The 110,745-nt window shown below is 68.9% G+C and carries 115 protein-coding genes, 3 tRNA genes and 1 pseudogene (1 of these 119 only partly in view); 55 read left to right on the top strand and 64 right to left on the bottom strand.

The genetic code is table 11. From position 1 onward, the window contains the following. The 5 genes in view from KLK06_RS19645 to KLK06_RS19625 are tightly spaced (at most 56 nt apart) and all read right to left on the bottom strand, a layout consistent with a single transcriptional unit that may run on beyond the window. A protein-coding gene (locus KLK06_RS19645) for an alpha/beta hydrolase (RefSeq protein WP_250905722.1) crosses the window boundary here: on the bottom strand, positions 1–215 show its 5' end (the start). Its footprint begins 538 nt before the window's first position; 215 of the gene's 753 nt are visible here — the first part of the coding sequence; the start codon lies at positions 213–215; the stop codon falls past the left edge of the window. A 16-nt stretch (positions 216–231) separates the two neighbouring features. Then, positions 232–2,709 carry a LuxR C-terminal-related transcriptional regulator gene (locus KLK06_RS19640; RefSeq protein WP_214636984.1) on the bottom strand — a complete coding sequence of 826 codons (2,478 nt, stop codon included), beginning with the start codon at positions 2,707–2,709 and terminating at the stop codon, positions 232–234. A 28-nt stretch (positions 2,710–2,737) separates the two neighbouring features. Continuing rightward, on the bottom strand, positions 2,738–3,169 hold the full coding sequence (locus KLK06_RS19635) for an AMP-binding protein (RefSeq protein ID WP_214636983.1): 432 nt from the start codon (positions 3,167–3,169) through the stop codon (positions 2,738–2,740). 56 nt (positions 3,170–3,225) lie between these two features. Next, entirely contained in the window at positions 3,226–5,643 is a 2,418-nt protein-coding gene (locus KLK06_RS19630; protein WP_214636982.1) for a LuxR C-terminal-related transcriptional regulator, read from the bottom strand. 53 nt (positions 5,644–5,696) lie between these two features. Continuing rightward, a complete protein-coding gene (locus KLK06_RS19625) occupies positions 5,697–6,440 on the bottom strand; it encodes a long-chain fatty acid--CoA ligase (RefSeq protein ID WP_214636981.1) in 744 nt (247 codons plus the stop codon). Between the two features lie 100 nt (positions 6,441–6,540). Between KLK06_RS19625 and KLK06_RS19620 the strand changes: the two genes are divergently transcribed. The 3 genes from KLK06_RS19620 to KLK06_RS19610 all read left to right on the top strand — a co-directional run bounded on the left by KLK06_RS19620 (position 6,541) and on the right by KLK06_RS19610 (position 11,656). Next, positions 6,541–7,113, top strand: coding sequence for a TetR/AcrR family transcriptional regulator (locus KLK06_RS19620; RefSeq protein ID WP_214636980.1), 573 nt, complete (start codon positions 6,541–6,543; stop codon positions 7,111–7,113). A 58-nt stretch (positions 7,114–7,171) separates the two neighbouring features. Continuing rightward, on the top strand, positions 7,172–9,022 hold the full coding sequence (typA, locus tag KLK06_RS19615) for a translational GTPase TypA (protein WP_214636979.1): 1,851 nt from the start codon (positions 7,172–7,174) through the stop codon (positions 9,020–9,022). Positions 9,023–9,121: 99 nt separating this feature from the next. After that, entirely contained in the window at positions 9,122–11,656 is a 2,535-nt protein-coding gene (locus KLK06_RS19610) for a hypothetical protein (RefSeq protein ID WP_214636978.1), read from the top strand. Here the strand turns inward: KLK06_RS19610 and KLK06_RS19605 are convergent. The 5 genes from KLK06_RS19605 to KLK06_RS19585 all read right to left on the bottom strand — a co-directional run bounded on the left by KLK06_RS19605 (position 11,619) and on the right by KLK06_RS19585 (position 15,639). Further along, positions 11,619–13,118: a DUF2079 domain-containing protein gene (locus KLK06_RS19605; RefSeq protein ID WP_214636977.1), complete on the bottom strand. Its 1,500-nt coding sequence runs from the start codon at positions 13,116–13,118 to the stop codon at positions 11,619–11,621. The two genes, KLK06_RS19610 and KLK06_RS19605, sit on opposite strands and share 38 nt — an antisense overlap. A gap of 10 nt (positions 13,119–13,128) precedes the next feature. Then, positions 13,129–13,779 (bottom strand): DUF2461 domain-containing protein, encoded by a 651-nt coding sequence (locus KLK06_RS19600; protein WP_214636976.1) that lies wholly within the window; start codon positions 13,777–13,779, stop codon positions 13,129–13,131. 57 nt (positions 13,780–13,836) lie between these two features. Continuing rightward, a complete protein-coding gene (locus KLK06_RS19595; RefSeq protein ID WP_214636975.1) occupies positions 13,837–14,610 on the bottom strand; it encodes a polysaccharide deacetylase family protein in 774 nt (257 codons plus the stop codon). 27 nt (positions 14,611–14,637) lie between these two features. Beyond that, positions 14,638–14,943: a hypothetical protein gene (locus tag KLK06_RS19590; protein ID WP_214636974.1), complete on the bottom strand. Its 306-nt coding sequence runs from the start codon at positions 14,941–14,943 to the stop codon at positions 14,638–14,640. A gap of 120 nt (positions 14,944–15,063) precedes the next feature. Then, positions 15,064–15,639, bottom strand: a complete 576-nt coding sequence (locus KLK06_RS19585) for a helix-turn-helix domain-containing protein (RefSeq protein WP_214636973.1) — start codon at positions 15,637–15,639, stop codon at positions 15,064–15,066. An 89-nt stretch (positions 15,640–15,728) separates the two neighbouring features. On the opposite strand from KLK06_RS19585, the gene KLK06_RS19580 reads away from it, so the two are divergent. Beyond that, the gene (locus KLK06_RS19580) at positions 15,729–16,562 is read left to right on the top strand and encodes a DMT family transporter (protein WP_214636972.1); all 834 of its coding nucleotides are present in this window, start codon (positions 15,729–15,731) and stop codon (positions 16,560–16,562) included. A 128-nt stretch (positions 16,563–16,690) separates the two neighbouring features. After that, positions 16,691–17,647 (top strand): sensor histidine kinase, encoded by a 957-nt coding sequence (locus KLK06_RS19575; RefSeq protein WP_214636971.1) that lies wholly within the window; start codon positions 16,691–16,693, stop codon positions 17,645–17,647. Here the strand turns inward: KLK06_RS19575 and KLK06_RS19570 are convergent. After that, positions 17,632–18,216: a sigma-70 family RNA polymerase sigma factor gene (locus tag KLK06_RS19570; protein ID WP_214636970.1), complete on the bottom strand. Its 585-nt coding sequence runs from the start codon at positions 18,214–18,216 to the stop codon at positions 17,632–17,634. The genes KLK06_RS19575 and KLK06_RS19570 overlap by 16 nt on opposite strands. 245 nt (positions 18,217–18,461) lie before the next feature. On the opposite strand from KLK06_RS19570, the gene KLK06_RS19565 reads away from it, so the two are divergent. After that, positions 18,462–19,538 carry a PLP-dependent cysteine synthase family protein gene (locus KLK06_RS19565; protein ID WP_214636969.1) on the top strand — a complete coding sequence of 359 codons (1,077 nt, stop codon included), beginning with the start codon at positions 18,462–18,464 and terminating at the stop codon, positions 19,536–19,538. Between the two features lie 4 nt (positions 19,539–19,542). Here KLK06_RS19565 and KLK06_RS19560 read toward each other — a convergent pair whose 3' ends face one another. Continuing rightward, the gene (locus tag KLK06_RS19560; RefSeq protein WP_214636968.1) at positions 19,543–20,505 is read right to left on the bottom strand and encodes an ABC transporter substrate-binding protein; all 963 of its coding nucleotides are present in this window, start codon (positions 20,503–20,505) and stop codon (positions 19,543–19,545) included. A gap of 99 nt (positions 20,506–20,604) precedes the next feature. On the opposite strand from KLK06_RS19560, the gene KLK06_RS19555 reads away from it, so the two are divergent. The 3 genes from KLK06_RS19555 to KLK06_RS19545 are packed head-to-tail and all read left to right on the top strand — an operon-like array spanning position 20,605 to position 23,461. Next, positions 20,605–21,639: an iron ABC transporter permease gene (locus KLK06_RS19555; protein ID WP_214636967.1), complete on the top strand. Its 1,035-nt coding sequence runs from the start codon at positions 20,605–20,607 to the stop codon at positions 21,637–21,639. Then, positions 21,639–22,682: an iron chelate uptake ABC transporter family permease subunit gene (locus tag KLK06_RS19550; RefSeq protein ID WP_214636966.1), complete on the top strand. Its 1,044-nt coding sequence runs from the start codon at positions 21,639–21,641 to the stop codon at positions 22,680–22,682. Before KLK06_RS19555 ends, KLK06_RS19550 begins: the two co-directional genes overlap by 1 nt. Then, the gene (locus KLK06_RS19545; protein ID WP_214636965.1) at positions 22,679–23,461 is read left to right on the top strand and encodes an ABC transporter ATP-binding protein; all 783 of its coding nucleotides are present in this window, start codon (positions 22,679–22,681) and stop codon (positions 23,459–23,461) included. Before KLK06_RS19550 ends, KLK06_RS19545 begins: the two co-directional genes overlap by 4 nt. 14 nt (positions 23,462–23,475) lie before the next feature. Here the strand turns inward: KLK06_RS19545 and KLK06_RS19540 are convergent, their stop codons facing one another. The 13 genes from KLK06_RS19540 to KLK06_RS19480 all read right to left on the bottom strand — a co-directional run bounded on the left by KLK06_RS19540 (position 23,476) and on the right by KLK06_RS19480 (position 39,178). Beyond that, a complete protein-coding gene (locus tag KLK06_RS19540) occupies positions 23,476–25,155 on the bottom strand; it encodes a tetratricopeptide repeat protein (RefSeq protein WP_214636964.1) in 1,680 nt (559 codons plus the stop codon). Positions 25,156–25,393: 238 nt separating this feature from the next. Then, positions 25,394–26,575 (bottom strand): signal recognition particle-docking protein FtsY, encoded by a 1,182-nt coding sequence (gene ftsY / locus KLK06_RS19535; protein WP_214636963.1) that lies wholly within the window; start codon positions 26,573–26,575, stop codon positions 25,394–25,396. Between the two features lie 79 nt (positions 26,576–26,654). Beyond that, positions 26,655–30,365, bottom strand: a complete 3,711-nt coding sequence (gene smc / locus KLK06_RS19530; protein ID WP_214637442.1) for a chromosome segregation protein SMC — start codon at positions 30,363–30,365, stop codon at positions 26,655–26,657. 186 nt (positions 30,366–30,551) lie between these two features. Then, complete coding sequence (locus KLK06_RS19525) at positions 30,552–30,746, bottom strand: hypothetical protein (protein ID WP_214636962.1); 195 nt, start codon at positions 30,744–30,746, stop codon at positions 30,552–30,554. A 191-nt stretch (positions 30,747–30,937) separates the two neighbouring features. Then, positions 30,938–31,207 (bottom strand): acylphosphatase, encoded by a 270-nt coding sequence (locus KLK06_RS19520; RefSeq protein ID WP_214636961.1) that lies wholly within the window; start codon positions 31,205–31,207, stop codon positions 30,938–30,940. Positions 31,208–31,327: 120 nt separating this feature from the next. Continuing rightward, the gene (gene mutM / locus KLK06_RS19515; protein WP_214636960.1) at positions 31,328–32,173 is read right to left on the bottom strand and encodes a bifunctional DNA-formamidopyrimidine glycosylase/DNA-(apurinic or apyrimidinic site) lyase; all 846 of its coding nucleotides are present in this window, start codon (positions 32,171–32,173) and stop codon (positions 31,328–31,330) included. Next, positions 32,174–32,893 carry a ribonuclease III gene (gene rnc / locus KLK06_RS19510; RefSeq protein ID WP_308127029.1) on the bottom strand — a complete coding sequence of 240 codons (720 nt, stop codon included), beginning with the start codon at positions 32,891–32,893 and terminating at the stop codon, positions 32,174–32,176. It abuts the gene before it with no gap. 241 nt (positions 32,894–33,134) lie between these two features. Next, entirely contained in the window at positions 33,135–33,314 is a 180-nt protein-coding gene (gene rpmF, locus KLK06_RS19505) for a 50S ribosomal protein L32 (protein WP_033409409.1), read from the bottom strand. A gap of 1 nt (position 33,315) precedes the next feature. Beyond that, positions 33,316–33,867: a DUF177 domain-containing protein gene (locus tag KLK06_RS19500; RefSeq protein WP_214636958.1), complete on the bottom strand. Its 552-nt coding sequence runs from the start codon at positions 33,865–33,867 to the stop codon at positions 33,316–33,318. Between the two features lie 70 nt (positions 33,868–33,937). Next, the gene (coaD, locus tag KLK06_RS19495; protein WP_214636957.1) at positions 33,938–34,414 is read right to left on the bottom strand and encodes a pantetheine-phosphate adenylyltransferase; all 477 of its coding nucleotides are present in this window, start codon (positions 34,412–34,414) and stop codon (positions 33,938–33,940) included. Positions 34,415–34,429: 15 nt separating this feature from the next. Further along, on the bottom strand, positions 34,430–34,996 hold the full coding sequence (rsmD, locus tag KLK06_RS19490; RefSeq protein WP_214636956.1) for a 16S rRNA (guanine(966)-N(2))-methyltransferase RsmD: 567 nt from the start codon (positions 34,994–34,996) through the stop codon (positions 34,430–34,432). Between the two features lie 422 nt (positions 34,997–35,418). Then, the gene (gene recG / locus KLK06_RS19485) at positions 35,419–37,599 is read right to left on the bottom strand and encodes an ATP-dependent DNA helicase RecG (protein ID WP_214636955.1); all 2,181 of its coding nucleotides are present in this window, start codon (positions 37,597–37,599) and stop codon (positions 35,419–35,421) included. A gap of 34 nt (positions 37,600–37,633) precedes the next feature. After that, entirely contained in the window at positions 37,634–39,178 is a 1,545-nt protein-coding gene (locus KLK06_RS19480) for a DAK2 domain-containing protein (protein ID WP_214636954.1), read from the bottom strand. A 202-nt stretch (positions 39,179–39,380) separates the two neighbouring features. Here KLK06_RS19480 and rpmB point away from each other — a divergent pair, with 202 nt between their 5' ends. Further along, entirely contained in the window at positions 39,381–39,566 is a 186-nt protein-coding gene (gene rpmB / locus KLK06_RS19475; RefSeq protein WP_049556934.1) for a 50S ribosomal protein L28, read from the top strand. Positions 39,567–39,639: 73 nt separating this feature from the next. On the opposite strand, the gene thiD is transcribed toward rpmB, so the two are convergent. The 3 genes from thiD to KLK06_RS19460 all read right to left on the bottom strand — a co-directional run bounded on the left by thiD (position 39,640) and on the right by KLK06_RS19460 (position 43,361). After that, positions 39,640–40,443: a bifunctional hydroxymethylpyrimidine kinase/phosphomethylpyrimidine kinase gene (thiD, locus tag KLK06_RS19470; RefSeq protein ID WP_214636953.1), complete on the bottom strand. Its 804-nt coding sequence runs from the start codon at positions 40,441–40,443 to the stop codon at positions 39,640–39,642. Positions 40,444–40,459: 16 nt separating this feature from the next. After that, entirely contained in the window at positions 40,460–42,298 is a 1,839-nt protein-coding gene (locus KLK06_RS19465; protein WP_214636952.1) for a hypothetical protein, read from the bottom strand. A 91-nt stretch (positions 42,299–42,389) separates the two neighbouring features. Further along, the gene (locus KLK06_RS19460) at positions 42,390–43,361 is read right to left on the bottom strand and encodes a thiamine-phosphate kinase (RefSeq protein ID WP_374197138.1); all 972 of its coding nucleotides are present in this window, start codon (positions 43,359–43,361) and stop codon (positions 42,390–42,392) included. Between the two features lie 68 nt (positions 43,362–43,429). Between KLK06_RS19460 and KLK06_RS19455 the strand changes: the two genes are divergently transcribed. Beyond that, positions 43,430–43,663 carry an Lrp/AsnC family transcriptional regulator gene (locus KLK06_RS19455; RefSeq protein WP_214636950.1) on the top strand — a complete coding sequence of 78 codons (234 nt, stop codon included), beginning with the start codon at positions 43,430–43,432 and terminating at the stop codon, positions 43,661–43,663. A 14-nt stretch (positions 43,664–43,677) separates the two neighbouring features. Then, positions 43,678–44,109, top strand: coding sequence for a DUF3515 domain-containing protein (locus KLK06_RS19450; protein ID WP_214636949.1), 432 nt, complete (start codon positions 43,678–43,680; stop codon positions 44,107–44,109). On the opposite strand, the gene KLK06_RS19445 is transcribed toward KLK06_RS19450, so the two are convergent. Genes KLK06_RS19445 through KLK06_RS19435 form a run of 3 tightly spaced genes read right to left on the bottom strand, consistent with a single transcriptional unit; the run spans position 44,092 to position 46,970 of the window. After that, the gene (locus KLK06_RS19445) at positions 44,092–45,186 is read right to left on the bottom strand and encodes a D-alanine--D-alanine ligase family protein (RefSeq protein ID WP_214636948.1); all 1,095 of its coding nucleotides are present in this window, start codon (positions 45,184–45,186) and stop codon (positions 44,092–44,094) included. The genes KLK06_RS19450 and KLK06_RS19445 overlap by 18 nt on opposite strands. A gap of 58 nt (positions 45,187–45,244) precedes the next feature. After that, positions 45,245–46,255 carry an NAD(P)H-dependent glycerol-3-phosphate dehydrogenase gene (locus KLK06_RS19440; RefSeq protein ID WP_214636947.1) on the bottom strand — a complete coding sequence of 337 codons (1,011 nt, stop codon included), beginning with the start codon at positions 46,253–46,255 and terminating at the stop codon, positions 45,245–45,247. Positions 46,256–46,259: 4 nt separating this feature from the next. Beyond that, positions 46,260–46,970, bottom strand: coding sequence for a 1-acyl-sn-glycerol-3-phosphate acyltransferase (locus KLK06_RS19435; RefSeq protein WP_214636946.1), 711 nt, complete (start codon positions 46,968–46,970; stop codon positions 46,260–46,262). 74 nt (positions 46,971–47,044) lie between these two features. Here KLK06_RS19435 and cofC point away from each other — a divergent pair, with 74 nt between their 5' ends. Continuing rightward, positions 47,045–47,680, top strand: coding sequence for a 2-phospho-L-lactate guanylyltransferase (gene cofC / locus KLK06_RS19430; protein ID WP_214636945.1), 636 nt, complete (start codon positions 47,045–47,047; stop codon positions 47,678–47,680). Positions 47,681–47,721: 41 nt separating this feature from the next. Next, positions 47,722–47,925: a hypothetical protein gene (locus tag KLK06_RS19425; RefSeq protein WP_214636944.1), complete on the top strand. Its 204-nt coding sequence runs from the start codon at positions 47,722–47,724 to the stop codon at positions 47,923–47,925. A 50-nt stretch (positions 47,926–47,975) separates the two neighbouring features. Here KLK06_RS19425 and KLK06_RS19420 read toward each other — a convergent pair whose 3' ends face one another. The 4 genes from KLK06_RS19420 to leuC all read right to left on the bottom strand — a co-directional run bounded on the left by KLK06_RS19420 (position 47,976) and on the right by leuC (position 50,580). Next, complete coding sequence (locus KLK06_RS19420; protein ID WP_214636943.1) at positions 47,976–48,275, bottom strand: HU family DNA-binding protein; 300 nt, start codon at positions 48,273–48,275, stop codon at positions 47,976–47,978. 98 nt (positions 48,276–48,373) lie between these two features. Next, the gene (locus tag KLK06_RS19415; RefSeq protein WP_214636942.1) at positions 48,374–48,613 is read right to left on the bottom strand and encodes a hypothetical protein; all 240 of its coding nucleotides are present in this window, start codon (positions 48,611–48,613) and stop codon (positions 48,374–48,376) included. Further along, positions 48,592–49,179 carry a 3-isopropylmalate dehydratase small subunit gene (gene leuD / locus KLK06_RS19410; RefSeq protein WP_214636941.1) on the bottom strand — a complete coding sequence of 196 codons (588 nt, stop codon included), beginning with the start codon at positions 49,177–49,179 and terminating at the stop codon, positions 48,592–48,594. Before leuD ends, KLK06_RS19415 begins: the two co-directional genes overlap by 22 nt. 12 nt (positions 49,180–49,191) lie before the next feature. Continuing rightward, entirely contained in the window at positions 49,192–50,580 is a 1,389-nt protein-coding gene (gene leuC / locus KLK06_RS19405; protein ID WP_214636940.1) for a 3-isopropylmalate dehydratase large subunit, read from the bottom strand. A 97-nt stretch (positions 50,581–50,677) separates the two neighbouring features. Between leuC and KLK06_RS19400 the strand changes: the two genes are divergently transcribed. Continuing rightward, positions 50,678–51,394: an IclR family transcriptional regulator gene (locus tag KLK06_RS19400; RefSeq protein WP_214636939.1), complete on the top strand. Its 717-nt coding sequence runs from the start codon at positions 50,678–50,680 to the stop codon at positions 51,392–51,394. A 58-nt stretch (positions 51,395–51,452) separates the two neighbouring features. After that, complete coding sequence (locus KLK06_RS19395; RefSeq protein WP_214636938.1) at positions 51,453–53,171, top strand: hypothetical protein; 1,719 nt, start codon at positions 51,453–51,455, stop codon at positions 53,169–53,171. Positions 53,172–53,285: 114 nt separating this feature from the next. Here the strand turns inward: KLK06_RS19395 and KLK06_RS19390 are convergent. The 4 genes from KLK06_RS19390 to KLK06_RS19375 form a co-directional block, all read right to left on the bottom strand. Further along, a tRNA-Glu gene (locus KLK06_RS19390) sits at positions 53,286–53,358 on the bottom strand. Between the two features lie 18 nt (positions 53,359–53,376). Next, positions 53,377–53,452, bottom strand: a tRNA-Glu gene (locus KLK06_RS19385). An 80-nt stretch (positions 53,453–53,532) separates the two neighbouring features. Then, complete coding sequence (locus tag KLK06_RS19380) at positions 53,533–54,111, bottom strand: hypothetical protein (protein WP_214636937.1); 579 nt, start codon at positions 54,109–54,111, stop codon at positions 53,533–53,535. A 40-nt stretch (positions 54,112–54,151) separates the two neighbouring features. After that, positions 54,152–54,223, bottom strand: a tRNA-Gln gene (locus KLK06_RS19375). Positions 54,224–54,387: 164 nt separating this feature from the next. Here KLK06_RS19375 and KLK06_RS19370 point away from each other — a divergent pair. Then, entirely contained in the window at positions 54,388–56,355 is a 1,968-nt protein-coding gene (locus KLK06_RS19370) for a M3 family metallopeptidase (protein ID WP_214636936.1), read from the top strand. Between the two features lie 130 nt (positions 56,356–56,485). On the opposite strand, the gene KLK06_RS19365 is transcribed toward KLK06_RS19370, so the two are convergent. Next, the gene (locus tag KLK06_RS19365) at positions 56,486–57,052 is read right to left on the bottom strand and encodes a PadR family transcriptional regulator (protein ID WP_214636935.1); all 567 of its coding nucleotides are present in this window, start codon (positions 57,050–57,052) and stop codon (positions 56,486–56,488) included. Between the two features lie 57 nt (positions 57,053–57,109). Here KLK06_RS19365 and KLK06_RS19360 point away from each other — a divergent pair, with 57 nt between their 5' ends. Continuing rightward, positions 57,110–58,597: an MATE family efflux transporter gene (locus tag KLK06_RS19360; protein WP_214636934.1), complete on the top strand. Its 1,488-nt coding sequence runs from the start codon at positions 57,110–57,112 to the stop codon at positions 58,595–58,597. Here the strand turns inward: KLK06_RS19360 and gltX are convergent. After that, a complete protein-coding gene (gene gltX / locus KLK06_RS19355) occupies positions 58,491–59,822 on the bottom strand; it encodes a glutamate--tRNA ligase (protein ID WP_250905763.1) in 1,332 nt (443 codons plus the stop codon). The two genes, KLK06_RS19360 and gltX, sit on opposite strands and share 107 nt — an antisense overlap. A gap of 34 nt (positions 59,823–59,856) precedes the next feature. Beyond that, on the bottom strand, positions 59,857–60,633 hold the full coding sequence (locus KLK06_RS19350) for a fumarylacetoacetate hydrolase family protein (RefSeq protein WP_214636932.1): 777 nt from the start codon (positions 60,631–60,633) through the stop codon (positions 59,857–59,859). 148 nt (positions 60,634–60,781) lie between these two features. Between KLK06_RS19350 and KLK06_RS19345 the strand changes: the two genes are divergently transcribed. From KLK06_RS19345 to KLK06_RS19320, 6 genes are read left to right on the top strand one after another with little or no spacing between them, the layout of a single operon-like run. Continuing rightward, positions 60,782–61,291 carry an Asp23/Gls24 family envelope stress response protein gene (locus tag KLK06_RS19345; protein ID WP_214636931.1) on the top strand — a complete coding sequence of 170 codons (510 nt, stop codon included), beginning with the start codon at positions 60,782–60,784 and terminating at the stop codon, positions 61,289–61,291. Next, a complete protein-coding gene (locus KLK06_RS19340) occupies positions 61,288–61,764 on the top strand; it encodes a hypothetical protein (RefSeq protein ID WP_214636930.1) in 477 nt (158 codons plus the stop codon). Before KLK06_RS19345 ends, KLK06_RS19340 begins: the two co-directional genes overlap by 4 nt. After that, complete coding sequence (locus KLK06_RS19335; RefSeq protein ID WP_214636929.1) at positions 61,761–61,949, top strand: hypothetical protein; 189 nt, start codon at positions 61,761–61,763, stop codon at positions 61,947–61,949. The genes KLK06_RS19340 and KLK06_RS19335 overlap by 4 nt, the downstream gene beginning before the upstream one ends. Beyond that, positions 61,946–62,584: an Asp23/Gls24 family envelope stress response protein gene (locus KLK06_RS19330; RefSeq protein ID WP_214636928.1), complete on the top strand. Its 639-nt coding sequence runs from the start codon at positions 61,946–61,948 to the stop codon at positions 62,582–62,584. Before KLK06_RS19335 ends, KLK06_RS19330 begins: the two co-directional genes overlap by 4 nt. Further along, positions 62,581–63,261 (top strand): DUF6286 domain-containing protein, encoded by a 681-nt coding sequence (locus KLK06_RS19325; RefSeq protein WP_214636927.1) that lies wholly within the window; start codon positions 62,581–62,583, stop codon positions 63,259–63,261. Before KLK06_RS19330 ends, KLK06_RS19325 begins: the two co-directional genes overlap by 4 nt. Next, on the top strand, positions 63,258–63,839 hold the full coding sequence (locus KLK06_RS19320) for an alkaline shock response membrane anchor protein AmaP (RefSeq protein WP_214636926.1): 582 nt from the start codon (positions 63,258–63,260) through the stop codon (positions 63,837–63,839). Before KLK06_RS19325 ends, KLK06_RS19320 begins: the two co-directional genes overlap by 4 nt. Positions 63,840–63,857: 18 nt before the next feature. Here KLK06_RS19320 and KLK06_RS19315 read toward each other — a convergent pair whose 3' ends face one another. Continuing rightward, complete coding sequence (locus KLK06_RS19315; protein ID WP_214636925.1) at positions 63,858–64,454, bottom strand: cyanamide hydratase; 597 nt, start codon at positions 64,452–64,454, stop codon at positions 63,858–63,860. A gap of 140 nt (positions 64,455–64,594) precedes the next feature. On the opposite strand from KLK06_RS19315, the gene KLK06_RS19310 reads away from it, so the two are divergent. Further along, positions 64,595–66,226, top strand: a complete 1,632-nt coding sequence (locus tag KLK06_RS19310) for a heparinase II/III family protein (protein ID WP_308168333.1) — start codon at positions 64,595–64,597, stop codon at positions 66,224–66,226. Positions 66,227–66,234: 8 nt separating this feature from the next. Here KLK06_RS19310 and cimA read toward each other — a convergent pair whose 3' ends face one another. The 3 genes from cimA to KLK06_RS19295 all read right to left on the bottom strand — a co-directional run bounded on the left by cimA (position 66,235) and on the right by KLK06_RS19295 (position 69,372). Continuing rightward, positions 66,235–67,812 carry a citramalate synthase gene (gene cimA / locus KLK06_RS19305; protein WP_214636924.1) on the bottom strand — a complete coding sequence of 526 codons (1,578 nt, stop codon included), beginning with the start codon at positions 67,810–67,812 and terminating at the stop codon, positions 66,235–66,237. A 199-nt stretch (positions 67,813–68,011) separates the two neighbouring features. After that, positions 68,012–68,662, bottom strand: coding sequence for a thioredoxin domain-containing protein (locus tag KLK06_RS19300; protein ID WP_214636923.1), 651 nt, complete (start codon positions 68,660–68,662; stop codon positions 68,012–68,014). Between the two features lie 62 nt (positions 68,663–68,724). After that, complete coding sequence (locus tag KLK06_RS19295) at positions 68,725–69,372, bottom strand: TetR/AcrR family transcriptional regulator (protein ID WP_214636922.1); 648 nt, start codon at positions 69,370–69,372, stop codon at positions 68,725–68,727. Positions 69,373–69,584: 212 nt separating this feature from the next. On the opposite strand from KLK06_RS19295, the gene KLK06_RS19290 reads away from it, so the two are divergent. Continuing rightward, positions 69,585–70,229 (top strand): O-methyltransferase, encoded by a 645-nt coding sequence (locus tag KLK06_RS19290; RefSeq protein WP_214636921.1) that lies wholly within the window; start codon positions 69,585–69,587, stop codon positions 70,227–70,229. Positions 70,230–70,289: 60 nt separating this feature from the next. On the opposite strand, the gene KLK06_RS19285 is transcribed toward KLK06_RS19290, so the two are convergent. Continuing rightward, the gene (locus tag KLK06_RS19285; RefSeq protein ID WP_214636920.1) at positions 70,290–70,868 is read right to left on the bottom strand and encodes a TetR/AcrR family transcriptional regulator; all 579 of its coding nucleotides are present in this window, start codon (positions 70,866–70,868) and stop codon (positions 70,290–70,292) included. A 112-nt stretch (positions 70,869–70,980) separates the two neighbouring features. On the opposite strand from KLK06_RS19285, the gene KLK06_RS19280 reads away from it, so the two are divergent. Then, entirely contained in the window at positions 70,981–71,715 is a 735-nt protein-coding gene (locus KLK06_RS19280) for an SDR family oxidoreductase (RefSeq protein ID WP_214636919.1), read from the top strand. Positions 71,716–71,759: 44 nt separating this feature from the next. After that, positions 71,760–72,209, top strand: coding sequence for a redox-sensitive transcriptional activator SoxR (soxR, locus tag KLK06_RS19275; protein ID WP_214636918.1), 450 nt, complete (start codon positions 71,760–71,762; stop codon positions 72,207–72,209). On the opposite strand, the gene KLK06_RS19270 is transcribed toward soxR, so the two are convergent. Beyond that, the gene (locus KLK06_RS19270; RefSeq protein ID WP_214636917.1) at positions 72,210–73,025 is read right to left on the bottom strand and encodes an SDR family NAD(P)-dependent oxidoreductase; all 816 of its coding nucleotides are present in this window, start codon (positions 73,023–73,025) and stop codon (positions 72,210–72,212) included. It lies immediately after the preceding gene. 108 nt (positions 73,026–73,133) lie between these two features. Here KLK06_RS19270 and KLK06_RS19265 point away from each other — a divergent pair, with 108 nt between their 5' ends. Both KLK06_RS19265 and KLK06_RS19260 read left to right on the top strand, forming a co-directional pair. Continuing rightward, the gene (locus KLK06_RS19265; RefSeq protein WP_214636916.1) at positions 73,134–73,553 is read left to right on the top strand and encodes a helix-turn-helix domain-containing protein; all 420 of its coding nucleotides are present in this window, start codon (positions 73,134–73,136) and stop codon (positions 73,551–73,553) included. Between the two features lie 40 nt (positions 73,554–73,593). After that, positions 73,594–74,337, top strand: coding sequence for a hypothetical protein (locus KLK06_RS19260; protein ID WP_214636915.1), 744 nt, complete (start codon positions 73,594–73,596; stop codon positions 74,335–74,337). Here the strand turns inward: KLK06_RS19260 and KLK06_RS19255 are convergent. Beyond that, positions 74,320–74,883 (bottom strand): PadR family transcriptional regulator, encoded by a 564-nt coding sequence (locus KLK06_RS19255; RefSeq protein WP_214636914.1) that lies wholly within the window; start codon positions 74,881–74,883, stop codon positions 74,320–74,322. The two genes, KLK06_RS19260 and KLK06_RS19255, sit on opposite strands and share 18 nt — an antisense overlap. A gap of 228 nt (positions 74,884–75,111) precedes the next feature. On the opposite strand from KLK06_RS19255, the gene KLK06_RS19250 reads away from it, so the two are divergent. Further along, positions 75,112–75,345 (top strand): hypothetical protein, encoded by a 234-nt coding sequence (locus tag KLK06_RS19250; protein ID WP_214636913.1) that lies wholly within the window; start codon positions 75,112–75,114, stop codon positions 75,343–75,345. A gap of 59 nt (positions 75,346–75,404) precedes the next feature. On the opposite strand, the gene KLK06_RS19245 is transcribed toward KLK06_RS19250, so the two are convergent. Beyond that, positions 75,405–76,166 carry a class I SAM-dependent methyltransferase gene (locus KLK06_RS19245; protein ID WP_214636912.1) on the bottom strand — a complete coding sequence of 254 codons (762 nt, stop codon included), beginning with the start codon at positions 76,164–76,166 and terminating at the stop codon, positions 75,405–75,407. Between the two features lie 568 nt (positions 76,167–76,734). On the opposite strand from KLK06_RS19245, the gene KLK06_RS19240 reads away from it, so the two are divergent. Then, positions 76,735–77,127: a nuclear transport factor 2 family protein gene (locus KLK06_RS19240; RefSeq protein WP_214636911.1), complete on the top strand. Its 393-nt coding sequence runs from the start codon at positions 76,735–76,737 to the stop codon at positions 77,125–77,127. Positions 77,128–77,152: 25 nt separating this feature from the next. Here the strand turns inward: KLK06_RS19240 and KLK06_RS19235 are convergent, their stop codons facing one another. Together KLK06_RS19235 and KLK06_RS19230 are read right to left on the bottom strand one after the other, a co-directional pair. Then, positions 77,153–77,608, bottom strand: coding sequence for a pyridoxamine 5'-phosphate oxidase family protein (locus tag KLK06_RS19235; protein ID WP_214636910.1), 456 nt, complete (start codon positions 77,606–77,608; stop codon positions 77,153–77,155). A 519-nt stretch (positions 77,609–78,127) separates the two neighbouring features. Continuing rightward, complete coding sequence (locus KLK06_RS19230) at positions 78,128–78,691, bottom strand: DUF3841 domain-containing protein (RefSeq protein ID WP_214636909.1); 564 nt, start codon at positions 78,689–78,691, stop codon at positions 78,128–78,130. A gap of 195 nt (positions 78,692–78,886) precedes the next feature. Between KLK06_RS19230 and KLK06_RS19225 the strand changes: the two genes are divergently transcribed. The 3 genes from KLK06_RS19225 to KLK06_RS19215 all read left to right on the top strand — a co-directional run bounded on the left by KLK06_RS19225 (position 78,887) and on the right by KLK06_RS19215 (position 81,565). Beyond that, positions 78,887–79,294, top strand: a complete 408-nt coding sequence (locus tag KLK06_RS19225) for a VOC family protein (RefSeq protein WP_214636908.1) — start codon at positions 78,887–78,889, stop codon at positions 79,292–79,294. A 61-nt stretch (positions 79,295–79,355) separates the two neighbouring features. Continuing rightward, on the top strand, positions 79,356–80,234 hold the full coding sequence (locus KLK06_RS19220) for a sigma-70 family RNA polymerase sigma factor (RefSeq protein ID WP_214636907.1): 879 nt from the start codon (positions 79,356–79,358) through the stop codon (positions 80,232–80,234). A gap of 149 nt (positions 80,235–80,383) precedes the next feature. Further along, entirely contained in the window at positions 80,384–81,565 is a 1,182-nt protein-coding gene (locus tag KLK06_RS19215; protein ID WP_214636906.1) for a beta-propeller fold lactonase family protein, read from the top strand. A gap of 14 nt (positions 81,566–81,579) precedes the next feature. Here KLK06_RS19215 and KLK06_RS63095 read toward each other — a convergent pair. After that, positions 81,580–81,831, bottom strand: a pseudogene (locus tag KLK06_RS63095) (hypothetical protein); the annotation flags it as partial. A gap of 29 nt (positions 81,832–81,860) precedes the next feature. On the opposite strand from KLK06_RS63095, the gene KLK06_RS19205 reads away from it, so the two are divergent. After that, positions 81,861–83,798, top strand: coding sequence for a hypothetical protein (locus KLK06_RS19205; protein WP_214636905.1), 1,938 nt, complete (start codon positions 81,861–81,863; stop codon positions 83,796–83,798). A gap of 423 nt (positions 83,799–84,221) precedes the next feature. Here KLK06_RS19205 and KLK06_RS19200 read toward each other — a convergent pair whose 3' ends face one another. The 3 genes from KLK06_RS19200 to KLK06_RS19190 form a co-directional block, all read right to left on the bottom strand. Further along, positions 84,222–84,566 carry a DUF6247 family protein gene (locus KLK06_RS19200; protein WP_214636904.1) on the bottom strand — a complete coding sequence of 115 codons (345 nt, stop codon included), beginning with the start codon at positions 84,564–84,566 and terminating at the stop codon, positions 84,222–84,224. Positions 84,567–85,343: 777 nt separating this feature from the next. Next, a complete protein-coding gene (locus tag KLK06_RS19195) occupies positions 85,344–85,499 on the bottom strand; it encodes a hypothetical protein (protein ID WP_214636903.1) in 156 nt (51 codons plus the stop codon). A gap of 92 nt (positions 85,500–85,591) precedes the next feature. Beyond that, positions 85,592–86,380, bottom strand: a complete 789-nt coding sequence (locus KLK06_RS19190) for an enoyl-CoA hydratase/isomerase family protein (RefSeq protein ID WP_214636902.1) — start codon at positions 86,378–86,380, stop codon at positions 85,592–85,594. A gap of 42 nt (positions 86,381–86,422) precedes the next feature. Between KLK06_RS19190 and KLK06_RS19185 the strand changes: the two genes are divergently transcribed. From KLK06_RS19185 to KLK06_RS19170, 4 genes are all read left to right on the top strand, one after another. Next, entirely contained in the window at positions 86,423–87,232 is an 810-nt protein-coding gene (locus tag KLK06_RS19185; RefSeq protein WP_214636901.1) for an enoyl-CoA hydratase/isomerase family protein, read from the top strand. After that, positions 87,229–88,794 carry an AMP-binding protein gene (locus KLK06_RS19180; RefSeq protein WP_214636900.1) on the top strand — a complete coding sequence of 522 codons (1,566 nt, stop codon included), beginning with the start codon at positions 87,229–87,231 and terminating at the stop codon, positions 88,792–88,794. The genes KLK06_RS19185 and KLK06_RS19180 overlap by 4 nt, the downstream gene beginning before the upstream one ends. Positions 88,795–88,846: 52 nt before the next feature. Continuing rightward, positions 88,847–89,635 (top strand): SDR family NAD(P)-dependent oxidoreductase, encoded by a 789-nt coding sequence (locus KLK06_RS19175; protein WP_214636899.1) that lies wholly within the window; start codon positions 88,847–88,849, stop codon positions 89,633–89,635. Between the two features lie 68 nt (positions 89,636–89,703). Continuing rightward, complete coding sequence (locus tag KLK06_RS19170; protein WP_214636898.1) at positions 89,704–90,363, top strand: TetR/AcrR family transcriptional regulator; 660 nt, start codon at positions 89,704–89,706, stop codon at positions 90,361–90,363. Here KLK06_RS19170 and KLK06_RS19165 read toward each other — a convergent pair. Genes KLK06_RS19165 through KLK06_RS19155 form a run of 3 tightly spaced genes read right to left on the bottom strand, consistent with a single transcriptional unit; the run spans position 90,341 to position 93,189 of the window. Next, a complete protein-coding gene (locus tag KLK06_RS19165) occupies positions 90,341–91,804 on the bottom strand; it encodes a sodium:solute symporter family protein (RefSeq protein WP_214636897.1) in 1,464 nt (487 codons plus the stop codon). The genes KLK06_RS19170 and KLK06_RS19165 overlap by 23 nt on opposite strands. Beyond that, complete coding sequence (locus KLK06_RS19160; protein ID WP_214636896.1) at positions 91,801–92,001, bottom strand: DUF3311 domain-containing protein; 201 nt, start codon at positions 91,999–92,001, stop codon at positions 91,801–91,803. Before KLK06_RS19160 ends, KLK06_RS19165 begins: the two co-directional genes overlap by 4 nt. 12 nt (positions 92,002–92,013) lie before the next feature. Then, on the bottom strand, positions 92,014–93,189 hold the full coding sequence (locus KLK06_RS19155) for a M20 family metallopeptidase (RefSeq protein ID WP_214636895.1): 1,176 nt from the start codon (positions 93,187–93,189) through the stop codon (positions 92,014–92,016). Between the two features lie 366 nt (positions 93,190–93,555). Between KLK06_RS19155 and KLK06_RS19150 the strand changes: the two genes are divergently transcribed. The 3 genes from KLK06_RS19150 (at position 93,556) to KLK06_RS19140 (ending at position 96,604) form a co-directional block, all read left to right on the top strand. Next, positions 93,556–94,896 (top strand): amino acid permease, encoded by a 1,341-nt coding sequence (locus KLK06_RS19150; protein WP_214636894.1) that lies wholly within the window; start codon positions 93,556–93,558, stop codon positions 94,894–94,896. Positions 94,897–94,930: 34 nt separating this feature from the next. Next, the gene (locus KLK06_RS19145; protein ID WP_214636893.1) at positions 94,931–95,770 is read left to right on the top strand and encodes a 3-hydroxyacyl-CoA dehydrogenase family protein; all 840 of its coding nucleotides are present in this window, start codon (positions 94,931–94,933) and stop codon (positions 95,768–95,770) included. A 69-nt stretch (positions 95,771–95,839) separates the two neighbouring features. After that, positions 95,840–96,604: a crotonase/enoyl-CoA hydratase family protein gene (locus KLK06_RS19140; RefSeq protein WP_214636892.1), complete on the top strand. Its 765-nt coding sequence runs from the start codon at positions 95,840–95,842 to the stop codon at positions 96,602–96,604. 16 nt (positions 96,605–96,620) lie between these two features. Here the strand turns inward: KLK06_RS19140 and KLK06_RS19135 are convergent, their stop codons facing one another. After that, positions 96,621–97,250 (bottom strand): TetR/AcrR family transcriptional regulator, encoded by a 630-nt coding sequence (locus KLK06_RS19135; RefSeq protein ID WP_308168331.1) that lies wholly within the window; start codon positions 97,248–97,250, stop codon positions 96,621–96,623. Between the two features lie 178 nt (positions 97,251–97,428). Here KLK06_RS19135 and KLK06_RS19130 point away from each other — a divergent pair, with 178 nt between their 5' ends. Genes KLK06_RS19130 through KLK06_RS19120 form a run of 3 tightly spaced genes read left to right on the top strand, consistent with a single transcriptional unit; the run spans position 97,429 to position 100,299 of the window. After that, on the top strand, positions 97,429–98,580 hold the full coding sequence (locus tag KLK06_RS19130) for an acyl-CoA dehydrogenase family protein (RefSeq protein WP_214636891.1): 1,152 nt from the start codon (positions 97,429–97,431) through the stop codon (positions 98,578–98,580). Between the two features lie 32 nt (positions 98,581–98,612). Beyond that, positions 98,613–99,800 (top strand): thiolase family protein, encoded by a 1,188-nt coding sequence (locus tag KLK06_RS19125; RefSeq protein ID WP_214636890.1) that lies wholly within the window; start codon positions 98,613–98,615, stop codon positions 99,798–99,800. Beyond that, positions 99,793–100,299 carry an AMP-binding protein gene (locus tag KLK06_RS19120; protein ID WP_214636889.1) on the top strand — a complete coding sequence of 169 codons (507 nt, stop codon included), beginning with the start codon at positions 99,793–99,795 and terminating at the stop codon, positions 100,297–100,299. Before KLK06_RS19125 ends, KLK06_RS19120 begins: the two co-directional genes overlap by 8 nt. Positions 100,300–101,354: 1,055 nt before the next feature. Here KLK06_RS19120 and KLK06_RS19115 read toward each other — a convergent pair. The 3 genes from KLK06_RS19115 to KLK06_RS19105 form a co-directional block, all read right to left on the bottom strand. Next, positions 101,355–102,173, bottom strand: a complete 819-nt coding sequence (locus KLK06_RS19115) for a type 1 glutamine amidotransferase domain-containing protein (protein ID WP_214636888.1) — start codon at positions 102,171–102,173, stop codon at positions 101,355–101,357. A gap of 169 nt (positions 102,174–102,342) precedes the next feature. Then, positions 102,343–102,711: a hypothetical protein gene (locus KLK06_RS19110; protein WP_214636887.1), complete on the bottom strand. Its 369-nt coding sequence runs from the start codon at positions 102,709–102,711 to the stop codon at positions 102,343–102,345. A 459-nt stretch (positions 102,712–103,170) separates the two neighbouring features. Further along, a complete protein-coding gene (locus tag KLK06_RS19105; RefSeq protein WP_214636886.1) occupies positions 103,171–103,746 on the bottom strand; it encodes an HD family hydrolase in 576 nt (191 codons plus the stop codon). A gap of 387 nt (positions 103,747–104,133) precedes the next feature. On the opposite strand from KLK06_RS19105, the gene KLK06_RS19100 reads away from it, so the two are divergent. From KLK06_RS19100 to KLK06_RS19090, 3 genes are all read left to right on the top strand, one after another. Continuing rightward, positions 104,134–104,424 (top strand): winged helix-turn-helix domain-containing protein, encoded by a 291-nt coding sequence (locus tag KLK06_RS19100; protein ID WP_250905718.1) that lies wholly within the window; start codon positions 104,134–104,136, stop codon positions 104,422–104,424. 164 nt (positions 104,425–104,588) lie between these two features. Next, positions 104,589–104,792 (top strand): hypothetical protein, encoded by a 204-nt coding sequence (locus KLK06_RS19095; RefSeq protein ID WP_214636884.1) that lies wholly within the window; start codon positions 104,589–104,591, stop codon positions 104,790–104,792. Positions 104,793–104,810: 18 nt separating this feature from the next. Beyond that, the gene (locus KLK06_RS19090; RefSeq protein ID WP_214636883.1) at positions 104,811–104,984 is read left to right on the top strand and encodes a hypothetical protein; all 174 of its coding nucleotides are present in this window, start codon (positions 104,811–104,813) and stop codon (positions 104,982–104,984) included. A 26-nt stretch (positions 104,985–105,010) separates the two neighbouring features. Here the strand turns inward: KLK06_RS19090 and KLK06_RS19085 are convergent, their stop codons facing one another. Further along, positions 105,011–105,637 carry a Uma2 family endonuclease gene (locus tag KLK06_RS19085; protein WP_214636882.1) on the bottom strand — a complete coding sequence of 209 codons (627 nt, stop codon included), beginning with the start codon at positions 105,635–105,637 and terminating at the stop codon, positions 105,011–105,013. 659 nt (positions 105,638–106,296) lie between these two features. On the opposite strand from KLK06_RS19085, the gene KLK06_RS19080 reads away from it, so the two are divergent. From KLK06_RS19080 to KLK06_RS19060, 6 genes are all read left to right on the top strand, one after another. Next, the gene (locus KLK06_RS19080) at positions 106,297–107,832 is read left to right on the top strand and encodes an AAA family ATPase (protein ID WP_214636881.1); all 1,536 of its coding nucleotides are present in this window, start codon (positions 106,297–106,299) and stop codon (positions 107,830–107,832) included. 186 nt (positions 107,833–108,018) lie between these two features. Beyond that, the gene (locus KLK06_RS19075; RefSeq protein WP_214636880.1) at positions 108,019–108,183 is read left to right on the top strand and encodes a hypothetical protein; all 165 of its coding nucleotides are present in this window, start codon (positions 108,019–108,021) and stop codon (positions 108,181–108,183) included. A gap of 30 nt (positions 108,184–108,213) precedes the next feature. Beyond that, positions 108,214–108,339, top strand: a complete 126-nt coding sequence (locus KLK06_RS61495) for a hypothetical protein (RefSeq protein ID WP_284735056.1) — start codon at positions 108,214–108,216, stop codon at positions 108,337–108,339. Between the two features lie 71 nt (positions 108,340–108,410). Next, complete coding sequence (locus tag KLK06_RS19070; RefSeq protein ID WP_214636879.1) at positions 108,411–108,830, top strand: hypothetical protein; 420 nt, start codon at positions 108,411–108,413, stop codon at positions 108,828–108,830. A gap of 3 nt (positions 108,831–108,833) precedes the next feature. Then, positions 108,834–109,058: a helix-turn-helix transcriptional regulator gene (locus KLK06_RS19065; protein ID WP_214636878.1), complete on the top strand. Its 225-nt coding sequence runs from the start codon at positions 108,834–108,836 to the stop codon at positions 109,056–109,058. Positions 109,059–109,331: 273 nt separating this feature from the next. Then, the gene (locus KLK06_RS19060; protein ID WP_214636877.1) at positions 109,332–110,015 is read left to right on the top strand and encodes a DUF4386 domain-containing protein; all 684 of its coding nucleotides are present in this window, start codon (positions 109,332–109,334) and stop codon (positions 110,013–110,015) included. Positions 110,016–110,745: the final 730 nt, after the last annotated feature.

Here is a 110,745-nt window from a genome sequence, read left to right as displayed (position 1 = left end):
GAACGCCCGTGCCCGCGGAAGTCGAACGCGATCACGCCGCCATAGCCGCTCAGCACGTGCGCGATGCGCCTCGTGGCACGGTCCCGCCACCCACCGGTGAACCCGTGGGCCACCACGATGCCGAGGCCGGAGCGGGCGGAGGGCGTGTGCGCGGCGTCTATGCGGACGCCGTCCTCGGTGCGGAGCATGAGCGGGAAGTTCGGGGCGAGCGGCATGCTTCCGAGCTTATGGTCACCGGTTGTCGAGGCCGTGTTCGGCTGCCCAGACCGCGATCTGGGCGCGCGAGCTGAAGCCGAGCTTCTCCATGATGTTGGCGACGTGCCTGGCGACCGTCGCGGGGCTGATCACCAGTTGCGCCGCGACGGCGCGGTTGCTCAGGCCCTCGGTGAGCAGCCCGGCGATCTCCCGCTCGCGCACCGTCAGCGTCGCGTTGCGCAGCTCGCGGACGGCCGGCCCCGACAAGGACACGAACAGGGAAGCGGGCAGGGAAGGCGTCAGGACGGCGGGCTCGAGGAGGTCTGCGGCATCGGAGGTCCGGTCGAGGATCCGCCGGGCCACCGCGCCGGGCTCCTGTTCGGTGCCGCTCGCCCAGAGCAGCGCCACGCGCCCCTCGCCGAGCTTGTCGCGGGCGAGCGAGAGCAGCTCCTGGGTGCGGGCCGGGGCGTCGTGCTGGCCGATCGACTCGCGCAACGCGCTCGCCGCCGCGGCGGCGAGGACCGCCCCGTCGAGATCGCCCTCGGCCTGCGCCAGGACGGACAGGGCGACCAGCGCCCGGACGACGCCACTGCGCCGGCCGGTCTGCCTGCTCAGCACCAGGCTGGCGGCCAGACTGCGCCGGGCGGCGGGGAAGTCGTGCAGCCGGGCCGCCACCCTGCCGACCTTGGCCTGGCAGCGGGCCAGCTCGACCCGGTTGTCCAGCTCCTCGAGGATGGGCAGCGCCGCCGCGTGGTGCCGCATGGCCGCCTCCAGGTCGCCCCTCGCCTCGGCCACCGCGCCCAGGTGGGTCAGCGCCCTGGCGAGGGTCCAGTGGTGACCGGACTCCATGGCCAGGGCCAGCGCCTCCTCGCCGAACCGCTGGGCCTGGCGCGGCTGCCCCTGGAACAGCGCCAGGTTGAGCCGGGCGATGCGGGCGGTCGTCAGGTTGAACAGGTCGTCGTGCCCGGCGGCCGCCGCTTCGAGCTCGCGCAGGTAGCGCAAGGCCGTGTCGCTCTGGCCGGTGCGGAAGAAGACGGTCAGGGCCACGCCGTAGGTGACGCCGAGCCAGTGCGTGTAGGGGTGCCGCTGCTGCTCCTCGATGCTCTCCTCGAGGAGCCCGGCGGCCCGGTCCAGCTCGTCGCGCGTTTCGAGCCCGAAGGCGAGGCCGCCCTTGGCCACGCCGATCAGGTCGGCGGGCACGTCGGACAGGTCGAGATCCAGCAGCCGTTCGTACCAGCCGACGCTCTCCCTCAGGTCGCCGCGCACCGCGAGGATGGCCAGCGCCGCGCGGGCCAGGCGCAGCCCCAGCTCGGCGCTGCCGGACTCGACGGCCCAGTCGATCGCCGCCCGGCAGTCGTCGAGGAGCGTGCGGCCCCTGGCGAAGTGCACGGCGCGGGCCGGCCACGACAGCCGGCGGCCGAGCGAACCGGCCTCGTAACAGCGCTCCATCTCGGCGCAGATCACCTGGAGGTGGCCGCCGCGCAGCCGCGCCTCCTCGCCGGCCTCGCGCAGCCGCTCGGCGGCGTAGTGCCTGATGGTGTCCAGCAGGTGGTAGCGGCCGCCGTCGCCGTGGTGCAGCACCAGCGACTTGTCGACCAGGCCGCTGAGCACGTCGAGCACCTCGCTGCCGCGCAGGAGGCCGCCGTCGGCGCACACCTGCTCGGCCAGGTCGAGGTCGAAGCGCCCGGCGAACACCGACAGCCGGCGCAGCAGCACGCGTTCCTTGTGGTCGAGCAGGTCGTGGCTCCACTCGACCGTGGCCAGCAGCGTGCGCTGGCGGGCGTGGGCGGTGCGGTCGCCGGTGGTCAGCAGCCGGAAGCGGTCGCCGATCCGGTCGGCGATCCGGCCGGGGCTGAGCAGGCTGCTGCGGGCCGCGGCCAGCTCCAGCGCGAGCGGCAGCCCGTCGAGCGCCCGGCACAGCCGTATGACGTCGGGCATGCTGTCGGTCACCGCGCGGGCTCCGGCCGCGGCCGCCCGCTCGACGAAGAACAGCACGGACTCGGCGTCGGGATGACACTCGTCGGGCAGGTCGAGCGGCGGCACCCGCCAGATCAGCTCGCCGGGGATGCGTAGCGGCTCGCGGCTGGTGAGCAGGAATCTCAGCTCGGGGCAGTCGGCGATCAGGCCGGCGACCAGCTCGGCGCACGGTTCGACGAGGTGCTCGCAGTTGTCGAGGAGGAGCAGTGTCCTGGTGCCGCGCAGCCGGACCCGGAGACCGTCGAGCAGCCGCTCGGAGCCTTCCTCCCGGACGCCGAGCACGTCGGCCATCTCCTTCACGATCAGCTCGGGGTCGCTGACGCGGGCGAGCTGGACCAGCCACACGCCGTCGGTGAAGCCGGGCAGCGCCGTGGCCGCGACCCGCAGCGACAGCCGGGTCTTGCCGATGCCGCCCACTCCGCTGAGCGTGACGACGCGCTCACCGCGGACCAGCGCGCACAGCTCGGCCACGTCGCGTGCCCGTCCGACGAAACGGTTCGGTTCGGCGGGGAGGTTGTGCTGGACTTGCGCAGTCATGAGGTAGGTCCAAGTGTTGGCGGGAGGATCACACTCCCTCACAGTCTCCCTTGGTTCGCCGCCTGGCGCGATCACTTTCCGTGCACGGTTCGCGACTGGCCGGATATGAGCGAAGGTCCGCGACGCTCACCACCATGCGGACCCAGGACTCTTTCGCCGCGTCCATCGCCTGAGGCAGGTCGGAGATCATCAGCCGGGCCCGGCTGGCGATGATCCGGTCTCGCAGCCGGCCCGCGTCGAGCTCCGGCGGGATCGGCCAGGCGATCCCGCCGACGGCTATCACCGCGTCGGTCGCCACGAGCAGATCGGGACCGACGGTCAGGCAGATGAGCACCGTGTCGCCCGCGCGCACGCCCCGGCGGCGCAGCTGGACGGTCGCGGCGGCCGACCTCTCGTCCAGTTGCCCCTCGGTGAGACACAGACCGGTGCCAGAGTCCACCATCACGATGCGCTCCTCCATGGCGCCCACGCTATGGAGGGCATCTCATGCACACATGGGGCGGAATATGCAGATCGCTATGCAGAACCGCGTGGTTGTTCGGCGGCCCACACCGCGATCTGAGCGCGCGAGGTGTAGCCGAGCTTCTCCATGATGTTGGCGATGTGCCTGGCCACGGTGGCGGGGCTGATGACGAGTTCCTCGGCGATGGCCCGGTTGGACAGGCCCCTGGTCAGCAGGGCCGCGATCTCCTGCTCGCGGGCGGTCAGCAGCGAGTGCCTGACGGGCTCGGCCACCATGGGACCCGCCTGGACCGGCCGTTCGCCCGCGAGGACCTGACGGGCGGCGTCGTCGGGGCTCATCGTCCTGCCCCGCGACCAGAGCGCCGCGGTGCGGCTCTCGCCGAGCTTGCCGCGGGCGCGGGTGAGCAGCTCCTCGATGCGGCTCGTCGCGGAGAGCTGGCCCATCGACTCGCGGAGCGCGGTGGCCGAGGCGGCGGCCAGCACGGAGCTCTCCAGGTCGCCTTCGGCCTCCGCCAGCACCGACAGGCCCACGAGGCAGCGGGCCACGCCCTGGCGCTGCCCGGTCAGCCTGCTCAGCGACAGGCTCGCGGCCAGTCGCTCCCTGGCCACCCCGAACTCGTGCAGCAGCGCCGCGACCCGGCCGATCCTGGCCAGGCAGCGGGCCAGCTCGATGGTGCCGTTCAGCTCCTCCAGCCACGGGACCGCCAGCTCGTACTGGGCCAGCGCCTTCACCAGGTCGCCGCGTGCCTCGGCGACCGCGCCGAGCTGTGTCGCGGTCCTGGCCAGCAGCCAGCGGTGCCCGTGCTGGCGCGCCTTGGCCAGGGCCTCCTCACCGTGACACTGGGCTTCGCGCAACCGGCCGCGGGTGAGCGCCACCGCCGACAGCCCGGCCAGCCCGGCCGCCTGGTTCCACTGGTCGCCGGAGGCGGTGGCCACGGCCAGGCCGGTCTCGGCGTGGTGCAGCGCCTCGTCGGCCCGGCCCATGCGCAGCAGCAGTATGACGACCAGGCTGTGCATGACGCAGCTGGGGAAGACGTTGTCGTCGCCCAGGCCCGCCAGGCTAGCCCTGGCGCACTCCAGCGAGCGGGCCAGCTCGTCGCGGCCCTCCAGCCCATATGCGAGGTACGCCTGGGCGTGCGCGATCTGCTCGTCGGACACCTGGGTCAGGTCGAGTGCCAGCAGGCGCTCGACCCAGCCGACGATCTCGGCCGGGTTGGCGCTGCTGACCGGGAGCAGGCTGGTGCTGTAGGCGCACAGGCGCAGGCCCAGCGGCGCGTTATCGGACGCGATCGCCCAGTCGAGCGCGGCCCGCTGGTCGTCGATCAGGCTCCGGCTGGCGGTCAGCGCGGCCAGCCGCACCGGCCACGGCAGGTCGGGCTCGACCATCTCCGTGCCGAAGTGGCGCAGCTGCAGCTCGCACAGCACCTCCAGGTGCCGGTCGCGCAGCACCTCGCGCTCGGCCGCCTCCGCCAGCCGTTCGGCCGCGTAGTGCTTGATGGTCTCCAGCAGCCGGTAGCGTCTGCGTTCCTCGTCGCACAGCACGAGGGACTTGTCGACCAGGGCGCCGAGCAGGTCGACGATCTCGGCCTCGGAGATGGGCCGGTCGGCGCAGATCTGCTCGGCGAGTTCGAGGTCGAAGGACCCGGCGAACACCGACAATCTGCGCAGGAGCACCTGCTCCTTGGCCGACAGCAGGTCGTAGCTCCATTCGACCGCGGCCAGCAGCGTGCGCTGGCGGGGCGGAGCCGTACGGCCGCCGGTGGTGAGCAGCGAGAAGCGGCCGTCGATCCGGTCGACGATCTGCCCGGGGCTGAGCAGGCTGGTGCGGGCCGCGGCCAGCTCCAGCGCGAGCGGCAGCCCGTCGAGCGCCCGGCACAGCCGTACGACGTCGGCCCGGCTCGCCTGGCTCAGCCTGGTGCCCGCGGCGGCGGCGCGGTCGACGAAGAGCAGCACGGACTCGGCGTCGGGATGCCGCTCGTCGGGCAGGTCGAGCGGCGGCACCCGCCAGACCAGCTCGCTGGCGATGCGCAGCGGCTCGCGGCTGGTGGCCAGGATGCCGAGGCCCCGGCACGCCGCGACGAGCTCGGCGGCCACCTCCGCGCACTGGTCGATCAGGTGCTCGCAGTTGTCGAGCAGCAGCAGGGCGTGCGTGTCGCGCAGGCGGGCCGTCACCGTGTCGAGCAGCGGGCGAGTGCCCTCTTCGTGGATGCCGAGGGCGTGGCCGATCTCTTGCAGGATCAGCTCGCCCCGGGTGAGCCTGGCCAGCTCGACCAGCCACACGCCGCCCGGGTAGGAGGGCACCAGCCGGGCGGCGACCCGCAGGGCCAGCCGGGTCTTGCCGATGCCGCCGACCCCGCACAGGGTGACCACGCGGGTCTCGCCCAGCAGCCCGCACAGGTCGTCGACGTCGCGCTCGCGACCCACGAACCTGTTGGGCTCGGCTGGAAGATTATGCCTGGGGGGCTCGGACATTGTGGTCACCCTGCGTCGCGGAAGGATCACACTCTCCCACAGTGTCGCAGATTTCACCGGGTGAGCGAGCTGACGACGGCCCTTTCGTCCACAACCCGCAGCGTTGGATCACCGAGCAGGCGCCTGACCACCTCGTTCGGCGCGACCACAAGAGTGGCATCGTGCTCGTGGGCGAGCACGCGGCAGCCGATCAGGCTCGGCTCGTGAGCGATGATCACGTGGGCGCCCGACATCAGCGCCAGGTCGAGCACCCGCAGTCCTTTGAGCGGATCGCTGACCGCCGCGAGCACGACATCGTCCTGGCTGACCAGCAGCCGTGACGACAGCTTGCGCAGGTCGCTCGCCAGCTCGTCGTGGTCGTAGACGTGTTCGCCGTCGACGCTCAGCGCGGGTCCGGCCAGTGGGCCGAACTCGACCGTACGCTCGCCCAGCAGGTCGCCGAACGAGAGCTCCCCCGGCGTCTGCTCGAAGGTGAAGACCTTCTGCACGTCCACCGCGAGCGGGTCGTAGCCGCGCTGGGCGATCATCATGCGGGCCGTGCCGGTGGCTTCGAGCACCACGACCCCGCCGGACCAGGCGACAGAGTGGACGGCGACGGCGAATCCCGCCCCGAGCGGCATGTCGACGATCACGCGGTCGCCGTAGCGGAGACCGTGACGGCGCAGCCCCGCCGCCGCGTGCGTGACCTTCCGAGCGAACGCGGAGTACGACAGCACCTCTCCGGTTCTGACGTCGCTCACCGCAGGCTGCTCGCCCTGTACGGGAGAGGCGCCCAGCACCAGCTCTGTCCAGGTCATGCCGCCAATGTAGGCATCCGGGCTCATCGGGACATGCGCAGAATTGTGCAACCCGCTATGTACGTACGGCACTCGGGAGAACCGCCCATAGTCTTGATCCATGCGGGACGACTCCACCGAGGCGACCTCCACGGAGCGCATCCTCGACGCGGCCTACGCGCGGATGCTGGAGCACGGCCTGCGCCGCCTGACCGTCGACGACGTGGCCAGGCAAGCCGGCCTGTCGCGGATCACCGTATACCGGCGCTTCTCCCGCAAGAGCGACCTCATCCAGGGCGTGATCCTGCGCGAGCTGCACCAGTTCCTGCGCGCCTTCGAGCAGGCGGTCGGGCCGCTGCCGACCATGGCCGACCGGGTGACGGAGGGGTTCGCGGTCACGTTGCGCCTGGTGCGCGGGCATCCGTTGCTGAGCAGGCTGCTGGCGACCGAGCCCGAGACGATCCTGCCGCACCTCACGCTGGAGGCGGGCGCCTATCTCGCGGTCGCCAGGGAGTATCTCGCCGCCCATCTCGACACCCCGGACGCGGAGGCGGTGGCCGAGATGTTCATCCGCATCGCGCTGTCGTTCGTGCTCACTCCGGACAGCGCGATACCGCTGGACAGCGACGACGAAACCCGCGCGTACGCCAGGCGTCACCTCGTCCCGCTCCTGCCATCAGAGGGGATCAACTAGACTTATAACGCCGCGACTTCGCGCGGTCGCCCCCACGATCACAGAGCGAGACGTCATCATGCCTTTGAACAGCCGCGACGACCTGCGGAATATCGCGATCATCGCGCACGTCGACCATGGCAAGACCACGCTGGTCGACGCCATGCTCTGGCAGTCCGGGGCGTTCCGCGCCAACCAGGACGTCGACGACCGTGTCATGGACTCCAACGACCTCGAGCGCGAGAAGGGCATCACCATTCTCGCGAAGAACACCGCCGTGACTCACGGCGGCATGACCATCAACATCATCGACACCCCTGGCCACGCCGACTTCGGTGGCGAGGTGGAGCGTGGCCTGTCGATGGTCGACGGCGTCGTGTTGCTGGTCGACGCTTCCGAGGGGCCGCTGCCGCAGACCCGCTTCGTGCTGCGCAAGGCGTTCGGCGCCAAGATGCCGGTCATCCTGTGCATCAACAAGGTCGACCGGCCCGACGCACGCATCAAGGAGGTCGTGGACGAGGTCTACGAGCTCTTCATGGACCTGGACGCGACCGAGGAGCAGATCGACTTCCCGATCATCTACGCCTCGGCCAAGGCGGGCCGCGCCTCCATGAACCGTCCCGAGGACGGCGGCATGCCCGACGCCGAGGACCTGGAGCCGCTCTTCGACATCATCAAGTCGACGATCCCGGCGCCCGTCTACGACCCCAACGCCCCGCTGCAGGCCCACGTCACCAACCTCGACGCCTCCTCCTACCTGGGCCGCATCGCGCTCTGCCGGATCCACCAGGGCGTGCTGCGCAAGGGCCAGCAGGTGGCCTGGTGCCGTACCGACGGCACGATCCAGCGGGTCAAGATCACCGAGCTGCTCATGACCGAGGCGCTGGAGCGCAAGCCGGCCGAGCAGGCGGGTCCCGGCGACATCATCGCGATCGCCGGCATCCCCGAGATCATGATCGGCGAGACGCTGGCCGACCCCGAGGACCCGCGTCCGCTGCCCCTCATCACGGTCGACGAGCCCGCCATCTCGATGACCATCGGCACCAACACCTCGCCGCTGGTCGGCAAGTCCAAGGGCTCCAAGGTCACCGCCCGTATGGTCAAGGACCGGCTGGAGAAGGAGCTCGTCGGCAACGTGTCGCTGCGCGTGCTCCCCACCGACCGGCCCGACTCCTGGGAGGTGCAGGGCCGCGGTGAGCTGGCGCTGGCCATCCTGGTCGAGCAGATGCGCCGCGAGGGCTACGAGCTGACCGTCGGCAAGCCGCAGGTGGTCACCAAGCTCGTCGACGGCAAGGTGCACGAGCCGGTCGAGCGCCTCACGGTCGACTGCCCGGAGGAATACCTGGGCGCGATCACGCAGCTCCTCGCAGTCCGCAAGGGCCGCATGGAGCACATGACCAACCACGGCACCGGCTGGATCCGGATGGAGTTCGTGGTGCCGGCGCGTGGCCTGATCGGCTTCCGCACCGAGTTCCTCACCGAGACGCGCGGCACCGGCCTGGTGCACCACGTCTTCGACTCCTACGAGCCGTGGTTCGGCGAGCTGCGCACCCGCAACAACGGCTCCCTGGTGGCCGACCGCTCCGGTCCCGTGACCGCCTTCGCCATGCTCAACCTGCAGGAGCGGGGCACGCTGTTCGTGTCGCCGACCACCGAGGTCTACGAGGGCATGATCGTCGGCGAGAACTCCCGGTCCGACGACATGGACGTCAACATCACCAAGGAGAAGAAGCTCACCAACATGCGCTCCTCCACCAGCGAGGAGACCGAGAAGGTGATCCCGCCGCGCAACCTGTCCCTGGAGCAGGCCCTGGAGTTCATCCGCGAGGACGAGTGCGTGGAGATCACCCCGGATCACGTACGCATCCGCAAGGTGGTCCTCGACGCCTCCGCGCGTGGCCGCTCCGCCGCTCGCGCCAAGCGCGCCTGATTCCAGCCCTCACTGCGATTCCGGGTTAAAAGTCAGGTGTGACCACACCGTGACCGGACTGGATGGAACAACTCCCTCCGCGAGTGAATCATCCTCACTGTGGGGAAGCTCCGGATGTTCATCGCGTTCGGGCTGGCGATGGTCTCGGCAGGAGCGATTGTCTGGTGCACGGTGGCGGCCAGGCCCGTGCCGCAGGCCGCGCGGGCCACGGAGGCCGCCGTGCCCGATCCGTGGGAGTTGGTCCAGAACGATCCGCGCGTAGATCGCGAACGGCAGGCCACGACCGAGGTCCGGGTGACCGGGGCCGGGCCTGGTGATCTACGCGCCGTGCCCGAGGGCCGGCTCGACGAGCGGCAGCGCCAGGTCAAAGTGACCATCGTGCACCGGCTGCGCATGAACGAGGCCGACAAGCTGGTCGAGGCGCTGCGGCAGGGCGGCAGCTTCCCCGAGGGGATCCGGCGGTTCACCGACAAGGGCTTCGGGGCGATCAAGGTGAGCGGCGCCGCGCTGGCGCCGACCACGCGACCGGCGCCGCTCATCACCACGAAGGACGGGCTGACGACGGCCGAGTTCCGGGTGACGTTGCTACGCCAGTTCGCGCCCGGCGCGCTGATGACGCTCGACTTCAACGCGCCCAGCGCCAAGCCGCTCCTCGTGGAGCAGCGCACGATCAGCCTGCTGCCGGGCGAGTGGACCGTGCTCCAGTTGGAAAGCATCAAGCCCGACCGGGAGGAGCCGGACCTCCTGCAGTTCACCGCCGGGCCGTACCTGGTGCGGGTGACGCTGGCCCAGGACTCCTACGGGTTCCCGGACGCGATGGAGGAGAACGACTTCTCGTGGACGGCCGGGCTCGGCGTGCTCACCGCGATCGCGCTGGTCGCCTTCCTGGCGCGCTCGCTCGGCATGGCCTGGTGGAACCGGCAGCCCAACCGTGAGCTCGTCTTGGGGCTCGCCCTGATCACGCCTCTGGTGCTGCTCCCGCTCCTGGCTCCGAGCTGGCGGCCCGTGGCGTACGTGGCGCTGTTCCTCGCGGTGCCGGCGCTCACGGCGCGGCACGCGAGCCGGGCGCTGCCGACCAGCCCGCCGTGGACCACCCGCGACATGCTCGTCGTGACCGGGCTCGGCTGCCTCGTCGGCCTCGGCATGCTGTCCTGGTCGTGGCTGCATCAGCAGTTGCCCGGCCAGACACTGCTGATCGGCTCCGTGGTCGCGGCCGCGGCGGCCGCGGCGGCGGCGGTGGTGTTCAGCGTGGACCTGGGGGTCCGCGTGGTGATCGTACGGCTGGCGGTGCTGGCGGCCGAGGCGGCGATCGGCCTGCTGGCGCTGGCGCTGTGGGGCCGGGCGCTGCTGACCGGGGCGTACCCGCCGGACAGCATCCGGCTGGTGCTGGCCCTCGGCTGGGCGATGATCCCGATCGCCGCCATCGCGGTGGCCACCAAGACGTGGACCCGCACGGCGGTCGTCGGCGCCCTGCTCGTGAGCCTGCTGGTGCAGGGATGGCCGACGGAGTGGCTGGACGCCGGGTCGTGGAACCTCCCCCCCACCGCGGCGGACGTGTCGAACCTGCCGAAGATCGGCATCCTGCCGCTCGACCCGCTCGTCCGCGGCGTGCTCGGGTTGTTGCTGCTGGCGTTCGCGCTGCTGGTGCTCCGGCTCAGGCGGCTCGGCGGCTCACTGGCCGCGCTCGACCACCCGGCGACGCAGGCCACCGTGATCGTCTGCCTGATGGTGCTCTACCTCACCCCTCGGGGGAGCACCACGCTCACCGACGTCAACGTGGCGCTGCCGCAGTTGACGATCACCTCGATCGCCGCCTGGGTGACCGCCCGCTGGCTGCTCGTACGCCCCCACCCGGCCGTCGTCGAGCCCACCTCCGCCGAGGAGCACCGGCAACTGGTCAGGGCCGCCCTGCACAAGCGGCTGCTGCTCATCTCCGAGCAGGAGCTCTATCGCATCGGCCGGGGCAAGCTGGGCTCCGGCGAGCTGACGATGGCCGACTTCGACACGCGGCGGCTCGAGCTGGAAGCCGCGCTGCACGAGCACGGGCGGCACCCCGAGACGGCCCTCGCCACCGCCGCCGGCTGCACGCCCTGGCACAACGGGGTGTACGCGTTCGTGATCAGCCTGCTGCTGAGCACGCCTTTCGTGCTCGTGTACGGCTGGCCGTCGGGGGCCGACCTGAGCAGCTTCGTGTTCGACTCCCGTTACCTGCTCACCCTGCCCGCCTTCGGTTTCCTGTTCGGCTACTTCTATCCGCGCATCCGGGGCACCCAGCCGATGACCAAGGCGCTCCACCTGATGGCGGCGGCGTTGGTCACGGAGCTGTCGGCGTACCTGCCGACGCTGTTCGAGCCGGACGTCGGGGTGGCGGACAAGGTGCAGGTCATGGCCATCGTGGTGGGCGAGGTGGCGCTGGTCTGCATCGGGCTCGGGTTGTACTGGGAATGGCGCATCATGCATCTGGCCGGGGAGCCGTGGGCGCGGGTGCGCAACATCCGCAGCGTACGCAGCCTGGCCACGCCGCTGCTGGCCGTCGTCATCGCGGCGGGCACCACGGCGGCGACGTCGGCGGCGGGCCAGACCGTGGACCGCATCCTCAAGGGAGACCAGGTGTCGTCGTCGTCCTCCCCGTAGCGGCCAGGACCACGTAGCCGTCCTGGGAGAACCGCACCTGGTAGCCGCTGCCGACCAGGAACCGGACCCGGTCCTGCTGTTCGGTCACGTTCGCGAACGGGAAGATCCGCCGCCCCACGTCGGCCACGACCCACGGGGCCCCACGGTGCGTACGGTCCCACAGCAGCACCCTGCTCCGCCCGGACAGGGCCGGCGCCAGGTTGTTGGCCGCCTCCACGAGCGCCCCGTCGGGCACCACGGCGACGGCGGCGGCCGCGGCCCGCTCACGGGCGTCGTGCCGGTAGGAGTCGAGGTCGGCCAGGTCGGCCAGGGAGAAGAACGGCACGGAGGCCAGGGCGACGCCGGCCACCCCCAAGGCCCAGAATCGCGGCACCCGGTCCCCGCCGCGGGAGCGCAGCCGCTGGACACCGTCGACGCCGGCCGCGAAGACCACCACCACGATGAAGGCGTTGTAGTGGTAGCCGGGCACCCACCAGTTGGGGAACGAGCTGGCCAGCATCCGCTCGGCGAGCAGCGGAACCGCCATGATCAGCAGCGGCGAAAGCGGCGCCGCCATCAGCGTGACGCCGAGCAGCAGGGTTAGCGTGACGAGCTTGACCGGCGGGCTGCCGAGCTGGGCCAGGACCGCCAGCGGATCGGTCAGGGCGGTGCGCGCGACGCCCCCCATGTCCGGCCCGAGCGCGCCGTAGGCCCAGTAGTAGTCCGACCGTCCCCCGAACAGCGGGATGAGCACCTGCGAGGCCAGCCACGTGTAGGCCGCCCCGCCCACCACGAACGCGCCCCCCAGGACGCGCCAGCCGCGCTGGGCGAGCAGGACCGTCCCGAACCCCGCGACCAGCAGTCCCATGTCCTCCTTGACGCACAGCAGCGCCAGGGCGGCCACTACCACGGCGACGCGCTTGCCCGCCTGGCGGCGTTCGAGCAGCACGGCGGTGAGCAGGGGCGCGAACGCCGCCTCGTGGAAGTCGAACGCCACGGTCTCCAACACGGGCCACGAGAGCGTGTAGGCCACGGCGACGAGGTGCGCGGCGCCCGGCCCGAGGGCCCGCCGCGTGAACACCCACAGCGGGATCGCCGCCGCGGCCAGCAGCACCGCCTGGGCGACCAGGAGCGTCTTCGGGCCGTCGAACAGCCAGTAGAGAGGGGCCAGGAGGGCCAGGATGGGCGACCAGTGATCGCCGAGGGTGGAGAAGCCGGGGCCGAAGCCGTTGTGGATGCCCTTGACGATGGCTATGGGCAGGCGGAACTGCGCATAGGAGCGGACGGCCTGGTCGAAGATCACCAGGTCGTAGGCGCCGGCCTTGAAGTTCGCGAGCCTGGTCAGGGAGAGGGTGGTGTAGAGGGCGGCCGCCGTGGCGGTGATCGCCGCCAGCGTGACGCGGTCGCGGCGGGTCCGGGCGCCGACCTCGGGGGTGTCCGGCGCCGTGAGCGCCTCTGTCGTCACGGCCTGTTCGCTTCCCATGGTCGGGCGGTCAGCGGCGGGGCTGCTCGCTGGCCCGTACGTGGGCGCAGAGCCAGTCCACCAGCGGCCCGAAGGCGCGCCAGGTGTCGCGGACGCGGTCGAGGACCTCGGCGGTGTGCACCCACGGCTCGGGCTCCCACTGGCGGCCCGCGTAGAGGGACCTGTGGCGCAGCAGGTCGAGGCGCGGATGGTCCTCCGGAATGCCACGGGGCCGGGTCTTGAGCCGGTCGCCGCCGATGACGAAGCCTTCGGCCTGGAGGGCCGTCACCATGTCCGCCAGCGGCTTGCCCGTGAGGTCCTCGTCGACCGCGGCGCGGTAGCGGGCCACCTGGTCGGACGCCTGGGTGTAGATGCCGCCGGCCGCGTAGACGCCGTCGGCGCCGAGCTGGAGGTAGAGGCCGATGCCGGGCGTGAGATCCACGAAGGCGCCCTGGTGGGTCTTGTAGGGCGACTTGTCCTTGGCGAAGCGGACGTCGCGGTAGGGGCGGAACAGCTGGGCCTCCCCGAACTCGGCGGCCAGCTCGCCGGTGAGGGCGAGCATCGGCGCGCGCACCGCCTCCTCGTAGAGGTGCTTGTGCCGGGTGAAGTACGTCTTGCTGTTGTCCGCCTCAAGGCCCTCGTAGAACAGGAAAGCCTCGTCGGGAAAGCCGGTGAACCCCATGCCCTCAAGAGTGCCACGACCGGACGACGGTCAGCGCGCCGCTCGACCGGTCCGGCTTCATCCGCCCATGTACGTCCGGCCCGGTACGGGCGTCCTGCCGTACAGCTCCGAGATGGTCACCGGCGTGCAGCCCCTCTTCTCCAGCACGTCGAGCAGGGTCGGGACAGCCTGGACGGTGGTGCGGTGAACGTCGTGCATCAGCACGATCGCCCCCGCCTTCGCCTTGCTCGCCCGCCTGGCCACGATGGCGGGCACCGGGTCGCGCCAGTCCAGGGTGTCGACGCTCCACAGGATCTGCGCCAGCCCCTCACGCCGCGCTTCGGCGACCACCCGGTGGTTCGTCGCCCCGTACGGCGGGCGCATCACCCGCATCCGGACCCCGGTCACCCGCTCCACCAGCTCGTTCGTGTGCCTGAGCTGGAAGCGCAGCCTCTCGTCCGGCAATCCGGTGAGCGGGGGATGGCTCCACGAGTGGTTGCCGAGCTCGTGCCCCTCGGCCACGATGCGACGCACCAGGTGGCCGCCCCGATCGGCGGCGACCATCTCCCCCAGGACGAAGAACGTGGCCCTCATGTTCCGGGCGCGCAGCAGGTCCAGCAGCTTGCCGGTGTAGGGGCCGGGCCCGTCGTCGAAGGTGAGCGCGACGCACTTCAGGTGCCCGCAGTCGATCCTGCGGGCGGCCGGCCAGCCGGGTTGCATGGCCTCAAGCCGCTTGGCCAGCGTCTTGGGGTCGATGGGCGCCTGGGGGCGGGCCAACTGGGGGTGGATCACCGGCTGGGTGCCGCATCCCGCCATGATCAGCAGTGCCAGCGACAGAGCCCATGCCCGCATGCCGCCCCCCGAGAGCGTCCGGCGGGGTTACGGATATCCCTGCGCCGGGTTCCCCCGCAACTCCTTGGCCAGGTCGTCCCACCACAGTGGGATATCCGCCTGGAGTTCGGTGTAGCGACGCGCCACTCGTATAGCGCAACCGACCGGATCCGTACCCAAATGCCGACGTCGCACCGCTCCTTCCTGCCAGCGGTAAAACCCGTCCCTGTAATGCACGACCAGGCCGATCCACACCGAGACGGTGGCGTCGTCGCCTACCTCGTAGGCGCTGGTGACGCCGAGGCCATGCAGCTCCGCGTGGAGCTTCTCCGTCGCAGTGCGCCCCTCGGTCACGCGCCACCCCCAGCTGACGTTTCGTCGCACACACCGGGATGTACCCACCATCCGGCCTCAGCCGTCAAGGACATGGAGTAATCATGAAACTCCAGAAGGTGATCCGGAGGCCGTTCGGCGTTATTGGTCAGGCGCCTCTCTGGGCTCGGCCACGACCATGACCAGCCGGAGCTCCTCGGGCCCCTGGTTGGCGTAGCGATGGGGTCTGTCGGCGGTGAAGAGCACGGCGGCGTCGGTCTTGACCACGTAGCTCCTGCCGTACACCGTGAGCGTCAGCTCGCCCGCCAGGACGGTCAGCATCTCGCGGGTGCCCGGCGGGTGGGCGTCGCCGTCGTGGTGCTGGCCGGGCCCCAGCCGCCAGTCCCACAGTTCGAGGATCATCGGCGCGTCGGCCCCGACGAGCAGCTTCGCCTGCACCTCGCCCTGGTCGAAGGTGACCACGTCCGCCTTCTCGACGATCCGCACCACCGGCACGTCGGAGACCTCCACCAGCCGGGCCACGGTCACGCCCAGCGCGGAGGCGATCCGCGTGAGCGTGGAGACGCTGGGGTTGGTCCGGCCTTGCTCGACCTGGACCAGCATGCCCCTGCTCACTCCCGACCTGGCGGCCAGCGCGTCGAGCGTGAGCCCGCGGTGCGCGCGCTGGGCGCGCACGTTGTTCGCGATGGCCTGGGTGATCGTCTCCGGGTCCTCCATGCGGTGCAGTCTAGTGAATTTGATTTGCAGTGTATTGCACCTAATGTGTTGTACTACTAGTTCACTCTGATGACCTGGAAGGTGAGAACGTGACTGCGGTGATCCTCGCGACGGTCTGCGCGATGGTGTACGGCACGGCTGACTTCTTCGGCGGCCTGGCCACCCGGCGATCGCGCGTGCTCGCGGTCGTGGCGCTGTCGCAGCTCGCCGGCCTGGCCGTGATCCTCGCCGTGCTGCCCATACTTCCCGGCCGGCTCAGCGACGGGGCGATGCTCTGGGGGCTGGGCGCGGGCGTGGCGGGCGCCACCGGGCTGGTGCTCTTCTACCGGGCGCTCGCCACCGGCGCCATGTCGGTGGTGGCGCCCACGACCGCGGTCACGTCGGCGGCGCTCCCCGTCCTGTACGGCCTGGCGGCCGGCGAGCGTCCCCAGCCCGTGGCGCTGGTCGGGGTGGTGCTGGCCCTCGGCTCCGTGCTCCTGGTGAGCCAGGGCGGCTCCGCCGGGAAGAGCGGCTCGATGGGCTCGGTGCTCACCGCCCTGGCCGCGGGGGCCGCGTTCGGCGGGTTCTTCATCATGCTCGCCCTGGCTCCCGACGAGGGCGGGCTGTGGCCCCTGGTGGGAGCCCGGCTGTCCTCGGTGACGCTGGTGGTGCTCCTCGCGGTGGCGACGCGGCGCACGCTGAAGCCGGGCGGGGGGTCGCTGCACATCATCGTCGCGGCGGGCGTGCTCGACATGCTGGCCAACGTGCTGTACCTGCTGGCCAAGCAGGAGGGCCTGCTGAGCCTGGTGGCGGTGCTGGTGTCCCTCTACCCGGCGAGCACGCTGCTGCTGGCCAGACAGGTGCTCGGCGAGCGGCTGCACGCGATCCAGGTGGCGGGCGTCGCGTGCGCACTCGGCGCGGTGGCGCTCATCGCGGTCGCCTGACACGGTCATCTGACGCGTCGCCTGACGCGGTGGTTTGGGCGCGGTCGCTTGGCGCGCCGATTCCGCCGCCGGGCGCGGCGGTGCTCGCAGCCGTTGCGTAGATTGCAAGCCCTTGTTACGTTTCGGCCGTGCGCCCCGATCGGGCACCTCCAGCCCCCGAGCCGTTCAAGCACGTCGCGGTGCCGTACGACTCGGATGACACCTTTCTCACACTGATCGTGCCCCGCGTGCGCGCGGCACTCGCCGACGACAGGCGCGTGCTCGTGGTGACCTCGGCCGGGAAGCTCCGGCTGCTCGAAGAGGCGCTCGGCGACGAGGCCGGGCAGATCGACCGCAGGGACTCCCGCACCTGGTACCACCACCCGCACCGCACACTGGCCGCCTACCACGAGTACACCCGGGGGCGGCGCACGCTCGTCGTCGGCGAGGCCCCCTGGTGGGACCGCGGCGAGCGCGAGATACGCGAGTGGATCCGCTACGAGTCGGTGCTGAACGCCGCCCTGGAGGACGCGAGGGCCGTCGTCCTGTGCCTGTACGACCCGCGGACGGTCCCGGCGGCGGTGCTGGAGTATCAGCCGGTGATCCATCCCCTGCTGCTCGAGTCCGACGGCGAGACGGTCAGCACGGGCTTCGTCCGGCCGCACGAGCTGGTGCTGAACGGCGACCTGGCGCCGCTGCCCGCGCCGAGCGGCCAGGTGGCGACGGTGAGCTTCACCGCGCAGGGGATCAAGGGGCTCAGGCACACGGTCCGCGACTACGCCAGCGCCGCGGGGATGGACGTGAACCTCATCGGCTCCCTGGTGCTCAGCGTCTCCGAGATCGCCGCGAACAGCGTCGAGCACGGCGCCGGCCACGGCCTGATCAGGATGTGGGTGAGCGGAGGGGAGATGGTCTGCGAGATCGCCGACCCGGGCGGCGCGCTGGATGACCCCTTGCCGGGCTATATACCACCAGAGCCCGAATCCTCTCGAGGATACGGGCTCTGGATCAGCCGTCAGCTCTGCGACTTCGTCGACCTACGGGCTGAGGACGGAACGCTCCGCGTGCGGCTCCATATGGGGTTGGATGGCTATGCGGCGCTCTGAGCCGGGACGCGTACCGCGCCCTCTTCGCGGGCGTAGCCCTCGAGCATGCCGCGCAGTTGACGGCGGCCACGGTGCAACCGGGACATGACCGTGCCGATCGGTGTGCCCATGCGCTCGGCGATCTCCTTGTAGGCGAACCCCTCGACGTCGGCCAGGTAGACGGCGACGCGGAAGTCCTCCGGCAGGGAGCGCAGCGCGTTCATCACGACGTTGTCGGGCAGCCGTTCGATCGCCTCGGTCTCGGCCGACTTCAGGCCGGTCGAGCTGTGGGACTCGGCGGCGTGCAGCTGCCAGTCCTCGATCTCCTCGGCGGCCGCCAGCTTCGGCGAGCGCTGCTTCTTGCGATAGTCGTTGATGAAGTTGTTGGTGAGGATCCGGTGGAGCCAAGCCTTGAGGTTGGTGCCCTCGCGGAACTGGTGGTAGGAGGTATACGCCTTGGCCACGGTCTCCTGGACCAGGTCCTCTGCGTCGGCGGAGTTGCGGGTCAGACGCATGGCGGAGGCGAACAGCTGCGACGTCACGGGCACTACATCGCGCTCGAACCAGTCCTGTCGCTGCTCATCGGTCATGGTGATCAAATCATTCCCCCTTGCGCTGTATCCCCCATCTCGGCCAAGCCGCTGACCTTGGTACCAGTTTCGCAATCCCCACGTAAGGGCTGCGTTAGCGGTTCCGCCAGGTCAGGGAGGTGAACGGTCCACATGCTCGCGGCGTGCGTCATCACGTCCACGGCCGGACCAGTCTCATTAGCATAACACTATACACCCAATTTCACGATTAATGTGGTCAGAGTCACATGGGATAGCGTATGGAGATGGATTTTGTGGACCGTCATGACATAGAGGCACGACTCTGGGTGACGGAGGCCATCCGTAGGGTCGAAGCCGACGCCAACCGGAGTTGCGATACGCACCTCCATGTCTTTCCGCTTCCCCCGCACTGGGGCGTAAACCTCTACTTGAAAGACGAATCAGTACACCCCACCGGTTCACTCAAACACCGGCTCGCCCGATCTCTTTTCCTGTACGGCCTGGCCAACGGCTGGATCGGCCCGGCCACCACGGTCGTCGAGGCGTCGAGCGGCTCGACCGCGGTCAGCGAGGCATATTTCGCCCGGCTCCTCGGGCTGGCCTTCATCGCGGTGATGCCCGCCTCCACCTCACCGGAGAAGATCTCGCTGATCGAGTTCTACGGCGGCAAGTGTCACCTGGTCGACGACCCGGGCACCATCTATGACGAGTCCCGTCGTCTGGCGGCCGAGACGTACGGCCACTTCATGGACCAGTTCACCTACGCCGAGCGGGCCACGGACTGGCGGGGCAACAACAACATCGCCGAGTCCATCTATGCCCAGATGGCCATGGAACCCTACCCCGAGCCTACCTGGATCGTGGTAGGCGCGGGCACGGGCGGCACCTCCTCGACGATCGGCCGCTACATCCGCTACCGCCGCCACCCCACGCGCCTCGCGGTGGCCGACCCGGAGGGCTCCGCCTTCTACCCGAGCTGGGTGTCGGGTGATATGTCCGTCACCGCCCGGGGCTCCCGCATCGAGGGCATCGGCCGGCCGAGGGTGGAGCCCTCGTTCCAGCCGATGGTCATCGACCGCATGATCGCCGTACCGGATGCCCGGTCGATCGCCGCCATGCACTGGGTCCGCGAGGTGACGGGCCGCGACGTGGGCGGCTCCACCGGCACGAACGTGGCCGCCTGCGTGGACCTGATCCGCGAGATGCGCGCGGCCGGCGCCCAGGGCAGCATCGTCACCCTGATCTGCGACGGGGGCGAGCGCTATCGGGGCACCTACTGCGACCAGGACTGGCTCACCGCCCAGGGCCTGGACCTCGCCCCACACCTGGAAGACCTGCGTACGTTCCTATTGGCGGGCTGATCCCTCAAGAGACGGTCTTGGCGGAATCGACGGCGAAGAACTTCGCCACGTCGTCGAGGATCGCGTGGGCGCCCTGAATGCCGACCGCGGTCATCCAGGTCACGTCGCTGACCTCGCGCTTCTCCCCCTTGAGCTTTCCCCACAGCGGGTTGCCGACGAACTTCTCCTTGGACGCCTCAGCCGACGGGTCCGCGTATGTCGCCACGAAAATCTGGTCCGCGTCCAGGTCGCCGATGCGCTCCTGGCTCACGTCCACCACGATCGCGTCCTGCTTGGTCGGCTGGCCCTCCGGGCGCGGGAAGCCGATGTCCTTCAGCACGATGCCCGAGTAGGACTTCTCGACGTACAACCGGGTCGTCGGCTCACCGGCGAACCTGACGACGGAGATGGTCGGCAGCTTCCCGTCCTTCTCCTTGATCGCGGCGCCGATCTTCGCGGCCCGCTCCTCGTACGACTTGATCGTGGTGTCGGCGAGCTGCTCCTTGCCCAGGGCCTGCCCCATGAGCCGGACGTTGTCCTTCCAGATGGCGCCGGTGGTCTCGCTGAAGACGGTCGGGGCGATCTTGGACAGCTTGTCGTAGAGGGCCTCGTGGCGGACCTTGGCCGAGACGATGAGATCGGGCTTGAGCGCCATGATCTTCTCCAGGCTGGGCTGCTCCAGGGTGCCGACCGGGGTGGCCTCCTTGCCGTACTCGGCGGCGACGGAGCCCAGATAATCGGGGAGCTTCGTGTCGATGGACCGGTAGGTGGTGTAGCCGACCACCGGCGTCTGGAGCGTCAGCACCGCGTCGACGAAGCTCTGGTCCAGGGCCACCACCCGCTTGGGCTGGGCCGGGATCGTGGTCTCGCCCATCGCGTGCTTGATGGTGCGAAACGGTTCCGTCAGCTTCTGCGCGGCGGGCGTCGAACCACAGGCGGCGAGCGCCGCCACGAGGACGGCTCCCACCAGGGCGCGCAACGGTCTCATCTGATCCCTTTCGCAAATCTTAGGCAACCCTAAATTAGGTTAGCCCTGCCTAACCTGACATACTTCACCAAGGTCGGGCAACAAACAGGGAGGAAAAGCGTGACCGCTACGGCTGTGACGCCGCGCCCGCACGGCGTTCAGCATCGGCGGCTCTCCGTACTCCTGGTCTTGCTCGGAGCCGTCCTGATCGGCGTGGTGCTGAGCATCACGATCGGCGCCAAGTCCGTGCCGCCGGCCGACGCCTGGCACGCGCTCACCACCCCGAGCGGCACCGAGAACGACATCGTCATCCGCTCGCTGCGCGTCCCCAGGACCGTGCTCGGCGTGCTCGCCGGGCTGGCATTAGGCGTCGCGGGCGCGCTCATGCAGGGCCACACCCGCAACCCGCTCGCCGACCCCGGGCTGCTCGGCGTCACGCAGGGCGCGGCGTTCGCGATGGTGGCCTCGATCATCCTGCTGGGCGCCTCCAGCCTGCTCGCCTACATCTGGTTCGGCCTGGCCGGCGCCCTGATCGCCAGCGTCGGCGTGTTCGCGCTCGGCATGGTCGGCGGGCGCGGCGGCCCGACGCCGGTCACGCTCGCCCTGGCGGGCACCGCCGTGAGCGCCTTCCTGTACGCGCTGACCTCGGCCATCGTGCTCCTGGACGAGCAGGCGATGGACGTGTTCAGGTTCTGGCAGGCCGGCTCCATCGCCGCCCGCGGCTCCGACGTGGTCTGGCAGGTGCTGCCCTTCATCCTGGCCGGCCTGCTGCTGGCGATGGTCAACGCCCCGGGGCTGAACGCGCTGTCCCTCGGCGAGGACGTCGCCCGCAGCCTGGGCCAGAACATCGCGCTCACCCGCACCGTCGGCGTCACCGCCGTCACCCTGCTCTCCGGCGCCTCGGTCGCCGCCTGCGGGTCGCTCGCGTTCGTCGGGCTGATCGTGCCGCACCTGGCCCGCCCGCTGTCCGGCACCGACCACCGGTGGCTGCTGCCCTACTCCGGGCTGATCGGCGCCGCGCTGCTGCTGCTCGCCGACGTGATCGGCCGTGTCGTCGCCCCACCGGGCGAGCTGGAGGTCGGTGTGGTGCTCGCGCTGCTCGGCGCCCCCTTCTTCGTCGTCCTGGTCCGCCGCAGGAAGCCGGTGCGGCTGTGATGACGACGTTCCCGCTGCGGGTGGCGGGCCTGTCCTGGCAGGTACGCCTGCGCGGCGTCGCCGTGACCCTCGGCGGCCTGGTGCTCCTCGGCCTGCTCATGGCCCTGAACATGCGCATCGGCGACATCCGGATGAGCGTGGCCGAAGTGCTGGGCGGCACGTTCGACGTCAACAGCGCCAACCACTTCGTGATCATGGAGCTCCGCCTGCCGCGCGCGCTGACCGGCGCCCTGGTGGGCGCGGCGCTGGCGCTGTCCGGCGCGATCATCCAGTCCATCGCGCGCAACCCGCTGGCCAGCCCCGAGATCCTCGGCGTCACCACCGGCGCCTCCGTCACGGTCGTCGCGGGCGTGGTGGCCAGCGGCAGCGCGTACGGCGGCGTCAGCGGGCTGCTCTCGACCCTCGGCATCCCCGCCTTGGCCCTGCTCGGCGGCCTGGGGGGCGCCGCGATCGTGTACGCGCTGGCCTGGCGGCGCGGGCTCGACGGCTACCGCCTGGTCCTGGTCGGCATCGGCGTGGCCGCGGTGTTCACCAACGTCAAGTACTGGCTGCTGACCATCGGCGACGTGAACGACACCGGCAGGGCCATGGTCTGGATCAGCGGCTCGCTCAACGGCCGGGGCTGGGAGCACGTGGTGCCCGTGGCGCTCGCGCTGGCCGTACTCGTGCCGCTGACGCTGCTCGGCACCCGCTCGCTCGACGCGCTGCGCTTCGGCGACGACACGGTCACCGCGCTCGGCGTGCGGATGAACCCGGCGCGAGCGCTGATGATCCTCGCCGCGGTGCTCCTCGCCGCCGTCGCGACGGCCTCGGCGGGCCCGATCGCGTTCGTCGCGCTGGCCGCGCCGCAGATCGCGCTCCGGCTCACCCGCTCCGGCCAGCCGCCGCTGCTGTCGTCGGCGATGGTCGGCGCCGTGCTGACCGCCGTCGCCGACCTGATCGCCCGCACCGTCTTCTCCCCGATCGAACTCCCCGTCGGCGTCGTGACCGCGGTCCTCGGCGCCCCGTACCTCATCCACTTGATCTGGAAGGCGCGCAAATGAGGCTCCAGGCCGTCGACGTCAAGCTCGGGTACGGAGATCGCACCATCGTGGACGGCCTCGACCTCGGCATCGAGGCGGGCACCGTCACCACGATCATCGGCCCGAACGGCTGCGGCAAGTCCACCCTGCTGCGCGCCCTCGGCCGCCTGCTCCGGCCGCAGGGCGGCGAGGTACTGCTCGACGGCAAGCGCATCGACCGGATCCCCACCCGCGAGGTGGCCAAGATCCTCGGCGTACTGCCGCAGGCGCCCACCGCGCCGGAGGGCCTGACGGTCGCCGACCTGGTCGCCAGGGGCAGGCACCCGCACCAGACGTGGTACCGGCAGTGGTCGTCGGACGACGAGGCGGCCGTGGGCGAGGCGCTGGCCATGACCGGCCTGGCGGACCTGGCGGAACGTCCCCTGGACGAGCTCTCGGGCGGGCAGCGGCAGCGGGCCTGGATCTCCATGGCGCTGGCCCAGGGCACCGACCTGCTGCTGCTCGACGAGCCGACCACGTTCCTGGACCTCGCGCACCAGGTGGAGGTCCTGGAGCTGGTACGGCACCTGCACCGGGAGGCGAGCCGGACCATCGTCATGGTGCTGCACGACCTCAACCTGGCGGCCCGCTACGCCGACCGGCTGGTGGCCATGCGGGACGGCCGGGTGGTGGCCGCCGGCGACCCGCACGAGGTGCTGACGGAGGAGCTGATGCGGGAGGTGTTCGAGCTGGACGCCAAGATCATCGCCGACCCGGTGGCGGGCACACCGCTCGTCATCCCCATCGGCACCCACCGCTGAAGGTTTCTCCAGGTTCAGCCGAGTTCGGCCAGCGCCCGTCGTACCTCCTCATCGTCCGGCGCCAGCTCGCGCGCCCGCCGCAGGTCCGCCCGCGCCCGCTCCGAACGCCCGGCCATGCGGAGGGCGAGCGACCGGTTGAACAGGGCCTCCGCACTCTCCTCCAGCTCGATCGCCCGGGTGAGGTCCGCGATGGACGTCTCGTGGTCGCCCTCCTCGAACGCCAGCGCCCCGCGCCCGGCCCAGACCGCCGCCAGCCGGGGGTCGCGGCGCAGCGCCGAGTCATACGCCTTACGGGCCTTCACCCGTTTCCCCTGCGCGGCCTCGACCTGGCCGAGCACGCACAGCAGGTACGGGTTGTCCAGGTCGCGCTCGGCGTCGGCCCTGGCCCTGTCCAGCTCGTCCAGCGCCACCAGCAGCCCGGCCCTGTTGACATAGGCGTCGGTGAAGCCGGGATCGAGCTCGATCGCGTGGTCGAGGTCGGCCAGCGCACCCGCGAGGTCTCCCCGGGCGTAGCGGATCTCCGAACGGTTGTAGTACGGCTCAGGGAAGGGCGGCCCCACCCGCATGGCCGTCTCGTAGTCGGCCAGCGCCTCCTCCAGACGGCCGAGCCGGTGCAGCAGATTGCCCCGGTCAAGGTAGGGGTCGGCGTATCCGGGATCGGCCGCGATGACCGCGTCGAGGTCGGAAAGCGCGCCTTCGGCATCGCCCATCAGGGCGGTCAACTGGGCCCGGTTGGCGCGCAGCACAGCCTTGTGCACCGGGTGCCTGCCGGGCTCCAGGTCACGCTCGGCCAGCTCGATGGCCCGCTGGACGAGCCGCAGCGCGACCTCGGCGTTGCCCCTGCGTACCTCGATGAGCGCCTTGCCGTTGAGGTCGAACCCCAGGTGGAAGGCGCGCTCGCGGCGGTCGGGCAGCAGCGAGGTCAGGGCGACCGCCTCGTTGATCCAGGCCATCGCCTCCTCCGGGTCGCGTTCGCCCGGGTTGTGGTGCCTGACCAGCAGCATCGCGGTCGCGTAGGCGGCGGTGGCGCGGTGTTTCGGGTGGGCGCTCACCCGCCTGGCGTGGTCGAGCAGGGCGCGGGCCTCCTCCTCCCGGTCGAGGGCGGCCAGCGCGGTGGTCGTGCGGTGCAGCAGCCGCCACCACTCCTCGCCGTCCTCCGCCAGCGTGGGCAGCAGCGCCGCACCGGCCTCGGCCATGGCGTGATGGAACCCCTCGTCGCGGTAACGGTCGAGATCCACATCCCGTACGGGCACCCCGCTCGGACCCGGCAGCACGAACGCGGGGTCCGGAGGTTCGAGGGCGATCGTGAGCAGGTCGGCGGGCACCCTGCGACGTAGTACGGCCACCAGCTCGGTGTCCGTCGGGTCCGCCTCATGCGCGTTCAGGACGTGGATGGCCAGCGGACCGCGGGCTCTCAGGTGATCACGGACGAACTCGGCCAGCCCGTTGGCCAGCCGGAGCGTACGCAGCCGGCCCGGCACCAGGATGCGCTCGTCCTGCGGCAGCCGGTCCACCATCGATACCCGGCCGACCGGGACCGAGGCACGCAGGCCGGGAGCCGCGGCCAGGATCTCGATGTCGTGCGCGGCGATCAGCTCCGGCGCCGCCTCCGGGACCAGCAGCCCGAGAAGATCGGCCGCGAGCGTGTACGGGCCATGACGCCGGCGATCGGCGTCGAGTGTGATCTGTGTCAACGTCGCCCCCGGAAACACCGACGGGGCCCGCGTCTCCACCACAGACACCGGCCCCAGCCCGGTGGAAGGTCAGGCGGCGTGCTTCGGCGTCGCCGCGCCGGTCAGTTTGACGGTTCCGGGTTTGTGGACGACGACCTTCTTCATGGGTGCTCATTTCGATCTATGGCTGAGGACCGCTCAATATCAACACGGCCTTGGTCAAACAACAACCCATTCCCCGGTAAGCCGCATTTCCATTTCACTTTGCGTTTTCGTCGCCCAGAATCGCGTCGACGAACACCTCCGGATCGAAGGGCGCCAGGTCGTCGGGGCCCTCCCCGAGGCCCGCCAGCTTGACCGGAACCCCCAGCTCACGCTGGACCGAGATGACGATGCCGCCCTTGGCCGTGCCGTCGAGCTTGGTCAGCGCGATGCCGGTGATGTTGACGACCTCGGCGAACACCTGGGCCTGCCGCATCCCGTTCTGGCCGGTGGTGGCGTCGAGGACGAGGAGCACCTCGTCGACCGTGGCCTTCTTCTCGATGACCCGCTTGACCTTGCCCAGCTCGTCCATGAGGCCGGTCTTGGTGTGCAGGCGGCCGGCGGTGTCGATGATGACGACGTCGACCTTCTCCTCGATGCCCCTGGCCGTGGCGTCGAAGGCGACCGAGGCGGGATCGCCGCCCTCGGGCCCGCGTACGACGTCGGCGCCGACCCGGTCGCCCCAGGTCTGGAGCTGGTCGGCGGCCGCGGCCCGGAAGGTGTCCGCCGCGCCGAGCACGACCTTCTTGCCGTCACCGACCAGCGAGCGGGCCAGCTTGCCCGTGGTGGTGGTCTTGCCGGTGCCGTTGACGCCCACGACGAGCACGACGGCGGGCCGCTCGCCGTGCTTCTGGATGTGCAGCGTACGGTCCAGGTCGGGGTTGATCTGGGCGAGCAGTTGCTCCCTGAGCAGCTCGCGCACCTCCGCGGGGGTGCGGCTGCCGAGGACCTTGACCTTCGTGCGCAGCTCCTCGACCATGGCGCGCGTCGGCGCCACGCCGACGTCGGCGGTGATCAGGCTCTCCTCGATCTCGTCCCAGACGTCGTCGTCGAGGCGGTCGCGGGACAGCAGCTCCAGCAGGCCGCGCCCGAGCGCGCTCTGCGAGCGGGCCAGCCGGGAACGCAGCCGCACCATCCGGCCCGCGGACGGCGGCGGCACCTCGATCTCGGGCACGACGACAGCGGGTGGCGCCGGAGGCGGGAGCGTGGTGGTCGCCCCCTCACCCTCCTCCGCGCTGGGCGCCGGACGCTGCTCGGGGAGCGTCGGTGTCTGGGGCGGCTGGGGCGGCTGGACCGGGGGCGCGGCCTTGCCACCCGGCCTGAAGAGCAGGAAAAGGCCGCCGGCCGCCAACAGGGCGACGACGACCACGATCACTATGACGCCGAGATAACCATCCACAACAGGTCAGTTTTCCAGATCGACCGGCATGCTGATGACCCGCGCCGCGCGGTTGGGGCCAATGGGGCCGGTGACGAGGTCAGGCGGACTCGCGCTCCCGGAGCCGCTGGCTGACCACCTGAGTGACGCCGTCGCCGCGCATCGACACGCCGTAGAGGGCGTCGGCGATCTCCATCGTCCGCTTGTTGTGGGTGATGACGATCAGCTGCGAGCTCTGCCGCAGCTCTTCGAAGAGCCGCAGCAGACGCTGCGTGTTGGTGTCGTCGAGGGCCGCCTCGACCTCGTCCATCACGTAGAACGGGGAGGGCCGCGCCTTGAAGATGGAGATCAGGAACGCCACCGCGGTCAGCGACCGCTCACCGCCCGACAGCAGCGACAGCCGCTTGACCTTCTTGCCGGGCGGCCTGGCCTCGACCTCGATGCCGGTGGTCAGCATGTCGGTGGGCTCGGTCAGCACCAGACGGCCGTCGCCGCCGGGGAACACCCGGGTGAAGATCTGCTCGAACTCCCGCGCCACGTCCTCGTAGGCCGAGGTGAACATCTGCTCCACCCGGTCGTCGACCTCCTTGACCACCAGCATCAGATCGCGCCGGGTCTTCTTGAGGTCTTCGAGCTGCGAGTTGAGGAAGGCGTGCCGCTCCTCCAGCGCCGCGAACTCCTCCAGCGCGAGCGGGTTGACCTTGCCGAGCTGGTTCATCTGCCTCTCGGCGATCTTGGCCCGCTTCTCCTGCTCCTCGCGTACGTACGGGATGGGCGGGTCGCCGGGGACCGGGGCCTCCGGGCCGTACTCGGAGATCAGTGACTCCGGCTCGACGCCGAACTCCTCCAGGGCGCGCTGCTGAAGCTGTTCGAGGCGGAGGCGCTGCTCGGTGCGGGCGACCTCGCTGCCATGGACCCGGTTGACCAGCCGGTCGAGCTCCTGGCCGAGCTCGCGTACGTGCAGGCGTACCTGCTTGAGCTCGGCGTCGATCGCGACGCGGGCCAGGTCGGCCTCGTCGCGTTCGCGGGCGGCGAGCTGGATGGACGCCCCCAGGGCCCTGAGCACCTGCTTGGCTCCGCTGCTCACGGCCGCGGCCACCGTCGCCTGCTGACGGCGCCTGGCTCGCTGGGCGGCGGCCTGGGCGCGTTCGTGGCGTTCGCGCTGGGCGGCCCTGATCAGGCCGTCGGCCCGGCCCTCGATGCCCTTGACCCGCTCTTCGGCGGTGCGGACCTGCAGGCGGGTCTCCATCTCGCGCTGCCTGGCGACCTGGCAGGTGCCGGCCAGGTCGTCGCGGAGCTCGGTGGTCGGCTCGGTCTCCAGCTCCTGCGCGTATTCGGCCTCGGCCAGCCGGATCTCCAGCTCGGCCAGCTCCTCCAGGCCCTCGGCGCGGGACTCCTCGGCCGTCGTGACGTTCTTGGCGAGGCGCTGGGCCTCGTCGCGGGCGGCGTCGGCGGCGGCTTCGAGCTGGGCCAGCCGCTTGGCCGCCGCGGCGTTGCGCTGGTCGGCCTCGCGCTGCCTGGCCCTGACCTGGTCAAGCGCGCTCTGGGCGGTGTTGACCCCGGCCTGGGCGGTGCCCGCGGCGGACTGCGCCTCGTTGACGTGCGTCTGGGCAGACTCCAGAGCCACCTGCCCGGCCTGCTCGGCGGCGGCGGCCTCGTCGAGCGCGGCGGCGGTCTCCTCGGCCCTGCCCTCGGCCTCCTCCAGGTCCGCGACGGCGTCGTCGAGCGCCGCCCGCACCTGCAACACGGAGGTGCCACCCTCGGAGCCGCCACTGGCCAGATGGGCACCGACGAGGTCGCCACCCCTGGTCACGGCGCGCAGCTCAGGATGGCGCTCCACGATCGCCCGGGCGGCAGTGAGGTCGTCCACGACCACGACGCCGGCCAGGACATGGTCCAGGGCGGCCCTGAGATGCTCAGGCACCGTCACCAGCGCGGCGGCCCACCGACTCCCCTGCGGCGCCGCCCCCAGGACCCGATCCGCGACCTGCCCGTCGAGACGCGCCGCCGCGGACTGGCCGTGGGAGTGCGCCACCAGGAGCGTCGCCTGGCCCGCTTCCTTGACGCGGAGTAGTTCCAGCGCGCCTATCGCGGTGTCCACCGTCTTGACGGCGATGGCGTCGGCGATCGGCCCGAGGACGGCCGCGATGGCCGGCTCGGCGCCCGGGGTGACCTGCATCGACGCCGCCAGGGGGCCGAGCACCCCGGCCAGGTCGGTCTCCAGGAGGGCCGCGCCGCCGTCGCCCTTGGCCAGGCCGAGCTCAAGGGCCTCGCAGCGGGCCCGGAGGGCGGCCACGGTCTGCTGGGCCTTCTGGTCGGTGGCGCGAGCCGTGGCGATGCCCGATCTGGCGGCCTGGAGGGCGGTTCGCGGCGCGTCGAGCGCGGACTTGGCCTGCTCGACGGCGGCGCGAGCCTCGTCGGCCGCCGCCTTGGCCTCGTCGACCAGCGCCTGGGCGGCGGCCAGCTCCGCGGCCAGCGCGGGATCGACGGCGGGCTCCTCCAGCCGCCGCGACTCCAGGTCTTCACGGGCCTGGCGCTCCCGCCCGGCGGCCTCGGTCACGGCGCGCGTGAGGCGGCCGATCTCGTCTTCGGCGGCGCGCGCCCTGCTGCGTACGGAATCGACCTGGCCGCGCAGTTTGGCCAGGCCCTCGCGCCGGTCGGCGGCGGCCCGGGAGGCCATGGCGAGCCGCTGCTCCTCGGCGCTCAGCTCGGCCTCGGCCTCGGCGCGCCGCTGAACCGCCTCTTCCAGCAGGTCCTGGGCGTGCTCCAGCTCGGCCTGAAGGATCAGCTCGTGCTCGCGGGCCTCGGCCGCCTCGCGTTCGAGCTCTTCCGGGTCGCGCCCGCGCCGCTCGATGGCGGCCGCGTCGAGCGCGTGCCGGTGCCGCTCGGCGGCCAGTTGTTCGAGGCCGGTGATGCGTTCGCGCAGGGAGGAGAGCCGGAAGTAGGTCTCCTGGGCGGCGCTCAGCCGGGGCTGGGCCTCGGCCTCGGCCGCCTCCAGGGCGGCCTCACGCTGCTGGCCCTCGGCCAGCTCGGACTCCACCCTGGTGCGCCGAGCCAGGATCGCCGCCTCGTCGGCCGCCTCGCGCTCCAGGGTCACGCGCAGGACGCACACGTCGTCGGCCAGCAGGCGCAGCCGGGCGTCGCGCAGGTCCGCCTGGATGACGGCGGCCTTGCGGGCGATCTCCGCCTGGCGGCCGAGCGGCTTGAGCTGGCGGCGCAGCTCGGTGGCGAGGTCCTGGACGCGGGTGAGGTTGGCCTGCATCGCGTCGAGCTTGCGGAGCGCCTTCTCCTTGCGCTTGCGGTGCTTGAGCACGCCCGCGGCCTCTTCGATGAACGCGCGCCGGTCTTCGGGGCCCGCGTGCAGCACGGCGTCGAGCTGGCCCTGGCCGACGATGACGTGCATCTCGCGGCCGATGCCCGAGTCGGACAGCAGCTCCTGGATGTCGAGCAGGCGGCAGGTGTCGCCGTTGATGGCGTATTCGCTCTGGCCCGACCTGAACATCAGGCGGCTGATCGTGACCTCGGTGTAGTCGATCGGCAGCGCGCCGTCGGTGTTGTCGATGGTCAGCGACACCTCGGCCCGGCCGAGCGGCGGCCTGGAGGAGGTGCCGGCGAAGATGACGTCCTCCATCTTGCCGCCGCGCAGCGACTTGGCGCTGTGCTCGCCCATGACCCAGGCCAGGGCGTCGACGACGTTGGACTTGCCGGACCCGTTGGGGCCCACGACGCAGGTGATGCCGGGCTCGAAGCGCAGAGCGGTCGCGGACGCGAACGACTTGAAGCCGCGCAGGGTGAGGGTCTTCAGGTACAAGACCACGCCCCCTTCACCGTCAACCGAGCTTTCGCCGAAAAGACTACTGGTCTTCACCGCCCCGCGAGGGCGTGTGCAGTCGGGGCCGCGCCGGTTGGGCAAAGGAGGGATAAATTTCGATGAATATCCGCAAAATAACAAGGGACGCCTCTTCGAGACGTCCCTGGGTCTTGCGCTCCGGCACCCTTAGGTAAGTGCCGGCTCGCGCTCTTGCATACGGCTGAACGCCTCGTCGCGGGTTTGCGCCGCAAGAGCGTCATTCGTGGCCTGGAGTCGGATGAGTTCTGCCTCCAAATCCCGGATCCGCTGTTGCAGACGGCGCATCTCCGAGACCATTCGAGGGTCAGGACCGCCGACGTGGCCGAGTAGAGCCTTCGCCATGGTAAAGGGTCCTCCACGCTGAGTGACCAGACTGGTTCGCGCACTTCTTATTCCGCGGGAGGGGTGCGCGTGGTACCTAACAAGAGTCGCACCGGCAGTGTGGGCGGTCAAGTCGAACGAACCGCGTAGACCATCCCCCGGGCACTCCCGACATACAACTATACCCTATTTGGGCGGTTAAACGAAACCCCTCACCGCTCAACAAACCCCCCCAAACTACCTCGGGCTTCACTCCAACGTTCCACCACTCCATCAACTCTGCCCGGCGTGTCGCAACCTCTGAGCAGCCCTAGGAGCTTGACGCAGGCCTCTTCAGGGCCTTCCATCACGACTTCCACCCGGCCGTCGGGCCTGTTCCTCGCCCACCCCGTGAGTCCGAGCTCCAGCGCTCGCGCGCGCGTCCACCATCGGAAGCCCACGCCCTGCACCCTCCCCCTCACCCATACCGTCAGCCTCACCATGGGATCTCCCCTTTTTTCCTTTGCGGCTCCGTGACCGCCGCACGGGGCTTGCGGCGCGGCGGGCTGGGCGCCGTACCCCCATTCTCCAGACATGGGGCCGGACCTGTCCTTCGGGCTCGCTCAGCGGGGCTTTCGCTGGCAGGTCGGGCAGCTGTAGGACGAGCGGTTCATGAACGGGTCGCGCCTGATCGGGGTGCCGCAGCGGGAGCAGGGCTCGTCGCGTCTGCCGTAGACCTCCAGGGAGCGCTCGAAGTAGCCGCTCTCCCCGTTGACGTTGACGTAGAGGCTGTCGAAGGACGTCCCGCCCTGCAGGAGGGCGGCGCCCATGACCTGGCGGACGGCGGCCAGGAGTTCGGCGATCTTGGGGCGCGTGAGGGTCTGGGTGGGTCGTGCCCAGTGGAGTTTCGCCAGCCAGAGGGCCTCGTCGGCGTAGATGTTGCCGACGCCGCTGATCAATGACTGGTCGAGCAGGGCCCGTTTGATCTCGGTCTTCTTCTTGCGGAGGTTCGTCGCGAACGTGTCGGCGTCGAACGACTTCTCGAACGGATCGGGGGCGATGTGCGCGATGGGCGCGGGAATGCCCTCGACCAGGGGGGTCAGCATGACGTGGCCGAACGTCCGCTGGTCCACGAAACGGAGATCTGAGCCGCCGTCGGCGAACCTGAGCCGTACTCGCAGATGCTTCTCCAGCGGCGAGTCGGGCGGCACGATGAGCAACTGGCCGCTCATGCCCAGATGGGCCAGGAGCGCCTCCTCGTCGCCCGAGAGCGGCAGCCACAGGTATTTGCCGCGACGCTCCGCCGAGAGCACCGTGCGCGCTCTCAGGCGCGCGGAGAACTCCTCCGCGCCCGGCACGTGGCGTCTGGTGGCGCGGGGATGGAGCACCTCGGCCGAGGCGATCTCCCGGCCGGTCACCCATTCGGCGAGGCCGCGGCGGACGACCTCGACCTCCGGAAGCTCTGGCACCTAGCCCGCCGGCTGGCTCTCGCGCTGCTCGCGGCGGGCCCTGATGCGGGTCCACGCCGCCTCGGCCGCCTGCTGCTCGGCCTCTTTCTTGCTGCGTCCGGTGCCCGAGCCGTAGGACTCGCCGCCCACGCGCACCTCGGCGGTGAAGGACTTGGCGTGGTCGGGGCCGCTCTCCTCGACGTGGTATTCGGGCACGCCGAGCGCCTCGGAGGCGGTGAGCTCCTGCAACGAGGTCTTCCAGTCGAGGCCGGCGCCCAGCGACGCCGAACGGACGATCAGCGGATCGAACAGCAGGTGCACGACCCGGAACGCCTCGTCGAGGCCCTTGTCGACATAGACGGCGCCGATCAGCGCCTCCAGCGTGTCGGCCAGGATCGACGACTTGTCGCGGCCGCCCGTGCCCTCCTCGCCCCTGCCGAGCCGCAGGAACCGGCCCAGGCCGAGCGTGCGGGCCACATCGGCCAGGGCACGCATGTTGACCACCGCGGCCCGCAGCTTGGCCAGCTGGCCTTCGGGCAGGTCGGGGTGGTTGCGGTAGAGGGTGTCGGTCACGACGAGGCCGAGCACCGAGTCGCCGAGGAACTCCAGGCGCTCGTTGGTGGGCAGGCCGCCGTTCTCGTACGCGTAGGAGCGGTGGGTCAGCGCCCGCTCCAGGATGTCGGCCCCGAGGCCGACCAGCAGCACCCGCTCCAGCTCTTCTCTGGCGACCTCGACGGCCACCGGCTTAGGACCTGCGCCCACGTGCTTTCCTCCTCGGACATCTTCACAAGGCGCGACGGCTGCGGAAGATGCCCGAAAACGTGGTGGGCGTCGGGGGGACGAGACCCCGGCGTCCACCACGGCCGCGGGCGAACCGCCACCGCACGCGTCAGACGGTAACGCCGACCGGGGCACCATGGCACCCGGTCGGCAGTGCGTCAAACCCTTTGAGCGGTCACGGACCGCTCACCAGGCGGTGCGATCAGGCGGACGGCTCGATCACCTGACGGCGGTTGTAGGTGCCGCAGGTCGGGCACGCGATGTGCGGCTGCTTCGGCGAACGGCACTGCGGGCAGCTCACCAGGGCGACAGCAGTCGTCTTCCACTGGGAGCGACGGGCGCGGGTGTTGCTCCGCGACATCTTTCGCTTCGGGACGGCCACGTCACTTCTCCTGATCGTTATCGTTCTCGGTAACCAGACCTTGCAACGACGCCCATCGGGCGTCGATCTTCTCGTGCCGGTGGTCATCGCCGGCCTCGGCCAGCTTGACCCCGCATTCCGTGCAGAGGCCCGTGCAGTCTTCGCCGCAGACGGGACTCAGCGGCAGTGCGAGCACCGCCGCGTCGCGGAACGTCGGCTCGAGGTCGAGTAGTTCGCCGTCGAGCAGTGAATCCTCCTCCGAGGCGTCCTCGTTGGAGTAGAAGAACAGCTCCTGCAGGTCGACCTCGATCTCCGAGGTGACCGGGTCCAGGCACCGCACGCACTCCCCGGCGAGCGGGGCCTGCGCCGTGCCCGAGACGAGCACGCCTTCCATCACTGCTTCGAGCCGGATCTCCAGCTCGACTTCGGCGTCCTTGGGGACACCGATCATGTTGACGCCGAGATCCACCGGTGCCGGGAGGGACAGGGTCATCCGCTTCATCGAGCCCGGTCGCCTACCCAGGTCGTGAGTGGAGATCACCCAAGGGGAGCGGGGGTCGAGGTGCTGAGTCATCTGCTCTCGCTAGGCATGGCGAAATTATCGCCGTCGTACAAGGCCGAAATGAAAGGATACCAGGTTGGCGTCAGCCCCTGAGCCGCTCGATGAGGAGCTCGTGGACCAGGTCAGGCACCAATCCGGACACGTCACCACCGTATCGGGCGATCTCCTTGACCCGGCTGGAGGACAGGAAGGAGTATTCGGGGTTCGTCGGCATGAACAGCGTCTCGACCCCGGACAACCGGTAGTTGAGCTGGGCCATCTGCAGTTCGTAGTCGAAGTCGCTGACCACCCTGATCCCCTTGACGATCGCGGGGATGCCGTTCTGCTTGCAGAAGTCTACGAGCAGACCGTGGAACTTCCGCACCTTGACGTTCGAGTACTCCTTGGTCACGGTGTGCAGGACCTCGATCCGCTCATCGACCGTGAACAGGCCGCTCTTCTCGAGATTGATGAGCACAGCCACGGTCACCTCGTCGTACAGCCGGGCAGCCCGGCCGATGATGTCGAGGTGGCCGTTGGTGATGGGGTCGAACGACCCCGGGCAGACAACGCGGCGCAAAACGCCTCCCCAGGTCTACGGGTTCCCGGCGGCGCGACCGTACCAAACGGACGCTTCGCCGTAGCGACGGACCCTCTCCTCAACGTAGCCTTCAGGCCACACGAGGGCCTTTCCCCTGCTTTCCCGCTCGAACGCCACCAAAGCCCCATTGATCAACCAGCCGTTGTCGCGCAGGGACTCCAGCACGCGCGTGACCTCACTGTCGGTGACGGCGTAGGGCGGATCCGCGAAAACTATGTCGTATCCGCCGTCATCGGGTTTTGCCAGGAACCGCTCCACCTTGTCGGCCACCACCCGGGCCCCGTCCAGCGCCAGCGCCTCGACGTTCGCCTTGATCGTCCGGACGGCCCTGGGGTCGGACTCCACGAGCACCGCGCAGTCCGCCCCCCGGGACAGCGCCTCCAGCCCGACGGCCCCCGAACCCGCGTACAGATCGATCACCCGGGCCCCCTCCAGCCCGTGCAGGGAGTCGAGGGTCAAGAAGATCCCTTCTCGCGCCCTGTCACTGGTCGGCCTCGTCCCGCGCCCCGGCGGCACGGCCAACCGCCTGCCACCCGCGCTCCCCGCGATGATCCGAGTCATGCGGACCATTGTTCCGCATGTCCACGCAGGTCAAGAGTGGACAAGTGTCGGCCTCGAGTACGCAAGGGTGATTCCCAACGCGCGGAGGGTCTCGCATGATGGGTCCTGCGGCCTTCAAGGTGACCCAGTTGAAGGCCGACCGGCGTGATCGTGAGCCCTTCCGCACGCCGGTTCCCTCGGCACCTGACCCGAGGGTGGGCCCAGCCGGGGACGGCATTCGGGGGGAGGCCGTCCCCGCGGCTGGGCACCATATCAACATCAAGATCAAGGGCTTTTTTTGTTTTTACGGCACGGCCGGGTTGGCCGCCACCCGCCATACGTGGCTGAGGGCCTCCAGGAAAACGGCCGCTGAACCCGCACATGGTCGGGCGCCGTTACGTGCGATTCTTACTCAGATTCCGTGGACTCTCTGCGGGCCGTTCTCAGGTCTTCTCCAAGTACTCCGCTTTTTCGTCTGCCAGCAGGCGGTCTATCTCCGCGCGCAGGGCGTCGTTTGAGGTCAGGGCTGGGTCGGCTGCCAAGAGGGCCCCGGCGTCTTCTCTCGCTGTTTCTATGACGTCCTCGTCGCGGAGGAGTTGGAGCAGCTTCAAGGACGAGCGTTTGCCTGATTGGGCGGCTCCTAGGACGTCGCCCTCTCTGCGTTGCTCCAGGTCTACGCGGGACAACTCGAAGCCGTCGAGGGTCGCGGCCACTGCCGACAGGCGGGCTCGAGCGGGGGTGCCTTCGGGGAAGTCGGAGATCAGGAGGCAGAGGCCGGGGAGGCCGCCGCGGCCTACTCTGCCGCGGAGTTGGTGGAGCTGGGAGACGCCGAAGCGGTCGGCGTCCATGATGATCATGACTGAGGCGTTGGGGACGTCGACGCCGACCTCGATGACCGTGGTGGCGACGAGAACGTCGAGCTCGCCGCGGGTGAAGGCGCGCATGATCGCGTCCTTCTCCTCCGGCGGGAGCTTGCCGTGCAGGACGCCCAGCCGGAGATCGTGGAAGGGCCCCTCGGAGAGCAGCTCGGCCACGTCGAGGACGGCCAGCGGCGGGCGCCGCTCCTCGTCGGACGACGGCGGAGCCGCCAGGTCCCCCTCGTCGCCCTCCAGATCGCCGATGCGGGGGCAGACGATGTAGGCCTGCCTGCCGAGTGCCACCTCCTCGCGAACCCGCTCCCAGGTGCGCTCCAGGAAGTGCGGCTTCTCGGCGGCGGGCACGACGTGGGTGGTGATGGGCGCCCGGCCCGAGGGCAGTTGCGACAGCGTCGAGACCTCCAGGTCGCCGAAGACCGTCATGGCGACCGTGCGCGGGATCGGAGTGGCGGTCATGACCAGCACGTGCGGACGGCCGCCGCCGGCCTTCTCGCGCAGCGCGTCACGCTGCTCCACGCCGAACCGGTGCTGCTCGTCGACCACGACCAGCCCCAGGTCGGCGAACTGGACGTGCTCCTGGAGCAGGGCGTGCGTGCCCACGACGATGCCCGCGGTGCCGGACGCGGCGTCGAGCAGCGCGGACCTGCGCGCGGCGGCGCCCATGGAGCCGGTGAGCAGGGTGACGGCCGTGCCGCCGAACATGCCGCCCTGCGCGAGGTCGCCCAGCATGCCGCGGATCGAGCGGTGGTGCTGCTGGGCCAGCACCTCGGTGGGCGCCAGCAGCACGGCCTGGCCGCCCGCGTCGACCACCTGCAGCATCGCGCGCAGCGCCACCACGGTCTTGCCCGCGCCCACCTCGCCCTGCAGCAGCCGGTGCATGGGGTGCTCCAGCGCCAGGTCGGCGGCGATCTCCTCGCCGACGAGCGCCTGCCCCTCGGTCAGCGTGAACGGCAGGCGTCCGTCGAAGTCGGCCAGCAGGCCGTCACCGCGCCGGGGGCGTGGCTTGGCGGGCCACGCGGTCGCCGCCTGCCTGCGCTGCAGCAGCACCGCCTGGAGGACGAACGCCTCGTCGAACTTCAGCCGCTTGCGCGCCCGCTGCATGTCGGCGAAGTCCTTCGGCCGGTGGATGGCCACCAGCGCCTCGCCCAGCTCCTCCAGCCCGCGACGGGCCCGCAGCGAGACGGGCAGCGGATCGTCGAGGGGCCCGAGCGTGTCGAGGACCACGCCGATCGCCCGCCTGATCGCCCACGGCGTCAGGTCCTTGCCCGCCGGGTAGATCGGGACGGGCGCCGCCGCGAAGTCCTCCGCGCTCGCCTCACCCTCCTCGAACAGCTCGAACTCCGGATGCGACAACTGCCAGCGCGGGTTGGTCCTGGACCCGAACAGGCCCACCTTCCCGGCGAACATGCCGCGCCGCCCGGGCTTGAGCCGCGACTCGGCCACGTGCGAGCCCTTGCCGAAGAACGCCAGGTAGATCTTGTTGCGCCCGCCGTCGACGACCTCGGCCTCCAGCCAGGTGCCGCCGCGGTTGCGCATGGGTTTGCGCATCAGCCTGGTGACCTCGCCCACCACGGTGACGTGCTCGTCGACCTCCAGCGCGTCGAGCGAGGTCAGCTCCCCGCGCTCGGCGTAGCGGCGTGGGTAGTGGCGCAGCAGGTCGCCGACCGTCTCCAGGCCGAGCACGCTGTGCAGCAGCTTGGCGGTCTTGGGGTCGAGCGCTTTCGTCAGGGGCTCGTCGAAACGGCTCACGGGACTATGTTCTACCGCCTGCGGCCGACAGGAATCATTCGACACCGATGAGCAGCGGGTAACCGCCCTGTTCTCCGTCGTAGACGACCAGGTCCACGTCGGGCCTGATGGCCCCGAGGTGCGCTTCGACGTGTCCGGCCAGCCGTACCGGCGCGTCGGCGCCCGTGACCAGGGTGACCAGTTCGCCGCCGCCCGCCACCATCCGGTCCACGACGAGCGTGGCCACGTCCTCCAGCGTCTCGCCGATCACCGACACGTCGCCGTCGATCAGCCCGAGCACGTCACCGGGACGGCACACGCCCGCGCTCGTGACCGCCTCGCGGTCGGCCACCACCAGGTGACCGTGGCGCGTGTGCCCGGCCGCGTCGGTCATGGCCACCACGTCGTCGTCGAAGCGGCGCAGCGGATCGTGTACGGCCAGCGCGGCAAGGCCCTGCACGGTCGCCCTGGTGGGCAGCACGCTGACCACGACGCCGTCCTCTCGGGCGATCTCGGCCGCCGCGGTCGCCACCGCCCGGGCGCCCTCGTCGTTCGGCAGCACCGCCACCTCGCTGCCCGCCTCCCGGATGGCGGCCAGCATCGCGGGCAGCGTGGGCCGCGTACCGGGGTCCCGGCGCACCACGACCGCGCCGCACTCCTCGAACAGCGCCGCGATCCCGTCGCCCGCCGCGACCGACACCACTCCCCTGCCCGCGCTGGCCCGGTGCGTACGCTCGGCCAGGTAGGTGATCCTGATCCGGTACGGCCGGCCCGCGCGCAGCGCCGCCTCGACCGCGGGACCGGCCTCGCCGACATGGACGTGGACGTTCCACAGGCCACCGCCGCCGACCACCACGAGCGAGTCGCCCATCGCGTCGAGCTCCTCGCGCAGCTTGGCCACCGCGTCGTCGTCGGCGTCGAGCAGGTACATCACCTCGTAGCCGGCGCCCACCTCGGTCATCGGCGAGATCCGCGCGGTCGGCGCGGGCACGTCGTAGCGGTCGCTGTGGGAGTCGGTGATCACCCGTTCGAGCGACTCCAGGATGATCGCCAGCCCGGCGCCGCCCGCGTCCACCACGCCGCTGCGGGCCAGCACGTCGAGCTGCTCGGGCGTGCGCCGCAGCGCCGCGCGCGCCGCCCCGGCCGCCCGCCGCGCGACCGCCGCGAGGTCTCCCGTCACCTCTTGTACGGCCCGCGCCGCGGCCTCCAGCACGCTCAGCACGGTGCCCTCGACCGGCCTGGCCACGGCCTCCCTGGCCAAGGTGGCCGCCCGCAGCAGCCCGGCGCGCAGGTCGGAGCCGTCCTTCAGCACCTCCGCGAGCCCGCGCAGCGCCTGGCTGACGATGACCCCCGAGTTGCCCCGGGCGCCGATCAGCGCGCCGTACGAGAGCGTCTGCCACATCACCGCGGCGTCCACGTCGTCGGGCAGCGCCTCGACCGCCTCGGCCGCGGAGAGCATGGTCAGGTGCAGGTTGGTGCCGGTGTCGCCGTCCGCGACCGGGAACACGTTGAGCGCGTCGATCTCCGCCTTGGCGCCGCCCAGCGCGTCGGTGGCCAGGCGAGCCCAGCGGCGTACGGCGGGCGGGTCGAGAACCTCCATCTGCGCGCTCCGACCTCCCAGGATGCGCTACCGTTCATGGAGGAGGATATCGCCGCATCTGGGCCCGTCTAGTGCGCGAGTTCGCGCCCAGTGGTGCGGATCGGATATTCTCGTCTGGCTGGCCGGGTGTCCCGGCATGCCCTTCGCCCGGAAAGCATCAAGCGGACAGGGCTACACATCGACTGTTTTAAGGAGCGATACCGTGGCTTCCGTCTGCGATGTCTGCCGCAAGGGGCCGACCTTCGGCAACAACGTGTCCCACTCGCACCGCCGCACCCGTCGTCGTTGGAACCCCAACATTCAGACGGTCCGCGCGGTCATCGGCGGCACGCCGAAGAAGCTCAACGTGTGCACCTCGTGCATCAAGGCCGGCAAGGTCACTCGCTAGCCGGTTCCGACTTTCGCGCAAGCCCGCCTGCTCGATACCGAGCGGCGGGCTTTCGCCATGTCCGGGGGCGGACTCAGCGCCAGCGCCAGGCGTGGTCGACCGGGCCGATGCCGTCGCCGAGCGGGAAGCCACTGGCGATGGCGCCCGTCACATACTCCTTCGCCTTGCCCACCGCCGTCGGCACGTCGTCCCCCAGCGCGAGGCGGGCGGCGATCGCCGAGGCGAGCGTGCAGCCCGTGCCGTGCGTGTGCCGGTTGTCCAGGCGCGGGGCGGAGAAGCGATACTCGCTCGTGCCGTCCGTGAGCAGGTCCACGGGCTCGCCGGGCAGATGGCCGCCCTTGATCAGGGCCCAGGTGGGGCCCAGCTCCAGGATGGCGTCCGCGGCGCGGCGCAGGCCGTGCTCGTCCTCGACCTTGACCGAGGTGAGCTGCTCGACCTCCCACAGGTTGGGGGTGACGACGGTGGCGACCGGCAGCAGCCGCGTCCTGACCGTCTCGACGGCCTCGGGCGCCAGCAGCGGGTCGCCGTGCTTGGAGACGCCCACAGGATCGACCACCACCGGCGCCGGGTACGAGCCGAGCACCTCCGCCACGACCTCGACCAGTCCCGGCGAGGCCAGCATGCCGGTCTTGACCGACTGCGCGCCGATGTCGCCGAGCACCGAGTCGAGCTGCGCCCGTACGGCCTCGGGCGGCAGCTCCCAGTAGCCCTGGACGCCCAGCGAGTTCTGGGCGGTCACCGCGGCGATGACGCTCATGCCGTGGACGCCCAGAGCGAGCATGGTCTTGAGGTCGGCCTGGATGCCCGCGCCGCCGCCGGAGTCGGAACCGGCGACGGTCAGCACGCGTGGAGGGGTCGTAACCGTCATATCGCCCATCCAACCATCTGGCCGGTTAGTTGACGGCGCACTCCCCGCCGACCATGCCGCAGTTCGCCGGTGTGGCGCCGCGGCCCGTGGCCGAGATCGTGAGCTGGGTGGAGCCGCCCGTGTCGAGCGACTCGGACAGATCGATGATCAGCAGATCGCCGTCCTGTGTCCACCCGCCGCCCGTCACGTCCAGCACCCGGCCATGGATGGGCAGGGAGACCGTGGCCGACGGCAGCGTCACCCCGGAGGAGTTGACGACGTCCAGGTGCGCGGTGTAGCCCACGAGCCCCTGGTTGACCACGTCGAAGTTCAGGCTCACCGACTGGCCGCCCGCGGGGGCGACCGTGGCAGAGGACTGGGGATCCACGGGGGCGCCCGTATTGGGGTCGTTGATCGTCGTGGACTCCTCGGTCGGCTCCTCCGTGGGGCTCTCCGTGGGACTCGCGACCGGCTCCCTCGTGGGCCTGACCGGCTCCTTCGTCTTCGTCTTGGTCGGCGTCGGTGTCGGTGAGGCGCTACGGCGCGGCGTGCGCACGTTGACCGTGGCCGACGGCTTCGGGGTGTTGGCGGGCTTGGTCTTCTCCTCGGTCGGCTCGTCGGAGGGCTCCTCCGTGTCCTCCTCCTCCGGGGCCGACTCGGTGACCTTCGGGCCGGGCTGGTTGGAGACCTGTACGGCGGCGCAGGTGGTGCCGGCGCACTTGCCCGGGTCGTCCGAGGAGCTCATGAACTTGACGCCGGCGACGGTGCCGCCCAGGACGACGGCCACGGCGGCGACCGAGAGCAGCGCCACCTTGCCCCGCCCGCCACTGGGTGGTGCGGCGAGCACGTCGGGGTCGGCGTCCCGCTTCTTGCGGCCACGGCGCCTGCGCGGCTCCGGCTCGTCGAGCGGCTCGTCCGACGACCAGCCCGAGCCGAGGAAGCCGTTGTCGGCGTTGTCACCACTGTCCGCCCAGGCGGGCGTGGGCGCGTCGACCATGGTCGGCGCGCCGTACACCTTGATGTCGCCCGGCGCGGGCGGCTCGTTCGGCGGCGGCCCGAACACCTCGTTGGAGCCGAAGACCTGGGTGGCGCCGAACGGCTCGTTGAAGTCACGCGTCTCGTTCGAGGAGGGCTCCCCGGCGGGGCCAGGTGGCCGGCCGGCGTCCCACTCCGGACGCGTGAAGGCGCCGGTCGTCTCGAACGGCCCCTCCTGGCGGTTGAACCCGCCGGCTGGAGGCTGCTGCGGTTGGTTGAACACGCCCTCGGGGGGCAGGAAGGCCCCCGTGGTCTCGGTGGGCCCCTCCGGGAACGCGCCCGGCCCCCCAGGGGGCCCTGCGGGCCGCGGGAACGCCCCTTCAGGCCGCGTGAAGGAGTCGTCGGGAGGCATGATGAACGCACCCGGAGCCCCCTCGGGCCGGGTGAAGTTCCCTCCGGGGCCTTCCGGGCGCGTGAACACGCTCGGGGGTTCGGCGGACGACTCCGAGGGCCTGCCCGCGGCCTTCGACCGCGGCGGCGGCGCGAACGCGCCAGTCGTCTCGAACGGGTCTGGCCGTACGTCAGGAACCGATGCGAGCGGGACCGGTCCAGCCGGGGCTGGTCCGCTTTCCCGTTTCGGCATCGGCGCCCACTGGCCTGTCACCTCGACCTGGTCCGGCGGCGAGGGCCAGCCTGGCGGCTCGGCCCCTTGCTCGTCCGGGCCCCAGAAGGCGCTCTTGGCGGTCGGATCCGGGACGGCGGCCCACCTCGCGGCGGGGTCGGTGGTGAACCTGAGGTCCTCCTGAGAATCGTCGGAGCCCTCGTCCCCCCATTCATCCTCGTCGTCAGATCCACCTGTGCCGTGGCGGCCCATATGGCTGCCCTTTCTGCCGGTTACAGTGGCCGCCAATCTTCATAACACCTTTACTACGGCTTTGTCCCAGCATTCCCGGTAGTCACACCCCAAATCCGCCAAACCTTACACAAATCGCGGCAGAATGTCACGCAAAGTGATCCCATCCGGCATGACCAGTTTCACGGCCTCGGACGACCACGCCCTGACCTGCGATGATGTCTCCCACGATCCGCCATGAGGGCGGGAGCGCCACCTCTGCGGGGAACACCGCCGCGAGCGCGTGATCCTCGCCCCCACCGAGGATCCAGTCCAGCGGATCGGCCCCCAGTTCCTTGGCCGCCGCCGCCACCGGCTCCCCCACGACGAATGCGGCCGGGTCCAGCTCGACGCGCACGCCACTGGCCGCCGCGATGTGCCCGAGGTCCTGGAGCAGCCCGTCACTCACGTCGAGCATCGCGGCGGCCCCCAGCTCCGCCGCCTCGGGTCCCGCGGAGTAGGGCGGGCACGGGCGCCGATGCGCGGCCACGGCCTCCCAGAGCGCCTCCTGCGGCGGGGAGAGGGGTACTCCCCGCGAAGCCGCCCACCCGGACTCCAGCAGCGCCAGCCCCGCGGCGGCGTACCCGAGACGTCCGGCTACGGCCACCACCTGCCCCGGACGCGCGCCCGACCGGGTCACCGGCGGCCGGCCGCCCAGGTCACCGAGCGCGGTCACCCCGATGACGACCAGCTCGCTGCGCGCGATGTCGCCGCCGACGACGCTCGCCCCCACCACCGCGCACTCGTCGCGGAACCCGTCGGCGAGCGCGTCGAGCCACTCGACGGGCAGGTCCGGGGGCATCCCCAGGCCGACCACGATGGAGGTCGGCACGGCCCCCATGGCAGCCACGTCGGCCAGGTTCTGAGCTGCGGCTTTACGCCCCACGTCGTACCCGCTGGACCAATCGCGGCGAAAGTGCCTACCCTCGAGTAGCAGATCTGTAGACACCACGACGCGTCCGTCGGGCGCGCTGACCATTGCGGCGTCGTCGCCGGGACCGAGCAGCACCGTCGCACCTTGCGGCAATCTTCCGGAAATACGAGACACCGCTCCGAATTCGCCGAGATCTCCGACTGTGATGACGCACCTCCTTACGCGCACAGGGTACGGTGGCCCTTCGGCGTGATCGAATCGCCCGGGAGGACGTAATGGTGCAGGCCTACATCCTTATTCAGACCGAGGTCGGCAAGGCCGCGAGCGTGGCCCACGAGATTTCCGGCATCCCGGGAGTCACGCAGGCGGAGGACGTCACCGGCCCCTACGACGTGATCGTGCGCGCGGAGGCCAACAACGTCGACGAACTGGGCAAGCTGGTGGTCGCCCAGATTCAGGCCGTGGAGGGCATCACGCGTACGCTGACGTGCCCGATCGTGCACATCTGAGGTAAATCTATTTCATGCGCCGCGCCACTGTCCTGCTCGCCCTGCTGACCCTCGCCGGGTGCGGCGGTGCCGTACAAGTGGAGCCGCCCAAGCCATCGGCCGAGGCGGCGGCGGCCTGCGTGAGTCTGGCCGGACGGCTGCCCAAGACGCTCGACGGCGCCCCACGCGGTGAGTCCACGCCCGCCTCGCCGTACGTGGCGGTCTGGGGGGAGGCGGAGATCGCGCTCCGCTGCGGTGTGCCGCGCCCCGCGCGGATGGCGCCGACCGACACGTTGCAGGAGATCGACGGCGTGGGCTGGTTCGCCGACCCCGACAGGCCGACCCTGTACACCGCGATCGCGGACCCCGCCTACGTCGAGGTCACGATCGCGGGCACACACGTGGCCCCTTCGGTCCTCGCGGACCTGTCGGGGCCGATCGGCAAGATGTCAGCGCAATCCGGGTGACCGGTTCAGCGCGAGCTGGATGAGCCGGTCGACCAGCGCCGGGTATGACAGCCCCGAAGCGGCCCACAGCTGCGGCGCCACCGACAACGAGGTGAACCCGGGCATGGTGTTGATCTCATTGAAGACCAGCTCCCCCTCAGGCGTGTAGAAGAAGTCGACCCGCGACAGCCCCTCGCAGTCGAGCGCCTCGAACGCGCGCACGGCCATCGCCCGCAGCTCCTCGGCCACCGCCTCCGGCAGGTCGGCGGGCACGGTGAGCGACATCTGGTCGGGGTAGTACTTGGCCTCGAAGTCGAAGAACTCCTGACCGCCCTGAACCCTGACCTCGCCGGGCGTCGACGCGATCGCGGGCTCGTCGCCGAGTGATTCGAGCACCGCGCACTCGATCTCGCGCCCCTCGATGGCGGCCTCGATGAGCACCTTGGGGTCGTGCTCGCGGGCGAACTCGACGGCCCGCTCCAGCGAGGCCCGGTCGTGCGCCTTGGAGATGCCCTGCGACGACCCGGCCCTGGCCGGCTTGACGAACACCGGCCAGCCGAGCCCCTCGGCCTCCTTCAGCACCCGGTCCCGGTCGAGCCGCCAGTCACGCTCGCGCACCACCACATAACGCCCGATCGGCAGCCCGGCGGCGGCCATGACCGTCTTCATGTGGGCCTTGTCCATGCCCACCGCACTGGCCAGCACGCCGGAGCCGACGTAGCGGACCCCGGCCATCTCCAGCAGGCCCTGGATCGTGCCGTCCTCGGCGAACGGGCCGTGCATGACGGGGAAGACCACGTCCACGTCGCCCAGCTCGACGGGGATGCTGCCCGGGTCGTAGGCCACCAGCGAGTTGCCGCCGGACGGCAGCGCCAGGGCCGCGCCGGTGGTGTCGACGGCGGGCAGCTCGCCGGCCTCGATGGCGAACCGCTGGTCTGCCGCGGCCAGCACCCACCTGCCGTCCTGGGCGATCCCGATGGGGATCACCTCGTACTTGGTCCTGTCGATCGCCTCCAGCACGCTGCCGGCTCCCATGAGGGATACGGCATGCTCGGAATTGCGACCTCCGAAAACGACGGCGACGCGTGGCTTGCTCATGAGGTCCGAATCTACCGGCGTGTACCCGGGACAGCGAGTCAAGCGCGCGGTCACGTCCTCATACGCCGTAACGCTCGGGCTTGGGCGAGCGGGACATGAGCAGCATCCCGGCCTCGCTCGGCGACATGCCGTCATGCACCACGCCCACCACGACCTCGGTGATCGGCATCTCCACGTCGTGCTTCCTGGCCAGTTCGAGCACGGACTCGCAGGACTTGACGCCCTCGGCGGTCTGCTTGGTGGCGGCGATGACCTCGGCGAGCGTCATGCCGCGGCCCAGGTTCTCGCCGAACGTGCGGTTGCGCGACAGCGGCGAGGTGCAGGTGGCCACCAGGTCGCCCATCCCGGCCAGTCCGGCGAACGTGTGCGGGTCGGCCCCGAGCGCCGCGCCCAGCCGGGAGATCTCGGCCAGTCCCCTGGTCATCAGCATGGCGCCGACGTTGTCGCCCATCCCCATGCCCGCGGCCACGCCGACGGCCAGCGCGATCACGTTCTTGACCGCACCGCCCAGCTCGACGCCGACCACGTCGGTATTGGTGTAGGGGCGGAACCACGGCGGCAGGTGGCAGACGTCCTGCAGCCGCGCGGCGACGCCCTCGTCCGCACTGGCCACGACGGTGGCGGCGGGCTGGCGCTGGGCGATCTCCTTGGCCAGGTTGGGGCCCGAGACGACGGCGACCCGGTCCTCGGGCACCCCCGCCACCTCGCGGATGACCTCGCTCATCCGCTTGGTCGTGCCGAGCTCGATGCCCTTCATCAGACTGACCAGGACCGCGTCACGCGGGATGTGCTCGCGCCAGGCGGCCAGGTTGGGCCGCAGCGACTGCGACGGCACGGCGAGCACCACGAAGTCGGCGCCGTCGAGCGCCTCGGCCGGGTCGGTCGTCGCGCGCAGCGAGGTGGGCAGCGCCACGCCGGGCAGGTAGTCGAGGTTGGTGTGGCTGCGCTCGATCCCCGCGACCAGCTCCGGCCGGCGCCCCCACAGCACGGTCCGGTTGCCGGCCTCGGCCAGGATCATCGCGAACGTGGTGCCCCACGAACCGGTGCCGAACACGGCCACCTTCGTCATGCCGTCACCGCCCGGCGGGGTCGTAGGGGGCCTCAGGGGCCTTCTGTCCGCGCAGCTCGGCGAGCTGCGCGGTGATCGCCATCATGATGTCGTGGGTGGCGGCGCGCAACACCTCGGCCTCCGGCGGCTTGCCGGAGTAGGCCGACAGGTCGACCGGTGGCCCCACCATCACGTGGAACGTCTTGCGCGGGAACAGCCTGAGCCGTTTGTGCCCATAAGGCAGCAGCTCTTGCGCGCCCCAATGGGCCACCGGGATCACCGGCGCGCCACTCGCCAGGGCCAGCCGCGCCGCGCCCGTCTTGCCGGCCATCGGCCACAGGTCGGGATCCCGGGTGCAGGTGCCCTCGGGATAGAAGAAGATCGCGGCGCCGTCCCTCAGCCGCTCCGACGACTCGTTCAGCGACCTGGCCGCCTCGTTGCTGCCCCGCTCGACCGGGATGGCCCGCAGGGAGCGGATGGCGTGGCCGAGGAGCGGCACCTTGAACAGCACGGACTTGGCCAGGATGACCGGCCAGCGACCGTTGTTGTAGAGGAAGTGCGACAGCAGGACGGGGTCGGTCCAGGAGAGGTGGTTCGCCGCGATGATCACGCCGCCGGTACGGGGGATGCGCTCGCCCCTGCGCCAGTCCTTCTTGATCAGGAGCCATGACAATGGTTTCACGATCACTACGGCCAGGGTCTCCCAGAAACGCGATGGGCGCGTGGGGCGGCTCATGATCTCCTCCTACGGTCTGCGCCCCAAGTCTCCCGGTTGGCCGCATGGGATGTCGAGGCGCGATGCTTAACCCTATGAGCATCCGCTGGTCACTGGTCATTCCGGTGAAGACGCTGGTCGCGGCCAAGACACGACTGGCGGCCGCCACGGGTCCCCACCGCACCCGGCTGGCCGTCGCCGTCGCCTGCGACACCGTCGCGGCGGCGCTCTCCTGCCCGCTGGTGGCCCGGGTAATCGTGGTGACCGCCGACCCGGCCGCCGCCGGGCCGCTGACCGCGCTGGGCGCCGAGGTGGTGCACGACCCCGACCGCGGCCTCAACACCGCCCTGCGTACGGGCGCGGCGCACGCCGTACGGATCGCGCCCGGCGACGCGGTCGGCGCCCTGCAGGCCGACCTGCCCGCCCTGCGCCCGGCGGAGCTGGCCACCGCGCTGGCCTGCGCCGCCGAGTTCGACCAGTCCTTCGTGCCCGACGCGCTCGACGTCGGCACCACCTTCTACGGGGTACGACCGGGCCGCCCGTTCACGCCGCGTTTCGGCGGGGAGTCGCGGGCCAAGCACCTGGCGGGCGGCGCCAAGGAGCTGTGCCCGGAGGGCATCGACTCGGTCAGGCGCGACGTGGACACCCCCGACGACCTGCGTGCCGCCATCGCCCTGGGGCTGGGGCGGCACACCGCGGCGGTGGTCGCCGAGCTGTGGCCGCCTTCGTGACGCCCTCGCCGCGCGGACGCCCACCGTTTACGCTGGTCCGCATGCAGGCGACGGTACGCAGTTTCGATCCGGTGACGCGTTCCGGCTCGGTCTTCCTCGATGACGGGACCGTGCTGGAGTTCGGCGCGCCCGCCTTCGACGCGGGGCCGCTGCGGCTGCTGCGCTCGGGGCAGCGGGTCCGCCTCGCGATGGCGGATGACGAGATCACCTACATAACGCTGTCGACCTTTCCGCTGCCCGCATAAGGAAACGCCCGGCCCCACGAAGGGGACCGGGCGCCCGGCTGCCTCTTTGCCTACTTCTTCTTCGCGAGCTTCTTGCCGCCGACGTTCACGAGTTCCTTGAAGTCCGAGCCCGGACGGAACTTGGGTCCCCAGCTCTCCGCGACCCGGATTTCGGCACCCGTTGACGGATTGCGAGCGCTCCTGGCCGGCTTGTGGACCATCTCGAAAGCGCCGAAGCCGGTGATCGAGACCTTGTCCCCGCTGGCGACCGCCTTCTGGACGGCGTCGATGATCGCGTTCACGGCCTCCGTGGCCGTTTTCCTGTCGCCCACCCGATCTGCGATGGCATCGACGAGTTCTCGCTTGTTCATAAAGTTCTGCTCCCCCAGTTACGGCTCGGGGTTCCAGCTCATGAATCCTACGTAGAAACCCCTTACGCGCTCGAAAGTAGGCGGGATCGCGAGGGAACTCAATCACCGAGCGTGTTTTCGGGTGCGCGTGGCGTGTCGAAATCGCTGTCGAGCGCGGCGAGAAACGCCTCTAGGCGGGCCGCCGCCCTTTCCGGATCCCGCTTGGCCAGATCGCAGATCGCGACGTAGCGGCGGGCCAGGCGTTCCTTTTCGGCGGCGGGCAGCATGCGGACGCGACGGTGCGCTTCGCGCAGCCGCCGCGCCAGTGCGTCGTCTTCTAGACGGTCGTCGGCAGCCATGGCTGCCGACCATTCTCGTACGCCGCCACATCCTCGGCATGACGCAGGGTCAGTCCGATGTCGTCGAGGCCCTCCATGAGGCGCCAGCGGGTGTAGTCGTCGATCTCGAAACCGACGGCCTCATCGGCCCAGCGGACCTGGCGATCCGCGAGGTCGACGGTCACCTCCAGCCCCGGCTCCGCTTCGACGGCCGCCTGCAGGGCCTCGACCTTCTCGCCCGGCAGGATGACGGGGAGCAGGCCCATCTTGGTGGAGTTGTTGCGGAAGATGTCGCCGAACCTGGCGGCGATCACGACGCGGAAGCCGTACTGCTGCAAGGCCCATACGGCGTGCTCGCGCGAGGAGCCGGTGCCGAAGTCGGGACCCGAGACGAGGATCGAGGCGCCGGTGTAGGACGGGTCGTTGAGCACGAACGTCGGGTCCTCGCGCCAGGCGGCGAACAGGCCCTTCTCGAACCCGGTCCTGCTGACCTGCTTGAGCCAGACGGCCGGGATGATCTGGTCGGTGTCGACGTTGCTGCGGCGCAGCGGCACCGCCGTACCGGTGTGGGTGGTGAAGGCGTCCATCGGAAGGCTCTCCTAAACGAGGTCGGCGGGGGCGGTCAGATGGCCAGTGACGGCGGTCGCGGCGGCGACCTGCGGCGACACCAGATGGGTGCGGCCACCCTTGCCCTGACGGCCCTCGAAGTTGCGGTTGGAGGTGGAGGCGCTGCGCTCGCCCGGCTGGAGTGTGTCGGGGTTCATGCCGAGGCACATCGAGCAGCCCGCCTCGCGCCACTCGGCGCCGGCGGCCTTGAACACCTCGTGCAGGCCCTCCTGCTCGGCCTGGGCCTTGACCATCATCGAGCCGGGCACGATCAGCGTGCGGGTGGTGACCTGGCGGCCGCGCAGGATCTCGGCGGCGGCGCGCAGGTCCTCGATGCGGCCGTTGGTGCACGAGCCGACGAAGACCGTGTCGACCTCGATCTCGCGCAGCGGCGTGCCCGCCGTGAGGCCCATGTACTCCAGTGCCCGCTCGGCCGACGACCGCGCGGTCGGGTCGGCGAAGTCCTCGGGATTGGGCACGGACGCGTTCAGCGGCAGGCCCTGGCCCGGGTTCGTGCCCCAGGTGACGTACGGCGTGAGCGTCGAGGCGTCGATCTCGACCACCTGGTCGAACACGGCGTCGTCGTCGGTGCGCAGCGACTTCCAGTATGCGACGGCCTGGTCCCAGGCCTCGCCGGTCGGCGCGTGCCGGCGGCCCTTGAGGTATTCGAACGTGGTCTCGTCGGGCGCGATCAGGCCCGCGCGGGCGCCGGCCTCGATCGACATGTTGCAGACCGTCATGCGGCCCTCCATGGAGAGCTTGCGGATGGCCTCGCCGCGGTATTCGACGATGTAGCCCTGGCCGCCGCCGGTGCCGATCTTGGCGATGATGGCCAGGATCAGGTCCTTGGCCGTGACGCCGACGGGCAGCTCGCCCGTGACCTCGATGGCCATCGTCTTCGGCCGGTAGGCCGGCAGCGTCTGGGTGGCCAGCACGTGCTCGACCTCGGAGGTGCCGATGCCGAACGCGATGCCGCCGAACGCGCCGTGCGTGGAGGTGTGGGAGTCACCGCAGACGATCGTCATGCCCGGCTGGGTCAGGCCGAACTGCGGGCCGATGATGTGGACCACGCCCTGGCCCGCGTCACCCATAGGGTAGAGCCGGATGCCGAACTCGGCGGCGTTCTTGCGCAGCGTCTCGACCTGGGTCTTGGACACCGGGTCGGAGATCGGGCCGAGCACGGTCGGCACGTTGTGGTCTTCGGTGGCGATGGTGAGCTCAGGCCTGCGCACGGGCCGGCCGGCGAGACGGAGACCGTCGAACGCCTGCGGGCTGGTCACCTCGTGAATGAGGTGCAGGTCGATGTAGAGGAGGTCGGGTTCGCCGTCGGCGCGGCGCACGACATGCTGCTCCCAGACCTTCTCCGCCAATGTGCGGGCCATGATCTCCTCCTGGTTGATGCGATGCTCACCATCGCGCTCCCTCGCGGGAGAGTCCTCCGACTTGCCTTCTCATATGTCGAGACGGCAGTATCGGTGTATGGACAACTCTAGCGGAGTCGGCGTACTGGACAAGGCCGTTCTGGTACTCAATGCCCTCGAAGCGGGTCCCGCTTCGCTGGCTCAGCTGGTCCAGGCCACCGGCCTGGCCAGACCCACGGCCCACCGGCTCGCCGTCGCACTCGAGCACCACCGCATCGTGACCCGTGACACGCAGGGCAGGTTCGTGCTCGGCCCGCGGCTTTCGGAGTTGTCCACCGCGGCGGGCGAGGATCGATTGCTCGCGGTGGCCGCGCCCGTGTTAATGCAACTGCGCGACCTGACCGGCGAGAGCGCGCAGCTCTACCGGCGTCAGGGTGACGAGCGGGTCTGCGTGGCCGCGGCCGAACGGGCCAGCGGGTTGCGCGACACCGTACCTGTGGGCTCGGCGTTGCCGATGACGGCGGGTTCGGCCGCCCAGATCCTGCTGGCGTGGGAGGAGCCCGACCGCCTGCACCGGGGGCTGCGCGGCGCCAAGTTCACCGCGGCCACGCTGGCGTCGGTGCGGCGCAGGGGCTGGGCGCACAGCGTCGGCGAGCGCGAGCAAGGAGTGGCCAGCGTTTCCGCGCCGATAAGGGGCAGCGGCGGCAAGGTCATCGCGGCGGTCTCGGTTTCGGGACCCATCGAAAGGCTGACGAGAGCCCCTGGCCGGCTGCACGCCGTGCCCGTGATGGCAGCGGCTGAGCGCATCACTGAAGCCATGCGTCGCACGTCATGATCAGCAAAAGCGCTTATTTGGGGAGCCGAGTGCCTCGCGGGCGCACTAGCCTGAGTGCGTGACAGATCGCATCGAGGTAGCCGCCACTGAGCTGCGACCCCTGCTCGAAGAGTTCATCATCTGGGCGCGCACCAACGCGCCCGAGAGCGACCCCGAGCTCGTGGGACCAGCGGCGCTTTGGCACCGCCTCGCCTTCTCCCAGGATCTCGGCACGTGGAAGCGTGCCGACCTGCGCAACCTGCTGCTCGACCGCATGCCCAAGGTCGTGGAGGACCCCGACGCCGCCGCCGACGGGATGCTCCCCGCCGTTGACGCGTACCTGACGTTCCTCTCCCAGACCGGACGGCTCACCGAGGGTTCGGACTCCCTCTCCGACCTGCAGGCCGAGCTCGACGACGTCGAGGACGACTTCGTCGAGCTGATGGAGGACCTCCTGGACGACGACGCCGAAGGTGATGACGACGAGGAGGAGGAGATCGGCGACCTGGGCGACTTCGAGCCGTTCGCCGACGCTCTGGCCGACCTCGACACGATCAGGCTGCGCCCCGACTCCGAACTGGCCACGGCCGCCCGCGCCGTGCCGCTGATCGCCCAGGCCCGCGACCTGGCTCTGTGGGTGGGTTCGGGACGCCGGGTGGGGGAAGACACCCTGCTCTCCGACGACGAGGTGGCCGAGGCGCTGGCGGCCGTCGGGCTGCCCAGGCCGGAGACCGACGGCTCGCTCGCCGAGGCCGTCCCGCAGCTGTGGAACGTCTGGAACCTCGCCGTCGACCTGGAGTTCCTGGAGCCGGGCGACGCCAACACCGTGGGCGTCCAGGACGACACGTCCGAGTGGCCGTTCGACGACGACGAGGACGTGCTCGACGCCTGGATGCTCGGTCTGCACTCGGTCGACTACGGCGACCCCGAGCTGCCCGACGAGGACCTCACCATGGCCCTGGCGGGCCTCACGCGGGGCGTGCTGGTCAGGCTGCTCCTCGGGGGCGGCTCCCGCGACGTCGACGAGCTCGGCCAGGAGCTGTCCGAGGCCGCCGCCGAGCTCGACGAGCTGGGCGCCGACGCCTGGGAGGCGGCGGGCGACCCGATCGCCGGGGCGATCGCCTGGCTGACCGGCTATGGCATGGTGGAGGTCAGCGGCCAGACGGTCAGCCTCACGCCGCTCGGCACCGAGGGCATCGTCCACCTGGTCGACGACTCCGACATCGAGGTCGACGCGCGACCGGCCATCGACTCGATGAGCGCCCACGAGCTGCTCGCGCTCAGCGCCGAGCTGCCGGAGGAGGAGGCCGACGCCGAGTTCGCCGACTGGATGCGGCTGCGCGAGCCGGGCAAGGCGGCCGAAGAGCTGCTGGAGGCCGCCGCCAAGGACGAGTCCGACGCGCTCATCCGGGTGCAGGCGGCCAGCGTGGTCGGCACACTCGGCGAGGCGGCCATCCCGGCCTGGCAGGAAGCGCTGAAGCAGTCGTCGCTACGCCCGTACGCGGCCACGCACCTGAGCCAGCTTCAGGTGGAGGACGCGCCGGAGCCGACGCAGGACGACACCCACTGGCTGATCCTCGACATGTGGACGATCTCGGCCGGGCTGGGCAGGTCGGAGTTCGTCGGCAGCCTGCGGGACATCGGGCCCGAGCTGCTCAACAACCTGCTCGAGGTGATCTGGAAGATCCCGCACGCGCACGTTGAAGAGCTGCTCGACCTGATCTCGCAGGTCCACCCCGACAAGCAGGTCGCCAAGGCGGCGCGGCGGGCGCTGTTCAAGGCCCGCTCCAACTCCTAGGCAGTCGTACGAATGGCGCCGCTCCCACTGCTGGAGCGGCGCCGTTCTGTTTCCTGAGCCGGGCCAATAAAAAAAGCCCTCGGCGCGATGCGCGACCGAGAGCGGTGAAAAATGTAGTCCCGACCGGATTCGAACCGGCGCTACCGCCTTGAGAGGGCGGCGTCCTGGGCCACTAGACGACGGGACCTTCGTGAGCTTGTGACAGTGGTAGTCCCGACCGGATTCGAACCGGCGCTACCGCCTTGAGAGGGCGGCGTCCTGGGCCACTAGACGACGGGACCCTGTCCACAAGCGATCGTGCCGGGTTCCCCCGGCAACGCAGGTAACTCTACCGCACCCTCGGAGCACCACCAAACCACTATCAGGCCAGCAGATCGGGCCTTTGGCGGCGGACCCAGTCGCCCATCGGGCCGCGTTCCCAGAGCGGGTCGATGGCGCCGAGCGGGATGCCGAGCCGCTGGAGGCCGGTCCGCGGATCGACGGGCACCCCGGCGAGCTGCGCCCGCATCCAGCGGGGCACGCGCGGCGGCACCTCTCGGGTGCCCCAGCCGATCAGCCCGGCGGACCGCAGAGCGCCGGCACGCACCCGTACGCCGCCGAGGCGCCCGATCGTACGGGGACTGGCCATCCGGCTCTCTACGACGTCAATGCGCTCCATCCGCGCCCACTCCAGCCGGAGGCGGAAGCCGTAGGTGTCCGCCAGCTCCACGCCCTGCGGGGAGAAACGTACGACGGTGCCCGCCACCATCCGGTGGTGCTTGACCGCCAGCACGCCGACGAGCGCGCCGACGCCGAGGAGGCCGATCAGCACTCCGGCGACCGAGCTGCCCGTCAGGATGGCGCCGAGCAGCAGGCACACCGGGAAGAAGAGCACGAGGGGCATCAGGAGCGGGGCCACGAACGCGGGGAACGACCCTCGCCGGATCCGGAACTCATCCATAAGCAAAAAACGGATGTCTCTGTGAGACATCCGTTAAACGCTGGGGTACCAGGACTCGAACCTAGACTAACTGAACCAGAATCAGTCGTGCTGCCAATTACACCATACCCCACCGGCCCGAACCCCGTGGGGCGCGTTAAGGCGACGTCCGAAAGAATAGCCCAGCTTGGGGTGCAAGACCAAAACGATTGCCGAACCGTCTTCCTCCGGGGGGCAGGAAGGGCCCGGCCGTGCCAAGCTGAGGGGGACAAAGCACCACGTGGAGGAGCCCAAGCGTTGCCAGAGAACCCCTTCTTCGCCCCCAGCAGCCTGCCGTACCAACTGCCGCCCTTCGAGGAGATCCGCGAGGAGCACTACCTCCCGGCGTTCGAGCGAGGGATGGCGGAGGGGCTGGCGGAGGTGGAGGCGATCGCGGACAGCAGCGAGCCGCCCACCTTCGACAACACGATCGCCGCGCTGGAGCGTTCCGGACGCATTCTGGAGCGCGTGTCCACGGCCTTCTTCAGCATCGTCTCCTCCAACTCCACCGAGGGCGTCCTGGAGCTGGAGAAGCAGATCTCGCCCGCGCTGGCCAAGCACAGTGACGCCATCCGGCTCAACCGCGCGCTCTGGGCCCGCATCAAGCGGGTGGCCACCGACGACCCCGAGGAGTCGTGGCTGCTGGAGAAATACCGCGAGGACTTCGTCAGGGCCGGCGCCGACCTGTCGGAGGCCGAGCAGAGCGAGCTCAGGCGGCTCAACGAGGACCTGTCCCGGCTGTCCACCGAGTTCGCCCAGAACCTGCTGAAGGCGCTGAGCGAGTCCGCGCTGGTCGTCGACGACGCCAAGGACCTCGACGGCTTCGACGAGGCCACGATCCAGTCGCTGCGGAAGGACGGGCGCTACGTCCTGCCGCTGCTCAACTACACCAACCAGCCGGGGCTGGCCCAGCTCACCGACCGTGACGTGCGCCGCAGGCTCTACACGCTGAGCGTGGAGCGGGCGCCGCGCAACTTCGAGCTGGCGATCAGGATGGCGACGCTGCGGGCCGAGCGGGCCACGCTGCTGGGCTTCCCCAGCCACGCCGCCTACACGGTCGCCGACCAGACGGCCAAGACCGTGGACGCGGTCGAGGCCATGCTGGGGCAGCTCGTCGGGCCGGCCGTACGCAACGCCAAGAAGGAGGCGGAGGCGCTCGCCGAGCAGGCCGGGTTCGCGATCGAGCCGTGGGACTGGTCCTACTACTCGGAGAAGGTGCGCCAGGCCCGCTACGACTTCGACGCCGGGGCGATGCGGCCCTACTTCGAGCTGTGGCGTGTCTACCGGGACGGCGTGTTCCACGCGGCGACCCGGCTCTACGGCGTCACGTTCACCGAGCGGCCCGACCTGAAGGGCTACCACGAGGACGTACGCGTCTACGAGGTGTTCAACGAGGACGGCGGCCCGCTCGGCCTGTTCCTGCTCGACCCGTACGCCCGGTCCAACAAGCGCGGCGGCGCGTGGATGAACAACCTGGTCGACCAGTCGGGCCTGTTCGGCGAGAAGCCGGTCGTGATGAACAACCTCAACATCACCAAGCCGGCCTCCGGGCCGACGCTGCTGACCTACGACGAGGTCAACACGGCCTTCCACGAGTTCGGGCACGCGCTGCACGGACTGTTCTCCGAGGTGCGCTTCCCCCGCGTGTCGGGCACCAGCGTGCCGCGTGACTTCGTCGAGTACCCGTCCCAGGTCAACGAGATGTGGGCGACCTGGCCGGAGATCCTGGCCCACTACGCCAAGCACCACGAGACGGGCGAGCCGATGCCCGCCGAGCTGGTGGAGAAGATGAAGGCCGCGGAGAAGTTCAACCAGGGCTTCATGACCGTCGAATACCTGGCCGCGACACTCCTCGACTGGGCCTGGCACAAGCTGGCCGCGGGCGAGGCGGTGGCCGACGCCGAGGCGTTCGAGTCCGCGGCGCTGGAGACGGCCGGGATCGCCCTCCCGACGGTCCGGCCGCGCTACCGGACCAACTACTTCGCGCACATCTTCGCGGGGGGCTACAGCGCCGGCTACTACTCCTACATCTGGAGCGAGGTGCTCGACGCCGAGAGCGTCGAGTGGTTCAAGGAGAACGGCGGGCTGGAGCGGGCGAACGGCGACCACTTCCGCCGCGAACTGCTGTCCAAGGGCGGGAGCCTCGACGCGCTGACCGCGTTCCGCAACTTCCGCGGCCGCGAGCCGAGCATCCAGCCGCTCCTGGAGCGCCGCGGCCTGCTCTAACCCCACACTGCCCTTGCCCGGCGCCCCTTGGCCGGCGCTCTTCGCCTGGCGCGCGACCCAGGGGCGCCGCTCAGGGGCGTGCCTGGCGTGCCTGTCAGGGGCGTGCCAGTCAGTCGCGGCAGGGTGTCGCTCAGGGGCGTGGCGGTGTCGTGTCCATGGGGGTCGGCAGTTCGTCGAGGCGCTGCCTGAGCCAGTCCTGCTCGGCACGGCTCGCGGCGCGGGCGATCACCAGCATGCCGCGCCGGTAGGGGTCGGGCTCGTCGCGCGCCCGCACCGGCCGGCCGCCCTCGTAGAAGAAGCTCGCCGGCGCCTCCAGGAAGGCCAGCCGGCGACGCAGCACGGCGGCCTGGTCGGCGGGGTCGGGTAGCGCCGACAGGAACGTCAGCAGCGCGAAGAACCTCGCCTGGTCGCTGATCTCCAGATCGGCCGGCTCCCGCAACCGCCGCAGCAACTCCTCGCGCCCCACCGAGGTGATCGTCAGCACCTGCCGGCGCGCCGCCGCGGCGCCCGCCTCCTCGTGCCGCTCGACCAATCCCTTGCCCTCCAGCCTGGCGATGGCCGGGTAGAGGGCGCCGTCGCTCACCGGCCGCAGGTGCCCGCTCAGCGCGGCGAGACGCGCTTTGAGCTCGTAGCCGTGCATCGGCCGCTCGTGCAGAAACCCCAGGATGGTGAGACTCAGGTCACCGCCACTTGCCATGGGATACATCGTAACGCTATACCTCTATTAGATGTATAACGAAGCGAGGCATAAAAGATGATCAGGCGCGCTCTCCCCGTCTACGTCGAGCTGCTCACCGCCGTGGTCGCGGTCGGGGTGATCGACCTGCTCTGGGTCTCCGGCCTGGGCGAACCGGCCATCGCGGCGGTCACCGTGTCGACCACCGTCGAATACCTGGCCTACGGTCTGTTCCTGGCCGTCCCGACGGGTGTGACCGTGCTGATCGGCCGCCGCGACGGCCGCGCACCGCTCTCCCCCGTGATCAGGACCGGCTGGCTGCTCTGGGCCGTGTTCGCGATCGCGATCGCCGTGCCCGGGGTGCTGCTCCGCGAGCCGTTGGCCGCGCTCTTCGCCGGAGACTACGAGCTGACGGCCGGTTTCCTGCTGGTCTCGCTCGGCGGCCTGCCGGTGTACTTCGCCCAGACGATCGCGGACGGCATCGTCAAGGGCCTGGGCAACACGCGGATCCCTATGCGCAACGCGCTCGTCTGCGGCGCGCTGGTGGTCACCTTGGACCCGCTGTTCATCTACGGCCTCGACCTGGGCGTCCAGGGTGCCGCGCTGGCCACTGTGATCGCGCGGACCATCACACTGGCGATCTCTCTCCGCACCTTGGTACGACTGACACCGCGCGACTCAGGCGACGGCCCGCTCGGCGGAGAGGGTGGCGACCCGCTCGCGGCGGAAGACGGTCCGCTCGCCGGGAAAAGCAGCGCCCCACTCGCGGCAGAAGGCGGTGGTCTGCTTGCCGGGGAGGTTGTGCGGACCGGGCTTCCCATGTCCGGGGATTTCCTGGCTCGTGCGCTCGTGGGGATGGCGCTGGTGGGGATCGTGGCCGGGTTCGGCACGGCGGAGCTGGCGGGCTACGGCGTCGGGCAGAAGGTCATGCTCGCCGGGGTGATGCTCTTCTACGCCCTGCGCCAGGCGGCGATGATCGGTGCGGCCCGGTTCGAGGCCACCGGCTCGCCGCTCTGGATGGGCCTGGGCGCGGGAGCGGCGGTGGCGGTCGTGCTCAATGTGGTGGCCGTGCCCGTCGCCGGGTTGTTCGCCGCCGACGTCGGCCCCGCTGTGAGCTTCCTGCGGTGGATGTCGCTCTACCTCGTGCCCTTCGGCGGGCTGATCGCCGTGGGCGGGGTGCTCCAGGCGACCGGCCGGGGCAGCCGCCTACTGGCGGCCACGCTGGCCGGCTTCACCGTACAACTGCCCCTGGCCTACGCGCTGAGCGCGTGGCTCGGCGTCACGGGCGTGTGGCTGTCGATGGCCGCCGGAGCGGCCATCAGCCTCGGCATCGCGATCGGCGCCGGAGCGACAGCCGACCCCGGAGCCCCGGCAGTCGCCTCTGAAGCCCCAGCCGTCGCCTCTGATGCCCGAGCGGTCGGCCCGAAAGCCTCGGTTGTCGCCTCTGAGGGCCGGGCGGTCAGCCCTGGAGTCGGGTCAGTGCGGCGCGGATTCGCTCCTCGGTACGCTCGCGGCCCAGCACCTCGATCGACTCGAACAGCGGCAGACCCACCGTCCGGCCCGTGACGGCGACGCGCACGGGCGCCTGGGCCTTGCCGAGCTTGAGGCTGTGGGAGGCGCCGACCTGCTCCAGCGCCTCCTTGAGGGACTCGGGATCCCAGTTGACGGTCTCCAGCCGCTCCAGGTAGCCGCTGAGGATCTCCACCGGGGAGTTCTTCATCGCCTTGTCCCAGGAGGCCTCGTCGAACACGGGCTCGTCCAGGAAGAGGAAGTCGACGTTCTGCCTGATCTCGGCCAGCACGGCGATGCGGGTCTGCGCGAGCGCCGCGACCTTGCTGAACATCTCCCGGTCCCAGTCGGCCTCGAGGTAGGGAGAGCAGCGCTCCTCGAACGTCTCGACGGGCAGGGCGCGGATGTACTCGCCGTTGAAGGCCCGCAGCTTCTTCTCGTCGAAGAAGGCGCTGGCGGAGTTGACGTCCTCCAGCTTGAACAGCGGCACCATCTCCGCCCACGGCATGATCTCGCGGTCGTCGCCGGGCCCCCAGCCGAGCAGCATGAGGTAGTTGACCATGGCCTCGGCCAGGTAGCCATCGTCGCGGTAGTCCTCCAGCGCCACCTTGTCGCGGCGCTTGGACAGCTTCTTGCGCTGCTCGTTGACGATCACCGGCAGGTGCGCCCAGACCGGCGGGTTGGCGCCGAGCGCGGGCCACAGGAGCTGCTGCTTGGCCGCGTTGCCCAGGTGCTCCTCACCGCGTACCACGTGGGTGATGCGCTGGGTAATGTCGTCGACCGCGTTGGCCAGCACGTACAGCGGCGAGCCGTCGGTGCGGGCGATGACGAAGTCCTCCTGGGCGTCGTTGGGGAACTCCACCCGGCCCCTGATGACGTCCTCGACGACGGTGACACCCTCGTCGGAGGTACGGAAGCGGACGGCGCCCTCGGTCAGACCCCGGTCACGGCAGAAACCGTCATAACCCTTGTGCTCGGAGCCGGTGCGGGCGACGAGCGTCTCGCGGGTGCAGTCGCAGAAGTACGCCTTGCCGTCGGCGAGCAGCTTGGCCACGGCCTCGCGGTGCTGCGGCTCGTAGGCCGACTGGAAGTAGGGGCCCTCGAACACCGGGTTGGTGCCGTTGATGCCGATCCAGTCGAGCGCCGAGATGATGCCCTCGGTCCACTCGGGGCGGTTGCGGGTCGCGTCGGTGTCCTCGACGCGCAGCACGAAGCGGCCGCCGGACTGTTCGGCCAGCGCCCAGTTGAACAGCGCCGTGCGGGCGCCGCCGACGTGGAACATGCCGGTAGGCGACGGGGCGAAACGCACCCGTAGATCAGTCACGGGAGACCACCTTGTTCGTCAGAGTGCCGATGCCTTCGATGCCGACGCTGACCTCGTCACCGACCTCGACCGGGCCGACGCCCGCCGGAGTGCCGGTGAGGATCACGTCGCCGGGGATCAGCGTCATGACCGCGCTGACGTAGGCGACCAGCGCGGGGATGTCGTGGATGAGCTGGTTGGTACGGCCGCTCTGCCGCACATCTCCGTTGACCGTCGTCGTGAGCGCCAGGTCGGAGGGGTCGAGGTCGGTCTGGATCCACGGCCCGAGCGGGCAGAAGGTGTCGAAGCCCTTGGCCCTGGTGAACTGGACGTCCTTCTTCTGCAGGTCACGGGCGGTGACGTCGTTGGCGCAGGTGTAGCCGAAGATGACGTCCTTGGCCCGCTCGACCGGCACCTCGCGGCAGAGCCTGCCGATCACCACGGCCAGCTCGCCTTCGTAGTCGACGCGGTGAGACAGCGTCGTCGGGTAGGCGATCGGCTCACCGTGGCCGATCACGGAGGTGGACGGCTTGATGAAGATGAGCGGCTCGTCCGGGACCTCGTTGCCCAGCTCGCGGGCGTGCTCGGCGTAGTTTCTGCCGATGGCCACCACTTTGCTGGGCAGCATCGGGGCCAGCAGCCGGACTTGGGACAGCGGGTAGCGCTCGCCGGTGAACTGAACGTCCCCGAACGGGTGGCCGGAGATCGCGGACACGAACTCCTCACCTGGGCCACCCTCGACCACGCCGAACGACACGCCTTCGCCTGTGGAGAACCTCGCTATACGCACCCGACAAGGCTATCGCCGCCGTCCCGCGCTCTGCCCGCCTAATAAATCGGTCATAAATGTACCTAAAGTCCGTTTTGTCGCGCATCTTCAGTTGTCTGGAGGTTATGGGGGCTTTAAGAGCACATCGAGTGTCGGGAGGTGACGGATCGTGGCTGACACGGTAGTCAATCAGCAGGGCACCGTACCGCGGGCCAGGACTGTGGAGGACGGCCCGGCCAGCTCACTGGTGACCGACAAGGGCACCACCACCATCGACGACGTGGTCGTGGCGAAGATCGCCGGACTCTCGGCACGCGAGGTGCCGGGCGTCTACGACATGGGCGCCGGCGCCGCGAGGGCATTCGGCACCATGCGCGGCATGGTCGGCGGTGACAAGAGTGTCGCCCAGGGCGTCTCGGTAGAGGTGGGCGAACGGCAGGCCGCCGCGGACCTCGACCTGGTCGCCGAGTACGGCATCGCGATCCCCGAACTGGCCGCGGCCGTGCGCAGGAACGTCATCAACGCGATCGAGCGCATGTGCGGGCTCGAGGTCACCGAGGTGAACATCAGGGTCGACGACGTCCACCTCCCCATGCGGGACACATCCACGAGGGAGATCGGCGGTTCGAGCGGCACGGGCGACACGGGTGGCACGGAGCGGGAGCCCAGAGTCCGATGACCGGCGCCCGGGCGAGCGGCGCTCCGCAGACCGCCCCTCAAACGACCGGCCCCAAGGCGACTCGCGCCAAACCGGCCGAAGCCCAGGCGGTTGGTGCTCAGGTGGCCGGAGCCCAGGGGACCGAAGCGGCGGTGATCGGCGATGAGGCGGCCGGCGCCCAGGTGACCGAGGTCCGGCTGATCGGCGAGCGGGCCGTCGCCTGTGCGGGAGTGGCCGGGCTGTCGAGCGGTCTCTTCGGCACGGTAGCGACCTATCTGCCCGGCGAGCGCCTCACGGGCGTGTCCGCGGACGACCACGAGGTGAACATCGCCATCGTGGCGCGACTCGACCGCCCCCTCCCCGAAACGGCCGAAGAGGTACGGCGGGCGGTGGCCGACCTCGCCGGCGACCGTCTGGTGAACATCCGGATCGACGACGTGGTGCCCGAAGACACAGTGTCGGCACCCGAGGACGCGGTGAAGGAGACCTCATGAACAAGATCTCGTGGCTGCCCGTGATCGGCATGTCGGTAGGCATGGTGCTGGGCATAGTCGGAGCATTCGGCGGGCTCGGCGCCTTCCTGCTCGTGGTCGTACTGGGCGCGGTCGGTCTTCTGGTGGGCCGCATCATGGAGGGCGGCGAGGTGAACCTGTCGAACCTCACCGTGAGGCGCAGATGACCACCGACATGCCCGCGTCTGAGACTGCCGTCGTGGTGGTGCCGGGGCAGCGCCCCGCTCCGGTACCACCCGAGCGGCGTGGCCGTACCGAGGTCGCGGACCGCGTGGCGGGCAAGATCGCCGGCTACGTCGCGCGTGAGGTGGCCGGGGTACGCGAGGTGAGCGAGCGCGGCGGGCTGCGCAGGACGCGCCCGGCGAGCGCCACGGTGCGTGACGACGGCGTCGAGATCGGGCTGACCGTGTCCGTGGCCTATCCGGCGCCCCTGCGTGCGGTGGCCGGCCAGATCAGGAACCACGTGGCGGCCAGAGTCGCCGCGCTGACGGGCCTGCGGGTATCACGCGTGGACGTCACGATGACCGAGTTCACGATGACCGAGTTCACGGCCCCGCAAGCGCCCACGTGGGAGGTGTCACGGGAGACGCCGCAGGAGGGACCGCGCGAAATACCGGGGCAAGCGCCGCAAGACGCCTCGCGGGAGGCGACACGCGAGCTTTCGCGCGAGGCCCCTCGGGAGGGACCGCGAGAGACCTCGCGAGAGGCACCGCAGGAAGGACCGCGAGAAACCTCACGAGAGGCACCGCAAGAGGGACCGCGAGAGGCCTCGCGGGAGGGGCCGCGGGGGGTTTCGTCATGAGCACCGGTGCGCACCGGGCGGGCGAGCCGGTGCCGAGCCTCGCCGACCAGGCGACAGACGCGCCGCCGGCCGGTGAACTCGACTGGATGACAGACGGCCACACAGTGACCGGCGCCTCCGGACGGGCGGCTGATCGTGCGGCGGTGCGGGCGTTCCGGCCGCGGCGGACCGTGCCCGCCGTCGTGGTGGCCGCGCTGCTCACCGTGCTGGGCGCGGTGGTCGCCGCCGAGACGGTATCGGCGCTGGCCGGGCGGCCGCTGCGGTGGATGCCCCTGGATCGGCTGCTGATCTGGGCGGCGTCGACTCCGTGGAATGACCCGCTGTTCCTGCTCGGCACCGCGCTGGTCACGCTGATCGGCCTGGCGCTGGTGGTGACCGCGCTGGTGCCCGGAAGACCGCGTTTGGTCCCGGTACGTACCGGAGACGCGGACCTGATCATCGGCATGCGGCGCAAGAGCCTCGCCAGGGCGCTGGCGCACGCCGCCGAAGAGGTTCCGGGCGTGCACTCGGCCCGCGCCTCGGTCCGCGGCCACACCGCCGCCGTCACCGCGACCACCACCGGGTGGGATCGGGAGCGGTTCGGCGAGGCCGTACGGGCGATGGTGCTGTCGAGGCTCGCGGCGCTGAACCCCGTCGAGCCGTACCAGGTGAAGGTCAACATGAGGGAGCGCAAGTGAACCGCAGAACCGGCCGCGGCAACCGGTGGGGCCTGGCCCTGACCGGCATCGTGCTCGCCCTACTCGGCGGCTGCGCGCTGGCGCGTGGCATGGGGGCGTTCGGGCGAAACGCGGCGGGAACGGCGATCGCGGACCGTCCCGTGCGGTTCTTCCTCGTGGCCTATAGCCCGTGGATCTGGTGGGTCGTCGCGCTGGTGGCCGTGATCGTGGCGCTGCTCGGGCTGCGGTGGCTGTTCGTTCAGGGGCGCCGCGACAGCCGCGACTCGCTGCGGATGGAGACCGGTCCCGGGGGCGTGACCGACGTCACCGCGAAGGGCATGGCCGCCGCGGTCGCGGCGGACGTCGCGACCAGCCCCGCCGTGCTGGACGCCGGGGCCGACCTGGGAGGTTCCCGCGACCGGCTGATGGTACGGCTGCGTCTGGTGGCCGACGAGCAGGCGTCGATGAGCGAGCTCAGGGACCACCTGGCGGGCGTGGCCATCCCGCACATGCGCAGCGCGCTGGAGGCGGATCGCGTACCGGCGGTGGCCCGCGTGACCCTGGAGCCCGCCCCTACCTCACACCGCGTCGTCCACTGAGCGGCGCCCGCTGAGGCGTCAGGCGTCCAGCGGGTTGTTGGCGAGGCGGTCCGTGATGCCCGACCGGACGAACCCGCCCGCGAGGCTGGCCGGCTTGCGCGTGCCCTGGTCCGTCACGCAGGCCGCGAACTCCTTGGCGATCTCCAGCCGGGGGTGGCGGGCGAGCACCTCCTGCCGCAGTTCCGAGGGGATCTCGTCGGTACGGCGGCCCGAGATGTCCATGCCGGTCGAGAGTTCCAGCAGGTGCCCCTCGGGGTCCTCAGCCAGCGGCACCTCGTCCCACATGTGGCGGATGATCACCTCGGCGGCCCGTACCCTGCGCTCGACCGGCCACCCGGCCCCGGCGGCGAACGCCCAGGCCACGTGCCCGCCCGCCTCCTCGAACGGCACCGTGTGGCTGTCGAACTCCGCGGTCAGCCCGATGTCGTGCAGCATCGACGACACGTAGAGGAGTTCGGCGTCGAACGCGATCTCGTGCAGCCCCGCGTAGGCCGCTGCCCACAGGTAGGCGCGGACGGAGTGGTTGAGCAGCGAGGGCGAGTGATACCTGGTCGCCGCCTCAAGAGCCCCCCGGCAGGGGGCGGTGTCCGGGATCACGATGTCGTCGAATCTCATGCGTCCAGGATGTCGTGAATTGACCGGTCCGGAAACCGAGCCGCATCGAGCCGCTAACGATCCGGCACCCAACTTGACCAGTTGATCGAGATTCGGTCAGCATGTTCCGCCCCCATCTTTTTGGCCCGGAAGGAACCGGCGTGCGCCGCCTTGCGATCCCCCTCACTCTCATGCTCGTTTTCAGCGGGCTGGTGAGCACAGCGCACGCCGACACGTCGGTGAAGCGCACCGCGCAGTGCCAGGGCGACTGGCTGCCCGGCACGCCCACGGCGGACGAGGTCATGCGGGGTGAGCTGCCGTTGGTCGAGCAGCCTCCGGTGAAGATCGGCACGAAGATCAACTGGGCCATGAGCCCGTACCACAACCGTTCGTGGGAGTTCGTCTTCCAGTCGCTGCGCTGGATGGGCACGCTGGTCGTCGCGTACGAGAACAGCGGCGAGGAGCGCTACCTCGACCGGGCCAAGGAGATCACCAAGGACTGGGTCGACCACAACGGGCGCGGCGCCCGCGGCACCCCGTCGTACGCCTGGAAGGACCACCCGGTCTCGCTCCGCTCCCAGGCGCTGGTCTGCCTGAGCATGCACGTGAAGGACGCCTGGCTGAAGCGGTCGCTGGCCGAGCACGCCAAGCTCCTGTCCGAATCGCGGCTCTACAAGAAGGGCCACAACCACGGGATCGACCAGGACATCGCGCTCATGGGCATCGGCTGCCGCTACGGCCGCAAGGACTGGACGAGCCTGGCCGTCAAGCGGCTGACCGGCACGGTCAAGCTCGACGTCGACTCCCAGGGCGCGCTCATGGAGCAGGCGCCGCGCTACGCCGTCTACGTGCACAGCAGGCTCATGGTCGCGATGACCAACATGAAGGACTGCGGCCGCAAGGTGCCCGGCGAGATCACCAAGCGGGCCGACGCGCTCAAGATGTTCGTCGCCCACTCCACCCAGCCCAACGGGTTCATGGTGCCGATCGGCGACGGCAGCGCCGAGGTCGAGCCCAAGATGGAGACCGGCACGCCCAAGGAGAACGTCAAGGTCTACAAGGCCGGCTACGTGTACGGCCGGACGGACTGGGGCAAGCCCGAATCCGCCTTCTACTCGATCAGGTTCGGCCCCGGCCTGAAGTTCCACGGCCATGAGGACCACCTGGGCGTGACCTACTACGCGCAGGGCCGCGACATCCTGGTCGACGGCGGCTTCAACTCCTACGAGAAGAGCTCCTACCGCTACTGGACGCTCTCCCCCGAGGCGCACAACGTGCCGTCCGTGGTGGGCGAGCGCTTCCGCCCGCGCACGGCCAGCAAGCTGGTCAAGACGTCGTACGGCAAGGACCGGCAGTCCTTCCGGCTGACCGACAAGGCCTATGGCGTAAGCCGTACCCGATCGGTGCTGGTGAACCACGGCCAGGACGTGATGGCGGTGCTCGACACCGCGTCCGGCGGCAAGAAGGTCACGAACCTGTGGCGCTTCGCCCCGTCGTTCAAGGTGATCTCCAACGGCGGCGGCCGGGTCGTGCTGGGCGACGGGAAGTTCCGGGTCACGCTGGTCCAGCTCGCGGGGTGCAAGCCGGTGGGCGGGCAGAAGGTGCGGCGGGGCGGGAAGCTGGGCTGGGTGTCGCCGACGTACCTGTCGAAGCTGCCGACGAACGTGGTCGTCTCCCCGGCGGCCAAGTCGCTGCTGACCGTCATCGTGCCCGACACCGACTCGCCGAAGGTGTCCTGTTCGGGAGGGAAGGTCAAGGTCCAGGGCCTGACCTTCCCCGCCGGGCTGCTCTAGCCGAACGGCTAGCCGGCCTCGTGGCCCGCGCGGAGCAGGCCGTACGTCACCGCCTGCTCCAGCGCCTGCCAGGAGGCGTCGATGATGTTCTCGGCGACGCCGACCGTGGACCACTCGGCCGTGTCGTCGCTGGAGGTGATGAGCACGCGGGTGATGGCGTCGGTGCCGTGGGTGCCTTCGAGGATGCGCACCTTGTAGTCGATGAGCTCCAGCCGGGCCAGCTCGGGGTAGAGCTTCTCCAGCGCCAGGCGTACCGCCCGGTCGAGGGCGTTGACCGGGCCGTTGCCCTCGCCGGTGGCGACGATGCGCTCGCCCTTGGCGTGCAGCTTGACCGTGGCCTCGCTGACCAGCTCGCCGCCCTTGGCCCGCTCGACGATCACCCGCCACGACTCGACCTCGAAGTGACGCGTGCGCTCGCCGTGGACGGTGTCGCGCAGCAGCAGCTCGAAGGAGGCGTCGGCGGCCTCGAACGTGAAGCCCTTCGACTCCAGGTCCTTGACCCGGCCGACCAGTGTCTTGGTGGCCTCGGGGGTGAGTTCGTAGCCCAGTTCGCGGCCCTTGAGCTCGACCGAGGCGCGGCCGGCCATGTCGGAGACCAGCATGCGCATGTCGTTGCCGACCTGGGCGGGGTCGATGTGCTGGTAGAGGTTCGGGTCGACCTTGATGGCGCTGGCGTGCAGCCCGCCCTTGTGCGCGAACGCCGACGTGCCGACGTAGGGCGCGTGGGAGTTGGGCGTGACGTTGGTGACCTCGGTGATCGCGTGGGCGATGCGCGTCATGTCGGCGAGCGACTCCTGCGGCACCAGGTCGAAGCCCCGCTTGAGCTGGAGGTTCGCGACCACGGTGAACAGGTTGGCGTTGCCGGACCGCTCGCCGTACCCGTTGGCGCAGCCCTGCACGTGCGTGGCGCCGGCCTTGACGGCGGCGAGCGTGTTGGCGACCGCGCAGCCGGTGTCGTCGTGGCAGTGGATGCCGACGCGGGCGCTGGTCTGGGCGGCGGCGTGAACGATGTCGGCCAGCTCGTCGGGGAGCATGCCACCATTGGTGTCACACAGGGCGATGACGTCGGCACCCGCCTCGGCAGCGGTACGCAGGACCTCCAGCGCGTACGCTGGATTGGACTTGTAGCCGTCGAAGAAGTGCTCGGCGTCGAGGAAGACTCGCTGTCCCCCCGCACGAAGGTGGGAGACCGTGTCGCGGATCATCGCGAGGTTCTCCTGGAGAGTCGTGCGGAGGGCCAGCTCCACGTGCCGGTCGTGGCTCTTGGCGACAAGGGTCACGACCGGCGCGCCGGATTCGCGCAAGGCGGCCACCAACGGGTCGTCGGCTGCCTTCACACCTGCTCGGCGGGTCGCACCGAACGCGGCGAGTTGCGCGTGCTTCAGGTCGAGCTCTGTTTGAGCGCGCCTGAAGAACTCTGTGTCCTTGGGGTTGGCGCCTGGCCAGCCCCCTTCGATGAAGCCGACGCCCAGGCCGTCCAGCTGCCGCGCGACGGCGAGTTTGTCGGCGACGGTGAGGGTGAGGCCCTCCTGCTGTGCGCCGTCACGCAGCGTCGTGTCATACACGTGAAAGCGGTCGTCGGCCATGGTGTCGTCTCCCTGGAAAACAAAAAGACCCCTCACGGACGTGAGAGGTCTGCGCGCTGGCGGTGTCCCTTTGTCAGCCAGCGCGCCTGCTGATAATGAGCAGACCGTAGAACATGGTGCTTGCGAGTCTGCCACACCTATCCACTGGTCGGCACACTGGTCTCAGCCTTTGGGATGTTTTTTGGGACGGTGACGCTGTTCAGACGGTGACGCCCGTGCCTCCGGTGATGGCCCGCTCCAGGGTTGCCGGGTCGAAGGCCTCGTTGCCCAGCTGTTCGCCGTCGAGGAGCAGGGTCGGCGTCCCATCGATCTGTATCTTCGCGCTCTCCCGCAGGTGCTCGTCGGCGTACGACTGCGAGGTCACGCACTGATCGACGGACGCGCCGACCTTCCTGGCCGCCTCGGCCAGGTCCTGCACGCCGAACCCCGACGTCAGCCCGTGCGGCGAGGGCTGCATGGCGTACAACTCATCCCTGAACGCCAGCCAGCTCTCCTCCGGCACGCAGCGGGCAGCGGCGGCGGCGCGGACGGAGTTGGACCGCATGGGCTCGTCCTCGAAGACCGTCACCGGATGGAAGACGACCTTGACCTTGCCCTCCTTCGCCAGCCGCTCGATGGTCGCGTTGACCCTGGTGTGCAGTTCCTTGCAGACGGGACAGTCGAAGTCCTCGTAGAGGTCGAGCACAGGGGCGTCTCCGCCCCTGTCCGCGAGCACCATGGAACCGTCGGGTTGCCGGGTCAGCCGCACTCCCTGCGCCGACGAACTGCCTGGCTCGGAGAACGCCACGACAGTCAGCAGCACGACGAGCGCCACGCCCGCGGCCACGACGGCCGCCAACCTCTTGTTCATTCTGCCCGCCCTTAGCTCATTGATCGCCGAGACCTTACCCGAAGAGGGCGGGCGGACGTCGTTCAGCCTCCGGGCGAGCCGTTGCCGTTGCCGTTGTGATGGTGGTTGCCGTTGCCGTTCCCGTTGCCGTTGCCGTTCCCGTACGCGCGCATGAACGTGCGGACCCCGGCGGCGATGGAGGCGTCGAGTTCGTCGTCTCGCATCGTCGCGTCACCGATGGTCCAGCCGACCTGGGCGTCATACGTGATCAACGCCAGGAAGTCGCGCGCCGCTTGGTCGGGATCGGCCAGGGAGAGCTTTCCGGCCAGCGCCAGCCGGGCGAACCTGGCGGCCAGGGACCCCGCGAGCTGGTCCTGGCCACGTTGCCGCCACTGCCTGGCGATCTCGGGACGCCGGGATCCCTCTGCCTGGACGAGTGTGCGCAAGGCTCGCGCCCGCTCGCCCATGAGACAGCCACGCATGAGATCACCGGCGAACGCCGTCAGCTCCGCCATGAGGTTCGCCGGACGATCGGGAAAAGTCTCGATCATGGCGAATTGCTGGGCATTGACCTGATCGAAGTTCTCGTCGATCAGGGACTCGAACAAGCGCTGCTTGTCGCCCAGATGGTTGTAGATGGTCTGTTTGGATACCGCCGCTTCTGCGGCGATGGTTTCGATGCTCGCACCCGAGTAACCGTCCCGGACGAACACCCTCATTGCAGCGGTCATGATCGCTTCTCGTTTGGCGATACGCCCGCGCGGAGCAGCCTTCCCGGTCGCCCCTAGGCCCCTCGCCGAGGTCGCCGTTTCACCCACCCCGTAAGGGTACCCGTTTGACTTATCGGACGTTTTATGTCTTTAAACATCGGGGATTATGTCTTTCCGCATTGTGGCCGACCAACTGGGCCTGAGCCGCTCCGATGCTCGTTAGGAATGAAATCATGAAATCCGAATTTCTCGACCCCGCCGTGGCCCGCTACCTCGTGGACCACTCCAGCCAGCCTGACCCCCTTCTGGAGCAACTGATCGCCGAGACGCTCGCGGCGACGGGCGACAGCGCGGGCATGCAGATCACGGCCGACCAGGGCGTGTTCCTCACGATGATCACCCAGCTCACCGCGCCGGAGGTGGCGGTCGAGGTGGGCACGTTCACCGGATACTCGTCGCTGTCCATCGCCAGGGGCCTGTCCGGCGGCAAGCTGCACTGCTTCGACGTCAGCGACGAGTGGACGTCCATCGCCCGCCGCTACTGGGAGAAGGCCGGCGTGGCGGACCGCATCACCCTCACCCTGGGCCCGGCGCTGGAGACGCTCGCCGCCTTCCAGCAGCCCATCAACCTGGCCTTCCTCGACGCCGACAAGGGGAACTACCCGGCGTACTACGAGCTGCTGATCGACCGGCTGCGGCCGGGCGGCCTGCTCATGGTGGACAACACGCTGTGGAGCGGGCGGGTGGCCGACCCGGCCGAGTCGGATCCGGGGACCGTGCGGATGCGCGAGTTCAACAACCTGGTGCGGGAGGACCCCCGGGTCACCGTGGTGATTCTGCCGATCGCCGACGGGCTCACCATGATCCGACGGAACTAGGGGCCGTTCCAGACGCGGCCGGGCGACCATCACCAGGCGCCCGGCCGCGGGCGGCGCCCATCAGCTTTCGGGGAGCCGCATCAGCCCGTCCAGGGTGAGGTCGAGGAGGCGTTCGGCCTGCTCTCGCTGCTCGGGCTCCGCCGAGGTGAGGGCGATGCCGGCGAGCGCGGCGGACATGTCGCTCGCGCTGATGTCGGACCGGATCTCGCCGGCGGCCATGCAGGCGTCCATGAGCGAGGAGAGGGCGGCCTGAATCAGCTCGCGGCTGCGGGCGTAGGGGTTGGTTCCCGAGGCGACGACTGCTCGCAGGGCGTCGGCCATGCCCAGCTTGGCGGTGGCGTAGTCGATGAAGCGGCGCGTCCAGGCGCGTAGCGCCGCACCTGGCGGCATGGTCGCCAGGAGCTCGGGGACGGCGTCGCACAGCCGGGCCACCTCGTTGCGGTAGGCCGCCTCGATCAGGATCTCCCGGGTGGGGAAGTTGCGGTAGAGCGTGCCGGTCCCCACGCCCGCTTCCTTGGCGATGCGCTCGAAGTGCGCGTCCAGCCCCTCTTCGGTGAACACGCGCACCGCGGCGACCAGGATCTTGTCCCGGTTGCGCTGCGCGTCAGCCCTCAGCGGACGTTCTGCGGCTCGGGCCATCAACGGCTCTCCCCTCTCCATTTGCTAAGTGGAGGCACCGCCACTTAGGGTGGGACGAAGTGGCGGCGCCTCCACTTTCACTGTAGGGCACTTTCTGGAAGGACTGCCAATCATGTCGGGTATCGAAGGCAAGGTCGTGGCGATCACGGGCGCCAGCAGCGGCATCGGCGAAGCGACCGCGCTGCTGCTCGCCGAGCGCGGCGCGAAAGTCGTCCTCGGGGCACGCCGTACGGAGCGGCTAGAGGCCCTGGCCGCCCGCATCGAAAAGGCCGGCGGTGAAGCCGCCTGGGCCCGTACGGACGTGAAGCGACGCGAGGACCTGGCCGGCCTCGTCGGGCTGGCCCGTGAGCGCTTCGGCAAGATCGACGTCCTCATCAGCAATGCCGGGATCGGCCTGATCTCCCCCCTGGACGACCTCCGCGTCGAGGACTGGGAGGAGATGATCGACGTCAACTTCAAAGGTGTCCTGTACGGCATCGCCGCGGCCCTGCCCGTCTTCCGGGAACAGGGTTTCGGGCACTTCATCAACATCCTGTCCACCTCGGGCTTGCGTATCGTTCCGCTGCAGTCGGTGTACGCCGGGACGAAGAACGCCGTACGCACCATCTCCGAGGGCCTGCGCCAGGAGGCCGGCGACAGCCTGCGCGTGACCGTCGTCTCGCCGGGCATCATCAAGACGGACTTCGCCGAGCAGATGCGTCCGGAGATGAGGGCCCAGATCCTCGACACGATGAGCACGATCGCGATCTCACCGGACGCGGTGGCCCGCGCCGTCGCCTTCGCCATCGAGCAGCCGGACGGCGTCGATGTGGGGGACATCGTCGTCCGCCCCACAGCCCAGAACTAGGCTCATACCTGAACCAATGTTCAAGTACGGGCTAGGCTCGGAGCGTGCCCGAAGCGATCGCCAAGGAACTGACCATCGGTGAGCTGTCCGAGCGCAGCGGCGTGCCCCCGTCCGCGCTGCGCTTCTACGAGCGGCAGGGGCTCATCGACAGCCGCCGGACCACCGGCAACCAGCGTCGCTATCACCGCACCACGCTGCGGCGGGTGGCGTTCATCCGGGCGTCCCAGAGCGTCGGCATACCGCTGTCGGTGATCGGCGGCGTGCTGGACCTGCTGCCGGAGGGCGTCCCGCCGACGCGGGAGTTCTGGATCCGGGCGTCGGAGTGCTGGAGCGAGGAGATCAACGCGCGCATCGAGCGGATGGAACGGATGCGTGACCGGTTCGCGGAGTGCATCGGGTGCGGGTGCCTGTCGTTCGAGCAGTGCGCCCTGGTCAATCCCGGCGATGCCCTCGCCCAGCAGGGCCCGGGCCCGCGCCGCCTGCTGGAGCCTTGATCAAGCGCCCGATGGGATGCCCAGCTCGGCGAGCAGGCGGGCGGTGCCCTCGCGCAGCTTCCGCGCGTCGGCCGGATCGACCGGCCGGGTGATCTCCTTGCGGCCCTTGAAGGCGCTCACCGGTGAAGCGGGCGGCTGGTCGACCAGGCCGACGATGGGCGCGATCGCCTTGGCGGGCGGAGCGGCGGCCAGCTTTCCCAGCAGACCCATGATCGCCCTGGTCGGCCGGTTGAAGTCCCCCGCGAAGCTGGTCTCCACGTATCCCGGGTTGTACAGGACGTACGTGATCTCGGGGAAGCACGTCGCGATGAGTTCGTTGGCCCGCCTGGCCTGCCGGTTCGCCTTGAGAGAGGTGAACCCCGACCGCAGCCCGAGATCGTCCCACTGGATCGCGTCCCGGGGCGCCCCCGGCACGGAGACGTTCACCACGATGGGTCGTGGCGCGGCCCGCAACCGATCGGCCAGGCCAAGCGTGAGGATGTAGCGGCTCAGGTAGAACAGCGCGAAGGTGTGCTCGACGCCTTCGGCCGTCTCGTGGCGGCGGGTACTGACGTACGCGGCGCACATGATCAGCGCGTCCACGCTCGGGAATCCGGCGGCGATCTCGGCGGCGACACGTTCGCTCTCGCGCGCCAGCGCCAGATCGGCCCGCAGGAAGCGCAGCCGCCCGGGGGCCGTTTCGGCTTCGGTACGGATCGCGTCCGCCTTGGCGGCGCTACGGCCGATGATGACGACGGTCTCACCGGCACGCAGGTAGTGCAGCGCCAGAGCCCTGCCGATACCGTCCGTGCCGCCGGAGATGACGATGGTTCTCATATGGCTGACCCCAATGGTTACTTTTTGTGGGTAGCCATATGCTTTGTCACCATAGCCGCCTCGCACAAGACGGCACATTGATGTCAGAAACCCACAAGGAGGTAACTAATGGACGCGCCATCCGCGCGGTGGCCCCCGTTCCCCGTGGACGGCTCAGACAAGGCAGACGAAGAGATCTGCCGCCAGGTGCTGCGGATCCTCTCCCTGGTCGGCGACAAGTGGAGCCTGTTGATCATCGGCAGCCTCCGCGACCGCACGCTGCGCTTCGGGGAACTGCAACGCGCCGTCACCGGCATCTCCCAGCGCATGCTCACGCTGACCCTCCGCCAGCTCGAACGTGACGGCCTGGTCTCCCGGACGGTCCACGCGAGCGTCCCACCACGCGTGGACTACGCGCTCACCGAACTCGGCACCACACTGCTCGCCCCCGTCACCGCTCTGGGCAGTTGGGCGGCCACACACCGCCAGACCATCAACGAGAACCGCCGCCGGTACGAAGCCGACCACCCACCGGCCGCTCCGTCCTGAAGATCATCGGTAAGGTGTCGCGCAAAAAAGGAGGCGCACTTTGTCGCGATTAGCCTTGCTGATCTGGGTGGCCGCTCTGACCGCCGCGGCCTATCCCACCTGGGACACGTGGCGCCCTCAAGCCGAGAGCGAGCACGGGGTGTTCTACGGCTGCTTCGGCAACTACTTGGACGAGTCGCCATCGCTGTTCCAGCCGCTGCGTGGCGATCTCGCCACGATGACGGAACTCGCCACGACGTGGGCCGTTCCCGCGCTGGTCGTGCTCGCCGCTCTCGGCCGCTGGCACTCGGCCGCGGCGGGCCGTCGGGCGGCGGCGGTCCTCACTCTGATCGCGTTCATCAGACCGCTTACTCCCGTGTACGCCGGGGATGCCCCATGTGAGGGAGGGCTGCCCCTGTTCAGCCTGGACTGGTTCAAGACCGTGGCCTGCGCGTGGGGGCCGTACGAGCTGGCCCTCCTGACAGCCGCCCTGCTGGTGCTCCTCGCGACGCACGCGTTCGGCCCTGCCGAGGAGCCGTCCATCACCGCACCCTCCAGGCCCGCGTGGCACCGGGGGCTGGCGCTCCTGATCGACTACCTGGCCGTGGCCGCGCTGGTCACCATCGCCGTCCGAGTGGGCGGGGGCTGGTCGCTCGAGGTCACGGGCGGCCTGCTGCAGTGGCTCAGTTTTGATCAGGTACTCGGCGACCCGGCCCGGCTGCTCTTCTACCCGGCGCTGGTCCTCTACATCCTGGTCAGGTGGCGCTTCACCCGCCGTCTCGCAGCTTCAGGTGATGGCGGCTGAGCGCTGCTTCAGGACGGCCAGGGCCCACTCGCCCCACCGGTGGTTCTCGCGTTCGAAGGCCAGGCCGCGCATCAGGGTCAGGTAGGGGCCGATGCGGTCGGCGTGCGCCAGGTACTCCTCCTCGCTGCGGCCGTTCAGCAACCGGGTGCGTAGCCGTTCGTATCGGGCGATCTTGGCTTCGGCCCAGTCCACGCGTTCCTCGATGGCGGCCCGCACGGCCTCGGCGTCGCCGGCGTCCACGGCTTGGACCTTGACCATCAGCTCGTCGCGGATCGCGCCCGGGCGGGGTGGCGTGGCGGTGAATTCGCGCAGCACACGGTGTCCGGCCTCGGTCAGGGAGAACAGTCGCTTGTTGGGGCGGCGTTCCTGCTCGACGACACGCGCCTGGACCAGCCCCTCGGCCCGCATCCTGTCCAGCTCCCGGTACAGCTGCTGGGGTGTGGCCATCCAGAAGTTGGCCACCGACGCGTCGAACCCCTTGGCCAGGTCGTATCCGGACGCTTCGCCCTCCAGGAGCGCGGCCATCACCGCGTGACGCAACGACATCCGCCAACGATATCGCCGGAGTGATTAACCATCCCGGTTCCTAGTCAACGATGCGACTATCGAAGCCTACTCATCCCGGGGTGCCGCCGTAGGGTGGCGGGATGATCTACGTCGAGACGCCCCTTACCCGTGAGATCCGCGAGGCTGTGGCTCTGACCTGGGGCGTCACGGGACAGGGTGAGCGGTAGCACGGCGGAGAGGAGTCCGCCGCCTACCGCCTCGACGGGCATGTCATCCGCGTCGGCCCGGCGTTGCGCGCCGCCGCCGAATCGGAGTGGTGCCACGCGCTACCACGAGGCGGGCGGCACAGCAGCCCGCCTGACCGAGGAGTCGCTCGCTCAGCTCGCCAGGCACAAGCTCCGCAGGGAGCATGCCTACTTCCGCAAGGCCGTCCGCTCGGGGGTGACGCACGACGAATACCACCGCGCCCGGGTAGAGCTGTTCCACCGAATGCACCCCTGACAGCGGCCGGCATAGCTCCGGGAGCCCTTGGGCATGGCGAACGTACTGATCGTCGGCCGTCAGCGCAGAACCAGGAGGTCAAGCCAATTGGCTCTGGGTTCCGGACTGGGTGCCTGCTCGGCGTCCTGCACGGCGCGGCGGAGCTGTTCCTTGCCCCGTAGGAACTCCTCCTCGGTGAGGCCGCGCATGATGGTGGCGGAGCGGCGGAAGACATCCACCTGGGCGAGGAAATCGGCAAGGCTGATCATTGTCTCGGGGACCGGCTCAAGCGCGTCGCGGCGGAATCCCGCGGTGGCGAACGCCTGGCACGTCTGCTCGAGGGAGGGAAAGGTATCGGTCGTCCGGGTGGTCTCGGGAAAGAACTCCCAGGGAAAGGTGCGCGTCGTATAGGCCCTGTCCGGATATCCCTGCCGAATCAGAACGGGAGCGCCCGGGCGCAGAACGCGGCGGATTTCTCGCGCGGCGGCTTCCATGTCGGGGATGTGGTGGATCATGAGGGACATCCAGGCTCCGTCCGCCGAGCCGTCTGGGAGCGGGAGGGCGCCGGCGTCGCCTTCCAGCACCTGGATGCCCGGACGGCGCGGAATCTGGGCCCGCATCGCCGCCGACGGTTCGACCGCGAGGACGCTGAGGCCGAACCAATCGCTGAAAGCGGCGGAGAACGCGCCGGTCCCCGCGCCGATGTCGGCCACGGTCATCCCGGGCGACGGGCTGAGGTGCCGCCGTATCGCTTCACGCCATTCTTCGAGCCCGTCTCGGGGAACCTCACGGACCGCCTTGTACGCTGCCGCGGTCTGGTCGTCGTAGGCGATTCTGGCCATGTAGCGCCTCCTGATTCACACTGCTTCGAAATCGCGCCGCTAGGTCGTCATTCGGCTCGCGGTACCGCGGCCCGTTTCTGCCGCATTCCGCTGGCACCCGTCGTAGGGGAAGCCGGCCATATTGGTTCCGAACGCATGCCCCAACAGAACAACCCGGTCGTGTCTCCACACATCGAGCAACAACGCCAAGTCGTGAACGGCGGACGATCGTGTGCTCTCCCTCCCAGGACGATCCGCCGGTGCCGCGCTGCTCCTGGACCGCCGTGCACCATGACCACGGGAAATCTCTGCGGAATCACCGAGCCCGCGGTCCACGTACGTAGCTGCGTACCGTTGTCAAACTCGATCATGGTCGCGGTCATGGACGTGAGTGTAATGCGATCAAGGTCAGATAAAAAGATCTCTAACGGACACTCGCCGGACTGGGAGCGGGAAGCTAATTCCCCAGGTCAAGGCCTATATGGCGGCTGGTGCCACATGGGTTGACGGCACCCCTGTCCCCTGGACGACGTTGCGCGATGGAGCTACTGTCTAACGCGTATAGTCAACTAATTGAGTAGGGGTAGGCATGCAGGCGTTCCGTCAGGCCGTCGAAGCCCACGACATGGCGGCGATCGAGGCGCTGTTCGCCGAGAACATCGTGTTCACCAGCCCGGTCGCGTACCAGCCGTATCCGGGTAAGGCGCTCACGGCGGCGATCATCCGCGGCGTCTCGCGGGTGTTCGAGGACTTCCACTACGTCCGGGAGATCGCCGACGCGGACGGCCGTGACCTCGCGCTGGTGTTCCAGGCGACGGTGAACGGCAAGCAGGTCCACGGCTGTGACTTCCTGCACTTCGACGACGACGGCCTCATTGACGACTTGACGGTCATGGTGCGGCCGCTGTCGGGGGCGAACGCGCTGGCCGAGGCGATGGGCGCGCAGTTCGAGCAGATCAAGCAAGAGGCGTTCGGCACGTGAAGGCACCGCCATAGACCTCATGGGGTTACTCGCGCTCGACCTTTCGCAGCCCGTGTGCAGGCGTCCACCACTCGACGACGAGCATCGTGGCCTCGTCGTTGAGGTGGGTGTGCACGACCTCGGTGATGTCGGCGTGGAAGCGGTCGCCGTCCGATCCCTCGGTGATCGGTCCGGCGGCGATCGCCCGACCGGAGATCTTCGCCTCGCCCGGCCACTGCGCCTCGGAACCCTCGACCGGGTCGACCGTGGCGCTGTGCAGGGCGAAACGCGGTTCGCGACGGAGATCCGCGCCCTTGCGCGCGTTCAGCATCGAGCCGAAGACCAGCTCGCCGCCCTCGAAGACCGTCTCGATCCCGGAGATCCGCGGCGACCCGTCGGCGCGCAAGGTGGCAATGGTCTTGTGCCTGTGAGCGTCGAACAACGCCCGCACGCGCTGCGCGAACTCCGGCTCTGCCCGTTCGACCTCATGCCACGCCGTCATACGCCCATGATCGCACCGATGATGGGGAGCGGGATAGGCAGGCAGGGCAGCGCACCGGACGCACTCGCAATAGGCCACCTGACCGCTGAGGCGGACGCCACGGCAAGAATCATCGGGAATCGGTTCACGGGGCAGCATTCTTCGTGCCCGCTCGAGCTTGATCATCGACCGAAAGACCGATCCGATCGGCCGAACGGCTACATGGTCAGGCGTCGACCTCCGCTTCGGTTCACCCGGCGACGAGTTCGCACTGCCGGTTCGCCCAACAGTCCAGTAGCGGGAGTTGGCGTTGGTGGAGCATTGTTGCCACCAGTGCCGGGACCGCATGTAACGGGGTGGCGCATGTGGTTGGCCAGGATGCGCTGGACGGTCAGGCGGACCTGGCGTTCCTCCTGCGGACCTTCCGCCGCTGGTCGCGCCGGAAGGTGCCGGGGCCGTTGCGGCGGGCTGCCCGCCGCGCGTGACCCGGTGTGCACCAACACTCCCTGGAACAGGAATCCACTTCACCCGGGTGGTCATTCAACGATGCATCGGCGTTTCCTCGGGCTCATCCAACGACGACGGCTCCAATGGCCGGACGCTCAGCACCCACGGGCCTGCCACGCGCGGAAGGCATGCCTGGATACGCCCATAGGCCGGTTCATCGAACTCGTCCTGGTCGATCGACCAGTCCATGCTCGGTGAACTCTCGCTCATGAAGATCGCTTCCAGGAAGTTGTTCCATCGCCCATATGAGCTGAGCACTACGAACTCGTCGGGCACATCCAGGTCCAGGACGACATAGCGGTCGTACTCCTCCGGACCATCAGGATTAAGGAGCAGTTCCGCTGTCAACGCCACCCGGTCATCGCGGGTATCGGGTCCAGCCCATGCCCACAGCGGCGGTCGGCCCGCGCAGCCGATGCCGCGCCGCGCCATCTCCGCCACCATTTCCTCGTAAGCAGGACGATATGAGTGGCTCAGCACCCTGGCCCAGTCCCCAACTAATTCACCGCTGTCCTCCAGCGACTCGAGAACCATTCGATGCTGGACCGTCCACAAACGCACCGGACAAATTATGTCAGCACAGGGCACATGATCCATGGGGCGCACCCCAACCAGGCTCGACCGGCCCAAGCCCGGCTGACGGGCCTGCCGGTACGCGGCTGTCTTCAGGCAGGCCGGCGCTCTTCGAAGCCCTCAGGCGGATGCGTTACCTTCAGGCGCCGGCGCCCGTCATACAGGCGACGACCGCGTATGCCACCAGTCGTCGGACCAACAAACAGATGGGAGACCAGGGTGCTGACGAACATCATGTACGTGACGGTCTATGTCACCGATCAGGACCGCGCGCTGAAGTTCTACACCGAAGGGCTCGGCCTGGAGAAGCGCATCGACTACCCGGGGCCGGAAGGACGCTTCCTCACCGTGGGCGTTGCCGGCGGTCCGGTCGAGATCGTCCTCTGGGCGCATGAGCCGGCCGCGGGGCAGCCGATCGAGAAGCGGCCGGGCGTCGACCCCGGTCCGCTCTTCCTCGAGTCGGACGACCTGAGGAAGGACTTCGAGGTGCTTCGCCAACGAGGCGTGACATTCGATCGGCCCGAACCGGAGGACTACCCGTTCGGCGTGCGCATCGAGGCAGTGGATCCGGACGGCAACCGGATCTCGCTCCGCCAACAGCGCCGCCGAAACCATGCCGACGGCTGACCGCGCGACGATCCGGGCCCGTCATAACCCATGAGCAAGCAGATCCGAGGACGATGACAAGATGACCGACACCAGCCGGACAGACCTGGTGGCCGAGGCGTTCGAGGCCCAGCGCGACCGGCTGCGCGCCGTCGCCTACCGCGTGCTCGGATCGCACGCCGACGCCGAGGACGTAGTCCAGGAGGCCTGGATGCGCCTCGCCCGCCAGGACTCGACGACCATCGACAACCTGGCGGGCTGGCTGACCACGGTGGTCGGCAGGATCAGCCTGGATGTCCTGCGCTCACGCCAGACCCGCCCCGAGGCGTCCTACGGCGACGGACTTCCTGAGCTCTTGGTAACGGTCGACGACGGCGCTGAACCCGAAGAGCACGTGGCGCTCGCCGACTCGGTGGGGCTCGCGCTGCTCGTCGTCCTGGACTCGCTCGGGCCGAGTGAGCGGCTGGCGTTCGTGCTGCACGACCTGTTCGCGGTGCCGTTCGCCGAGATCGGCCAGATCCTCGGCAAGTCCGCCGACGCCACCAAGATGATCGCCAGCCGCGCCCGCAAGAAGGTACAGGCGACCGAACGGCCGACGGTCGTCGGACGAGAACAACGAGAGGTCATCCAAGCCTTCCGCGCGGCAACCCTGGGCGGCGATTTCGAAGCACTGCTGCGCGTGCTCGACCCGGACGTGAGACTGACCGTCGACACCCCCGCTGGGGTGGTCGTCACCCTCGGCGCCACCGAAGTCGCCGCCGGCGCGCGGATGGTCTCCGGCCAAGTCGCACGACATCAGGCGGTGCTCGTCAACGGCCTTCCCGGGTACGTCTCCTGGCGCGAGGACGGAACCCCACTCTCCATCATCTCGTTCACGGTCGCCGACGGCCGGATCACCGCCATCGCGATCGTGGCCGATCCCGCCAAGCTCGCATCGATGCGCCTGCCGGACTCTGCGTGAGCCACCCTCACGAAGCCCAAGCGAAATCCAACGCCACCAGATGACCTCATTCGCCCGCCAATAGACGGAACGGGACAGATGGAACGGGATGGCACGCCTATCGGGTGTAGGCCCATCGATGAAGTTCCATGAATGATGAGGAGTCAGTCGTGTCATCCGTGTCCATCCGGTTGTCCACGCGAGTGGGCGGTGCCGTCCTGGCCGCCGCGCTGCTCGCCGTCCCATTCCCTGCCCCGGCCCAGGCCGTCGCGGGACCAGTCTTGCCACCGTCCGGCGGCGTGGTCTACGTCACGAACGCGGGCTCCGGCAACGTCTCCTCCCTGGCGATCGGCCCGCGGGCCACCCTCAAGCTCCTCGACAAGCCCGTGTCCACCGGCGGCGAGACCCCCCGGGGCATCGCCCTCACCCCGGACGGGGCCACCGCGTACGTCGTCAACAGCGACTCCGACACACTTTCGGTGTTCCGGGTGGGGGCGCAGGGCGCGCTCCAGCCGAACCCGCGGATCGTCAAGACCGGCGACGAGCCGTGGGGAGCGACCATCTCCCCGAACGGCCGCACCCTGTACGTGACCAACACCGCCGACGCGACGATCTCGGCGTACCGGATCGGCCTGGACGGGACGCCCACCAAACTCGGCGACTTCAAGACCACCTCGGACCATCCCAAGCAGACGGTGCTGTCCCCCGACGGCCGCTTCCTCTACCTGTCGTACGCCGATGCGGACGAGACCGAAGACAGCCCGCCGCGGGTCATCACCAGATTCGCCGTACGCTTCGACGGCACGCTCGGACCCGCGCAGGACGTGGCGAAGGTCGGGCCGGCCAACTACGGGATCGCGATCAGCCCGGACGGCGCCTTCGTGTATGTGACCTCGGTGGAGCCGCAGAACGTGTGGGGGTTCCGGCGCGGCGCGGACGGCTCGCTGACCCCCGTGCCCGGATCGCCGTTCCCCGCAGCCGAATTCCCGGTCGGTCTCAAGGTCACGCCCGACGGGCAGCACCTGTACGTCGCCGGCAACGACTCCGACACCGACTCGCCCCCCGGCGGTCTGCTCGGCTTCACGATCCTCGCGGACGGCTCGCTCCGGCCGACCGCCGACTCCCCCGCCCCCACTCCCGACCACGCCGAGGTCGCGGCGGTCGCGATCACACCGGACGGCCGGGACGTCTTCGCCGCCATCCGGGACACCAACGAGGTGTCCGCGTTCGAGATCGGATCCGGCGGCACGCTGAAGGAGGCCCCGGAATCACCGTTCCTTACGGGTGGGGAGAGCCCGCGGAGCCAATCCATCGCCGTGCGCCCGGTCCTCGCATCCACCACCCCACGGTAAGGAGCAGCCTGGACTCAGTGCCCGTCGGGGGTGCGCCAATGGGCTCCAAATCCCCACAATGCATAGTGACTTTCCGGTAACAACAGCGGCGTCAGAGCCCTGCCACACCGGAAGGTGTCGGAGAGGTCGAAGAAGGCATCGATGACGGTGGTCCGGCGCTCGTAGCCGCGGGCGAGGCGGTGAAAGGCGTTCTGCCAGGCGTGGGTCCGTTCGACGTGCCCGCGCCGGCTCGCCTGGATCGGCGCCTTCTCCCCCTTACGCGATACGACCATTCAGACAGCTGAAAGCGGTGCTGATGGCGAGCGCGCGGCCCAACCCGGCGGCCGGCGTCTTCGCCCAAGGCGCGGGCCGGGTCGACGTGGCCCGCGCGGTCTCCCAGTCGGTCACGGCCGAACCGGGCGGGCTGAGTTTCGGCCGCCAGGCGTGGCCGCACACCGACGACCAGCCGATCACCCGGAAGATGACCTACCGCAACACCGGTTCCGCTCCGGTGACGCTCCGGCTCACGGCGCAGGCGATCGACGCCGGCGGCAAGGCACTGCCCGCGTCGATGTTCTCGGTGACGCCGGACACGGTGACCGTACCGGCGGGCAGCGAGGTCGAAGCATCGGTCACCGCCGACACCCGCGGGAACATCCCGGACGGAGTCATCGGCGGCTACCTCCAGGCGACCGTGGACGGGGCAGTGGCTGTCAGCACACCGCTGGGGGTCGAGAAGGAGGTGGAGAGCTACGACCTGACGCTGGAGCACCTCGACCGTTCGGGCAAGCCATCACCCGGCGACCTCACATCCGTCCTGAGGACCGACGTGAACTTCAAGGACGCCTATCCCCTGGACATCGAGAGCGGCGACAGCACGATCACCCTCCGGCTCCCCAAGGGGAAGTACGTGATCGACAGCAGGACCGTCGACGACCAGGGGACCATCATGCTCGTCCACCCGGGCCTGGAACTGAACTCCTCACAGACCATGGTGCTGGACACGCGCCTGGGCCGCCCGGTGTCCGTCGGCGTACCCGACGCTTCCGCGATCTCCATGCTGAGCGAGGTGACGTACGGCGGCAGGTTCCTCGACGGCATGAAGTTCTTCAACGGCTTCAGCGCCGCTTCTTTCGACCGGCAGTTGGTCGCGCAGCTCGGCCCGGCACGGAAATACGACCTGACGACCAAGGTCGGGGGCCAGTGGCTCACGCCCGCGCCGGGTGGCGACCTGGACGGCAGCCCGTCCGCCTACAGGCTGGCGTGGTTCTTCCCCGGCGGCCTGCCGGCGGGCTTCACCAGGACGGTCGAGCGGAAGGACCTTGCGACGATCCGAAGGGACTACGCCGTGCATCAGGTCGGCGCGTTCGACGAGGCGGGGAGCGGTGCGTGGCTTGCCGACGACTGGTTCTACATCAACATGTTCCTGACGGATTTCCATCCGCCGTTCACGCATACGGAGTACGTCAACACCGACGGTGGAATCCGCTGGAAGAGCGTGCTCATGGAGTCCGGTTCCGACAGCGGGGCGGTCCTGGACTCGTCCGCGACCCGGTACGAGGCGGGGCGCACTTATGACGAGAAGTGGAACCGGGGGGTCTTCGGGCCATCCCTCGTCACCGGCAAGGACGAACCCGTCTTCACCCGCACGGGAAACGTGATCAACGTCTGGCAGCCGTCCTTCCACGGCGACGGGGCCGGGCACGGCGGATACTCCTCGGTGACGAAGTCACACGTCGCCCTCTACCGGGACGGGCGGCTCCTGACCGACCTGCCGGCCCTGTTCGGACACATCGAGGTGCCGCCCGCAGACGCGGCCTACCGGCTGGTGGCCGAGACCGAACGCGGCAACGCCTTCCCGCTGTCCACCCGCACCTCGGTCGCGTGGACCTTCCGCTCCGCCGCGGGCGAGGACGGCCGGACGACGGCACTGCCACTGTCGGTGGTCCGGTTCGCCCCCGACCTGGACCAGAACAACACGGCACCGGCGGGCAGGCTGTTCACCGTACCTCTGACCGTACAAGCGCAGCCGGGGTCGTCGGCCGGTTCGGTCCGCAAGCTTTCGGTCGAGGTGTCCTACGACGACGGCGCCACCTGGCAGGCGGCGAACCTGGTGGGCTCGGGCGGGAACAGCACGCTCTTCCTGCGGCACCCGTCGTCGGACGGCTTCGTGTCGCTGCGCGCGCGGTCGACCGACACCTCGGGCAACACCGTGGAACAGACGGTGATCCGGGCCTATCGGATCGTCCGCTGAGCCCGCTTCGTCGCAACCCTGGGAGCAGCGCGAATGTGACGGTAAGTGCTGATGGACTGCTGCGCGGGCCTACGCTGCTCTGTTGCTGCTACTCCTGATCCGGCTCCTACGGCCGGACGGTCTTCCTACGACAGGGAAGTCCGTCCGGCCGTTTCAGTTCGGCTCCGCCCAACCGCCTCAGAACGTTTGCGCCGGAGATGGCGATCCCGACGGGGTTGCGGCTGCGTGACTGCACGCGGGCGATGCATACCTCGCGTTGGAGTTCCAACAGGTCACGAGCCCACGCTCTCCGAACGGCATGACCCGCATGTTGCCATCGGGCTTACCAGGCGCCTGTGGTCCGCCAGCCCAGGGCACAGCATCATCAGAAAGGGCCGCGATCTGTTCTTGAGCGACAGGATCGGGCTCAACGATCGAATACACCTACCGCTCGACCCCGCGCTCAGCCAGCAGTTGACGCCACGTCTTGTCGCCCCGTGGGATCGGCTTGTCGGCATCGGCCAGTTCCTGAACACGGGCAGACCGCTCGTAGAGATCTCTGCGGCCCTGCGGGTCCTTGATCGAATCACCCGCGACAAACCACCAGGTATGGATGAACTCGCTCAGCCGGCCGAGGTCCAAACTGGCGCGAACCTCAGCCAAGACGACGTCAAGGCCTGCGTCGAACCCATCTCGGTCCTGCGGCACGACCAACGCTCTACGAATGGCGCGCAGATTCTTCTCCGGCGGAGGGCAGTCGGGGGCGAACTCATGCGGTTGCGCGCTCATGCCGCCAGCGTACGTACAGGTGCTCAGCACGGCCCAGCCAATCGCAGGACCCAACGTGATTCGGCTTGCGGACCGACGCGCGAGCCCATGCGGCAGCAACCGACCGCCGACGCGAGAAGATCTGGGCGACGCCTTGGAAGTGTCGATGCCGCCGTGGAAGGCGGTCGTCTTCCGGCACTTGCCGGGTCGGAGTCGTGCGGTTGGAAGGCCACCAGCTCGCACGACTGCCAGGATCGATCGCCGTGGACCGCGGTGCCATGGTGGCCCCAGTGGCGCACCGGCCACACGAGATTGTCGGCGAACAACGCGCGTAGCGCGGGCAGTCATACCCAGTCGTCACCGCCGAGTGCAGGCCGCCCACCACTCAGGCCGCTCGATATGCACGATCCGCCGGCCTGCTCTTGTTTCCCGGCGACGCGTTCAACCTTGACGACCGTGATTTCCGGCATGCCGAAAAGGATCGAAGTACTGTCGTTCACAGCTCGTGGCCCCCGTCAACTAACTGTCCATTGATCAACAGCCAGTGTTACGAGCTCTCGCATGCCAGGCCACGCCGAGGCCCTTCCCCCTCAAGATCGAAGAGCCCTTACAGTGACTTCATGGATGCGATTTGTTATCAGGGATAGCCCCCCTCGGTAGCGGCGCTGGAGCGGTGCAGTGGGCACCATGCGGATGCTCGAGGTGCGGTGCCCGTGGGTGTCGATGCCTGGCGGGATCAATCTCGCAAGGATCGACATAGGGCTTGGCCGGGCCGGGTCGCTGTCTACCGGTCCACTCTCAGTTGGTGAGGTCGTCGTACCAATGGGGAGCGGCGACCTTCAGCGGGTCAGGGGCGTGCCCGGCACCTGGGCCGGGAACGACGTAGACGTCGACTGTGTCAGAGCTGTGGTCGCGGGAGCCGTCGACGATCCAGTCGTCCTTGACGCGGTCCACCGTGAGGGCTGCTCGAAGAAGCGCTGGCGGCGATGTCGGTTCCCACTCGAGGACTCGACTTGACCCGCCTCAGACGACGACCGACCGTCTGGCTAGAACGCGGGAGGGCGTTTCTCCCGGAGCGCTGCGATGCCTTCCCGTGCCTCCGGGCCGGCGAAGCCGAGGAATTCAAGCGCGAGAGCAGCGTCGAAGTGCGGGGTGGCGGCTCGAAGCCAGGAATTGAGTGCTTGTTTGGTCCAGCGCAGGGCGGTGGGGGCGCCGCCGGCGAGTCGGGTGGCGATGTCGGTGGCTTTTTCGAGGACGTCGCTCTCGTCGACCGCGAGTGAGACCAGGCCGATGCGCTCCGCTTCCGCGCCGTCCAGCGAATCGCAGGTGAGGAGGTAGTACTTGGCCTTGGCCAGTCCGCAAAGAAGGGGCCAGATGAGGGGCGCGTGGTCACCGGCGGCGACGCCCAGTTTTGTGTGGCCGTCGATCAGTCGGGCGTTCTTGGCGACCACGGAGACGTCGGCGAGCAGCGCCACGACGAGTCCTGCTCCGACCGCCGCCCCGCGGACCGATGAAACAACTGGTTTGGTGAACTCGATGAGGTTGGTCACGAGTTCCCGAGCCTCGCGCAGTCCAGCGATCCGGGCTTGTGGATCATTGGCCAGGCTTTGCACCCAGTCAAGGTCGCCGCCGGCGCTGAACGTGTGGCCGGCCCCGGTAACGAGGACGGCGCGCACCCGCTCGTCGGCCTCGGCGTCGCGCCAGATCCGGGTGATCTCCGCGTGTCCCACCGCGTCCAGCGCATTGGCACGAGCGGGATTGTTAATGGTCACTTTCAGTACGCCGTCCGATGCCCAGCGTAGGCCCAGACGCTGGTAGCCCGTGTAGCGGTCCATGATTCTCCTTGCGCAGTATCGATCGATCGATACAATACCCGTATGTCGCTAGAATCCGGTATCGCGGCCGACGACGGCCACGCCACACGTGTAGTGCTCCAGCATCGAGGGCGAGTGTCGATGGTGACGCTGAACCGGCCCGAGAGGCGCAACGCGCTGTCCCGCCAGATGGTGTGCGATCTCATCAATGCGCTGGTCGAGGCGGACAGGCATGAACAGACGGGGGCCATCGTCCTGACTGGCGAGGGCTCGGCGTTCTGCTCGGGTGACGATTTGTCAGAGGCCGCCCGCACCGATGCTGAGGCGTTCGACGAGACCATCGAGGGGCTTCAACGGATTACCCGGTTGCTGCTCACCTCGAACAAACCGAGCATCGCCGCGATCAATGGCGCGGCAATGGGTGGCGGGCTGGAACTGACACTGGCCTGTGACCTGCGGGTGGCAGCTCAGCGCGCCATGTTCGCATGCCCGGAGGTGGCATGGGGCCTGGTGTGCACGAACGGGGCGTCGGTGCTGCTGCCGTCCATCGTCGGGCGCGGGCGTGCGCGTGACATGCTGCTCACTGGGAGGACCTACGACGTGGCGTGGGCGCTGGCGGCCGGCTTGGTCAGCGAGGTCCTTCCCGACGATCAGGTTCTGGACCGGGCTGCCGCACTCGCCGAGGAATTGGCGAGCCGCTCGCAGGCCGTCCGCCTGACTCGGCGGTTGATGAGCGATGCGAGCCATGAGGTCCTCCTGCGCGCGTTGGAGCGCGAGGCGGTGACCGTAGGGGAGGCGCGACGTACCGACGCGGCCGAGATGGGCCTGCGCGAGTTCGCGGCTCGCCATGCGAAAAAGGGGACTCGGCAATGATCGGGGACGCGCGCACGCTCAGCGACCTCGTCGACGGCCACGCCCGGACGCAACCCGACCACCCGGCACTACGGGTCGAGGACGAGACGCTCACCTACGGTCAACTGGCCGCACAGGTCCGATTGGTGGCCGCCGGCCTGGCTGAGAACGGTGTGTGTGCGGGCCAGACCGTGGCTTTCATCCTGTCGAACAGCATCGAGTTCGTCATCGCCTGGCTGGCGCTGAGCCGGATCGGGGCCGTGGCTGCGCCGGTGAACACAGCGCTACTGGGCGGCGGGCTCGCGGCCGCCCTGCGGACATGCGGGGCCGAGGTCGCGATCGTCGACAAGCAGTTCCTGCCGGCGCTCGAGGAAGCGCTGCTGAACGGCGGAAGCCTGCGCATGGTCTTCGTCCGGGGCCACGCCGAGGCGCGCACCGATGCCGTTCCCATCCGGCCATGGGAGGATCTGACGACACATCCATCCTCCGCACCACGTCACGAGACCCGTCCCGCCGATCCCAGCATCCTGCTTTTCACCTCCGGCAGTACCGGCCGCTCGAAGGCGTGTGTGCTGCCTCATCGGTATGTGCTCCGACAAGCAGAGGTTTTCACCGAGCAACTCGGCCTGACCGCGGCCGATGTGTTGTTCTGCCCCTTCCCGCTGTTCCACGCCGATGCTGCGATCTTCACCGTCGCCCCCGCGTTCATGCTGGGCGCGACTGCGGCGCTGGTGGAGCGGTTTTCGGTGCGGCGGTTCTGGGAACAGGTGCGCCACTACCAGGCGACCGTCTTCGATTTCATGGGCGCGACCCTGACCATGCTGCACAAGCAGGAGGCCGCGCCCGATGACGCGGACAACCCGGCTCGGCTCGGGTGGGGCGTTCCACTCCCAGAGTGGGCAGGAGACTTCGAGCGCAGGTTCGGGGTCGAGCTCGTCGAGGTGTACGGCCTCAGCGACACAGGCATCGTGCTGTACAACCGCCCAGGTGAGCCGCGCCGTCCGGGTTCGTGCGGTCGTCCCGTCCACCCCTTCGACGTCAAGGTTCTGGACCCCGACGGACTCGAGCTGCCGAGCGGCGAAGTAGGGGAGATCTGCATTCGCCCCCTCGAGCCACACGTGATCTTGAGCGAGTACCTCGGTATGCCCGAGGTCACCGTTCAGACGTGGCGCGACCTGTGGTTCCACACCGGAGATCTCGCCCGTCGCGATGAGGACGGCTACTTCTACTTCGTCGGCCGGGGAGCGGACGTGATCCGCAGGCGCGGGGAGAACATCTCTGCCCTGGAGATCGAAGCGGTGATCAGCCGGCATCCCGCCGTGCTGGAGGTGGCGGCATTCGGCGTGCCGAGCGATCTCACCGAAGAAGACGTGATGGTCGTGGTGTCGCTTCGGGTGGGCGGGGAGCTGGACGAGCGCGCGTTGCTGTCCTACTGCGACGAACGGCTACCGCGCCACATGCTGCCGCGATACGTCGAGTTCACCGGCCCTCTACCTAAGACGCCAACCGAGAAGATCGAAAAACGTGTGCTCAAGTCATGCGGAGTCGGTCCCTTCACCTTCGACCGGGAAACCCGCGACTGACTCCGGCCACAGGTATCGGCCTCTTTCCACCATCAATGACAAGGGTTCCACCATGAGCAACAACTCTCACATCAGCCACCGCTCCAACGAAGAGGACTCTCTTGATGCCGCCGCTGCGATCGTGACCGGCGGTGCGAAGGGCATCGGCGCCGCGATCGTTCGCAAACTGGCGGCGTCGGGCGCCTCCGTCGCGATCATTGACCTTGACGGGGCAGCGGCGCAGACGCTTGCCAGCGAGGTCTCCGGTGCTTTTGCGCTGATCGCCGACGTCGGCGACTACACGTCCCTGAGCGAGGCGATGGAGGCGGCGTGCACGCGGCTGAACGGCCTCGATATCTTGATCAACAACGCTGGCTGGGATCACGTGAAGCGATTCGCGGACACCGAACCATCGCTGTGGGACAAGCTGATCCGCATCAACTTGAAGGGCGTGTTCAACGCCACCCACCTCGCCATTCCGCAACTTGTCGCGCGTGGCGGCGGGCGCATCGTCAACGTGGCCAGCGATGCCGGACGCGTCGGCTCCTCCGGCGAGGCGGTCTACGCCGCGTGCAAAGGCGGCACGATCGCCTTCACCAAGTCCATCGCCAGGGAAACCGCTCGCCACGGCATCGCCGTCAACTGTGTGTGTCCCGGACCCACGGACACCCCTCTTCTCGAAGAGATCAAGCGGGATAAGCGTGCCGCGGCCACGATGGACGCGATCGTTCGCGCCACCCCCAACAGGCGCCTCGCCCAGCCCGCGGAGATCGCTGAGGCGGTCGCCTTCTTTGCCGCAGCTCCGGCACACGTCACCGGCCAGGTACTTTCCGTTAGTGGCGGCCTGACCATGGCCGGGTGACGGCGGCAATGATCGCAATCCGGTAGGTTCAGTCGCAGGAGATGGTCTCGCCAGCTAGGAGCCGAACGATGCCGCGCCCGCGCGCCGCCGAAGCGGCGGAAACGCCTCGCCGTATCCGCTCGGCGGCCATCAGCCTGTTCGCCGAGCGAGGTTTCCACGGAACAGGTATCCGTGACATCGCCACGCAAGCCGGCGTCACTCTGTCCTCGCTCTACCACCACTTCGGCAGCAAGGACGATCTGCTGGTGGACATCATGTTCACCAGCACCGCGCCGCTCAAACGCGCCGCCGACGCGGCGTATCAGGCGCTGGACACGCCCTGCCGGCGCCTGGCGATGCTGATCGAGCAGCATGTATGGGAGCACGTCACCGACCGACTGGCCAAAATCGTCAGCGACACCGAGGTGCGGGCCCTGTCCGGTGAGCGTCGCGACCGCGTGGTCAGTCTCCGCGACTCCTACGAGAATGTGTGGCGGACCACAGTGGAAGAGGGCGTCGCCACCGGCGTGTTCACCGTCTCACATCCGAAGGCGCTGACCATCGGCCTGCTGGAGATGTGCACCGCGGTGTCGCATTGGTTCCAGCCCAGCGGGGATCTCACCCTGCTGGAGCTGTGCCATACGTACGCCGACGGAGGCCTGGCCCTGGTGCGCGCCGCACAGGAGGATCGCCCTGTGCGGCGCGCGGATCTGGAGATCGGCGAACCTACGCGGTTCCTTCTGGGCTGAGCGCGGGAGCCCGCCGGGAGGTGGCGAGGGTGACCAGGGCCAGTACGGTGAGGTTGAGGACCAGCGCCAGTACCCCCACGTTGAGATGCAGCAGCACTGGCGACAGGAACGGTGCCACGTCGGCCACGGTCAGGCCGTTCACGGTCAGATAGGCGATGGCTCCGGTTCCGGCCAGCATCCCGGCGCCGGCGCCCCAGCTGTTGGCCGGGTTCTTGGGGAGAAGGCTGAGGAGCAGCGCGGGGGCGAGCTGGGTAACCAGGGCGTACGCGAGCAGCAGCAGGGTCACGATCGCCGCGCCGTCGTTCAGCGCGAGGTAGATGGTCACCACGCCGACGCAGGGCACCATGAGGCGGGCCACCCTGCCGATGTCGGCTCCGGGCCGCAAAGGCTTGTACACGTTGTTAGCGATCAATGCGGACGTGGTGTTCAGCAGCATCGCGCCGGGCACGAGCGCCGCCAAAAGCCCGCCCCCGCCGACCAGGCCGATGACCACGGGCGGCAGCGACTCCTTGGCCAGCCGCAGCAGCGACAGGTCGGCCTGGCCGGCGGACAGCCCGGGCACGGCCAGCACGGCCGCGAAGCCGACGAAGAACACGAACAGCAGGAACAGCTGGTACAACGGGAAGACGACGGCGTTCTTCCTGAACGTCGACTCCTTGCGCGCCGAGAACGTGGCCGCGAACAGGTGCGGCCACATGTAGAAGCCGAGGGTGGACACCACCACCGTCGAGATGTACCAGGAGACGCCCAGGTTGTCGGTGTGCAGTGCGGCGAAGTGTGGACGCGCCGCCTCGACCGCCGCGAACAGATCGCCGACACTGCCGAAGTACCGCAGTGGCAGGTAGATTCCGAGGAACCCGACCACGATCACGATCAGAATGTCCTTGACGACCGAGGTCCAAGCCGCGGCGAAGAGCCCGGACAGCGTCACGTAGCCGGTGAGCAGGACGCCGCCGATCACGATCGCGACCGAGGAGGGCACCGCGCCGTACGACGCCTCGGCGACGATGATGCCGAGCCCCTTGAGCTGAAGCACGAGGAACGGCACCATGCCGGCGACGCCGATGACCGTGACGACGACTCCGAGGCCCCGGCTGTTGTACTTCTTGATGAAGAAGTCGGCCTGTGACACCAGGCCATGCTCTTTCGCGTAGCGCCACAGCACAGGCAAGAGCCAGTACGAGACAACGTAGGCGAGAGTCACGTACGCGAGGATGTAGTAGGCCGCGCCGCCGTTGCCGTAGATGAACCCGCTGATGCCGAGAAACGTCGTCGTCGTGTAGATCTCCCCGGCCATCAGGAGGAATACGAACACACCGCCGAGCGAGCGGCCGCCGACAGCCCATCTCTCCAGACTCATGGCGCTGCGCCCGCGTGCCCGTATGCCGAGGTAGACGGCCACGCCCAGGGTCAGCGCCATCAGGGCGAGTGAAACGATCACTGTTCGGCCTCCTCTCGGTTCGCCGGGTCGAGCCGGTACACCGCCGCCATGCAGGCCGAGGTGACAACGATGGACAGGCTCAGCCAGAACAGAAGGAATGGCAGCCCGAGCACGTACGGCTCGACGCGGTTGACCCACGGGATCGCACCCAGGATGAGCGCGAACGGCACTGCGGCCAGGACGAAACGCAACCACATGGTTGTCTCTCCTCATCCAGAGGTTAGGAAGGCAGTACGGAGGTATACGGCCGTGGCCGTGGCCATGTCCTCAATGGACACCCACTCGTCGAGGCTGTGCGCCTGGGCCAGCGAGCCGGGACCGAACAACGCCACCGGCGAGCCGAAGTACGCCGCGTCGGAGCTGGCCGGGAACCCGTGCGGATCGCAGTCGGGGACATCACTGAGCTTGGCTGCGATCCGCAGCGTCTCGGCCAGCCAGTGGCCCTCGGGCAGTTCGTAGGCATCGACGGTCCACCACGCGTCGCCGATCGACCACGTTCCTGGCTCCAGGGCCGCGACCAGTTCGGCGCGGGCACCAGAGGGGCTCTCCCCCGGCAACAGGCGACGGCTGAACTGGACGCGGCACTCGGAGGGCACGATGTTCGGTTTCGTGCCGCCGTCGATGACGCCGACGTTCACGGTGGCAGGGCCGAGCAACGGATGCCGTCGCCGGTCGAGCGCGCGCTGGTAGTCGTCGAATCCGCCCAGCAGCCGTACCGCCGCGAGGATGGCGTTGGTACCGTACTGGGGGACACTCCCATGCGTGGCCTGCCCCGTGACCTGCAGGTCATAGGCCGCGAGCCCTTTGGTGGCCAGGCAGAGCGTCAGCTCGGTCGGCTCGCCGATTATCACCGCGTCGGCCCGGGGCCCGGTCGCGCCGAGCGCCTTGGCGCCCTCTTGGCGGTACTCCTCGTCGCCCACGCCCGCGATCAGCAGGTCTCCGGAGAGACTGATCGACTGCGCGGCCAGGATTTCGGCGACCTCCAGGTAGCAGGCGAGTGCGGCCTTCATGTCGCAGGCGCCACGGCCGTGGACCTTGCCATCGCGAACGAGGCCGGTGAGCGCCTGTGGGTAGCCCGTCGTCTCCACCGTGTCCATGTGGCCGGCGAACATCAGCGACCTGCCCGCCGATGTGCCGGGGAGTCGCGCCAGCGCGTTGTAGCGGCCCGGGGTGTACTCGTCGATGTCGCACGTCCAGCCAAGCCTCCCGAGCCGGTCACGAAGGTAGGCCGATACCCGCTTCTCACCCTCCTCCTCGCCGTCCGGTGCCTCACCGAACGGGTTCACACTTGGATGTTCAATAAGCTCGCAGAGGGTCTTCGCCAGTCGGCCGCGATCGATCTGTTCGACGCAGCGGGCCAGTTCCTCGGAGTCTGGGACGTCCACGAACACGCTCCTATGTCCGGATTTTGACATTATTGTATCGATCGATCGAATCATTGACCAGAGTGCCGTGTGTGACCGCTCTCCACTAGAGCGACCCAACCGTATTGTATCGATCGATCGAATCAATTAGGCTGGCGCAAGTGCCGGGCAATGGTCACCTTCTTGCTGCGCCGAGGGCAGCGCCAGATGGTTTCTCCATGTCATGGGTGTAGCCGCACGGGTGACAGCACCATGCCTGCGCATTTCTATCCGCGGTCAGCCGCCCGACTGCGCTGGCCGTACCGGAGGAGGCCAACCTTGCCAGACCACATCGACTCGAATCCCCCACAGACGCTGCGGCGATCCCTGAGGCCCCGACACCTGTCCATGATCGCTCTGGGTGGGGTCATCGGGGCAGGCCTGTTCGTCGGTTCCGGCACCGTCATCCACACAGCGGGCGTGCTGGCTCCGCTTGCTTACGCGGTGGGCGGAGTAATTCTTCTCCTGGTGATGCGCATGCTCGCCGAGATGGCCGCCGCGCGGCCCTCGGTGGGATCGTTCTCGGACCACGCGCGGCTCGCACTGGGGAACGGGGCGGGGTTCATCATCGGATGGACGTATTGGTACTTCTGGGTAGTGGTCGTGGCCTTCGAGGCCGTAGCCGGAGCGGAGATCATCGGAGGTTTCCTTCCCCACATTCCGCTATGGATCATCTCCGCCGCTGTCATGGGCGTGATGAGCGTGATCAACCTGCTTTCCGTGCGCGGATTCGGGGAGACCGAGTTCTGGTTCGCCGCCATCAAGGTGGTGGCGATCGTGGTCTTCCTGGGAATCGCGATCGCCGGCTTGTTCGGCGTGCTGCCGGGACAGCAGGCTCACGATCTGGCCATCGGTGACGGCTCGCTCACCCCAGCAGGAGCCGCCGGGGTGTTGAGCGCTGTCACCGTCGTGGTCTTCTCCTACTTCGGTGCGGAGATCGTCACCATCGCCGCTGCGGAGGCCACCGACCCGGTCAGGGCCGTCACCAGGGCAGCCAGCACCGTGGTCTGGCGCGTCATCATCTTCTACGTCGGCTCGATCGGCCTCATCGTGTTGCTCGTTCCACATACCGCGATCCGGGCGGATGCGAGCCCGTTCGTCACCCTCTTGGAACGTCTCGGCATTCCCGGAGCGGCCCTCGCCATGCAGATCGTCGTGCTGACCGCCGTGCTGTCGGTCCTCAATGCCGGCATCTACACCGCGTCCCGCATGCTCTTCGCCCTCACCGCTCGAGGCGAGGCCCCCTCCTCTTTGGCCAGGACCACGACCCGAGGCACGCCGATCCGTGCGATCGTGCTCAGCACGGTGGCCGGCTGGCTGGCAGTCGCGGTGGCCTACCTCGCCCCCGAAGCGGTGTTCGCATTCCTGCTCAACGCTGCGGGCAGTGTGGCGCTGGTCATCTACGCCGCGATCGCGATCTCCCAGCTACGGCTGCGCCGGCTCATCGAACAGGAAGGCGGAGCTCTGCCGGTCAGGATGTGGGGTCATCCCTATCTGAGCTGGTTCACGCTGGGGCTCCTGGCGGCCGTCGCCGTCGGCATGCTCATCTTGCCCGACTCGCGCGCTCAGCTGGGGCTCGGGCTGATCGCGCCCGCCGGAATCGCGGTGGTCTATCTCGTACGACGGCTGTTCCGACTCCGGATCGCATCGCCGGTCACATCCGTCCTCACGACCGAGGAACCGCAGTGACCAGCGCGGCTTCAGCCAGGCACTTGGAGGGGAAATGATCGATCACCCGCGTCACGTGACCGTCATCGGCGGTGGCACCATGGGGTGCGGCATCGCCGGCCTCATGGCCGTCGCGGGCAGCGCGGTGACCGTGATCGAGGTCGACCGCGCGGCCGCCGACCGTGTCGCAGAACGCGTCCACCGAGAGTGGGCGGACGACGCCGGCGCGCTCACACGGCTTGACACGATCACGGACGTCATGCGCACCCCGCCCGAGACGGACCTCGTCATCGAGGCCGTAGCGGAGGACGCGGGATTGAAAGCGGAGGTACTCGCCGCCGCAGGCAGGGCAGCGCCCCATGCGATCCTCGCCACCAACACCAGCTCGATCTCCATCAGCCGACTGGCGCGCGCCGTCCACGATCCCGGCAGGTTCCTCGGGCTGCACTTCTTCAACCCGGTGACCAAGTCAGCCCTGATCGAGATCGTCACCGGTGATCGAACGGCGCCGCAGACCGTAGAGCTGGCGAGGAACTGGAGCGAAAGGTGGCAGCGTACCCCCATCGTTGTCCGCGACAGTCCCGGGTTCGCCACCAGCCGCCTTGGGGTGCTGCTCGGCCTTGAAGCGATCCGCATGGTGGAGGAAGGCGTGGCGGACCCGCACGACATCGACGCCGCCATGGTCCTGGGCTATCGCCACCCCATCGGCCCGCTGCGCCTCACGGACCTGGTGGGACTCGACGTCCGGCTCGCCATCGCCGACTATCTCTCCGCTGAGCTCGGTGACCGGTTCTCGCCACCGAGGTTGCTGCGCGAGAAGGTCGGCGACGGACTCCTGGGCCGCAAAACGGGCCAGGGCTTCTACTCCTGGACCGCCAAGGGCCGGCCATCGTGACGACCGGTGACGGCGCCCGCGTAACGCAGGTGCCATCCCCCTGAGACACAACCAACGAATGAGAGACCCATGTCCGATGAAGTGATCACCGAGTACGCCGACGGCCTCGCCGTCATCACCATCAACCGGCCGCAGGCACGGAACGCCGTCGATCGCGCCGTCGCCGAGGGCATCGCAACCGCGATAGACGAGCTCGACGCCCGCCAGGACCTGAAAGTCGGCATCATCACCGGAGCAGGAGATGTCTTCTGCTCCGGCATGGACCTCAAGGCGTTTCTGCGGGGAGAGCGCCCCCATGTGGAAGGTCGCGGGTTCGCTGGTCTGGCCGAGGCTCCTCCCCGTAAACCACTGATCGCCGCCGTCGAAGGATACGCCGTGGCGGGTGGTTGCGAGCTGGTGCTGGCCAGCGATCTCGTGGTGGCAGCGGAGAACGCCAAGTTCGGCCTGCCCGAGGTGCGGCGAGGGCTGGTCGCAGTCGGCGGTGGCCTGTTGCGGCTCCCCGCGCGCATCCCGTATCAGGTCGCCATGGAGCTCGCGCTGACCGGCGACTTTCTCACCGCGGAACGGGCCTACACGCTCGGACTGGTCAACCGGCTGACATCGGCGGGAGGAGCGCTGGCGGAGGCCCGGCGACTCGCCGCCGCGATAGCGGCGAACGGCCCGCTGGCGGTCCGCGTCACCAAACACATACTTGTCGAATCACGGGACTGGCCGGCCGCTGTGGCCTTCGAACGGCAGCAGGAGATGACCGCTCCGGTCTTCACCTCGCGCGACGCCCAGGAAGGAGCTCGTGCCTTCGCCGAGAAACGCACGCCGACCTGGACCGGAGAATGAGAGCGGGCGACCTGGCTCACGGCACCTGGGCCGGCGCATCGCCGCCTGATGTCACCGCTCGATAGCGCAGCTCGAGCCCGTCGAGAAGGGCCCCAAGGCCGACCGCGAAGGCACTCTCGTTGATCTCCTGCTGTCGCGCGGCGAGCAAGTGTGCCTGACCGAGGTGCGAATAGTTCGCCTCATACACGGTGGCGTCATCGGGAAACCCGCCGGCGAAGGAGCCGAGCGCCGAACCGGTGACGAAATACCGCATGAGCGCTCCCACCCGGGTGGCTTCACGGCGAGGCCACCCGGCGGCGACCAGACCCCCGAAGACGCCGTCGGCGATGCGCAATGCATGGGGACGGCGGCCGGGCCCTTGGGCGACGACGGGGACGATGTTGGGATGCGCGGCCAGCGTGGCCCGGTAGGACTCCGCCCATGCCGCCAGAGCGGCGCGCCAGTCACGATCATCGCCACCGAGCCGGGCGAACATCGACGTGTCGACCTCACCAAGGACCGCGTCCACGACGGAGTCGATCAGCTCTTCCTTGGTCGCCACGTGATTGTAGAGCGATGGGCCGCTGACGCCGAGTTCGTTCGCCAGCCGCCGCGTGGAGACGGCATCGAGGCCCTCGGCGTCGACCAGGACCAGGGCCGCGGCCACGATGCGGTCCCGGCTCAGCAATGGTCGGCGTGGTCGCGCCACGGCATTCCCCCTGTCAACGGCGGTGCGGTCCCCCATCATCTTGGCGGTTCCACAGCCGCTCTCTAAAACTTGCACTGCTAGTTTAGCTGAACTAGCATGTGGCTAAAACTTGCAGCGCTAGTTTTGGAGACTGAATATGGACCTCGAACTGTCCGAGGAGCAGATCGCGGTGCGGCGACTCGCCGCCGACTTCGTCGACCGCGAAATCACCCCGCACGCCGCCGATTGGGATCGTGCGGAATCCGTTGACCGGGCGATCGTCGGCCATCTTGGAGATCTCGGGTTCCTCGGCCTGACGATTCCCGAGGAGTACGGCGGCTCCGGGGGCGACCACCTGACCTATGCCCTGGTGCTGGAGGAACTCGGCCGGGGCGACTCGGCGGTCCGCGGAATCGTGTCCGTCTCCCTGGGGCTCGTCGCCAAGTCGATCAATGGCTACGGCGACGAAGAACAGAAACACCAGTGGCTGCCCGCCCTCACCAGCGGCAACGCACTGGGGTGTTTCGCACTGACCGAGCCCGGCAGCGGATCCGACGCAGCCGGGCTCACCACCAGGGCCGAGCGCGACGGCGCGGATTGGGTGATCAGCGGTTCCAAGATGTTCATCACCAACGGCACCTGGGCGGACGTCGCCTTGGTGTTCGCTCGTACCGGGGAACCCGGCCACCGGGGCATCACGGCCTTCCTCGTACCGACCGACACTCCCGGCCTCGAACGCCGGGAATTGCACGGCAAGCTGGGCCTGCGCGGACAACCCACCGCCGAGCTGATCTTTGACGCCGTGCGCGTGCCCCGAACTGCTGTCCTGGGCCCGGAGGGCAAGGGTTTCTCCATCGCCATGGCGGCGCTGGCCAAGGGCCGCATGTCCGTCGCAGCCGGATGTGTAGGCCTGGCACGAGCATCCCTGGAGGCGGCCGTCGCGTACGCCAAAGAGCGCGAGCAGTTCGGCAAACCCATCGCCGCCCACCAACTCGTGCAGGATCTGCTCGCGGGCATCGCGGTGGACGTCGACGCGGCCCGGCTGCTGGTGTGGCGGGTCGCCGACCACATCGACCGCGGCCTACCGTTCGCCACAGAATCCTCGATGGCGAAGCTGTACGCCAGCGAGGTGGCCGTGCGCGCCGCCAACGACGCCATTCAGGTCTTCGGCGGCTACGGCTACATCGACGAATACCCGGTCGCCAAGTACCTGCGGGACGCCCGCGTGATGACCCTCTACGAAGGAACGAGCCAGATCCACAAGCTGCTGATCGGCCGCGCGCTGACCGGCGTCGCCGCCTTCACCTGAGCCATCACCCGCCGAGCAAAAGGAAACCCCTGATGCGTCCCGTCTACTTCGCCGCTGCCCGCCGAACTCCCATCGGCAAACTGCACGGCTCACTGTCGAGCGTCCGCCCGGACGACCTGGCAGCCACTGCCTTGAGCGGCTTGACCGCAGGCGTGAAGCCACTGGACCCGACCCGGATCGACGACGTCTACTGGGGCGCCGCCAACCAGGCCGGAGAGGACAACCGCAACATCGCGCGGATGAGCGTCCTGCTGGCCGGCCTACCCGACCGCGTCCCCGGAGCCACCGTCAACCGGCTGTGTGCCTCAGGGATGGAAGCAGTGATCAGCGCCGCCCGCGCGATCGCCGCCGGCGAGGCGGACATCGTCGTCGCCGGTGGTTCCGAATCCATTAGTCGCGCGCCGTTCGTGCTGCCCCGTCCTGAGGAGCCCTTCCCTCGAACTCTCCAGACACATGACACGCGGCTCGGCTGGCGGCTTACCAATCCGCGTATGGCCGATCTGCACGGCGTCCTTTCCATGGGCGAGACCGCCGAAGAGGTCGCCATGCGGTACCACATCACCCGTGAGCAGCAGGACGCCTTCGCATTGCGGAGCCATCAGCGAGCTGCTGCCGCCAGACGTGACGGGAGCTTCGACGTCGAGCTCCTACCGGTTGAGCGCGCCGACGGCATCACGGTGACGGCCGACGAATGCATCCGCGAGGACACCAGCGCACGGCGGCTGGCCTCCCTCCAATCCGTTTTCCGCGCGGACGGCACCGTCACCGCAGGTAACGCCTCTCCGATGAACGATGGCGCTGCCGCACTCCTGCTGGTGAGCGAGCAGGCACTCGCAGATCTGGGGATCGAGCCCCTCGGCCGCTACGTCGCAGGGGCGGCGGCCGGTGTGCATCCCGATGTGATGGGTCTGGGTCCGATCCCAGCCACCCGAAAGGCGCTGTCCCGCGCTCGTTGGGGAATCAGCGACATCGATGCGGCCGAGATCAATGAGGCGTTCACTGCTCAGGTCCTCGCTTGCGTCCAGGAACTGGACATCGACCCCGACCGGGTCAACACCGATGGCGGGGCTATCGCGCTGGGCCATCCACTCGGCTGCTCGGGCGCACGGATCCTCACGACCTTGCTGCACCGCATGTACCGCACGGGTGCCCGAAACGGCCTAGCGACCATGTGCGTGGGCGTAGGGCAGGGCGTGGCCGTCCTCATCCAGCGTGACTAACCTGTCGGCGGCGGACAACATGAACCCTGAAGTCTGGCACCAAGTCCGTATCCTGGCTGCAGCTCTGAAGAAGATCAGCCCAGGGCGCGGTGACCGAATCGCTCTCTTGCGCCCCGGCATGGTGAAATTCTGCCGCGTACACCACGCCATCCTTGCTGCCGGAGCGACAGTCGTGCCAGTGAGCCCGCTGATCACGGTTGATGACGTCATGCGGCTGCTCGTCGACAGCCGTGCCGTTGTGCTGCTGTGCCATAGCGACATGGTCCCTGTGGGCGCGGAGGCAGCGCGAATGGCAGGCATTCGGATGTTCACCGTCGGCCCACCGTCCAGGGCTCCGGGATCCGATAGCCGTCTGGAAGACCTCGCAGCGGCGGTAGCGGTTAGTGGCCTCTTGGCCGCCGGCCCCTCAAAGGATAAAGAGGCATCGCTCTTCGCAGCCGGAAATGCGCCCGATGGAGATATCGCAGTGAGGTGGGAACATGCCGCGTCGATCGGCTGAGTACGGCACGGTGTGAAAACCGGCAAAAGTCAATCCAAGCATCTATGGCTGCTTTAATCCGCCGATTTCGCGCCCGCCCGGTGACGGACCAGTTCGGCGCGTGCCCGTGCGATGTTCCTTCATGTTCCGTGATCAGGGGTCCCGCACGAGCGAGCAATTCGACGCGGTGGCCAACCTTGGGTGATGATTCCGAGGGCGAAAAGGGGGCCAATGGGTCGGCCGGCGTCGTGGACACAACCTGGCCAACAACAGAACGTGCTGGAAAAATATCGTCCTCAGCGTGGAGTCCGGGTAGTTTGCTGCCTACGTTGATGCAGGTCGGAGTGTTTCGTCGGCACCCCGGAGCAGTGTGACGATGCATCCAAATGCCGCCGCCAAGTCCGCGTCCAGGATCTGATCCGCAGCAACCCCGCCCAAACAGCTCGGCTTGATCCCGCAGCACCGCCAGGTCCGCGATCGGCCTCGCCACCGGCAGCAATCATCACCGCCAGATCCACCACGAACAGCAGGGTCATGCCAGCTCTGCCGTTGCCGCAGCGACGCCAGATGCGTCGCCGAACGCGCTGGTCAGCCCGGTCGCGTCGGCGATCGGCCAACGAGCGAACGCCCACGTGACCGACCACACCACGCCCATCCGGACTTACGTCCCATCGGGCGGACCTTCCACGAGATCCTTTCGCTGGTCGCCTTCGGGCAGTGCGTCCAGGCGCTGGGGGAGATCGCCGCCGATCGTGCTTTGACGCGCTCTCCTGCTTCACCCGTTCGCCCCATCTGCGAGAACCAGGACGAGTGCCAGCCCTCCAGCCGGAGTCGGCCCCGTGGGCCTTCGCGATCGCCGCGACGATCGACAAACCGAGCCCGGCACCCTGTCCGCGGGTCGTGGGGAGCCGCTGTCATAGCCAAGCGTTCCTGGGGAACGTGCCAGCCGGTGTTACGGACCATCAGCACTCCGCCGGAGAGCGTTTCCTCAACCGTTCCGCCGGTACGGTTGTAGCGAACCGCGTTGTCGAGGAGGTTGGTTTCGACTCTTGGCTGTGGGTCGGTGCAACCTGGTCCTATGCGCACCGCGAGGCGAGTGCGGCTAGGAAGGCGCGCGAAGCTTCGTCGGCCGACCGCATGTTCTGCCCGGTGATCAGAGAGCCGTGGACCACGACGTGCGAGGTGAATTCGGCCGCCTCCTCGAACTCGGCGCCCAGTTTCGTGAGTCTCTCCTGCAACAAGAACGGCACGAGAGCGTCGCGTTCGAGTGCGGCCTCCTCCTGGTTCGTCAGTGCCGTCACCTTCCGACCCTCGACAAGTGGTCGGCCGCTCACCGGATCGACCCCGCACAATGCGGCAACACCGTGGCACACTGCGGCGACGGGCTTGCCCGCGTTCAGCGCCGCGGCGATGAGGCCACCGATCACGGGATCATCGGGGAAGTCCCACATCCCGCCATGGCCACCCGCGAAAAAGAGGCCGTCGTAGTCAGTCGATCCCGCGTTCCGCAGGGGCAGCGACGCACGCAGTAGCGCTCGCGCGTGGACATCCTCGTTCAACCTCCGCAAAGCCACCGTCTCGACGCCCTCGCCGAAACTCAAAGGGTCGACCGGCGGGTCGCCACCAAGTGGTGATGCGACGACAACCTCGACGCCAGCCTCCTTCAGTACGTAGTACGGCGACGCGAACGTCTGCAACCCCACGCCCGTTGCCTGCCCTGTCGAGCCCAGTTGCCCGTGAGACGTCAGGATGACGAGAACTTGTGACACCTGATGATCTCCTTCTACCTTGCAGCTGTGCCCAGTAGCATCGCCGACCTCCATCTGCACCAGATCAGGCGTACGCAGCCATACCTCGGCTTGGAAGCCCTCTCTGCGGTACGCGTCGACGACCACTGTTCGACCTGTTCCGGGGTCCCGCGCTGCGGCGCGAACAGATCGATGTCCTCGGAAGGACGCACACCCATGCCGTGCAACTGCACCGCGTGACCACCGCCGAGGACGAATCCGTGCTGGGCGGCCACCTCCAGCCCGATACGCGTAAGCCGCTCCTGCAACGGATCCATCAGGCAGCGGCCCGACGCAACTCGGGAAACCGCTTCTCCCACAGCGCCCGGACCCGCCGAGCGGGCAGGAACTCACTCCAGTGATGCCGTAGCGTCTCACCATTGAGCAGCGCGCGCAAATGCTCCTGACGCCCTTCCTCCAGCACAATCTTGTAGAAGGCACCGAGGTCATAGGGATCATCCAGGTCGAACCTGCGACGACCGCTCCACTCCAGCTCGTGCGGGAGAGTCACCACGCCGTGCACCGGACCACGCAGCTCATCTAGGGATTCGGCAACTACATACGGCCGGATATCCACATAGCTGAAGGGAGCACCACGCTGAGCGTTCATACTCACCAGTGTCCGGCGTGCGACCAACTCGGACATGGCAGCTCCTAGCTGCGACGATGGAGACCATCGTAGAACCCAACCGACATTTGACGGCGCAAAAGACCGACAGACTGCAGATAGCCAACCGACATTTGACAGGCAAAAAAACCGGCAGACCACGGGCCACGACCGACGTTTGAGATGACGGGCGTGACGCCCGGCAGAGCGCCTGGGTGCCCGGGCGAGACTGAGGGTGCGCGGTCGACGATCTGTGGATCACCCGCGCCGAGGCTCGATGCCTCCGCCTCACCAATGCCCTTGCCGGATTCGAGCGGCCCTCGGCCAGCCTTCTGGGCGACACCCGGCGGGTCCCCTACACAACCTGGCAACCGCGGGCGAAGCGTGACGGAGGAGCTCTCGGGAAGACAGCCCAAGCGCAGCGAGGTCCTCTAGGGACGAGCCGTAGCCCGCCTGGAAGAACGTCCGGAGCGTAGCGGAGGCCCTGTGTCTTGTCACTCAGTCGCCGTTGAGTACGCGGGTCATCCACTCCAGTGTTCCCGTGCGGAGAGCCTCCTCGGCGAGCCGCTTCCCGGTCGCGGTCTTGAGCGCGGCAAGCGAGCTGTCGATCCACGGCTGCACGTTTTGGTGTCCCCGCTCGCGATACTCGATGGCTTGCAGGAGACACTCCAGCTTGTCGGCGTCGCGTGCACAGACCGCCTCGAGACTGACCTTCTCCTCGTACTCGCCCACCGCGTTACTCACCATGTCGGCCACAGGCTCCGGAACGCCCCGCATCTGATCGGCCGTGACTTCCTCGTTCGGGGCCGCTTTGAGGTAGCGCTTGCCGATGTACGGGATATCGGTGATGCGGGTCTCCTGCGTGTCGTGAAACAGGCTCATAAAGGCGGCCCGTTCGGGGTTGCCACCCTCGAGTGCCGCGACCACGCTGGCGATGATCGCCGTACGGAACGAGTGGTCGGCAATGCTCTCCGGGTCACGCACGCCCGCCACGAGCCAGCCGGTGCGCTTATAGCGCTTGAGCAGCCCGATCTCATACAACAAGCCCGTCAGCGCCGCCAGATCGTCCGCCATGAAGGGATATCTCCTTCCTCACCCGCACGATGCCTGTTTTGACAGGGAGGGTTAGCTCAACATGCTTGCCCCGATAGCAGGAGGGCCCAAACTTCCTCGGCACGTTTGCTGAGCCACCCCTCCGTTTCGTGGACGGTGGCTCTGTCTGGGTTATGTGTAGTTCGCCGGATGAACATCAGGCCGCCCGAGGCGCAGAGTTCGTACATCTGGTCCTGGCATGCGCAGGTGTGTTGCCTCACCCGTACGTGTGCAGAACGAGGAAGTGGCTCCGACCAGGCAAGCCTCTCGTGATTAGGCGTTGCGGGCTCGACATGGATGCTGTGGTAAGCCCAAGTCATGAGCTCATCTTAAAGCCATCTTGTCTACCTCGTCTAGGACGTTGCCCATATGCTCCCTGTAGGCCACGTACCTAACGTCGGCCTTGTGGAAGTGGACAGGTTCGACCCGACGCCGATCTATCAACAGGTGGCGGCGATCGTCCGAGAGCAGATCAAGGCTGGTGCGCTACGGCCACGTGATCGGATCCCATCCGAGTCGGAGATGGTGCGAGATCACGGGGTCGCGCGCGATACGGCCCGCCAGGCCGTGGCTCTGCTTCGGGACGAGGGATGGGTGATGACCATGCCTCAGCGGGGAAGCTTCGTTGCCGATCGTGAGAGTTGGCCAGCAGAGGGCTGACCGTCGTTGCGCATCCAAGTTGGCGATCGCCTGTCCTAGTTGCTACAGGGTTCGCAGCCGTCGCCGATCTTGTCGTGTTGATCAGGATCTAGGTCCCGTCTAGCCGGAAGTTTCCTTTCACCGCTGGAACGCGCGAAGTGCCCGTCGCACGGCAGAATGATCGTGTGACGGATGCGATCCAGGCCGAGCGCATGCCGGCCGTCGTGCGAGCCGGCCGGTTCATCATGACCATGGAAGTGGCCTTCAGCCTCGTGGGGCTCGCCATCATGATCGGTACCGCCGCTTTTGCCTTCAGCGGTCCGTTCGTCCTGCTGTTCCTCTACACCGCCGTGATCACAGCGCTCATGGGTTGGTTGCTCTCCCGCTGACCCTCCCGAAGGAAGCTGGTGCGCTGGGGCGCCATCGCCGTTGAAGTGGTCTCGGCTGGCGGTTTCCTCATCGCGACCGCGATCGACGGCGACCTCAGCTGGATCAAGCTGATCGCCCCCAGCACGCTCTTCCCGCTCGCGATCGTCGCCACGCTCCTCACGCCATCGGCCACACGCTGGTTCGACCGCTGACGTGACGGACCATGCAGTGGGATCGCTCAGAACTGCAGTTCTGACCAGTCGATCACCATAGGGATCGGGTTGCTGACGCTGGGGACGTCGCCGGACTCGTCCTTCATGAAGGTGCCGATGTGCTTGTAGAGCATCGATGCCCGATCCAGCCGGTACCGTTCGATGATCGACACACCCGCACGATCAAGCCGGACGATCCAGTAGTGCGGAATGCCAGCCTTCGCATACTCCCCGAGCTTGTCGGTCGTGTCCTGCGTCTCGGAGCCGGGAGAAACTATCTCCACGACGAGCAGCGCGTGCTCGGCACGAAGCCGTTCGTCTCGCTCGCGGTCCAGGCACCGATAGAGCGCGACATCGGGTCGCCGGTTGAGCAACGGCAGGTCTCTCAAGCGCAGATCCACGTCGTTGTTCACGGCGACGCACTCGTGGCCCTTGCTCATTGCCTCGCGAGCATGACGTTCCAGCATGTTGGCCAGCCGCCGACCGGCAGTCTGATGATCAGGCGTAGGCGCTGCGCAGTAGACCACATAGCCGTCGACGATCTCGATGGCCTTGGCGATCTCTTCCGGAAGCGCCTCATACTCCTCAGGGGTGACCCGCGCGGGCTGAGGACGGATGTTGAGAAGCCAGCTGTCATCAGGTAGAGCTGTCATCCGGCATCTCCTCGTCACTGTCCACCCACCGAGCCAAGCCTACGGTCTATCCCCCATCTGGTGGGGAGGGCGCGTGGGACCAGTGATTACAACGACCAAGCGCGCCATACCGGCGCCGACAGGAAGGGCTACCTCTGGGCGGGCAGCTAGGCTCGACCAAGGGTGATACCCGTCCCAACTGAGGCCCTTTTACCGCATCCGCTGAAGGCCCACCATGAGCCTCCAGCCAAGCTTCCGCTCCCCTCATGGGCCCACCTGGCGAAGCGTGAGGGCGCAGCCCTCGGGAAGGCAGCCCGAGCGAAGCAAGGTTCTCCAGGGAGCAGGCGGTAGTCCGTCTGGGAGAACGTCCGGAGCGTAGCGGAGGCCCCTTGTCTTGCCACTCAGTCGCCGTTGAGTACGCGGGTCATCCACTCCAGAGCCCCCGTGCGAAGAGCCTCCTCGGCGAGCCGCCTCCCGGTCGCGGTCTTGAGCGCGGCAAGAGGGCTGTCGATCCACGGCTCTACGCTCTGGTGCCCCTGCTTGCGATACTCAACGGCTCGCAGGAGACACTCAAGCTTGTCGGCGTCGCGTCGCCAGGGAGATGGCAGAATGTGACCGTGCGGCCACCCCGAGCGAGATTCTTCAACACCGCCGGCCCATGCGGCCCCCAGCAGCACTACATGCTGCCCCCCACACAGCGACTCCCGCAGGCGCGAGAGCTCATCGAGATGGACCGTTACTTCGTGCTGCACGCGCCCCGGCAGACCGGGAAGACGACCGCGCTGCGCACCCTGGCGTCCGAACTCACCACCGAAGGTGATGTCACCGCCCTGATGTTGTCCTGCGAGCGCGCCAAGTCGGCCGGTGACGACTACGCCGCTGCGGAGTCACTCCTGCTGGATTCCCTCCGCGAGGCCGCCAAGTGGTCGGGATGGCCAGAGGAGCTGCTGCCGCCGGATCCCTGGCCGCAGGTCACGCCGGGCTGCCGGTTCGGTTCGGCACTGACCGAATGGTGCCACCGCAGCCCGCGCCGGATCGCGCTGTTCCTCGACGAGATCGATGCCCTGCAGGGGAACAGCCTGGTCAGCATCCTCAGCCAACTCCGTGACGGTCACAATGCGCGGCCGGGAGGCCGTCCGTTCCCCGCATCCGTGGTGCTGTGCGGACTACGCGACCTGCGAGACTACAAGGTCGCCTCGGGCGGCACCCCCGGCCGGTCCAACCCGGCCAGCCCGTTCAACATCGTCACCGCGTCGCTACGCCTGGGCGACTTCAACGCCGACGAGATCGCCGAGCTGTACGACCAGCACACGCAGGCGACCGGCCAGGAATTCACCAAGGACGCGGTGAACCGAGTCTTCGAGCTGACCCAGGGACAACCGTGGCTGGTCAACGCCCTCGCCTATGAGATCACTATTCAGATGAAAGTGACCAGTGCCATCACCGCTGGGCAGGTGGAAGACGCCAAGGAGCGGCTGATCCGCAAGCGCGCCACCCATCTGGACGCGCTGGTCGCCCGGCTGCGCGAGCCCCGGGTCAAGCGGGTGATCGAGCCCATCCTTGCCGGGGACTTCCCCGACGTCGACCTCACCTTCTCCGACGACCTGTCCTACGTCTGCGATCTGGGCCTGGTCAAGCAGAAACCCCCACTGCAGGTGGCGAACCCGATCTACCGAGAGGTCATCCTGCGGGTCCTGGGCGACCCATCGGAACAGTACGTGATGGCCGATCCGCACAGCTTCGTACTGTCCGACGGCCGTTTCGACCTGCCGCGACTGCTGCAGGAGTTCGTCGTGTTCTGGCGCGAGCACGGCGAGGTACTCATCCAGCAGGAGGGCTACCACGAGGCCGCCTGCCAGATCATCCTCATGGCCTTCCTGCACCGACTGGTCAACGGCGGAGGCCAGCTCGACCGCGAGTACGCCGCCGGCACCAACCGCCTCGACGTACTCGTCCGCTGGCCCTACACCGGCCCCGAAGGCGAACGGCTCACGCAGCGCGAGGCCATGGAGCTCAAGGTCTGGCGAGCAGGCGAGAACGACCCGATGCCCGACGGCCTCATGCAACTCGACCGGTACCTTGACCGCCTCACCCTCACCACCGGCGCGCTGGTGATCTTCAACCGGCGACCCGAAGCCCCGCCATGGAAGGAACGAGGCGCTTTCGAGCAGGCGACCACGCCGTCCGGCCGTCAGGTCACCGTTCTGCGAGTGTGACGGGTGCCTTGCCTTCCGGCTCACACGCGATGTGATCAACCCACAGCGAGCGTTTGAAGCAGAGTGCTCTTGCCTGACTGCCTCGGCCCATTGACGATCACCACTCTGAAGGCGTCGAGGAACTCCTCGGCGTAGCAGCACCCCCTCGCCGGTTCGGCGCCCGGATCGTGGTCAACCTGGCCGATCTTGGCTGGCTGGTTGCCGGTCCTGCGCCGTTGCCCGCTGGTGCCAGGCGGCGCGCTCAAGGTGCTGGTCGATCAGCCCGATTTCGAGGGCGGCGCATTGCTCGTGCTGCTCGGCCGCGCAATTATAAGCGCCGCGGAGTTCAGCAGCGCCTGCCGGCGTCGCTGACCTGCCTGATAGGGATCAAGGCTGGAACTTTTGCCGGAGGCCGACGTCGCGGACCTGCGCAAGGTGCTGGACGGGGACAAGCGGCTGACGCTGATCGTCAGCCTGCTGCACACGACGCGGACCGGGGTGGCGGACTCGCGCCGCAAGGCGGAGTAAAGATTCGTTGACATCATGTCTGCGCTGCTTTACTTTTGACTATGTCAAGTTTGTTGTACATGGGAGCGGACATGTCCTCCGAAGAGAAAAGCACGTGGATCTACGTCGTGGTCGCAGTTGGCGTAGCCGTCGTCTACTTCGCGACCGTCCTGTCAAAGGTCCCGGGAACGGACGTGGCGACGATCGCCTACGTGTGGCCGATGCTCACCGCGATGGGTGTCGGGATGGTCGCGAACATTGTCCTGAACATCATGGCCGCGATCCTCTCACCGAGGGAGGCCGACAAGACCGACGAGCGCGACAAGCAGATCAACCGGCGGGGCGAGTACGTCGGGTTCTACGTCATGAGCGTCGCCGCGATCGTCCCGCTCGGCCTGGCAATGGCGAAGATCGAGCAGTTCTGGATCGCCAACACGCTCTACCTGGCATTCGTCCTGGCCGCCCTCGCCTCCTCAATCGTGAAGATCGTCGCGTACCGGCGGGGCTTCTAGCCCATGGCCAAGCCCAGCAGGGTCACCAACGCGATCCGAGCCATGCGGTTCGCCCACGGGGAGATGACCCAGGCCGAGCTGGCCGACCGCATCGGCGTAACCCGCCAGACCATCATCGCCATCGAGCAGGGCCGCTACTCGCCGTCACTGGACATGGCCTTCCAGATCGCCCAAGCGTTCAGGATGCCGCTCGACGACGTCTTCCAGCACCCCGACACCCAGGACTAACCGCCACACCGTTACCACCGGCGCGCGGGGACACCGCCCTGCGGCCTTCTTCCGTCACACCCAAAAGCAAGGGAGAATCATGTACACCCCTCAACGCCTCGCCTCGAGCGCAGGCCTGTTCCATCCAATCGTTGCCCTCTGCGCCATGGTCGACAGGCCGGTGGCTGCCGACACCGTCGTTGAATCGGGGGCCGTCAGATGATCACGGGACCCTCACGAGCCGACGTAACAGCTGAAGGAGCCAGCACGGCCGAGCTAGTCCGCACCGCCCGTATGACCGGGCTGTTCTATCTCGGTATGGCCATCACGGGCGTGCTTGGATTTCTGGTCATCCGGCCGCGGCTTTTCGCCGCCGACGATCCCAGTGCGACGCTGGCGCACCTGGTCGGGAACGAGTCGCTCGCGCGCGCCGGGGTCGTGGTGGAAATGCTCATGGTCGTCACCCAGGCACTCACCGCCACGTGGTTCTACCGCCTATTCCGCACCGTGGACGCCTTAGCCGCCGGCGGCATCGCCGCCTTCGGCCTGGTCAACGCGGTCACAGGCCTCGGCAGCGCGGCGTTCCTGGCGACAGCGGTCGAGATCGCGTTCGGCCCGGTCGGCGACGCGCCGACAACCGTCCATCTCCTCTACCTGGTGAGCGGCAACCTGTGGGGCGTGGGAGCGATGTTCTTCGGCCTGTGGCTTATCCCCATGGGCTTCTGCGTGCTCCGCTCGGGGTGGATGCCCCGGCCGCTGGGCTGGGCGCTCATCGGAGGCGGCGCCGGCTATCTGCTCGGCGCGTTCATCGTGTACCTCGCTCCCGAGGCACGAGTCGTCGCTGAACTTCTCGCGATGCCCGCGCACGTTGGCGAGTTCTGGATGGTCGGCTACCTGCTGGCCCGCGGCGTCCGCCGTCGCGCGCTCCAGGAAGCACCGCGAGACGCAGCCCATATGGCGCCACCTGCGGTGACGTGACCGTCGTACAGTTCACGCAGCGCAGACCGGGCGCAATCCTCGCCAATCCCGACGATGAATCGGTCCGGGCGGGCCTACGACGACGTAACTAACAAAGACCATCAAAAGACATCCAACGGGTCGCTACCTGCGACTGCGGATGGCGCGCCTAGCTTCTTTAAGGCGTTCGACGCCGGCATGTTCCGAGTCTTCGACGGCCGCCATCGGACCCCTCAGGGGGTGATGTGATCCTGTCGCTCTTCCTCGACGCGGTGACGCGCGAGCGCCTTCTCCACGATACAGCTCCCACCGCAACCCCCCGAGCGCTGTTACTTCTTACCGACATCGTCTTTCAGCCCGCCTGGGAGAACGTCCGGAGCGAAGCGGAGGCCCTTTGCCTTGTCGCTCAGTCGCCGTTGAGGACGCGGGTCATCCACTCCAGCGTCCCCGTGCGAAGAGCCTCGTCGGCGAGGCGCTTCTCAGGTCAAGGGCGAAGCATTAACAGCGCCCAGAGCGTGTGAACCACCACATCGACGTACGGGTTGGCGGAGTCCAACTTGCTCGTCAGGTGCCCCTGTGTCCGCCTGGTAGGCGCCGATCCCTGTCCGTGGCCGTGCAAAGGTACACAGATTGAATGCGTAGAGTCTTAGCCTCGTGACGGATCGCTTTTGGTGCGGTACGACCGAGGTATGCGGTACGGGCAAAGGGGTGGGTACACGCCTGCGGAGCAGGAGCGGCGGGAGTGTGTACG

The sequence above is a fragment of the Nonomuraea sp. NEAU-A123 genome, from assembly GCF_018603905.1.
Taxonomy (GTDB): Bacteria; Actinomycetota; Actinomycetes; order Streptosporangiales; family Streptosporangiaceae; genus Nonomuraea.
This window is presented reverse-complemented; position numbering and strand designations above follow the sequence as displayed.

Bases quoted from the DNA above. Each gene is read 5' to 3' on its own strand.
- KLK06_RS19235 (WP_214636910.1), bottom strand. From the start codon at position 77,608: ATGACGGCGTGGCATGAGGTCGAACGGGCAGAGCCGGAGTTCGCGCAG.
- KLK06_RS19295 (WP_214636922.1), bottom strand. From the start codon at position 69,372: ATGACCGCTGCAATGAGGGTGTTCGTCCGGGACGGTTACTCGGGTGCG.
- KLK06_RS19595 (WP_214636975.1), bottom strand. From the start codon at position 14,610: ATGCGGGCATGGGCTCTGTCGCTGGCACTGCTGATCATGGCGGGATGC.
- KLK06_RS19340 (WP_214636930.1), top strand. From the start codon at position 61,288: ATGACCGGCGCCCGGGCGAGCGGCGCTCCGCAGACCGCCCCTCAAACG.
- KLK06_RS19455 (WP_214636950.1), top strand. From the start codon at position 43,430: ATGGTGCAGGCCTACATCCTTATTCAGACCGAGGTCGGCAAGGCCGCG.
- leuC (WP_214636940.1), bottom strand. From the start codon at position 50,580: ATGGCCCGCACATTGGCGGAGAAGGTCTGGGAGCAGCATGTCGTGCGC.
- KLK06_RS19170 (WP_214636898.1), top strand. From the start codon at position 89,704: ATGCCGCGCCCGCGCGCCGCCGAAGCGGCGGAAACGCCTCGCCGTATC.
- KLK06_RS19175 (WP_214636899.1), top strand. From the start codon at position 88,847: ATGAGCAACAACTCTCACATCAGCCACCGCTCCAACGAAGAGGACTCT.
- KLK06_RS19450 (WP_214636949.1), top strand. From the start codon at position 43,678: ATGCGCCGCGCCACTGTCCTGCTCGCCCTGCTGACCCTCGCCGGGTGC.
- KLK06_RS19445 (WP_214636948.1), bottom strand. From the start codon at position 45,186: ATGAGCAAGCCACGCGTCGCCGTCGTTTTCGGAGGTCGCAATTCCGAG.
- KLK06_RS19325 (WP_214636927.1), top strand. From the start codon at position 62,581: ATGAGCACCGGTGCGCACCGGGCGGGCGAGCCGGTGCCGAGCCTCGCC.
- KLK06_RS19565 (WP_214636969.1), top strand. From the start codon at position 18,462: ATGGATTTTGTGGACCGTCATGACATAGAGGCACGACTCTGGGTGACG.
- KLK06_RS19060 (WP_214636877.1), top strand. From the start codon at position 109,332: ATGACCGGGCTGTTCTATCTCGGTATGGCCATCACGGGCGTGCTTGGA.
- KLK06_RS19330 (WP_214636928.1), top strand. From the start codon at position 61,946: ATGACCACCGACATGCCCGCGTCTGAGACTGCCGTCGTGGTGGTGCCG.
- KLK06_RS19440 (WP_214636947.1), bottom strand. From the start codon at position 46,255: ATGACGAAGGTGGCCGTGTTCGGCACCGGTTCGTGGGGCACCACGTTC.
- KLK06_RS19640 (WP_214636984.1), bottom strand. From the start codon at position 2,709: ATGACTGCGCAAGTCCAGCACAACCTCCCCGCCGAACCGAACCGTTTC.
- KLK06_RS19085 (WP_214636882.1), bottom strand. From the start codon at position 105,637: ATGACAGCTCTACCTGATGACAGCTGGCTTCTCAACATCCGTCCTCAG.
- KLK06_RS19635 (WP_214636983.1), bottom strand. From the start codon at position 3,169: ATGGAGGAGCGCATCGTGATGGTGGACTCTGGCACCGGTCTGTGTCTC.
- KLK06_RS19280 (WP_214636919.1), top strand. From the start codon at position 70,981: ATGTCGGGTATCGAAGGCAAGGTCGTGGCGATCACGGGCGCCAGCAGC.
- KLK06_RS19415 (WP_214636942.1), bottom strand. From the start codon at position 48,613: ATGGCTGCCGACGACCGTCTAGAAGACGACGCACTGGCGCGGCGGCTG.
- KLK06_RS19270 (WP_214636917.1), bottom strand. From the start codon at position 73,025: ATGAGAACCATCGTCATCTCCGGCGGCACGGACGGTATCGGCAGGGCT.
- KLK06_RS19230 (WP_214636909.1), bottom strand. From the start codon at position 78,691: ATGGATCATGTGCCCTGTGCTGACATAATTTGTCCGGTGCGTTTGTGG.
- KLK06_RS19290 (WP_214636921.1), top strand. From the start codon at position 69,585: ATGAAATCCGAATTTCTCGACCCCGCCGTGGCCCGCTACCTCGTGGAC.
- KLK06_RS19160 (WP_214636896.1), bottom strand. From the start codon at position 92,001: ATGTGGTTGCGTTTCGTCCTGGCCGCAGTGCCGTTCGCGCTCATCCTG.
- KLK06_RS19110 (WP_214636887.1), bottom strand. From the start codon at position 102,711: ATGTCCGAGTTGGTCGCACGCCGGACACTGGTGAGTATGAACGCTCAG.
- KLK06_RS19400 (WP_214636939.1), top strand. From the start codon at position 50,678: ATGGACAACTCTAGCGGAGTCGGCGTACTGGACAAGGCCGTTCTGGTA.
- rsmD (WP_214636956.1), bottom strand. From the start codon at position 34,996: ATGACTCGGATCATCGCGGGGAGCGCGGGTGGCAGGCGGTTGGCCGTG.
- KLK06_RS19545 (WP_214636965.1), top strand. From the start codon at position 22,679: ATGAGGCTCCAGGCCGTCGACGTCAAGCTCGGGTACGGAGATCGCACC.
- KLK06_RS19240 (WP_214636911.1), top strand. From the start codon at position 76,735: ATGCAGGCGTTCCGTCAGGCCGTCGAAGCCCACGACATGGCGGCGATC.
- KLK06_RS19300 (WP_214636923.1), bottom strand. From the start codon at position 68,662: ATGAACAAGAGGTTGGCGGCCGTCGTGGCCGCGGGCGTGGCGCTCGTC.
- gltX (WP_250905763.1), bottom strand. From the start codon at position 59,822: ATGTTCCACGTCGGCGGCGCCCGCACGGCGCTGTTCAACTGGGCGCTG.
- cimA (WP_214636924.1), bottom strand. From the start codon at position 67,812: ATGGCCGACGACCGCTTTCACGTGTATGACACGACGCTGCGTGACGGC.
- KLK06_RS19105 (WP_214636886.1), bottom strand. From the start codon at position 103,746: ATGGCGGACGATCTGGCGGCGCTGACGGGCTTGTTGTATGAGATCGGG.
- cofC (WP_214636945.1), top strand. From the start codon at position 47,045: ATGAGCATCCGCTGGTCACTGGTCATTCCGGTGAAGACGCTGGTCGCG.
- thiD (WP_214636953.1), bottom strand. From the start codon at position 40,443: ATGGGCGATATGACGGTTACGACCCCTCCACGCGTGCTGACCGTCGCC.
- KLK06_RS19525 (WP_214636962.1), bottom strand. From the start codon at position 30,746: ATGGCGAAGGCTCTACTCGGCCACGTCGGCGGTCCTGACCCTCGAATG.
- KLK06_RS19145 (WP_214636893.1), top strand. From the start codon at position 94,931: ATGATCGATCACCCGCGTCACGTGACCGTCATCGGCGGTGGCACCATG.
- KLK06_RS19130 (WP_214636891.1), top strand. From the start codon at position 97,429: ATGGACCTCGAACTGTCCGAGGAGCAGATCGCGGTGCGGCGACTCGCC.
- KLK06_RS19100 (WP_250905718.1), top strand. From the start codon at position 104,134: ATGCTCCCTGTAGGCCACGTACCTAACGTCGGCCTTGTGGAAGTGGAC.
- KLK06_RS19380 (WP_214636937.1), bottom strand. From the start codon at position 54,111: ATGGATGAGTTCCGGATCCGGCGAGGGTCGTTCCCCGCGTTCGTGGCC.
- typA (WP_214636979.1), top strand. From the start codon at position 7,172: ATGCCTTTGAACAGCCGCGACGACCTGCGGAATATCGCGATCATCGCG.
- KLK06_RS19265 (WP_214636916.1), top strand. From the start codon at position 73,134: ATGGACGCGCCATCCGCGCGGTGGCCCCCGTTCCCCGTGGACGGCTCA.
- KLK06_RS19585 (WP_214636973.1), bottom strand. From the start codon at position 15,639: ATGGAGGACCCGGAGACGATCACCCAGGCCATCGCGAACAACGTGCGC.
- KLK06_RS19190 (WP_214636902.1), bottom strand. From the start codon at position 86,380: ATGGACCGCTACACGGGCTACCAGCGTCTGGGCCTACGCTGGGCATCG.
- KLK06_RS19605 (WP_214636977.1), bottom strand. From the start codon at position 13,118: ATGGGAAGCGAACAGGCCGTGACGACAGAGGCGCTCACGGCGCCGGAC.
- KLK06_RS19625 (WP_214636981.1), bottom strand. From the start codon at position 6,440: ATGACCTGGACAGAGCTGGTGCTGGGCGCCTCTCCCGTACAGGGCGAG.
- KLK06_RS19315 (WP_214636925.1), bottom strand. From the start codon at position 64,454: ATGAGATTCGACGACATCGTGATCCCGGACACCGCCCCCTGCCGGGGG.
- KLK06_RS19070 (WP_214636879.1), top strand. From the start codon at position 108,411: ATGTCCTCCGAAGAGAAAAGCACGTGGATCTACGTCGTGGTCGCAGTT.
- KLK06_RS19435 (WP_214636946.1), bottom strand. From the start codon at position 46,970: ATGAGCCGCCCCACGCGCCCATCGCGTTTCTGGGAGACCCTGGCCGTA.
- KLK06_RS19520 (WP_214636961.1), bottom strand. From the start codon at position 31,207: ATGGTGAGGCTGACGGTATGGGTGAGGGGGAGGGTGCAGGGCGTGGGC.
- KLK06_RS19480 (WP_214636954.1), bottom strand. From the start codon at position 39,178: ATGGAGGTTCTCGACCCGCCCGCCGTACGCCGCTGGGCTCGCCTGGCC.
- KLK06_RS19500 (WP_214636958.1), bottom strand. From the start codon at position 33,867: ATGACTCAGCACCTCGACCCCCGCTCCCCTTGGGTGATCTCCACTCAC.
- KLK06_RS19220 (WP_214636907.1), top strand. From the start codon at position 79,356: ATGACCGACACCAGCCGGACAGACCTGGTGGCCGAGGCGTTCGAGGCC.
- KLK06_RS19185 (WP_214636901.1), top strand. From the start codon at position 86,423: ATGTCGCTAGAATCCGGTATCGCGGCCGACGACGGCCACGCCACACGT.
- KLK06_RS19245 (WP_214636912.1), bottom strand. From the start codon at position 76,166: ATGGCCAGAATCGCCTACGACGACCAGACCGCGGCAGCGTACAAGGCG.
- KLK06_RS19250 (WP_214636913.1), top strand. From the start codon at position 75,112: ATGTCATCCGCGTCGGCCCGGCGTTGCGCGCCGCCGCCGAATCGGAGT.
- KLK06_RS19365 (WP_214636935.1), bottom strand. From the start codon at position 57,052: ATGGCAAGTGGCGGTGACCTGAGTCTCACCATCCTGGGGTTTCTGCAC.
- KLK06_RS19125 (WP_214636890.1), top strand. From the start codon at position 98,613: ATGCGTCCCGTCTACTTCGCCGCTGCCCGCCGAACTCCCATCGGCAAA.
- KLK06_RS19630 (WP_214636982.1), bottom strand. From the start codon at position 5,643: ATGTCCGAGCCCCCCAGGCATAATCTTCCAGCCGAGCCCAACAGGTTC.
- KLK06_RS19205 (WP_214636905.1), top strand. From the start codon at position 81,861: ATGGCGAGCGCGCGGCCCAACCCGGCGGCCGGCGTCTTCGCCCAAGGC.
- KLK06_RS19360 (WP_214636934.1), top strand. From the start codon at position 57,110: ATGATCAGGCGCGCTCTCCCCGTCTACGTCGAGCTGCTCACCGCCGTG.
- KLK06_RS19065 (WP_214636878.1), top strand. From the start codon at position 108,834: ATGGCCAAGCCCAGCAGGGTCACCAACGCGATCCGAGCCATGCGGTTC.
- KLK06_RS19600 (WP_214636976.1), bottom strand. From the start codon at position 13,779: ATGGGGTTCACCGGCTTTCCCGACGAGGCTTTCCTGTTCTACGAGGGC.
- KLK06_RS19080 (WP_214636881.1), top strand. From the start codon at position 106,297: ATGCTGCCCCCCACACAGCGACTCCCGCAGGCGCGAGAGCTCATCGAG.
- KLK06_RS19570 (WP_214636970.1), bottom strand. From the start codon at position 18,216: ATGACCGATGAGCAGCGACAGGACTGGTTCGAGCGCGATGTAGTGCCC.
- KLK06_RS19560 (WP_214636968.1), bottom strand. From the start codon at position 20,505: ATGAGACCGTTGCGCGCCCTGGTGGGAGCCGTCCTCGTGGCGGCGCTC.
- KLK06_RS19550 (WP_214636966.1), top strand. From the start codon at position 21,639: ATGACGACGTTCCCGCTGCGGGTGGCGGGCCTGTCCTGGCAGGTACGC.
- KLK06_RS19285 (WP_214636920.1), bottom strand. From the start codon at position 70,868: ATGGCCCGAGCCGCAGAACGTCCGCTGAGGGCTGACGCGCAGCGCAAC.
- KLK06_RS19335 (WP_214636929.1), top strand. From the start codon at position 61,761: ATGAACAAGATCTCGTGGCTGCCCGTGATCGGCATGTCGGTAGGCATG.
- KLK06_RS19140 (WP_214636892.1), top strand. From the start codon at position 95,840: ATGTCCGATGAAGTGATCACCGAGTACGCCGACGGCCTCGCCGTCATC.
- KLK06_RS19620 (WP_214636980.1), top strand. From the start codon at position 6,541: ATGCGGGACGACTCCACCGAGGCGACCTCCACGGAGCGCATCCTCGAC.
- KLK06_RS19150 (WP_214636894.1), top strand. From the start codon at position 93,556: ATGATCGCTCTGGGTGGGGTCATCGGGGCAGGCCTGTTCGTCGGTTCC.
- KLK06_RS19425 (WP_214636944.1), top strand. From the start codon at position 47,722: ATGCAGGCGACGGTACGCAGTTTCGATCCGGTGACGCGTTCCGGCTCG.
- KLK06_RS19255 (WP_214636914.1), bottom strand. From the start codon at position 74,883: ATGTCGTTGCGTCACGCGGTGATGGCCGCGCTCCTGGAGGGCGAAGCG.
- leuD (WP_214636941.1), bottom strand. From the start codon at position 49,179: ATGGACGCCTTCACCACCCACACCGGTACGGCGGTGCCGCTGCGCCGC.
- KLK06_RS19180 (WP_214636900.1), top strand. From the start codon at position 87,229: ATGATCGGGGACGCGCGCACGCTCAGCGACCTCGTCGACGGCCACGCC.
- KLK06_RS19200 (WP_214636904.1), bottom strand. From the start codon at position 84,566: ATGAGCGCGCAACCGCATGAGTTCGCCCCCGACTGCCCTCCGCCGGAG.
- KLK06_RS19420 (WP_214636943.1), bottom strand. From the start codon at position 48,275: ATGAACAAGCGAGAACTCGTCGATGCCATCGCAGATCGGGTGGGCGAC.